Consider the following 113,458-nt stretch of genomic DNA (forward strand, 5'->3'; position numbering starts at 1 on the left):
ACCCCGGGCCGTTCCCCCGGCTGGGAGAAGGCGATCCACCACGACCTCACGGTCAGCCTGGACGACCAGGTCGAGGCGCTGGAGGAGCTCGCGAAGAGCCATCCCCTCGACCTCTCCCGGGTGGCGATCCGCGGCTGGTCCTACGGCGGCTGGCTCGCGGCCCTGGCGGTGCTGCGCCGCCCCGACGTCTTCCACGCCGGCATCGCGGGCGCCCCGGTGACCGACTGGCGGCTCTACGACACCCACTACACCGAGCGCTACCTCGGCGACCCGGCCACCACCCCGCAGGCGTACGCGAAGAGCTCGCTCGTCACCGACGAGGGGCTCTCCTCGGCCGCCGAACCCCACCGCCCGCTGATGATCGTCCACGGGCTGGCCGACGACAACGTGGTCGTCGCCCACAGCCTGCGGCTCTCCTCGGCCCTGCTGGCCGCCGGCCGCCCGCACGAGGTGCTCCCGCTGTCGGGCGTCACCCACATGACCCCGCAGGAACAGGTCGCGGAGAACCTGCTGCTGCTCCAGGTGGACTTCCTCAAGCGTTCACTGGGGCTGACGTAGTGCCGTAGACGCGGCAACGGGCCGGGAGACATGGCGCTCCCGGCCCGTTTACGGCACCCGCACGGCCGTACGCTGTTCAGAGTGGCCCGTCCGTATATCGGAATCGGGTCGGTCAAGTTGCCTGTGTGTTAACGCGGTTGCTGAGCAAATGCGCCGCTATACACCGCCGTTGGTGTGATCATCCGGTGGTTTCTCCGGTGGCTCCTCGGGCGGGACCACCTGCTTCTCCTCCGCGAAATGACACGCGGAGTCGTGTGCCTCCGGGCCGGTCGCGTGCCGGAACTCCGCCGGGACCGCCAACGCCGGCACCTCCAGCTCGCACCGCTCCCGCGCCTTCCAGCAGCGGGTGCGGAAGCGGCAGCCGGAGGGGATGTTCGTCGGGGACGGGACGTCGCCCGCCAGGATGATCCGCTCCCGGTGCTCCCGCGCCTCCGGGTCCGGAACGGGCACCGCGGAGAGCAGGGCCTGGGTGTAGGGATGCGTCGGATGGTCGTAGATCTCGGCGTCGCGGCCGATCTCCACGATCCGGCCGAGGTACATCACCCCCACCCGGTCCGAGATGTGGCGGACGATCGAGAGGTCGTGGGCGATGAAGAGGTAGGAGAGGTCGAACTCGCTCTGGAGCCGGTCGAGCAGGTTGATCACCTGCGCCTGGACCGACACGTCCAGCGCGGACACCGGCTCGTCGGCAACGATCACCTCCGGACGCAGGGCCAGCCCCCGCGCGATGCCGATCCGCTGCCGCTGGCCGCCGGAGAACTGGTGCGGGTAGCGGTTGATGTACTCGGGGTTGAGCCCGACGACGTCCAGCAGGTCCTGGACCTTCCTGCGCCGGTCGCCCTTGGGCGCCACCTCGGGGTGGATCTCGTACGGCTCCCCGATGATGTCGCCGACGGTCATGCGCGGGTTGAGCGAGGTGTACGGGTCCTGGAAGACCATCTGGATGTTGCGCCGGACGGCCCGCAGCGCCTTGCCCGACAGGCCGGTGACGTCCTCGCCCTTGTAGCGGATCTCCCCCGCCGTCGGCTTCTCCAGGTTGACCAGCATCTTGGCGACCGTGGACTTGCCGCAGCCGGACTCCCCGACGATGCCCAGGGTCTCGCCCCGGTGGAGGGTGAAGTCGACGCCGTCGACGGCCTTGACTGCGCCGACCTGCTTCCTGAACAGGATGCCCTGGGTGAGCGGATAGTGCTTGACCAGCCCGCTCACTTCGAGGATCGGCTCGGCCGATGCGGAACTAGCCATGCAGGCACTCCCTCCAGAAGTGGCACGCGCTCGCGCGGTCCGCGTCGGACTCGTCGACCTCGTACAGCGGGGGCACGTCCGTACGGCACACGGCCCGGGCCATCGGGCAGCGCGGGTTGAAGGCGCAGCCGGGCGGGATGTGCATGAGGTTGGGCGGCAGGCCCTTGATGGCGTAGAGCTCCTGGCCCTTCTGGTCCAGCCGCGGGATGGAGTCGAGCAGGCCTCGCGTGTAGGGGTGGGCCGGGGCCTTGTAGATGTCGTGGACCGGGGCCGACTCGACGATCCGGCCCGCGTACATCACCGCGATCCGGTCGGCCACGTCCGCGACCACGCCCAGGTCGTGGGTGATGAGGATCAGGCCCATGTGGTACTCGCGCTGGAGTTCCGCGAGCAGGTCCATGACCTGGGCCTGGACGGTGACGTCGAGGGCGGTGGTGGGTTCGTCGGCGATGATGAGCGCCGGTTCCAGGGCCATCGCCATCGCGATCATGATGCGCTGGCGCATACCGCCGGAGAACTGGTGCGGGTAGTCCCTGACCCGCTCCCGGGCGCCCGGGATGCGGACGCGGTCCATCAGCTCCACGGCCTTGGTCCGCGCGTCCTTCCTGGACATCCCCCGGTGCACGACGAACATCTCGCCGAGCTGGTCGCCCACCGACAGCACGGGGTTCAGGGACGACAGGGCGTCCTGGAAGATCATCGCCATCTCGGCGCCGCGCACCTTCCGGCGTTCCTCCTCCTTGAAGCGCAGCAGGTCCTTGCCGCGGAAGAGGATCTCGCCGCCGGTGATCCGGCCGGGCGGCACGTCGAGGATGCCCATGATCGCCTGGGCGGTGACGGACTTGCCGGAGCCGGACTCGCCGAGCACGGCGAGGGTCTCGCCCGCGTCCACGCCGTAGCTGACGCCGTTGACGGCCTTGGCGATGCCGTCCCGGGTGCGGAACTCCACGTGCAGGTCGCGTACTTCGAGCAGCATCCGGCCGTCACCTCAGCTTCGGGTCGAGGGCGTCGCGCACCGCGTCGCCGAGCATGATGAACGCCAGGACGGTGAGGGCCAGGGCGCCCGAGGGCCACAGCAGGGCGTGCGGGGCGTTGCGGATGTAGGGCGAGGCGGCGGAGATGTCGATGCCCCAGGAGACGGTCGGCGGTTTCAGGCCGACGCCGAGATAGGACAGGGTCGCCTCCAGTGCGATGAACGTGCCGAGCGCGATGGTCGCCACGACGATCACCGGGGCGACCGCGTTCGGCGTGATGTGCCGCAGCAGCAGCCTGGAGTGCGTGGCGCCCAGGGCCCGGGCCGCCTGGACGTAGTCGTTCTGTTTGGCGGTGATCACCGAGCCGCGGGCGATCCGGGAGATCTGGGGCCAGCCGAGCAGCACCATGAACCCGATGACCGGCCAGACCGTGTTGCTGGTCACGACGGAGAGCAGGACCAGGCCGCCGAGGACGACCGGGATGGCGAAGAAGATGTCGGTGATCCGGGACAGGATCGAGTCCCCCGCCCCGCCGAAGTACCCGGCCAGCCCGCCCAGCACGCTGCCGAGCAGGGCGACGCCGAGGGTGGCCAGGACACCGACCGTGACGGACGTCCGGGCACCGTAGACGACGCGCGTGTAGACGTCGCAGCCCTGGCCGTCGAAGCCGAAGGGATGGCCCGGCTGGGAGCCCTCCTGGGCCTTGGCGAGTTCGCACTTGAGGGGGCTCAGCCAGGTGATGGCCCCGGGCCACAGGGAGATGAAGACCAGGAAGAGGATGACCAGGCCGGAGACGATGAAGACCGGGTTGCGGCGCAGGTCCCGCCAGGCGTCGGACCAGAGGGAACGGGCCTTCTCGGACGGCCCGGTGCCCTGCGGCCCGCCGGGTGTCTTCTCGAGGGTCTCCCCCTCCGCCGTGGCCAGGTCCATCGCGCCGCCCATGCCGGTGTCGGCGATGGCTCCCTCCTCCGGGGTACGACCGGCGCCCGGCAGGTGGTGCTCCGGCGTCGGCTCAGGCATAGCGGATCCTCGGGTCGAGTACGGCGTACAGCAGGTCGACGAGCAGGTTGGCCACCAGGAAGACCAGCACGAGGACGGTCACGAAGCCGACGACGGTCTGGGTGTTCTGGCGGAGGATCCCCTGGTAGAGCTGGAAGCCGACGCCGTGGATGTTGAAGATGCGCTCGGTGACGATCGCGCCGCCCATCAGGGCGCCGATGTCGGTGCCGATGAAGGTGACCACGGGGATGAGGGAGTTGCGCAGCAGGTGCCGGGTGACGACCCGGCGGCGGGGCAGCCCCTTGGCGACGGCCGTGCGGACGTAGTCGGACCGTCGGTTCTCCGCGATGGAGGTGCGGGTCAGCCGGGTGACGTACGCCAGGGAGACGGAGGCCAGCACCAGGCCCGGCACGATCAGCTCACCGAAGGTGGCCTCCGAGGAGACCGACGGTTTGATCCAGCCCCATTCCACGCCGAGCAGCAGCTGGAGCAGCAGGCCGGTGACGAAGGTGGGGACGGAGATCACGACGAGGGTGAGCAGCAGGACGCCGGTGTCGACGGGCCGGCCGCGGCGCAGACCCGTCACCACGCCGAGGGTGATGCCGATGACGATCTCGAAGACGATCGCGACGATCGTCAGCCGGATGGTGACCGGGAAGGCCGTCGCCATCAGCTCGGTGACCGGCTGGCCGTTGAACGCCGTACCGAAGTCTCCGGTGAAGACGTTCCCCATGTAGGTCAGGTACTGCTGCCAGACCGGCTTGTCGAGACCGAACTCCTTCTTCAGCTGGGCGGCGGTGGCCGGGTCGCACTCCCGGTCCCCGCACAGGCCCGCGACGGGGTCGCCCATCACGTTCACCATCAGGAAGATCAACAGCGTGGCACCGATGAACACCGGGATCATCTGGAGCAGACGCCGGATCACATACCGGCCCATGGCGGGTCAGCTGACCTTGATCTCGTTGTAGACCGGGACGGAGAACGGGTTGAGCTTGACGTTCGAGAGCCGCTCCGAGTAGCCGGCGCTGCCGTTCTGGTACCAGAGCGGGATGGCGGCCATGTTGTCGCGGACGACTTCCTCGGCCTGCTGGAAGGTCTCCACGGCCTTGGCGGTGTCGGTCTCGGCGTTGGCCTTGTCGACGAGCGAGTCGAAGTCCTTGTTGGACCACTTGCCGTCGTTGGAGGAGGCGTTCGTGTAGTAGAGCGGCTGGAGGAAGTTCTGGATGAGGGGGTAGTCCATCTGCCATCCGGCCCGGAAGGGGCCGGTCATCTTCCGGTCGCCGATCTGGGTGCGGAAGTCCGCGAAGGTGCCCACCGGGTTGCCGACGCAGGCCTTGTCGTTGTCGAGGGCGTTGTTGATCGAGTTGCAGACCGCGTCGACCCACTGTTTGTGCGATCCGGTGTCCGCGTTGTATGTGATCTTGACCTGGCCGCCGGGCAGGCCGCCGCCCTCCTGGATGAGCTTCTTCGCCGCGGCGGGGTCGTACTCGCAGGCGTCCCCGCACAGGCCTTCCTTGAAGCCGCCCTCCTCGCCGAGCACCGGGGAGGTCCAGTCGGTGGCGGGGGTGCGGGTCTTCTGGAAGATCGTCTCGGTGATCTGCTTGCGGTCGATCGCGCGGGAGAGGCCGGTCCGGACCTTGTCCGAGCCGGTGGTGTTCCACTTCTTGTCGTAGAAGGGGAAGGCCAGGGTCTGGATGATGCCGGCGGGGGTGTTCAGATAGCGGTCGCCGAGGTCGTTCTTGACGTTCTTGAGCTGGGCCGCGGGCACGTCGTCGACGAGGTCGAGGTTGCCGGCCAGCAGATCGGTGTAGGCGGTGTTGTTGTCGGTGTAGACCTTCAGGGTCACGCCGCCGTTCTCCGCCTTGTCGTCGCCGGGGTAGCCGTCCCACTTCTTCAGGGCCATCTGGGAGCCCTTGGTGTAGGAGTCGATCGTGTACGGCCCGTTTCCGATCGGTTTCTTCAGCCAGTTCGCGTGGTCGGTGAAGAAGGCCTGCGGCAGCGGGGCGTAGGCGGGGTAGCCCAGGGTGTCGGGGAAGGTGGAGAACTTCTGCTTGAGCTTGACGGTGAAGGTCTTGTCGTTGACGACCTTGAGCCCGGAGAGGACGTCGGTGGTCTGCGAGCCACTGGCGGGGTGGGCCGCGGTGTAGCCGTCGATGTACTCGAAGAAGTAGGCGTTCTTCTGGTTGTTCTTCAGACTCGCGGCGTAGTTCCAGGCCGTGACGAAGGATTTCGACGTCACTTTTTCGCCATTGCTGAACGTCCAGCCGTCCTTGACGGTGATGGTGAAGTTCTGGGAGTCCGTGGTCTCGATCTTCTCGGCCAGCATGTCCTCGGCCGCGCCGGTCTCCGGGTTGTACTTCTTGAGGCTGCGGAAGATCATGTCGAGCACCTTGCCGCCCTGCACCTCGTTGGTGTTGGCGGGCTCCAGCGGGTTCTGCGGGTCTCCCCAGGAGGAGCTGAGCACCGCGCCGCCGCCGTCGCCGCCGCCGTCGCTCCCCCCGCCCCCGCACGCCGTCGCCGCGAGTGCTGCCGCCGCCGCGCATGCGGCCCACTTGGCGTGCGTGGCTCCACGCATGGATGCCTCCTCATTGACCGCGCTTTTACCTGAGCGCTGTGCCTTCAGCACCGAAGCACTGATCCATTGACAGTAAATATCAACTTAAAAGGTGCATTACGCACAGGGGCCGCGCCCAACCGGAGGCCATCGGGGGGCTATTCGGGGGACGGCACAAGCGCGCCGGAGGCCGGCAGCAGGATCCTGGCGGGGGGTCGAAAAGGATCTTCTTCGCAGGTCACAATGGACCTTCGGCGCAGTGCGCAACGGATCTTCACCATCCGATGCCGAAACGTTGGATCGCGACCCCGAGATGTACGCATTCCGACACCCCGGCGTCCGAATATCGAACTCATTGACCGTTTTGCGCAGTTGGCCCGAATTCAGACACGGAACGATTACGGCGCGCTACACGCGTAGCTACGATATGGTCAAGCTCAGGTAAAGAAAGTAAAGAGAAAACCAAGGGAGACCAGAATTTATTGACCTTGAACGAATTGCGTTGAAAAAGTCCGGCGTAGCCCGTAGGGAGTGCCCTGCGGAGTCATCAGACCCTCCCTTGGGCCAGGAGCACCATGACCCCCCCAACTCCATCAGCGGCCGCCCCGCTCGAGGTGACCGACGAGAGCGTCGAGAAGTCGACTGCGCCCTCCGCCCACAAGGGCAGCGAGGGCCGCTCCCCCGGACGGCTGGCGTGGAACCGCTTCAAGCGGGACCGCACGGGCGTCATATCCGCGTGCACCGTGGGCTTCTTCTTCGTGATCGCCATCGCCGCTCCGTTGATAGCCAAGCTGTACGGCAAGGACCCCTACACCACCTACGCCAGCCAGCGCCCCGAGCTGCTGAACCCGTTCGCGTACCCTTCGGGGCCGAACGGCGGCATGAGCTCCGAGTTCTGGTTCGGCATCGAGCCCCAGCTGGGGCGCGACGTCTTCACCTTCCTGCTCTACGCGATCCGCAACTCGCTGGGCATCGCGCTCGCCGCCACCGTGCTCACCGTGGTCCTCGGTGTGGTCATCGGCACCACCGCGGGCTACCTCGGCGGCAAGACGGACTATCTCGTGGGCCGGGTCATCGACATCCTGCTGTCGTTCCCGTCCACGCTCTTCTTCATCGCCTTCATGCCGGTCGTCTTCGGGCTCTTCGTCGCGCCCGACGAGGAGATCCCGACCTGGCTGCGGGCCACGGCTCTGATCATCGTCCTTTCCGCCTTCGGCTGGGCGTCCATCGCCCGGCTGCTGCGCGGCCAGGTACTGGGCCTGCGTGAACGGGAGTTCGTCGAGGCCGCGAAGGTCACGGGTGCGTCACCGGGGCGTATCGTCTTCAAGGAGCTGCTGCCCAACCTGTGGACGCCCATCATCATCCAGACCACGCTGATGCTCCCGGCGTACGTCACCGCTGAAGCGGGTCTCGCCTTCCTCGGAGTCGGCATGATCGACCCGACCCCCGACTGGGGCGTCATGATCGCGCGGGGTGCAAGTTTCTACACCGAGGACCTCACCTTCATGCTCTTCCCGGGCCTGTCCATGGTGATCTTCGTCCTCGCGTTCAACCTGCTCGGCGACTCGGTGCGTGACGCACTCGACCCCAAGTCCAAGCGCTAGCTCCGGACCTCTTCAGGACCACGGCAAGGACGCCGGGGCGCCGGAACTCTCTCATCACTCCCACTTCAAGGCAGGCAGCATGTCCTTCTCGCGCAGAAACTTCCTCATCGCCACCGGCGTTGCCGCGGCGTCGACGTCGGTGCTGAGTGCGTGCAGCAGCGGCAGCGAGGGGGGCTCCTCGCAGGACAAGGCCCCCAAGGTCACCGGGGCCAAGACCGTCGAGATCCCGGTCGGCACCAAGGCCGACTCCGTCGGTCCGGCCCCCGAGGTGACGGGCGCGGTCACGGGCGGGACGATCTACTCGCTCCAGCAGTTCGACATGGACCACATGGACCCGGCGCAGATCTACGTCTCCACCGAGGGCGCCATCACCGTGCCGATCATGCGCGGTCTGACCGGCTACAAGCTGGACGCCAAGGGCAACGCCACCCTGGTCGGCGACGCCGCGACCGACGCCGGCACCATGAAGGACGGCGGCAAGACCTGGACCTTCACGTTGAAGGACGGTCTGAAGTGGGAGGACGGCGTCGAGATCTCCTCGGAGGACCTCCGCCACACCTTCGAGCGCCTCTTCGCCACCTTCGTCACCGAGGGCCCGCGCTACGTCCAGGACTTCCTGGTGGGCGGCGACAAGTACAAGGGCCCGTACGAGGGCAAGAGCCTCGACTCCATCGAGGTCGACGGCAAGACCATCACCTTCCGTCTCAAGGAAGCCCGCGCCGACTTCAACTTCACGCTCGCGATGCGCGCTTACTCCCTGGTGCCGAAGAAGCACGACACCAAGGAGAAGTACGACAAGCAGCCGATCTCCTGCGGCCCGTACAAGGTCGAAAGCCGCAACATCGGCAAGTCGATGACCTTCGTGCGCAACGAGCACTGGGACCCGAAGACGGACCCGATCCGCAACGCCTACCCGGACAAGTACATCTTCCAGATGGGCTTCGAGCTGGTCGCCTCGACCGACCGCTGGATCGCGGACAAGGGCACCGACCAGTACGCGGTGCCGATCTTCAACGAGGTCGCGCCCGAGCGCATCGCCCAGGTCCTCACCAACGCCGACCTGAAGAAGCGCGTCCTCACGGCGGTCGACACGGTCACGTACTACTGGCCGATCAACATGACCCGCATCAAGGACCTGAAGGTCCGCCAGGCCATCAACTACGCCTGGCCGCACCAGCAGCTCCAGACCATCGGCGGCGGCGCCTACAGCCAGGAGATCGCCACCACGATCTTCGCCCCGGTGACCCCCGGCTACACCAAGTTCGACCTTTACGGCGTGGACAAGAAGCCGGGCGGCGACCCGGTGAAGGCCAAGGCCCTGCTGAAGGAGGCCGGCAAGGTCGGCCAGAAGCTGGTCATCGCCTACCAGCAGTCGGACACCGCGGTGAAGACCGCCGTCGCCATCAAGAACGCGCTGGAAGAGGCCGGCTTCACGGTCGTCAACAAGCAGGTCGACAAGTCGACCTTCTACACCCAGATCGGCAAGATCGACAACGACTTCGACCTGTTCGCGGCCGGCTGGAGCCCGGACTGGCCGAACGGCTACTCGCAGTTCTACCCCTGCTGGAGCGGCAAGAACATCGGCGACGGCCGCAGCAACTACGCCCAGCTGAACGACCCGAGCGTCAACAAGGCGATCGACGCGGCCTCGCAGATCGCGGACGTGGCGGAGGCCAACAAGGCCTGGGGCAACATCGACAAGATGATCATGGAGCTGGCCGCGGTCGTCCCGGACTACCACAAGATCCGTAACTACCTGTACGGCTCCAAGGTCGGCAACGTCATCTGGGACAGCGCCAACACCTGCGTCGCGCTCTCCAAGCTCTACGCCAAGAAGTAAGCGCACGCCCCCTGGGGGTGGCCGACGCCATGGCCACCCCCTGCGGTCCACCCCCCTCTCCTTACCGCGGCGACGGCGCCCCGTCCGGAAAGTCACGCCTCATGTTCCGCTTCCTTGTCCGCCGAGTCACCGGCGCGCTGGTCATCCTGTTGATCATCAGCGCCATCACCTTCTGGCTTTTCTACGCCGTCCCGCGTGACCCCGCCATGATGTCCTGCGGCAAGAACTGCACGCCTGAGAACCTCGCGCAGATCCGGAAGAACCTGGGCATCGACCACTCCATCCCGGTGCAGTACTGGTACTGGCTGAAGGGCGTCTTCGCCGGTCGCGACTACACCGGCTACGGGTACTGCGACGCGCCCTGCTTCGGCTACTCCTTCGCCAACAACGTGCCGGTCTTCGACACGATCATGGACCGCCTGCCGACGACCCTCTCGCTCGCCTTCGGCGCGGCCGCCGTCTTCCTGGTCCTCGGTGTCGGCGCGGGCATGCTCGCGGCCCTCAAGCAGGGCAGGTTCCTGGACAAGTTCGCCAGTTCGGCGTCGCTGCTCGGCTCGTCGCTGCAGATCTACTTCGTCGGCTACATCGCGATGTACTACTTCGTCGCGCAGCTGGGATGGCTCGACCAGCCGTCGTGGACCCCCTTCAGCGAGGACCCGGTCGCCTGGTTCTCCGGACTGCTGCTGCCCTGGCTGGTCCTGGCGATCATCTTCACCGCCAACTACACCCGTATGACCCGCTCGCAGCTCGTGGAGCAACTGAGCGAGGACTACGTCCGCACCGCCCGCGCCAAGGGCCTGTCCCGGTCGAACGTGTTCTTCCGATTCGCCTGGCGCGGCGCCATGGGCCCCATCGTCACGGTGTTCGGCATCGACCTCGGCACGCTGATCGGCGGCGCCATCATCACCGAGCAGACCTTCAGCCTCCCGGGCATCGGCCGGCTCGCCGTGAAGTCCGTGGACCAGAGCGACCTGCCGATGCTGCTCGGCGTGACCCTCCTGGCGGCCGGCGCGATCGTCTTCTTCAACATCATCGTGGACGCCGTCTACGCCCTGATCGACCCGCGGATCCGGCTCGCCTGACCTCCGCCCCGCCCCCGACCTCTCGCATCACCCCCCAGGAGCGTCCCCGTGACGAGCACCGATCAGCAGCCCTTCCTCTCCGTCAGGGACCTGAAAGTCCATTTCTCCACCGAGGACGGCATCGTCAAGGCCGTCGACGGGCTCTCCTTCGACCTGTTGAAGGGCAAGACGCTCGGCATCGTGGGCGAGTCGGGTTCCGGCAAGTCGGTCACCAACCTGGCCATCCTGGGTCTGCACGACCGCGACCGCACGGCGATCGAGGGCGAGATCCTGCTGGACGACAAGGAGCTGCTGACCGCCTCCGAGAAGCAGTTGGAGCGGCTGCGCGGCAACAAGATGTCGATGATCTTCCAGGACGCGCTGGCCTCGCTGTCGCCGTACCACACGATCGGCAAGCAGATCAGTGAGACGTACCGCAAGCACACCGGCGCTTCCAAGAGCCAGTCGCGGGCCCGGGCGATCGAGATGCTGAGGCGGGTGGGCATCCCGCAGCCGGAGGTCCGGGTGGACGACTACCCGCACCAGTTCTCCGGCGGTATGCGCCAGCGCGCGATGATCGCGATGGCGCTGGTCTGCGACCCGGAGCTGCTGATCGCCGACGAGCCGACCACGGCTCTCGACGTGACCGTGCAGGCGCAGATCATGGACCTGCTCAAGGACCTCCAGCAGGAGTTCGGCACCTCGATCGTCTTCATCACGCACGACCTGGGCGTCATCGCCGACATCGCCGACGACGTCCTGGTGATGTACGGCGGCCGGTGTGTGGAGCGAGGCACCAAGAGGGAGGTGCTGCGCAGTCCGCAGCACCCCTACACGCTGGGCCTGCTGAGCTCGATGCCGAACCTGGAACACCCGGTGGACGTCCCGCTCAACCCGATCCCCGGTTCGCCGCCCTCGCTGCTGAACCCGCCCACGGGCTGCCGCTTCCACCCCCGGTGCACCTTCGCCGCGAAGGTCGAAGGGGGCCTGTGCTCCAAGGAGCAGCCCCCGCTGGAGGTCACGAACGGCCGCGGTTCCGCCTGCCACCTGACCGCCGACCAGCGCGCCGAGTTCTTCACCGACCTCGCCGGCAGCGCCGCGAACTGACGTACAAGAGACGGGATTTCACCACCATGAGCAGCACCACTCCCCTCCTGGACGTCTCCGGGCTCACCAAGCACTTCCCGATCAAGGGCGGCTTCCCGATCCGGCGTACGGTCGGCGCCGTGCAGGCCGTCGACGGGCTGGACTTCCAGGTCGCCGAGGGCGAGAGCCTGGGCCTGGTCGGCGAGTCCGGCTGCGGCAAGTCGACGACGGGCCGGCTGATCACCCGGCTGCTGGAGCCGACCGGCGGCCGTATCTCCTACCGCGGCGAGGACATCACCCACGCGGGCCGCAAGCAGCTGGCCCCGATCCGCTCCGAGATCCAGATGATCTTCCAGGACCCGTACGCGTCGCTGAACCCGCGCCAGACGGTCGGCAAGATCATCTCCGGACCGATGGAGATCAACGACATCCACCCGGCCGGCGGGCGCGAGACGCGCGTGCGCGAGCTGCTGGAGATCGTCGGTCTCAACCCCGAGCACTACAACCGCTTCCCGCACGAGTTCTCCGGCGGCCAGCGCCAGCGCATCGGTGTCGCCCGCGCACTGGCCCTGGAGCCGAAGCTGATCGTGGCCGACGAGCCGGTCTCCGCGCTCGACGTGTCCATCCAGGCGCAGGTCGTCAACCTGCTTCAGAAGGTCCAGCGGGACCTGGGCATCGCGTTCGTCTTCATCGCCCACGACCTGGCCGTCGTGCGGCACTTCTCGCAGCGCGTGGCGGTCATGTACCTCGGCCGGATCGTCGAGATCGCCGACCGCGACGACCTGTACGGCAACCCGCGCCACCCCTACACCCGGGCGCTGCTGTCCGCCGTGCCGGAGGCCACCGTGCAGGACGAGGGAGTCCCGGGCCGTGAGCGCATCCGCCTGGTCGGTGACGTGCCCTCGCCCATCAACCCGCCCTCCGGCTGCCGCTTCCGCACCCGCTGCTGGAAGGCGACGGAGAAGTGCGCGACCGAGGCGCCGCCGCTGGTGCAGGTCGAGGGCAACAAGCCCGGCCACCTGACGGCGTGCCACTATCCCGAGACGACGGATGTCCCGGCCACCGTGCCGGCTCCCCGTCTCGCCCAGAACCCCGAGGCGGCGGCCTGACACACCCCTTTTCGTCAGCCGCCCCCTTTCGGAGCGGACTTTCTCGGCCCATTGACCCGAGCCCATGAACGTCCGATCCAGGGGAAGAAGGCCCGCGCCCACCCGGCGCGGGCCTTCACCGTTCCCGGCCCCTGGGGGCTGAGGGGCCGGCGGGGCCCGCAGGGCCCCCAGGGGCGCGGGGAACTGCGCGACCAGCCACGACGCACCCGCACCCGACACCACGGCCCGGAACCACCCCCTCAGGGGCGCGGGGAACTGCGCAACCGCCACAACGCACCCGCACCCGCACCCACCGACGCACCGCACCGCCCCCCCTCCAGCCGGCGGCAGCCGTGCAGCATCCATGCGCCAGCCGAACACCGCGCGCGCACAGTGGTGACTCGAGTGGTTCGAGGTACGGGGGGTACATGGAAATTCAGCTGCTTGGCTGCGTCGAGGCACGGGCCCGCTCCGGCGACAAGCTGCCGCTTCCGCACGGCACCAAACTGCTGCTGGCGGCCCTGGCCTGGACCCCCAACGCGTTCGTCGCCGACGAGACGCTGATCGAGCGGGTGTGGCAGGAGCGCCGGCCCCAGCACCCGCGCGACGCCCTGTACATCCAGGCCACCCGGCTACGGAAGGCGCTGCGGGCCGACGGGCAGCTGACCGAGGGCTTCGAACTGATCCGGAAACGGGGCGGCTACGTCCTCGCGATCGACGAACGCCGCGTCGACACCGCCCGGTTCCGCACCCTGGTCCGGCAGGCGCAGCACGAGGCCCGCGTCGGTGACACCGAGACGGCTCTCGGCCTCTACGCGCGGGCCCTGGAGCTGTGGCGGGGCGAGCCGCTGTCCGACGTGCGCACGGCCTGGGCGGAGTCCACGCGGGTGACGCTGCGGCGTGAGCACCGGGAGACGCTGGTCGGCAGCACCGAGCTGCATCTGCGGGTGGGACGGCACGAGGAGTGCCTGCCGCAGCTGCACTGGCTGGCCGAGATGCACCCCTTCGACGAGAAGGTCACGGGCCTGCTGATGCTCGCCCTGCACCGCGGGGGACGCCAGGCGGACGCGCTGGACTGCTTCCGGCTGCTGCGCCTGCGGATGATCGACCTGCTGGGCTGCGAACCGGGCCCGGAGCTGCGGTCCCTGCACGAACGGATCCTCGCCCGCGACCCGCGGCTGCGGCTCGGCAGCGCGTACGCCACGTCCGTCTGAACCCTCAGCCGTCGAAGTGCTCGGTCAGGTAGAGGGTGAGGCGGGACTCGGCGTCCGGAGGGAGCTCACGGTGACGGTGGTGGGGCAGCGGCCGGGACGGGACGTGCGTCCCGGGAGGATGGCGCACGCCCAGCGTCGCGTACAGGGCGGTCGCCTCCGTCCTGGCCTCGTGCGCCGGGCCGGTGTCACCGTGCGCCTCGTGGGCGGAGGCGAGGGCCGCCGTGGCACGGGCGTGCAGGAGGCGCTGTCCGGAGTCCCGGGCGAGAGCGGCAGCCAGAGCCGCCGCGGCGCGGGCCCGGGTGGGCGCGGTGTCGGTGGTGGTGTCGGTGTCTGTGTCTGTGTCTGTGTCTGTGTCTGTGTCTGTGTCTGTGTCGAGGAGCGTCAGGGCGGTGGTGAGGTGGACGCGCGGGAGGGTGAGGGGGTTGCCGTCGGACGCGAGGCGTTCGGCGCGCTCCAGATGGTCCAGGGCGTCGGCCGGGCGGCCCTGCGCGCGGGCCAGGTCGGCGCGGGCCAGCAGGACCTCGACGAGGCCCGCCCGGTGACCGGTGCGCTCGGCGATCTCGAAGGCGGCGTCGAGGTGTTCGGCCGTCTCCTCGATGCGGCCCGCGCGCAGCTTCACCGAGGCGACCCCGACCAGGCTGTCGACCTGGCAGTTGCGGTTCTCCACCCGCCGGGAGACGGCGAGGGCGTCCTCGTAGGCGAGAAGCGCCCGGTCGTCCCGGCCCGCGTCGGCGCGGACCCGGCCGAGCGCCTCCAGCGCCACGGCCTCCGTGTACGTGGACCCGGAGTCGCGGGAGACCAGGAAGCAGGTGCGCAGCGCCGCCGTCGCCTCGTCGAACCGGGCCTGCTTCTGCCGGATCAGGGCGAGGTTGACGAGGGCCATCGCCCGGTTGTGGTGGACGGTGTCGCCGATCAGGTCGAGGGCCGCGCACGCCGCCTCCTCGGCCGCGTCCAGGCGCCCCAGGGCGAGGTTCAGGGACGCCGTGTTGATCAGCATGATCTCCACGTTCTTGACGTTGTCCAGGGTGCGGTAGAGCGCGAGGGCGCGGTCGTAGCAGGGCAGCGCCCGGCGCAGCTCGCCCAGCAGCTTGAGGGTGACGCCCTTGCCCTGGAGGCTGCCGGCCTCGCCGTACGTCCAGCCGGCCCGGCGGGCCAGTCGCTCCGCCTCCTCGTACTCCGTCAGCGCGCCCCGCAGGTCGCCGTTGCGCCAGCGGGCGCTGCCCAGGGACAGGGACATGGAGGCCTGGCCGACCTCGTCCCCGCCACGCGCGGCCACCTCCCGGGCGAGGGTGGCCAGCCGCATCCAGTCGGAGAGCGGCCTGCGGTGGTGGAAGAGGTCCTGGAGCGCGTCCACCAGCCACCACACGTACGGCGCGGGACCGTGCTCGGCGGCGTGGCCGATCGCGGCCGCGATGTCGTCCCACTCGGCGTCGAACCAGGCGTACGCGTCCTCGGCGCCGTCGAACTCCCGCGGCAGGGAGCCGTCGACGGCGGGCGGGCGGGTGCGCATGACGTACAGGCCGGCCGTGGCGGCCGCGTTGACGACACTCTGGAGGTAGTGGTCGAGGACCCGGGTGACGGCGGCGGCCCGCTCCTCGGGGGAGTCCTCGGCGGCCGTCCGGTCACGGGCGTACTCGTGCACGAGGTCGTGCCAGGCCGGGCGGCCGTGCTCGACGTCGCGCAGCAGATGGACCCGCTGGGCCAGCCGCAGCAGGTCGGCCAGGCGATGTTCGTCGGTCCCGGCGGCCGCGGCGGCCGCCGGGACCGACCGGCCGGTGCCCGGCAGCACGCCCAGCGAGCGGAAGGCCCGCCGGGCCTCGTCCGGCAGCGTTCCGTACGACAGGTCGAGCGCGGCCCGTACGGCGACGGACTCCTCGCCCTCGACATGCAGCCGGGCCAGTCGCCCCCGGTCCGCGAGGTCACGGACGTAAGCCCGGATACTGCCTGGCCGGTCGCCGATCCAGGAACCCGCGACGCACAGGGCGAGCGGCAGGTGGTCGCAGAGTTCGACGAGCCGCGCCGCGGCCTGCGGATCGGCGGCGACGGCCTCCGCGCCGACCGCGCCGCTGATCAGCTCCAGTGCGGCGGCGCTGTCCAGGACGTCGCAGGACACCCGGTAGGCGCCGTCCAGGGTGACCAGGCCGCTGAGTTTGTCGCGGCTCGTCACCAGTGTCAGCGAGCCCGCCGAGGCGGGCAGCAGCCGCCGTACGTACGACGCGTCGGCCACGTCGTCGAGGACGACCAGCACCCTGCGGTCCGCGAGCAGCGTCCGGTACAGCGCGGTCTGCGCCTCGGCGCCCAGCGGGATGTCGCGCGGGGCGCAGCCCAGGCCCTGGAGGAGCAGCGGCAGGGCCTCGCCGGGAGTCATCGGCTCGGCGTTGTCGAAGCCCCGCATGTCGAGGAAGAGCTGGCCGTCGGGGAAGCGGTCGGCGACCCGGTGGGCCCAGTTCAGCGCCAGCGCGCTCTTGCCGACGCCCGCCGGTCCCACGATCAGGGCGAGCGGTTCCGAGGTGCGCAGACAGGAGTCGAGGCGGTCGAGTTCACCGTCGCGGCCGACGAAACGGCGTGGGGTGGGCGGGAGTTGGCGCGGCACCGGGCGCTCGGACACCGGGGCGGACCGCTCCGGCGGGGAGCCTGCGGAGAGACCGCCGCCGCGCAGCAGCCGCTGGTGCAGGTCCCTGAGGTCGGCCGAGGGCTCCATGCCGAGCTCGTCGACCATGCGCCGGCGCAACGCGGTGTACAGCTCCAGGGCCTCGGCGCTGCGGCCGTCCTGGTGCAGGGCGCGCATCAGCAGGCCGTGCGGGCGTTCGCGCAGCGGGTGGGCGGCGGTCAGCCGCAGGAGTTCGGCGATGGCCTCGCGGTGCAGGCCGGTCTCGATCCCCGCCTCGGCCACGCCCTCGCGGGCCACGAGGTGCAGTTCGGCGAGGCGTTGGCGCTCGGCCTCGCGCACCGCGACCTCGGACAGATCGGCCAGCGGCTCGTCCCGCCACAGCGCGAGGGCCTGTTCACCGCTGCGCCGGGCCGCTCGCCAGTCGCCGTCGGCCGCGGCCCGCGAGGCGTCCCTGATGAGGTTCTCGAAGGCCAGCAGGTCGAGTTCGTCCGGGCCCGCGTGTATGACGTAGCCGGGCCGACGGGTGGTCAGTAGCTCCGTCCCCGCCGGGCCGAGGGCGCGCCGCACCTCCGCGACGAGGGCCCGTACCCGGGCCGCGCCCGCGCCGGGCGGCCGGTCGTCCCACAGGCACTGAATCAGCCGGTCGACGGAGACGACGTGGTTGGCGTGCAGCAGGAGCACGGCGCACAGCGCGCGTTGCCGGCCGGTGAGTACGACGGCCCGTCCGTCGATCTCGACGTCCAGCGGTCCGAGCAGGCGGAACCGGGGCCGTGGGGTGAGCATTCACAGAACGTAGTCCAGGGGCGACTGCCGGGCAACGCCGACCTTCACGATCGGGAACCGACGGGTTCCCGGGGGTCGGGATCCGGCCAATTCCCGGGGCCGGGGCCGGAGCGGCGGCCGGGTGCCGTACGAGGCGGGGCGGCCGGGCCCGGCGCGGGGCGGGCGCCGCGTGTCCCCCGTCGGTCGCCCGCCCCGGACAAGAGTCTCGCCGAGCCGTCTTTCCCGACCCCTTCGGCGATCTTTCACGGGTCTTTCACCCGGGCCCGACCAGCGGAAACCCCCTTCGACGCGGGGGCGCGCGGCAGGGGGGCGCCTGCCTGGGCCTTTCCGGCGGATCACGTCGGAGGAAGGCAGCGGCACCACATGAGCACAGGTGAGCCCGCGCCTCCGCCTGATCCGCCGGACGAGTCCTACACGCCGGACGAGCCCTACACGCCGGTGCGGCCGTCGATCAGTTCGCGCAGGATGTCGAGGTGGCCGTTGTGCCGGGCCGTCTCCTCGATCAGGTGCAGGAGGATCCAGCGCAGGTCCACATGACGGCCGTCGCGCGTCGCCCGCCGCGCCTCGGTGCCGAGGTCGTGCTCGGCGACCAGCCTGCGGTGCCGCTCGGCGTGTTCGGCGTACTCGTCGAGTACCTGCGCGAGCGGGAGGTCGACGGCGATGCGCATCTCGCGGTCGGGGTCCTCGTCGGTCCACGGCCCCTCGTCCTCCTCGCCGAGGAACACGACCCGGAACCAGTAGTACTCGACCCAGCGCAGATGGTTGACCAGGCCGCTCGGGGTCATCAGCGGCGAACCCGGCAGGGGCGCCTTGCGGGCGTCCTCGGCGGAGAGGTCCTCGCACTTGGCGCGTGCGGTGTCGCGGGCGTAGTCGAGGAAGGTGGTGAGCTGGGTGCGCTCGTCCCACGCGGAAGGCATGTCGTCTGTTCTCGTCATCGCGCCGAGCATGTACGGCCCCAGGCGGCCTGTCGAGGGAATTCGGATGTTCTGGATCTTGTCCTGTGCCGCGCCGAGGTGTGGCACACTGCCGCGGTGGTCGATCACTCGTTCGCTGATCTGACACTCGCCGCGCTGTACGACAGCATCAATCCGTGGGGGCCGGACGACGACTTCTATCTGAACCTGGTGAGATCCGCCGACTCGGTGCTCGACGTCGGCTGCGGCACGGGCCGGCTCCTCGCGCGGGCCGCGTCGGACGGCCATCCGGGGCGGCTCACGGGCCTCGACCCGGCGGCCGCGATGCTCGTACAGGCCCGGCGCCGGGCACCCGGCGTGGAGTGGCTGCTGGGGGACCTCGAAACCCGTATGTGGCAAGGGGACTTCGACCTCGTGATCATGACGGGCCATGCCTTCCAGGTGCTTCTCGGCGACGAGGAGCTGCGCGGTGCGCTGCGGACCGTACGGTCGGCCCTGGGCGAGGGAGGGCGGTTCGTGTTCGAGACCCGCAACCCGGCCGCACGGGCCTGGGAGAGCTGGACCCCGGAACGCGTCCGCGAGGTCACCGACGCGGAGGGCCGGGTCGTCCGGGTCTGGCACGAGGTGGCGGACGAACCGACCGGTGACCGGGTCACGTTCACGGAGACCTTCGACTCCCCCGGCTGGCCCCGGCGGCACACCGGCCGCACCACCCTCCGCTTCCTCGCTCCGGGGAGCCTGACCGGTTTCCTGGCGGACGCGGGCCTGCGGGTGGAGGCGCAGTACGGGGACTGGGACCGGGGGCCACTGACCCGGACGAGCCCGGAAATCATCACGGTGGCAACACCGGCCGGATGACGCGAAGCGGGAGCCCGGGGCCCGCAGCACCCGGGAGCCCGGGGGCCCGCAGGGCCCACCAGGGGCGCGGGGAACTGCGCGACCCGCCACGACGCACCCGCACCCGACACGCCGGAACCACCCCCAAGGGGCGCGGGGAACTGCGCGACCGGCCACGACGCACCCGCACCCGCACCCGCACCCGCCGGACGACACCGGCGATCAGGCGCCCGCCGAGACGACACCGGAAAGAATCACGCACCCGCCGGGCCCACACCGGAAAACAGGTGCCGGCCCGCCGGAGTCACCCGCGTCCCTCCTCCAGCGCGGCCAGCGCCGGGTCCAGCACGATGTCCTCCTCGCGCCCCTCGATCGTCGGTTCCTCCGGGAAGTGGCAGGCCGTCAGGTGGCCTTCGTGGTTCCCGGAGATCCGGATCAGCGGCGGCTCCTCGGCCGCGCACTTGTCCTGCGCCTTCCAGCACCGGGTCCGGAACCGGCAGCCCGAGGGCGGGGCGATGGGCGACGGCACGTCCCCGGCCAGCCGGATCCGCTCCCGGGCGGCCGTCTCCCCGCCGGCGACGTTCACCTCGGGGACCGCGGAGAGCAGCGCGTGGGTGTACGGGTGCCGGGGCCGGGTGTAGATGGAGTCTCGGTCGCCGACCTCAATGATCTTTCCGAGGTACATGACGGCCACACGCTGCGAGAAGTGCCGCACGACGGCCAGGTCGTGGGCGATGAACAGGAACGCGATGCCGAGCTCCCGCCGGACCTGCTGGAGCAGGTTGACCACCTGCGCCTGGATCGACACGTCGAGCGCGGAGACCGGCTCGTCGGCCACGATCAGCTTCGGCTCCAGGGCCAGCGCCCGGGCGACACCGATCCGTTGCCGCTGGCCGCCGGAGAACTCGTGCGGGAAGCGGTTGTAGTGCTCGGGGTTGAGACCGACGATCTCCAGCAGCTCGCGCACGCGTGCCTCGCGCCCGCCCGCGGGTTCGATCCCGTTGACCTCCATGGGCCCGGAGATGATCTTGCCGACGGTCTGCCGGGGGTTGAGGGAGGAGTAGGGGTCCTGGAAGATCATCTGGATCTCGGACCGGATCGGCGCCAGTTGGCGGCGCGAGGCATGCGAGATGTCCTGCCCGCGGTAGGTGATCGTCCCGGCCGTGGGCTCCAGGAGCCGGGTGATCAGCCGGCCGGTCGTGGACTTGCCGCACCCCGACTCCCCCACCAGACCGAAGCTCTCGCCGGCCCGCACGCTCAGGTCGATGCCGTCCACGGCCTGCACCTGGCCGACCGTACGCCGGATCGGGAAGCCGCCCTTGACCGGGAAGTGCTTGGTGAGCCCCGCCACGACGAGCAGTTGCTCCCCGTCGCCGTCGGCGCCCGCCTCGCGCGGGGCGGGGAGAACGAGTTCCTCTTTCTTCACGTGCTCCTCCTGGCCTTCTTCACGTGCTTGCTCCTCAGGTCCTGCCCCTACCCCAGTCGGGGCTTGATCTCGTCCTCGAAGATGGTCCGCTTCTGCTCCGCCGTGAGGTGGCAGGCGGAGGCGCGGTCCGGGGCCAGCGGGGGACGTTCGGTGACACAGCGGTTGCCGCCCACCCGGTCCCGGAAGGTGCAGCGCGGGTGGAAGCGGCAGCCGGAGGGCGGGTTCAGCAGCGACGGCGGGGCGCCCGGGATGGGGCTGAGCGGAGTGCCCAGATCCGAGTCGAGCCGGGGCATGGAGTTCAACAGGCCCCACGTGTACGGGTGTTGCGGTGCACGCAGCACCTGCTCGGTCGTTCCGCGTTCCACCGCGCCGCCCGCGTACATCACCATGATGTCGTCGGCCATGTCGGCGATGACACCGAGGTCGTGCGTGATGAAGATGATCGCGGTGCCGAACTCCCGCTGGAGATCCTTCAGCAGGTCGAGGATCTGCGCCTGGACGGTGACGTCGAGCGCGGTCGTCGGCTCGTCGGCGATCAGCAGGTCGGGGTCGCAGACCAGCGCCATCGCGATCATCGCGCGCTGGCGCATCCCGCCGGAGAACTGGTGGGGGTAGTCCTTCGCCCGTTCCCGGGGGTTGGGGATGCCGACCTTGCCGAGCATCTCCACCGTGCGCTCCCAGGCGGCCTTCTTGGAGGCGCCCCGGTGCTTCATGTACGGCTCGGCGATCTGCCGGCCGACGGTGTAGTACGGGGAGAGCGCGGTGAGCGGGTCCTGGAAGATCATCGCGACCTTGTTGCCGCGCAGTTTCTCCAGTTCCGACTCCCGGGCCGTGGTCAGCTCCTGGCCCTCCAGCAGGATCTCGCCCTCGACGGTGGTGAACATCGGGTTGTGCAGCCCGAGGACGGTCAGGTTGGTGACGGACTTCCCGGATCCGGACTCGCCGACGATGCCGAGGGTGCGGCCGCGTTCGAGGTCGAAGGAGAGACCGTCGACGGCCCGGACGGATCCGTCCTCGGTGCTGAAACTGACGTGCAGGTCCCGCACCGAGAGGAACGCGCCCGCGCCGGCCGGGACGGGCGCCCCGGCCTCCTTGGTCACAGTGGTCACGACAAAGCTCCTGACGACGGTCCGGGAAACGGCTAGGACAGCCGTACGCGCGGGTCGATGAAGGCGTAGCAGGCGTCGACGACGATGTTGCAGAGCAGGATCACGGCGGCGGCGAAGAGCATCACGCCCAGCAGCAGCGGAAGGTCGCTGAACTGCACGGACTCCACCGCGAGATGCCCGAGGCCGGGCAGTCCGAAGGTGTACTCGGTGATGATCGCGCCGCCGAGCATCGAGGAGAGGTCGATGCCGAGGATGGTGACGATCGGGATGAGGGAGCCGCGCCAGGCGTACCGGAAGAAGACGTACCGCCGGCTCATCCCCTTGGCGCGGGCGGTGCGGATGTGTTCCTCCTGGAGCTGTTCGATCATCGACGAGCGCGCCATACGGGTGTACTGCGCGGCGAAGATCGTGGACAGCACGACCCAGGGGATCATCAGCCCGGTGAACCAGGCGACGGGGTCCTTGGTGAGCTCGGTGTACCGGGGTTCGTCGAAGATATGGGTCTGGTAGACCAGCACGGCGAGCGCGAGCGGGCCCAGGAAGTAGATCTGCATCGAGCTGAGCACCATGGAGCCCGCGGTGAACGACTTGTCGATGAGCGTGCCGCGCCGCCAGGCGGCCAGCATGCCGGTGCCGAGTCCGACGAACAGGAAGACGACGGTGGCGCCGAGCGCGAGCGAGACGGTGAGCGGCAGCCGGTCCATCAGGGTCGACCAGACCTGCTCGTTGGTGTGGTACGAGTAGCCGAAACAGGGGGCGGGGCAGGGCCCCTGGGCGAAGTCGTCCCGGCCCGCGACCAGCCCTTGCAGGAAGATCCAGAACTGCTCGGGGATCGACTTGTCGATGCCTAGCGTGCGGTGGATGTTCGCCAGCGCGTCGGGCGTGCACGTCTTGCCGCACATCAGCAGCGCCGGGTCACGGGGCATGCCGAAGAACAGCAGGAAGGCGACGACGGTCAGCAGGACCAGGATCACCAGCGAGCCGAGGGTCCGGCGAAGAAGAAAGCGCAGCATCTCAGTGGCAGCTTTCGGGCTCGTGAGGCCGGCTCGGGGAGCCGGCTCAAAGGGCCGTGCGGGCCGGCGCGCCCCGTCGCGGAAGCGGGACGGGGCGCACCGGGCGCCGCGCTCGGGAAGGGGTTACTTCACAAACAGCCTGCGCGGGTCGATGCCGCCGATGACGTCGTCGTACACGAGGCCGCCGATCTTCGAACCGGCGATCTGGGTCTGCTTGTAGTACGCCGTCGGGATGTTGGAGACGACGTCCTTCACGATGTACTCGTTGATCTTGTTCCAGGCCTCCGCGGCCTTGATCGGGTCGGTGATGGTGCTCGCCTTGTCGATGTCGGCGTTCACCTTCGGGTCGTTGATGTGCGAGTAGTTCGCGGCGCCGTCCTGGATCTGGCGTCCGTCGTAGAGCGGCGGGATGACGGTCGAGGAGCTCGGCCAGTCGGCACCCCACGCGGTGTGGTAGATGTCGAAGTTGTTCTTGACCTTGCCGACCTGGTCGTAGTACGTCTCGGCCGGGATCTCCTGGCGCTGCACGTCGAAGCCGGCCTTCTCCAGGCCCGCGGCCATCGCGGTGGAGTACTGCTGGCCCTCGGGGGTGTTGATGTAGCCGAAGGTGAGCTTCAGGCCCACCTTGCCGGCCTTCTCCAGGAGTTCCTTGGCCTTGACCGGGTCACCGGCCGGCTTCTTCTTCTTGCCGAACGGGTCGAAGTTCGGGTTGTAGCCGGAGACGGTGGGGCTGATCAGACCGCCGGCGACCTCGCGGGCCGCGGTGCCGCCGTAGGCGCGCACGAACGGGGTGATCGGCAGGGCGTAGGCGATGGCCTCGCGGACCGTCTTGTCCTGCATCTCCTTCTGGGTCAGGTTGATGTCCATCTGACCCACGTACGGCTGGTAGCCGGCGACGGTGCGGGACTTCAGCGTCGCGTCGGCGAGGACCTTGGACAGGTTGCCCGCGTCGACCTCGTTGTTGAAGCTGACCGCGGTGGCGTTGGCCCCGGAGTCGTCGAGGATCGCCTTGGTGGAGTCCTCGAACTGCTTGTTGAACGCGAAGGTGAACCGGTCGATGTACTGGTGCCGGATCGGGTCGGTCTTCGGGTCCCAGTTGGTGTTCTTCACCAGGACCATCGACTTGCCGGACTTGAAGTCCTGGATCTTGTACGGGCCCGCGGTCATCGGGGCCTTGTCGTACTTCTCCTTGGTGTCCTTCGCCTTCGAGACGAGCGAGTAGCCGGCCATGGCCAGCGCGTACGGCAGGTCCGGCTTGGCCTTCTTGAACTTGAAGACGACCGTCTTCGCGTCCGGCGTCTCCAGGACGGTGTCCGGCAGGTGCTTGCCGGTGTACGGGCCGTCCTTGAGCAGGTCGCGGTACGCGGTGCCCGGTGTGTCGGCGAGCCACTGCTGGATGAAGGTCGGGCCGTTGGCGACGAACGGCGCGAACAGCCGCTCGAAGGTGTGACGCACGTCGGTGGCGGTGATCGCGGAGCCGTCGGCCCACTTGACCCCGTCCTTCAGCGTGTACTTCCAGGTCTTGCCGCCGTCGGTGGTGGTGCCGCTGTCGGTGGCCAGGTCGCCGACGACCTCGTGCTTCTTGCCGTCCTCACCGGTCGCCTTGTAGCCGGTCAGACCGCGGTGGATGAGCTGCGACAGCGCCATCTCGTCGGAGACGTAGATCTGCCCGGGGTCGAGGTGCGCGTAGCTGTCTCTCTGGAGAACGGTGACCGCGCCTCCGGGTTTGGCACCGGGGACCTCGGTGGCCGGGCCGGTCGAGGCCTTGGCGTCGCCGAAGTCGATGGAGGACTGCTGCCGTTGGGCGTTCTCCTTGTCGTCCTTGTTGCTGCCTTCCTTGCTGCCGCCCTCGCTGCAACCGGAGAGCACGAGCGCTCCGGCGGCGACCAGCGAGAGCGCGGCGTACGCGCGGCGTCCACCCTTACCCATCACTCGTTTCCCACCCATCTCTTTGAGTCCAGCAGTCTGTGAGTCCAAAAGACGTGATGTGCGGATCAGCGCGCCGTCTTGGGGTCGAAGGCGTCCCTGACCGAGTCCCCGAGCAGGTTGAACGCCACGATGAAGATGATCATCGAGACACCGGGGAAGAACATGTAGGTGATGTCGTTCTGCATCACGAGTTCGGTCGCCGCCTTGGAGAACATCTGGCCCCAGTCCGGCGTCGGTTCGACCAGTCCCACGCCGAGGAAGGACAGACCGGCCTCGGCGGTCACGAAGTTCGGCAGCATGTAGGTGGCCTGCACCAGGATCGGTGTGACCACGTTGGGCAGGATCTCCTTGCGGATGATCCGGCCCGGTGGCGCCCCGCTCACCTTGGCGGCCTCGATGAACTCCCGTTCCCGCAGGGCGAGGCTGGTGCCGCGCAGGATGCGGCCGAGGCTCATCCAGCCGAGGACCCACTGCACCGAGATCAGGGCGACGACCCGGACGTAGACGGGCGTCTCGTCGCGCGGACTGACGAACAGGGAGACCACGACCGGCATGCTCGCGATGAAGAACAGCTGGGCCGGGATGGCGAGCAGGAAGTCGATCACCCGGCTGATCAGGAAGTCCGTCCTGCCGCCGAGATAGCCGGCCGCGACCCCGAGGACGATGCCGGTCAGCACGGTGGCGAGGGTCACCGCGAGGGAGATGCCCAGCGAGTTGCGGATGCCGTAGAGCAGCTTGGTGAAGACGTCGTAGCCGTTGCCCGGTTCCAGGCCGAACCAGAACTCGCCGCTGATCCCGCCGTTGGGCTGCACCGGCACACCCGCGCTGTCGAACAACTCCGGCCGTTCGTCCGCGTACACGGTGTACGGGTTGTTGCCGTAGAACTTCGCGATCAGCGGGGCGAGCAGGCCGACCAGGAAGAAGAGCAGCACGACGTAGGCGGAGATCACGCCCGTGCGGTCCCGCTTGAAGCGGAGCCACATGAGCTGACCGGGAGACCGGCCCACGGGCACCTTGGCCTCGAGCGCCGCCGCCGGCTCCTGGTCGCCGTCGACCACGACCGACGTACCGCCGCCCTCGATGTCGGTAGGACTTGTCACAGTTCGCCCATTTCACTTCACGGGTGTGGGTGTGCCGAGCCGGCGACGGACGCGGGCTGCTGCCGCGTGATCGCCGATCGGTGCATGAAGGGACGCCGGAGCACGCCGTACGGACGGCTCGCAAGAAGCCGCAGTCGGACGCGCGTAGTCGAACGGCCGCGATCAGCGGCCGGACGTCAGGTCAGTGACAGTCGCCGCGGGCGGGGGCGGACAGACCGGTGATGGACCGCATGGGCCGGTTTACTGGCATGGGGATCCTCCTTGTGACTCCACGTGTTCACCGACAGGAGGGGGCGCTCGTCCGACCTCCGACACCCCTGACGGAGGGTCAGACACCCCCTGGTGCTCGCGAGTCGGCGCTGTCCCCACAGCGCGAGACCCATTGACCCGAGCGTTACGCGGCTAACTATCTGGCATGCGTCATGTGCCGACCACCGTCTTTAAATCTCAATTCAGTCACAGCTGACGCCTAGATCTTCCAAAATCCGGACAAAGTCTCTGGCGCGAGAAGGGCGCGAAACGGACTTGTTACATGGGTATCGGGCGAGGATCTCCGCATTTCGGACAACGCTCACCGCGGGAGCCCCGAAAAACGGGTTGCAGAAAGCCCGGGTGTCCCCACGATGGGGACACCCGGGCTTCCGAGTGTGCTGCGGCGGTGAACTACCCGCGGATCAGCCGTGCTTGGCGCGGCTCGCGGTACGGGCGCGGTCGCGCTGGTCGAGCACGACCTTGCGGATGCGAACCGCCTCCGGGGTCACCTCGACGCACTCGTCGTCACGGCAGAACTCCAGCGACTGCTCGAGCGACAGCTTGCGCGGCGGCACGATCGCCTCGAACGAGTCGGCCGCGGCGGAGCGCATGTTGGTGAGCTTCTTCTCCTTGGTGATGTTCACGTCCATGTCGTCGGCGCGAGAGTTCTCGCCGACGATCATGCCCTCGTACACCTCGGTGCCGGGCTCGGTGAACAGCACGCCGCGCTCCTGGAGGTTCGTCATCGCGAACGCGGTGACGGCGCCCGCGCGGTCGGCCACCAGCGAACCGTTGTTACGGGTCGTCAGCGGGCCGAACCACGGCTCGTGGCCCTCGTGGATGGAGTGGGCGATACCCGTGCCGCGCGTGCCGGTCAGGAACTCGGTCCGGAAGCCGATGAGACCGCGGGAGGGGACGACGAACTCCAGGCGGACCCAGCCCGAACCGTGGTTGGACATGTTGTCCATCCGGCCCTTGCGGACGCCCATGAGCTGCGTGACCGCGCCCATGTGCTCCTCGGGGACGTCGATCGTCATGCGCTCGACCGGCTCGTGGACCTTGCCGTCGATCTCCTGGGTGACCACCTGAGGCTTGCCGATGGTCAGCTCGAAGCCCTCACGGCGCATCTGCTCGACCAGGATGGCCAGCGCCAGCTCGCCGCGGCCCTGCACCTCCCAGGCGTCGGGACGCTCGGTGTCCAGGACGCGGAGCGAGACGTTACCGACCAGCTCGCGGTCCAGACGGTCCTTGACCTGACGGGCGGTGACCTTGCGGTCCTTGACCGCGGCCTTGGCCGAGGCACCCTTGCCGGTGCCGCCGCGGCCGACCAGCGGCGAGGTGTTGGTGCCGATGGTCATGGAGATCGCCGGCTCGTCGACCGTGATCAGCGGAAGCGCGATCGGGTTCTCGGGGTCGGCAAGGGTCTCACCGATCATGATGTCCGGGATACCGGCCACGGCACAGATGTCACCGGGGCCCGCCATCTCGGCCGGCTTGCGGGTGAGCGCCTCGGTCATCAGCAGCTCGGTGATGCGCACGTTGGACATCGTGCCGTCGCGCTTGATCCACGTGACGGTCTGGCCCTTGCGCAGCTCGCCCTGCTCGACGCGCAGCAGCGCGATACGGCCGAGGAAGTTGTCGGCGTCCAGGTTGGTGACGTGCGCCTGGAGCGGAGCCGTCTCGTCGTACTCCGGAGCCGGGACGTGGGACAGGATCGTGGAGAAGAACGGCTCCAGGCTGTCGCTGTCCTGCGGAACCGTGCCGTCCTCCGGCTTGGTCAGCGAGGCGACACCGTCACGCGCACACGCGTAGACGATCGGGAACTCGATCTGGTCCTCGTCGGCGTCCAGGTCCAGGAAGAGGTCGTACGTCTCGTTGACGACCTCGTCGATCCTGGAGTCCGCCCGGTCGGTCTTGTTGATGCACAGGATGACGGGCAGACGCTGCTGGAGCGCCTTGCGCAGCACGAAGCGGGTCTGCGGCAGCGGACCCTCGGAGGCGTCCACCAGCAGCACGACGGCGTCGACCATCGACAGGCCGCGCTCCACCTCGCCGCCGAAGTCGGCGTGACCGGGGGTGTCGATGATGTTGATGGTGATGACGTCCCCCCCGTCCTTGGGGTGGTACTTCACCGCCGTGTTCTTGGCGAGGATCGTGATGCCCTTCTCACGCTCCAGGTCGTTCGAGTCCATCATGCGGTCGTCGAGCGACTCGGCGGCGTGCGCGGCGAAGGCACCGGCCTGCTTGAGCATGGCGTCGACCAGAGTCGTCTTGCCGTGGTCGACGTGGGCGACGATGGCTACGTTGCGAATGTCGTGGCGCGTGGCCATAAAGCGGCGTTCTCCCGGAGTGTGAGGGCGACCCTGCTGCGTACGTCTGTGTTACGCGGGCCCTGCCGGGCTTGACACGCCACGGCCTCACCCCATGGTACGTGGCCCGGCGGGGGACGGCCCCCGCAGGGCCACTCGGCTCACTTCGCGCTCACTTCCCGGAGGGGCTGGCGGAGGCCTTCGCCCCCTTCTTCGCGCCCTTCTTCAGGAAGCCCATGTCCTCGTAGACGGGGGTCTGGAAGCCGAAGGCACCCGCGTTGACCACGCTCTTCCGTACCGCGGTGAGCTGTGGGCGCTGATAGAGAGGAATCGATCCGGCAGCCGCCCAGATGCGGGAGTCGGCCTTGCGGATCAGGGATCGCTTTTCTCCCTCGTCCAGGGTCGAGACCGCCTGTTCGAACAATTGATCGACCTGATCGGTGCCGACCCGGGTGTAGTTCTGCTCCACGCTCAGCGAGCCGTCGGCGGCCGGAACCGGCTTGACGTAGATCGGCCGGGCGTCGGTGGCGGGGAAGGCGGACCCGGGCCAGGAGTACAGGGCGAGGTCGTACTGGCCGGAGGCGATGTGGTCCTTGAAGTAGCTCTCGTCCGAGACCTTGGTGATGTCCGTGCCGATGCCGACCTTCGCCAGCATCCTCGTGATCCGCGCGGCGACCGCCGCCAGCGGCTCCGACCCCGGTCCGGACGGCAGCACGAACCGCAGGCTGAGCGCCTTGCCGTCCTTGGCCAGCGCCTTGGCCGGGGCGGCGGCCGGCGCCGCGGTCCCCTTCGGGGCGTAGGCGCCGGGGGCGCCGCCGCGCACCTGCTTGAACTGCTTGCCGTCCTGGGCGAGCGGCCGGCCGCCGCCGTCGCTCCGGCGCGCGTTCCGTCCCTTGTCGTCCCCACCGACGACGTACGTGCCGTCGCCGTCCGCGGAGTCGTCGTCGGAGTCGCTCTCCTTGCCGCCCGCTTTCTTCCCCTCCGACCCGGCCGCCTTCTCGGCCTTGTCCTGCTTCTTGACCGGGCCGCCGGGCACCCATCCGGCGTCCGCGAGCAGCGCCTGCGCCTCGGCGGTGTCCTGGCCGCCCAGTGCCCCGCTGTTGTCCGCGTACGCGTCCTGCCCGGCCAGGGCCAGATGGCTGCCGACCGGCTCCGCGGGCAGACCGAGCGGCTTGAGCACCACCTTGGCCAGTTCCTTGCGGTCCAGCGCCCGGGCGACGGCCCGCCGCACCCGCTCGTCCGCCAGCAGCCCGTCCGCGCCGTTCAGCGCCAGCTGGGTGTACGCCGGCTCCAGCGATCTGCGCACCTCGAAGTCGCGCAGCGCCTTCTGCTGCTCCTCCCACTTCGCGACCGCCTTGCGCAGCTCGGCACGGGCCTCGACCTCGTCCTCGGCCGTGTCCTCGTCCGAACCGTGGGCCAGCGCCCAGGAACGCAGCGCCTTCGCGGCCGTGCGCCCGGAGCCGGGACCGGCCAGCGGTCCGGCCGCGCCGTTCGCGGCGCCGTCGACCCGCTGCGCGGCGGCCGGGTCGATCTCGGCCAGATCGATCTTCCCGGCGGCCAGCGCGGACGCCCGCTCGTCCCTCGGGACGGCCGTCAGCACGATCTCGGTGAGCTTGGCCGGCCGGCCCCACCAGCGGACGTTGCGGGTGAGCTGCACCTGCTTCTTCTTGCGGTCGACCTTCTTCACCACGAACGGCCCGGCGGTCACCTTCAGCTTGCGGCGCGCCCCGTCGTTGAACGCGTCGGGCGTGCCCATGACGTCCTTGGGGTACAGCGGGGAGAACAGCGACCGCCAGTCGGCGTAGGTCCGCTTGAAGGTGACCCGGACCTCCAGGTCGTTGGCCCCGCGCTCGATCTTCTCGATGCGCTCGTAGCCGGCGTTGCGGGCGGTCCAGTAGGCGCTGTCCTTGCCCGCCAGGGCCCGCCACTGTGCGGCGAAGTCGGCGGCGCCGATCTCCCGGCCGTCGCTCCAGACGGCCTGCTGGTTCAGCTTGTACAGCACGACCTGCTTGGGCTCGGTGTCGACGACCTTCGCGGACTCCAGGTAGTCGGAGTCGCGCTGCGGACGCCCCGTCGCGTCGAGCCGGTACATCGAGGGCAGGACGGCCTGGGCGACCCGCGTGGTCGTCGCGTCGGCGTCCGACTGGAAGGTGTTGAAGGTCTCCGGAACCGTGTCCACGGCCCACCGCAGTGTGCCGCCCTCGGCGATCTGGGCACGGCCGGCCGGGGCGATGTCCTGGCGGGCCAGGGGCTTGCCTGCCTCGTCCGCGGACCCGCAGCCGGACAGCAGGGGCACCGCGAGCGCGCCCGCGGTGAGGAAGGCGACCGAGCGCATCACCGCGCGCGGGCCGACGCCGTCGTGGGACATCTCTGGTACCTCCGGTGAGCCGCTGCCGCCGGTGACCCGACCCGACACCCCGACGCCGCGACATCCAGGGACGCGCATACGTCGACGCGGGTGCGTTTTGATCACGTTTGGCGGTATTTTGGAGTTGATCAGATCTACGGCTCACTGAAGAGGAAAGGGTTCGCCTGCCGTGGGCGACACGGCGGCACGGCCTGCCAAGGCCACTCGTGCGGAGCAACGCACCCGCCAATCGCTGCACACGCCTTCACATCGACCGGTGTGACGCGCAACACTCGCAGGCGCATGAACGTTGCCGTCCAGGGCCCAGCCCACACGGAAGCGAGGACTGCTCATGTCCGTGCACGACGATCTGACAACCGCCCAGCGCTGTCTCGACGACCTCTCCCGGGCCGTCGGCCGCCTGGAGCAACAGCTCGGCAGCACCGGCCTGGAAATGCGCCGGGTCCGTGCCGACGCCGCCCATCTGAGGGAGAGCGTCGCGCTGCTGCGCGAGGCCGTCTCCCAGCCCGGCTCGTCGCGCAGGCCCGAGCTCGTCACCATCCCCGACACCCCGTACGACGACTCCCTGTGGATCGACACGGACGACGAGGGACTCGGCACCCGGGGCCGGCACGCCCCCTGACCCGGCACGCCCCCTGACCCGACCGGAGTCCCGAGTTGGCCACTGGTACGGAACCATCACCCACCGACCACCGTCCCCCGAGCGGCGTACGCGGCGCCGGACGCGCCGCGATCGCCGCTCCCCATCTGCGGACCGACCGCTGGTGGCTGGCCCCCGCGGCCACCGCCGCCGGCCTGCTGGCGTTCGTCGTCTACTCGACCTGGCGGGCCTTCGCGAACGCGGACTACTACGCGGCGCCGTACGTCTCGCCGTTCTTCTCCCCGTGTCTGGCCGAGAACTGCGAGACCATGCGGTCCGGCCCCAACTGGGACCTGTTCGGCAGCTGGTGGAGCCTCTCCCCCGCGATCCTCATCCTGATCTTCCCGCTCGGCTTCCGCCTGACCTGCTACTACTACCGCAAGGCGTACTACCGCGGCTTCTGGGCGTCCCCGCCCGCCTGCGCGGTGGCGGAGCCCCACAAGAAGTACACCGGCGAGACCCGCTTCCCGCTGATCCTCCAGAACATCCACCGGTACTTCTTCTACGCGGCGATCGTCGTCGCCGGGATCCTGACCTACGACACCGTGCTCGCCTTCCGCGACGAGCACTACGCGTGGGGTCACATGGGCCTCGGCACCCTGGTCTTCCTGGTCAACATCACGCTGATCTGGGCGTACACGATCTCCTGCCACTCCTGCCGGCACATCGTCGGCGGCCAGCTGAAGCACTTCTCCAGACACCCCGTGCGCTACCGGGCCTGGCGGTTCGTGGGGAAGCTGAACGCCCATCACATGCTGCTGGCGTGGGTGTCGCTGGTGAGCGTGTCGCTCGCCGACTTCTACGTGTATCTCGTCGCGTCCGGTGTCTTCGACGATCCGAGGTTTTTCTAGATGAGTGGGGCCTGCTGATGTCCGTGGTCGACCGCCAGGAGTGGGACGTCGTCGTGGTCGGCGCGGGAGGCGCCGGACTGCGTGCCGCCATCGAGGCGCGCGAACGCGGCGCCCGCACCGCCGTCATCTGCAAGTCGCTGTTCGGCAAGGCGCACACGGTGATGGCCGAGGGCGGCATCGCGGCGGCGATGGCCAACGCCAACGAGCACGACAACTGGCAGGTCCACTTCCGCGACACCCTGCGCGGCGGCAAGTTCCTCAACCAGTGGCGGATGGCCGAGCTGCACGCCCAGGAGGCCCCGGACCGGGTGTGGGAGCTGGAGACCTGGGGCGCCCTCTTCGACCGCACCAAGGACGGCCGGATCTCCCAGCGCAACTTCGGCGGCCACGAGTACCCGCGCCTCGCGCACGTCGGCGACCGTACGGGCCTGGAACTGATCCGCACGCTCCAGCAGAAGATCGTCTCGCTCCAGCAGGAGGACCACCGCGAGACCGGCGACTACGAGTCCCGGCTGAAGATCTTCCAGGAGTGCACGGTCACCCGGGTCCTCAAGACCGTGCCCGACAGCGGCTCCGCCGCGGGCTCCCGGGTGAGCGGGGTCTTCGCCTACGAACGCGAGACCGGCCGGTTCTTCGTCCTCCAGGCACCCGCCGTGGTGATCGCGACGGGCGGTATCGGCAAGTCCTTCAAGGTGACGTCGAACTCGTGGGAGTACACGGGCGACGGCCACGCGCTGGCCCTGCTCGCCGGTGCGCCGCTGCTCAACATGGAGTTCGTCCAGTTCCACCCGACGGGCATGGTCTGGCCGCCGTCGGTGAAGGGCATCCTCGTCACCGAGTCGGTGCGCGGCGACGGCGGGGTGCTCAGGAACTCCGACGGCAAGCGGTTCATGTTCGACTACGTCCCGGACGTCTTCAAGGAGAAGTACGCCGAGTCGGAGGAGGAGGGCGACCGCTGGTACGAGGACCCGGAGCACAACCGGCGTCCGCCGGAGCTGCTCCCGCGTGACGAGGTGGCCCGCGCGATCAACTCGGAGGTCAAGGCGGGCCGCGGCTCCCCGCACGGCGGGGTCTTCCTGGACGTGTCGACGCGGATGCCCGCCGAGGTCATCAGGCGCCGGCTGCCCTCCATGTACCACCAGTTCAAGGAGCTCGCCGACGTCGACATCACGGCGGAGGCCATGGAGGTCGGACCGACCTGTCACTACGTGATGGGCGGCGTCGCGGTCGACTCCGACACGGCGGCCGCCCGCGGGGTGCCCGGGCTGTTCGCGGCCGGCGAGGTGGCCGGCGGGATGCACGGCTCCAACCGGCTCGGCGGCAACTCCCTCTCCGACCTGCTGGTGTTCGGCCGCCGGGCGGGACTGCACGCGGCGCGGTACACCGCCGAGGTCGGTGCGGAACGCCCGGCGGTGGACGACGAGCAGGTCGACGCGGCCGCCGCGGAGGCGCTGCGGCCGTTCTCCGCGGAGGGCCCCGGGGACCGGGCGGACCACGCGCCGGAGAACCCGTACACCCTCCACCAGGAACTCCAGCAGACCATGAACGACCTGGTCGGCATCATCCGCCGCGAGGGCGAGATGGAACACGCCCTGGAGAAACTGGCCGAGCTGCGGGTACGGGCGTGGCGGGCCGGGGTCGAGGGACACCGGCAGTTCAACCCCGGCTGGCACCTGGCGCTCGACCTGCGGAACATGCTGCTGGTCAGCGAGTGCGTGGCCCGGGCGGCGCTGGAACGCACCGAGTCGCGCGGCGGGCACACCCGCGAGGACCACCCGACGATGGACCGCGCGTGGCGCAACGTCAACCTGCTGTGCGCCCCCGTCGAACCCGTCGACGGCCCGGCGGCGACGGACCCCGTCCGCGGCCGGATCGCCCTCACCCGCGAGACCACCGAACCCATCCGCCCCGACCTGCTCGCCCTCTTCGAGAAAGAGGAGCTGGTCAAGTACCTCACCGAAGAGGAGCTGTACGAGTGAGCAGCTACGAGGCCCGCTTCCGGGTGTGGCGGGGCGACATCGAGGGCGGCGGCCTGAAGGACTTCGAGGTCGAGGTCAACGACGGCGAGGTGGTCCTGGACATCATCCACCGCCTCCAGTCCACCCAGGCGCCCGATCTCGCCGTCCGCTGGAACTGCAAGGCGGGCAAGTGCGGTTCGTGCTCCGCGGAGATCAACGGGCGGCCCCGGCTGCTGTGCATGACCCGCATGTCGGTGTTCGACCGCGAGGAGACCATCACCGTCACGCCGCTGCGCGCCTTCCCGGTGATCCGCGATCTCGTCACCGACGTCGGCTTCAACTACCGCAAGGCGAGAGAGATTCCGGCGTTCGTGCCGCCCGAGGGGGTCGGCCCGGGTGAGTACCGCATGTTCCAGGAGGACGTGGACCGTTCGCAGGAGTTCCGCAAGTGCATCGAGTGCTTCCTGTGCCAGGACACCTGCCATGTCGTCCGTGACCACGAGGAGAACAAGACGGCCTTCGCGGGCCCGCGCTTCCTCATGCGGGTCGCCGAACTGGACATGCACCCGCTGGACGCGGCCGAGCAGAGCGGCCTGGACCGCGGGCGCACGGCCCAGGACGAACACGGCCTCGGCTACTGCAACATCACCAAGTGCTGCACGGAGGTCTGCCCCGAGGGCATCAAGATCACGGACAACGCGCTGATCCCCCTGAAGGAACGCGCGGTCGACCGCAAGTACGACCCGCTGGTATGGCTGGGCTCGAAGATCAGGAGGCGCTCGTCGTAGGCGTCGGGATCTACCGGCCTCCGGATCTACCGGTCTACCGGCTCTGCCGGACTACCGGACCCAGCCCTTCTCGTACGACGTCCAGTCCTGCTCGGTGGCCGCGAAGTCCACGTAGGCCGCGACGCCGAAGTTCTCGCGGTCGGCGTCGGTACGGGACAGCCCCAGCCGGACGCCCCGGACGGCGGCGGCGACGGTCTCTGCGTGATTCCAGTGGCCGAACCGGTTCTCGTGGTAGAAGGGCAGGCCCATCAGGAGGTCGGTGGAGGCCGGCGTGACCTCCAGGGCGAGCGAGGTCTGCTGGGCGACGTAGCCGCCGTACGTGCTCTGCAGCGGCTGCATGGTGTCGTACGACATCACGGCGATCTGGTCGACGCGGCGGGCGACCTGGCCGAAGAACTTCTGCGACCACCACTTGGGGTGACCGGTGGTCGTGCCCCAGAAGGAGTGGAAGCCGGGGACCGGGTCGATCTGGTGCGCGGCGACGGAGAGTTGGGCGTTACGGGCCCTGGTGACGGCGCGCAGGTCGTCCAGGAGGCCGAGGTAGTCGCCGTCGTCGGAGTGCAGCGGTTCGAGGTCGAAGTGGGCGCCCTGGAAGCCGGCGGCGAGGATCTCGCGGGTGGACCGCACGACGGCGGCGCGGGTCTCGGCCCGCTCCAGCCGCATGCCGTTCGGGCTCTCGCTGGCGAGGACGTCGCCCAGCCAGGCCTGGACGCGGAGCTCCGGTGCTTCTCGGTGGACGGCGGCTATGAACCGGGGCGCGCCCGCGTACGCCGACGCGGGGAGGGTGCCGTTGTGCTCCAGGGGGCCGGCGTGGACGTACAGGTCGCGGATGCCGGTCTTCCCGAGCCGGTCGGCCAGCGCCTTGACGTCGGCGTCGGTCTTGCGGCCGTCGACCCAGGCGTGGCCCAGCCAGATGGCGTCCTGGCCGCGGGTGTACGTGCCGTCGGCCGGGTCGCCGAGGTAGTTCACCCGGAGGGCCGTCTCGGCGGCGAGGACCGGGACGAGGAGGAGCAGGACCAGGGCGAGGACGGTGCGACGCACCAGCCGTCCGCGACGCCCGCGCCGAGGGGCCGTCTCGGCTCCGGGACCGTCGCCGGTCCCGTTCCCGTCGGCACCACCGGCGTCACCCGTACCTCCGGCACCCCCCGCGCCCCTTTCGTCGTCCGCCGCGTCGGGCCCGCCCGGCGCCTCGACCGCCCCCGGCCGCGGCTCTGCCTCCGGCACCCCCCGCGTGTCCTTCTCTGTCTGCGGTCCGGCCTCCGGCACCCCGGTCACGCCCGTCTCCGGCCGAGGTTCTGACTCCGGCACCCCGTTCGTGTCCGTTTCCGACTGCGACTCCGCCTCCGGCACCCCGCTCACGGCCGCTTCCGACTGCCGTTCGGCCTCTGACTCCCCGTTCACGCCCGCCCCCGACTGCGACTCGGCCTCCGGCACCCCGTTCACGTCCGTCCCCGTCCGAGGTTCTGACTCCGGCACCCCGCCCTCGTCCGTTTCCGTCTTCGTCCGACCCGGTGGCCGTTCCATCGCGGATTCCCCCTCGCGTGTCGTTCCGCCCCACCGCCCCCGTGTCGGGTGCATCCCGGTCGCGTGGCCGTAATCGCGGCCATACGCTCCCAAATGTGACCTCTTCCTTGCACCGGGGCCGGCAGCGGCGTGCCAAGTCGCACATATCCGTGCGGGTGGCGCATGCCGTGCTGGGCGGTGCGGTCGGGGTCGTGTGGCTGGTGTTGCCAGGGATGACGTCGGGTGGCGACGCTCCGGTTGCGATCAAGAACCCGGCGCCCGGCGCGAGCGCCGCCGCGGCCGAGGACGACGAGAGGTCCACCGTCGATCTGGTGCTGCCGCTCGTGGCGGTCGGCGCGGCCGGGGCGATCGCCGGATACGGGTACATACGACGCGTCCGGCGTACCCGCGTCCGGACGACTCCCGGCGGGGTCGGCAGCCCACCGCCGCCGAGGTCGTCGCCGCCCCTCGCCGCCCTCGACGAGCAGGCCTGCGCGGCGCTGGTCGAGGCCGACAACCGGGTCCGGGCGGCACGCACCGAGCTCGGCTTCGCCGGGGCGCTGTGCACGGCGGAGGACCTGGAGACCTTCCGCCGGGCCGTCCGCGAGGCGGAGACCGAGCTCGCCGCCGCGTTCCGGATGCGGCAGCGGTACGACGAGGGCGTGCCGGCGGAGGAGGCGGCCCGCGAGCACGCGCTCGCCGGGATCGTCGGACGGTGCGCGGAGGCCGGACGGCGGCTGGACTCCGTGGCCGCGGAGTTCGGGCGGCTACGGGGGCTGGAACAGGGGCTGGGCGAGGCGTTGGAGGTCGCCGAGGGCCGGTTCCGGGAACTGGCGGGGCGTGCGGGAGCCGCGGAAGCGGTGCTCGCCGGGCTCCGGGACCGGTATGCGCCCACGGCCACCGCCTCCGTCACCGGGAGTGTCGAACAGGCCAAGGACCGCCTTCTGTTCGCCACCGTCCGGCTGAACCAGGCCCGCCAGTCCGCCGATGCGGGGCGACCGGAGCGGGCGGCCCGGCAGTTGCGCACCGCCGAGGGCGCGGTCGCCCAGGCGGCCGTCTTCGTCAACGGCGTCGACCGGATGGCCGCGGAGCTGCGTTCGGCCGAGCAGACCGTGCCGGCCGCGCTCACGGGCGCGGAGGCGGAGCTGGCCTGGGCCAGACGTCAGGCGGACCCGTCGACGCGACAGCCGCCGGCGGCCGGACCGGCGACGGCGACCTCACCCCCTGCCGAGGCCCGCCCCGGCCCGAGCGTGCCGCTCGCCGGCGCCGGGACGACCCCCGGCGGGTTCGAGGTCCGGCTGCTGCACGTCGACGCCGTGCTCGGCTCCGTGCGGCAGGAGCTGACCGGCGGTCAGCCGGGGGACCCGGTCGGGGTGCTGCGTCGGATCGTGCGGGCGACCGCGCCGGTCACCTCCGGCCGGGCCGGGGTGCTGCCGGCCGCCGCGCTGATCACCGCCCGTACCGCCACCGCCGCCGCGGCCGACTTCGTCGCGACACACCGGGGCGCGGTCGGCGCCACCGCGCGCACCCGGCTGGCGGAGGCGGAACGGCTCCTCGCCACGGGCGACCCGGCGGACCGTCCGGCCGCCGACCTCCTCGCCCTGGAGGCCCGGGAGCTGGCCGAGCGCGACGTACGCGCGCACGGGAACCCGTACGTGGGTGCCGTCGGCACCGAGGAGACGGCCGGCACCGGCGGGGCCGTGCTCGGCGGGATCGTCCTTGCCGAGGATCCCGAGGACGGGACGCCCGCGGACTTCGCCGGCCCGGCACGGCCCGCGGAGGCACGGCGCGGCCCCGCGTGACCGCGGTTGACGGGCAACGGCTCGCCGGAAAGGCCCGGCGCAGGTCCGAAGCCGGCCCGGAGCAGGTCCGAGCCGACCCTGAAACCGGCCCTGAAGCAGCCCTGAACCGGTTCAGAACAGGCTGAGCAACGCCTCCGCCGGATCCGTCAGGCTCGTCTCGCCGTCCGGCAGCGGAAGTTCGAACCACACCGTCTTGCCGCGCGGAGTGCGGCGCGAGCCCCAGGCCGCCGACAGCAGGCCCACCAGCTGGAGACCCCGGCCGCCCTCGTCGGTGTCCCGGGCGCGGCGGCGGCGCGGCTGGACGAGGCCCGCGTCCCAGACCTCGCACACCAGCGTGCGGTCGAGGAGCAGGCGGAGCCGGATCTCGCCCTCGCCGTACCGCAGGGCGTTGGTGACCAGCTCACTGACCAGCAGTTCCGTCGTGTCGACGAGGGGTTCGAGATCCCAGGACAGCAGCTGGCCGCGGGCGTGTTCCCGGGCCCTGCCCACGCTGCGCGGCTCGCGCGGCAGGGTCCAGTCGCCGACCGAGTCGACGGGCAGGCCCTGCACGCGTGCCATCAGCAGCGCGATGTCGTCCTCGCCGTGATGCGAGTCGAGGGTGTTGAGGACGTGGTCGCAGACGTCCTCCAGCGGGCTGGAGGGGTCGGTGAGGGCTCCGACGAACGCGTTGAGTCCCTCGTCCAGCGGATGGTCGCGCGACTCGACCAGCCCGTCCGTGTAGAGCGCCAGCAGGGCGCCTTCGGGGAGATCGACCTCCACCTCCTCGAAGGGCTCGCCGCCGACGCCGAGCGGGAGGCCGGGCGGCACGTCGAGCATCAGGGCCGGCTCACCGGGTTCGACGAGCACCGGGGGCAGATGGCCCGCGTTGGCGAACGTGCAGCGCCGGGTCACCGAGTCGTAGACCGCGTACACGCAGGTCGCGAGGTACACCTCGGACAGGTCTGCCTCGCGCGGGCGGCGGGCGGCCCGGGTGGCCTGCTGGACGCCTCCGGGGGTGCCGAGGCCGCGCGCGATCTCGTCCAGCGCGGAGAGGACCTCGGCCGGTTCCAGGTCCAGCAGCGCCAGTGTCCGGACGGCCGTGCGCAGTTCGCCCATCGCGACCGCCGCCCGCAGACCGCGGCCCATCACGTCGCCCACCACCAGCGCCGTGCGGTGGCCGGGCAGTTCGATGACGTCGAACCAGTCGCCGCCGACCTCGCTGGGGCGGCCCATGGAGACGTTGCCGGGGAGGTAGCGGCAGGCGATGTCCAGGCCCGAGGCCACCGGGTCCCCGGGCGGCAGCAGCGACCGTTGCAGTATCAGCGCCCGTTCGTGCTCCCGCCGGTACAGGCGCGCGTTGTCGATACAGACCGCCGCCCGCGCCGCCAGCTCCACGGCCAGATCGCGGTCCCGGTCGCCGAACGGCTCGCTGCCCTTCGTCCGGGAGAACTGCGCCAGGCCGACGACGGTGTCGTGGGCGACCATCGGGACGGCGAGGGTGGACTGCACGAGGCCGCCCTCCTCGCCGGGGATGGCCTGCGGACGAGCGGTGCGCAGGGCGTCCGCGCAGGGCGAGTTGAACGGGAAGTGATGGACCGCGCCGACCGCGACGGGCGCGCCGGCACCGGGGAAGGGGGCGTCGGAGACGGCGGAGGAGAAGGCGACCCGGCGCAGTTCGGCGCTGCCGTCGGCGAGGCCGGGCGGGGTCTCGTCGCCGGCCAGGAGGCCCTGGTAGAGGTCCACGGTGGCGAGATCGCAGAAGCCGGGCACGACGACGTCGAGGAGTTCGCGCGCGGTCGTCTCCAGGTCGAGGGAGTTCCCTATGCGGGCGCCCGCCTCGTTCAGCAGGGCGAGATTGCGCCGGGCCGCGGCGGCCTCGCGGGCGGCGGCGCGGCGGGCGGTGATGTCGGTGCCGAGCCAGGCGATGCCGATGGGCCTGCCGGTGCCGCTGTGCACGCGGTAGAGGTTGATCGACCAGTGCCGGCGCTCGTCGGAGCCCGGCACGTATCCGGTGACGTGCATGTCGGTGATGGAGTCGCCGGTCTCGAGGACCCTGCGCAGGGTCGCGCTGACCCGGTCGGCCTCGGGCCGGGGCAGGTAGTCGTGGACGCCCTTGCCGCGGTGGTCGTCGGGGGTGCCGCCGAAGATCGAGGCGAACCGGTGGTTGGCGCGGCGGACCCGCAGGTCGGGGTCGATCAGCAGGAAGCCGAACGGGGATTGGCCGAAAATGGCCTGCGAGGCGGCGAGGTCGGTCTCGATGCTGCGGAGCGTGCGGACGTCGACGACGATGCACACGGCGGCCTTCTCGCCGTCCAGACTGCGCGTCGGCATGACGTAGACCTCGGCGAGGCCCTTCTCGCCACGGCCGCCGCCGGGCACCGGGTCCGGCATCCGGAACGGCACCACGCCGGTCCACTCCCGCCCGTCGAGGATCTCGGCCATCTTGCGCTGGCCGCGTTCGCGCAGGTCGGGGTCGATGAACGCGTCGATGGGGTCCATACCGACGGCCCGGTCGGCGGGGATGCCGAAGATCTGCTCGGCGCGCAGGCTCCACTGGTCGACGAGGCCGTCGGGGCCGATCGAGAACGAGGCGACCTTGATGTAGTCGTAGATCGAACCGGGCGGACTGCTCTGCCACATGGCGTCACCTGGCGTCGCCGCCTCGCCCGCGCCGTCGGCGAGGCCGTGCGCGGCATCGGCGGCGAGCGCACTCGCGGCCTTCGCCCTCGCGCCGCCCGACGGGTCCTCGGACTCCGTGGCCTTCGCTGGTATCTCGCTCACGCGAACCGTCCCCTCCAGCTCACCGCGTCCGGCACCGGTCACCGGCGGCGGCTGCCCGCAGTATCCAGCACTACGGGTCCGCACGACACGGTGTTCACGATCACAGCACGGTCCAGGCGTTTTTTGGCCCGTCCCGTGACAACACTTCCAGTCTTCTAACCAGCGGACACGCCCTCGAACCACCTCTTCCGGGACCGTTCGGAGACCGGAACCGAACGGGCGACACCGCGCGCCCCGCTGTACACCGGCTCATCCCCGCGAGACGCCCCGTCAACCCGGCACCGCAAGCTCGAACCAGACCGTCTTGCCGGCGTTCCCGGGCCGGGTACCCCAGCGGCGTGAGGAGGAGGCCACCAGCTGCAGTCCGCGCCCGCTCTCGTCCTCGGGGCGGGCGACCCGCTCGCGGGGCGGGTCCGGCAGCGGGTCGGAGACCTCGACCAGCAGGACGTCCGCGATTCCGGCGGGGCGGACCAGACGGAGGCCGATGGGGCCGGTCGCGTGCCGCAGGGCGTTGGTCACCAGCTCGCTGACCAGCAGCGCCGCGATGTCGCTCAGGCTTTCGAGGCCCCAGCCGTGCAGCTGGCCGCGGACGGCACCACGGGCGGTGCGCACGGCACCGGGGTCCGCGGGGAACGTCCACTCGGCGCATTCTCCGTCGGTGTCGATCACGCCGATCACTTCCCGGGCCAGCGAGTACACCCATGTCCGGTTTCGTGGGGTTAATGGCCACATACCCGGTATTCGGTAGGCAGTACCGCACAGCAAGGCGCACGGTGGCACGAACGGCGTACGCGGCGACCCGCCCCCCGATCGAAGCGCCCCCGAACCGGCCCCGCCCCCACCGACGCGCCCCCGGTCCGGCGGGTCTCCGGTTCAGCAGGTCTCCGGTTCAGCGGGCCCCGGTCCGGCGGGCTTCCCGTTCAGTGGGCTCCGGCGCCCAGGTTCGGGAGGGTTTCCCGTACCGCGGGCACGTCCTGGTCCAGCCAGTCGACGTCCCAGATCTCGGCCGGGGTGAGCCAGCGCAGCGCGTCATGGTCCTGGAGGGGTTCGGGAGCGGCGGAGCCGGGGCGCAGCCTGGCGGTCCACACCTGGAGGACGTAGGGCGGCCTGAGCGGCCACTCACCGGGGACGCGCTCGACGGTCTCGGCCTCGACGCCGAGTTCCTCGCGCAGCTCGCGCACGAGGGCGGCCTCAGGCTCCTCTCCCTGCTCGACCTTGCCGCCGGGCAGTTCCCAGCGGCCGGCGAGTTCCGGGGGTGCGCTGCGGCGCGCGGCGAGCAGGCGGCCGGCGTCGAGCAGAGCGGCCCCCACCACCACGATCCGTTCCGTCATGGGCCGGAGCCTACGGGACCGCACGGAACGTCAGTTCAGGGTGCCGTCCCCGTTCTGCGCCTGGGCCTGGGCCTGCGCCTGGCCCTGGCTCTGCCCCTGGCCGATGCGCTCGACCCAGTAGAGCTGCTTGTGGCCGCGGCTGTCGAGGCTGTCCGCGATCTTCTGGGCCTCGGCCCGGGTCGCGTACCTGCCCACGCGGTAGCGATTGCCGTTGTCGTCCTGCCGTATGACGAGCCAGGGCAGGGAGATGGTGCTGTCGTTCATCGAGCCCCACGCCCCCTTCTCTTCCCGGCCCGCCCGGATCCCGTCCGCGGCACGCCTCGCGCCCCGCCCTCTGAGGAAACCGCAATCCGCATATGCCCGAGCGTACGCCTTACCTTTACGCACCGAACACGACTTTGCACAAAGAGGTACGCAACCAGCCAAGACGCAGGGGGCGCACGAGGCCGAACGCGCCGTGCGCGCGCCGCGACACGTCCGGTCGGCGGGGTTCCGGGCACCAACGGGGCGACCTGCGGGAACAACCGGAAACGACCGGATTCCGACGGCGCGCGGGCGGGCCCACGGCGGGCGGATACCGGGGGCAACTGCCGGAAGGGTGTGCGCCGCCCGCGAGAATGCGCTACCGCCCCGGACGGCACCCCCGCCCCCACCGCTGCACCCACGCCGCCGCGGGGCCAACCCCACCCCGCGCCGGGGGACGCTTCCGGCGCACTCCGGCGGGCTACTTCACCGGCAGGTGGTAGGCGACCCGGTAACGGTCGGCCGGAATCACCACGTCGGCCGTCTCGACGGGCCGTCCCGACGCGTAGTACGTGCGCTGGACGACCAGGACGACATGCCCCGGGACGCCGCCGAGAGCGAGCAGTTCCTCGGCGAGACCGGGCCGGGCGCCGACCTCCTCCGTGACGTTGTCGACGATCACGTCGATGGCGCGCATCCGCTCGACGACGCCCATCCCGCCGAGCGGGCCCTCCTCGGGCAGCATGACCGGGGTACGGCCGGTGACGGCGAGGGGCTCCCAGGAGGTGGAGAGCATCATCGCCTCGCCGGCCTCCCGGAAGACGTACCGGGTACACATCACGCGGTCGCCGGACGCGATGCCGAGCCGCTCGGCGACGGAGACACCCGCCTCGGCCTGCTCGCTGCTGGACTCCCAGGTGCCCCGCATGTGCGCCTCGGCCTGCTCCTGCCGGAACGGCGTGGCGCCGCTCACCGGGCGGTAGCCGGAGCGGGCGATCCGGCGCGGCACGGGACGCTCGCGCACATAGGTGCCCGAACCGGAGCGGCCCTCGACCAGCCCCTCGGCCATCAGCACCTTGCGCGCCTCCAGGGCGACGGTGTCGGAGACCCCGTACTCCTCCCGGATTCTCGCCTGCGAAGGGAGCCGGGTGTGCGGTGGCAGCGACCCGTCGGCGATCTTCTTGCGGAGATCACCCGCGACACGCAGATACGCCGGCTGCTCACCGAATGTCACTGGCCACTCCCATCAGGTTGTACAGACAGCTACAGCCTGGCAACCGTGGGTTGTACCGTGCAAGCAAAGGCCAGAGAATCACTCGATGTGATGACACGTGCCCGGGTAACCCTTCACCCAGGCACTTTCTCCCCGCTGCGGGCGCGATCACACATCCAGACCGCTGTCGCCGTCGCCCCCGCCCGTGCCGCCGCTCCCGCTGTCGGAGTCCTCGTCGTAGCTGGGCACGGTGGTGGCGAGGCCCAGAGCCTTGCGGGCGGTGACGGTGGTGGCGCCGTCGACGTACTTGTAGGCCTTGTCGTAGTGCTCGTAGAAGTCGTCAGCGTCGGTGGCCTTCGCCGCCGCGGCCCACTCCTTGCTCGCGGCCTGCATGTCCTTGACCAGGGTGGCCAGGGACGCTTCCCGGTCCGGCTGCTCCCAGAGGTGGCTGCCCAGCTGGTCCGCCTGATCGCCGGTCACCTCGCCGGTGTCACCGGCCCAGGTGCGGTTGCTCGCGAGGTCCTCCTCGGCGTACTCCTCCGGCTCCTCGAAGAGGGCGTCGTCGACGGCGGCCATCGCCTTGAGGAAGGCGAACTGGTCGGCGTCGAGCGTGGACGCGTCGGCGCGCAGCGAGCCGGTCAGGGTGCCCTTCTCGTCCACGTTGGCGAAGACGCAGGTGATCTCGCGGTCGCCCCAGCTCCAGCTGTCTGCGGTGGGCGTGAGGTAGTAGATGTCGACCTCGTCGGTCAGCGCCCAGGGGTCCATCGCGTAGGCGTCCTGGAGCGTGTAGCACTTGTCGTCGGCCACGTCCGTGACGTGGTCGTCGCCCGGGAAGCTGTCGCCGGTCAGCGGGACCGTGGCGAACACCTCGGCGTCGTGCTCGCCGGAGCAGTCCACCTCGTCGACGTCGTAGACGTCCTCGTCGAAGGTCTCGCCCGGCACGTCGAAGCAGTCGCCCTTGGCGAGCGCGAAGCTGGAGTTGCCGCTCGCACCCTCCTTGAAGCCGTCCCAGAAGTCGGAGGCGCCGCCCGTGGACAGCGCGAGCACCCACACCGCGAGTCCGATCGAGGACAGGACCGTGCCCACGATCGCCATCGGCTTGCCCCGCTCCCCGCGCTTCTTGATCTGCACCAGGGCGACGATCCCGAGGAGCAGCCCGACGCCCGGCAGGAAGCAGAGCAGGCCGAGGACGAGGGCGGCGATGGCCACACCGTTGACCGGCGAGGGTTGGCCGTAGGGGCTGTAGCCCTGGCCCCAGACGGGATACGGCACCGCGCCGTACGGGGCCTGCGGGTACGGGGCCTGCGGGTACGGCCCCATCGGACCCGGACCCATGGGACCCGGACCCATCGGACCCTGCGGTCCCTGCGGGCCGTACGGCCCCTGGGCGTAAGGGTCCTGCGGGGGCGGGGCGAACGGGTCCTGCGGGTACGGGCTCTGCGGCTGCGGAGGCTGGTACGGGTCCTGGGGCTGGTGCGGCCCGGGAGGCGGGGGTATGGACACGAGTACCGTGCTCCTGGTTCAGACGGTTCAGGCAGTTGTACGACTGCGCGCATCGTAAGCGCGGCACGACCAGGGGCGGAACGGAGATTCGGTTCAGGCGGCCGCGCCCGACTCCTCGACGAGCAGCTCCCGGGTGCAGTCCCGGATCAGGCTGTGGAAGGAGAACCGGGCCGGGGTGTCCTCCCGGATCAGGTTGTTCTCGATCAGCGCGTCGAAGTGGTGTTCCACGTCCCCGGCCGGCAGCCCCGTGACGAGGGCCGCGTGCGCGATGTCGTAGGAGGCGGCCGGCTGGAGGCTGATGAGCCTGCTGAACCGCCTTTCGGGCGCGCTCAGATGGTCGTAGGACACCCGCAGCACGGCCATGAGGTCGCGGTCGGCGGTCTGCAGACAGCGGGCCCGCTGCGCCGGGTGCGCGAGGCGCTCGACGAGGTCGGCGACGGCCCACGCCGGACGGTCGCGCAGCCGGGTCGCGGCGATGCGCAGGGCCAGCGGCAGCCGGCCGCACAGCTCGACGGCCTGCGCGACCTGCGTCGGCTCGCGCCGCGCGCGGGGCTCTCCGACGATCCGCCGGAACAGCGTCACCGCGTCGGCGGGCGGCAGCACGTCGAGGCAGTGCGGCAGGGCGCCGTCCAGGGCGGTGAGCTTGCGCCGGCTGGTCACCAGCACCAACGTGCCCCCGGTGCCCGGCAGCAGGGGCGTGACGTGGGCGCTGTCCGCCGCGTCGTCGAGGACGACCAGGCAACGGCGGCCCGCCAGGCGTGAGCGCCACAGGGCGCTGCGCTCCTCCAGGCTGGGCGGGATCTCCTGCGCGGTGAGACCGCTCGCCTGCAGGAGGGCGGCGAGCGCCTGCTCGGTCGGCACCGGCGACCGGGTCGCGCTGAAGCCGTGCAGGTTGATGAAGTACTGCCCGTCCGGGTAGAGCTCGGTGACCCGGTGGGCGAGGCGCACCGCGAGCGTCGTCTTGCCGACCCCGCCCATGCCGTCGATCGCCACCATGACCGGCGAGCCGCCCGGCTCCTGTGCGGCGACGGCCGACAGGGCGGCCAGCTCCGCGGTACGGCCGGTGAAGTCCGTGAGGTCGTGGGGCAGGTAGTGCCTGCCGTTCCCGGGCGGTGCGGACGGTCCCGTCCTGCGGTCGTCGGACGGTTCGGCGCCGGCCGCCGCGAGGGCGGGTCCCCCCGAGCCGTGCAGGTCCGGGGAGTCGGCGAGGATCTCCGCGTGCAGGGCGCGCAGCCGGGGACTCGGCTCCAGGCCGAGCTCGTCCACCAGGAACCGCCGGCCCTCGTCGTAGACCGCGAGGGCGTCGGCCTGCCGGCCGCCGCGGCACAGGGCGATCATCAGGCTGCCGCGCAGCGCCTCGCGCAGCGGGTACTCCGCGATCAGCGCGTGCAGTTCCCCGACGAGGGAGCCGGTCTCGCCGAGCTTCAGGCGCAGCGCGACGAGGTCCTCCACGGCGGTCAGCCGCTGCTCGGCCAGCTTGACCGCGGCGCCGGAGACCGCCGGGCACTGGATCCCGGCGAAGGCCTCCCCGCGCCAGAGGTCCACCGCCGACTGGAGCAGCCGGACGGCCTCGGCGTACCGGTTCTCGCGCTCCGCCGCCTTGGCCGCGCGGACCCGGGCGGCGAACCGGTGCGCGTCCACGGCGTCCTCGGGTACGACCAGGCGGTAGCCGACGTCCACGGTGACCAGGCTGGTCCCGTCCGACGCGGAGAGGATGCGGCGCAGGTCGCGGATCGCGTTGTGCACCTGCGGACGGGCCGACGACGGTGGGTCCTCCCACAGTTCGTCCACCAGCGCGTCCATCGGAACGACCCGGTTGGCGTTGAGGAGCAGCAGGGCGAGGAGCCGCTGTTGCCGCATGCCCCGGACGCGGATCGGGATGCCCGACTCACGCAGTTCCAGAGGTCCCAGGACCAGGAATTCCATTTCTTCTGTCCCCCGATGTCTTTCAACTCGGTTCAGCACATGCCCCCGTGAATATTCAGGGGCCCCAGGTGACATCGCCGTCGGTGTGGTCGCCGGCGGTGGTGCGGAGGTCGCTCTCGACGGCGTGTGTGATGTTCTTCGGAGAATCCGTGACGGTCACCGTCATCGCCATTCCACCGAGAACGATCAGCGCGGCGGCGACGATTTTGGAGACACGGGTGCCCTGCATGGATTTTCTCCTCGATTGAGTGGGTGGATTTCCGGAGTGAATACTTCCGGACTATTCAGCGGACTCTTCGGTGAAGTCTTCGGCGGCTTTCGTTCCGTCGATGGCTCAACTCTGCTCGGCGGGCGGGCCGGAGGGAACAGCGGACGGCTGGACGGAATGTGCAGCGGCCTAACCCGTCCACCCCGACCTGGGGAAACGCGAGGCTCACGTGTCCCACCAGGGGCCGGGCACCAGGACGGCCCCGGAGGTCACGAGGCCGTAGCCGAGCAGGTCCGGATGGTGTTCCACGGCCCGTCGCGCCAGCCGCGCGGCGCTGTCCTCGGCCGTGGCCAGGGAGTCGGCGAGGAGGAAAAGGCCCAGCGTGAGGCCCTCGCCTGCGTGTGCGTGCACGGAGACGTGCTCCAGCCCGTCGCTTTCCTCGGCGCACGAGGAAATGATCGCCGCCAGATCGGGCCGGGCGGACTCCTCGACAGGGGCGCGCAGGCGCACGTGGATGAGATACATGGCTTCATCTTCGACGCTGTTCAGCAGCCGTGGACCGGCTCACGATGGACGCTTTGTGCCATGGCATAAAGCGTCATGTGAAAGGAAGCCGAAAGCCGTCCCGGGAGCCGTCCTCGAATGGGGCGGGAAGGGCCTCGCGCCGGCCGGGATGCGGTGTGGTCCTCACTCTGGCACCGCGGATGGTTGAAAGCCGAGCGATTGGCCGGAACCGTCCTCCCTGCCGCCGGGCCGCCATCCGCAGTTCAAGGTCAGTAAGCTCGGGGGCACTAAGTTTCGAACACAGTGTGTGCAGTGTGTGACAGCAACAGGGGGACTGCATCATGTTGGAGGTTCTGGGACTGGATGCCGAGGCAGAAGCCATCTACCGGTGGATGCTGGCCAATCCACTGGAGGGCATCATCGTCCTCGTGTCCCGGCTCGGGCTGCCGGAGGATCGGGTTCGCGCGGGGCTGGACCGGCTCAGCGAACTCGCGTTGATCCAGCCATCGGCCCGCAAGGGCATAGGGTTCCGGGCCGTCGGCCCGGAGACCGCCATGGAGGTGCTGCTGGCGCGCCAGCAGGCGGAGTTGGCGGCGCAGCAGATGCGCGTGGAGAAATCCAGAGCCGCGGCGGCCCAACTGATCGCCGAATGCTCCTCGCTACGACCACGGGGCATCGACAGCGATTCCGAACAGCTGGACGGGCTGGAGGCGATCCGGGAACGGCTCGCGGAACTGGCCCAGTCGGCCCAGGTCGAGGTCGCCACGTTCGCGCCGGGCGGCGCGCACCGGGCCGAGGACCTCCAGGCCAGTCGCGCTCCCAACTCCGCCCTCCTCGACCGCGGGGTGCGGATGCGGACGGTCTATCTCGACAGTGTGCGCAACCATCAGCCCACGCTGGACCACGTCGGCTGGCTGCACTCCCGCGGCGGGCAGGTTCGTACCGTGCCCGAACTGCCGGTCCGGATGATCATCTTCGACCGGTGCAAGGCGGTGCTGCCGGTCGACACGAGCGACGCCCGGGTCGGCGGGGTGGTGCTCAGCGGGGCGGGGACGGTCGCGGCCCTGTGCGCGCTCTTCGAGGGCGTGTGGAACACCGCGACAGCGCTGGGGAGTACACCGAAGTGCGAGGCGAAGGGCATGCCGCCGCAGGAGCGTGCCGTGCTCAAGATGCTCGCCCAGGGCTACACCGACGAGGCCATCGCCAAGCGCCTCGGCGTCTCCCCGCGCACCGCCCGGCGTACCGCCGCCACCCTGATGGAACGCCTGGACGCGCGCAGCCGCTTCGAGGCGGGGGTGCACGCCGTCCAGGACGGCTGGCTGCCCTCCTCGCGCTGAGCGCTGAGCCCTGAGCCCTGAGCCCTGAGCGCTGAGCGCCGGGCACGGGGCACCGGGCACCGACCTCGGGTACGGGCGCGCCGTGCCGGGCGGTCGCCTCGGGCCCTGTCGTCGCATTCCCGCCCGCCGCGCCCCGGGGCGCGGACGGCGGAGGTGCGACGACAGGGCCCGTACGGTCACGCGGGCACCGCGCCGGCGCGTGCCTCCTTGCGGTCGGCGAGGAGCAGGGCCAGGGCGGGGAGCAGGGTGACGGTGTAGATCGCGAGGACCCAGGTGAAGGAGTGGGCGAAGGCGCCGGGCACCAGTCCGTGGCGCTCCCGGGCCGCCTGCTCCAGGACCACCGTGACCACGGCGAGGGCCACCGTGCCGCCGATCCGCTGGATCAGGTTGAGCTGGGCGGAGGCGTCCGGGATGGACTGCGGGCGGATCGACTGGAAGGCCCGGGTCATCGCCGGCACGATCGTCAGTCCGGTGCCCAGGCCGCGCACCACGAGGCTCGCGCACAGCAGCACGTACGAGGTGTCCGAGGACAGCGTGGTCAGCGGCACGGTCGCCAGCATCGTCAGGGTGATGCCGACGACGACGGTGCCGCCACCGCCCAGTCGCTTCATCAGCACCCGGCACAGCCAGGCCGCGGTGACCACGCCGAGGCCTCCCGTGGACATCAGCAGGCCGGTGGTCACGGCCGTCTCGCCGCGGGCCGTCTCGAAGTAGAGCGGGATGAGCATCATCGGCGAGTAGAGGACGAAGCCCAGGCAGAAGATGTTGATCGCGGCCGTCCGGTACACGCGGTGGGCGAACAGGCGCACGTCGAGCAGCGGGTGGGCCGCGCGCAGTTCCCGTACGACGAACACGGCACCGCTCGCCACGGCGAGGACCAGCGGGACCAGGAAGGCCGCCCGCCCGTCGAGGGCGTGGTCGGAGAACTCGTGCACGGCCAGTACGGTGCAGACCGTGCAGGCGGCCGAGGACACCAGGCCGATCACGTCCAGCGGCTTCGCGGCACCCTCCCTCGGGCGGTCAGCGGGGACCCGGCGCAGGGTGACGTAGAGCAGGCCGGCGCAGAGCGGGACGTTGACGACGTACACCGCGGACCATCCCCCGGCCTCGACCAGGAGGCCGCCGATCGTCGGGCCCAGCAGCGGGCTGATCAGCATGACGCTGCCGTTCAACGACTGCACCCGGCCCAGGTGTTCGCGGGGCACGCCACTGGTGAGCAGGATCGTCGACGCGGGGGTGAGCACACCGGCGGCGGCGCCGGCGAGCCCGCGGGCCGCGATCAGCTCGGGCAGGGTCTGGCTGGCCGCGCAGGCCGCCGAGCCGAGCGCGAACAGCAGGATCGCGGCGGCGAATACACGCCGTACGCCGAACCGGTTGGCCAGCCAGCCGGTGGCCGGCATGGTGGCGGCCAGCGCCATCAGATAGGTGGTCACCACCCACTGGACCTGGCCGATGGAGCCGAACCTGGCCGTGGTCTCGTGCAGGGACACGTTGACGATGGTGGTGTCGAGCAGGGCGAGGAAGCCGCCCGTGATGGCCGCGGCCATCGTGACGAGGGCGGGGCCGGAAGCGGCCCGCGGAGGGCTCGGCGCGTCCTCTTTGGTCTGTTCGGTCAGTGCCATGGGTGGGCGTCCTTCACGGGGCGGTGGAGTCGACAGGGAGGTGGGCCCGATCAGTTCGGGTCGGTCAGCGCGTGCTCGATGTCGTCGAGGACCGCCCCGGCCGCCTCGCGTGCGCCGGGGCGCCTGCGGCAGGACAGGGTCAGTTCGGTCTCGTCGCCGACCTGGCAGGTGCTCAGGAACATCTCGGCGTAGGGCACGAGCATCGGCAGCGTGGAGAAGCCGGTCGGCCGGAACCGGTCGGTGCGCAGTTCGGCGGTGTCGATCCGGCCGTGGTCGGAGACGATCGCCGTGCACGGGAACCGGGTGCCGTCCAGCTCCTGGGCCTCGCGCAGCGAGTTGGCGAAGGGGTTGCTGCGCAGGAAGTCCCCCTCCAGCGCGGCCACCTCGCGCTTGCCGAGCAGGGCCCGGACGACCTGGCCGTGCAGCCGCTTCCAGCTGTCGTCCCGGTGCAGGTCCAGCACCAGCCGGGAGGTGAGGTTGGCGGTGGAGCGGACCGTCCGGTCGTGGCGGCGCAGGTCCACCGGCACGATCAACCGGCCCGTCTCGCCGCCCAGCCGGCGGGAGAGGGCGGCGGCCACCCGGGCGGTGACCGCCGACGGGGCCGCCCGCACCCGGCGTCGTATCCACAGCGGGGTGCCGTCGGCCGGTCCGGCGCCGAGGATCGCGGGCAGGCCCTCCAGCCGGGCGGGCGGCTCGGCGGGCGGCACCTTCCCGGCGGCCGTCCGGAAGTGCGTGTCGTCGACGACGGACGCGGCACCGACCGGCTCCTCGCCGCGCAGCACCCGGAACACGTCGGCGATCCACTGCCGCAGCCCGCGGCCGTCGGTGACGATGTGACTGGCCCGGACGACCAGCCGGGTCGGCGGCCCCGTGACGAGCCCGACCTCGCAGACCGGGCCCGTGACGACGTCCAGGTCGCGGTGGAAGAACGGGGCGTCGAAGCCGTCGTCGCCGGGGAGTTCGACGACCGGCGGGAGCGGACCGTCGGCGCGCCAGCCGGCCCCCCGGCGCCGCACCGCGAGGCCGGGGCTCGCGAGGGTGGCGGCCCGTACCGCGTCCCGCAGCGCGTCGGGGTCGATGCGGCCCCGGCCCTCCACGATCATCTGGATCAGCTGCGGGGTTCCGGTGGCCGCGGCGTTCAGGTAGCCGCGCTCGATCTGCGAGATACGGCGGGTGTAGGGCCGTACAGCGGCCGCTGTGGCTGTCATGCCGACTCCTGGGTCGGGGTGTGCAGACGGACGGGGGCGGAGGCGTCGGCCGCGAGGGCCAGGTGCATCGCCGGGGCCACCGTCGTCGAACGCACCCGGTACGAGCCCACGTTGGTGGGCCGCCAGCCCGGCCGCCACGCGGGCAGCCGGACCCCGGCGAAGGTCTCCTTGGTGAGGTGCGAGGCCTTGATGAGCGCCTCGCACTCGGCGAAGTCCCGGATCTCGGCGGGCTGCCGGCGGCCGAGCAGGGTGCCGAGCCACCGCATGGCGGCCGGACGGTCCCGCTCGTCCTGGAGGTCCACCCCGAGGTGCACCGGACCGGCCGACAGGGCCACGGCGCTGTAGCCGTCGCAGTGCGCGACCGAGGCGGTGAGGTCGTGGGCCGGGATGGACCAGCGCTTGTGGACGTCCCTCGTGAGGTCCAGCGCCCCGATGTCGAGGCCGTACACCCGGGCGACGGCCTCGATGATCAGCGAACGGCCGGAGGCGTCGAGGCGGTGGCCCATGCGGTCGCGGGGAAGGTGCGGGTGGTGGGTGACCAGGCAGTCGATCGGGGCGGGTCGCGCCGCGCCGCGCAGCACCGGATCCATCACCAGCCCCAGCAGCGCCCCCATCACGCCTCCGTGTCGAACACGGCCGCCGCGTAGCTGCCGCCGTAGGCGAAGCTGGAGAGCAGCAGCCTGCCCTGCCGGGTCGGGGCGGTCAGCGCCGCCACCAGGCCCAGGGCGCCCGCGCTGCCGTAGGTCTCCCCCAGCAGGGCCTTGGGGGTGATCGTCGGGCGGTCGAGCAGGCCCGCGAGACGCAGGGCCCGGGACTGGGCGGTGTCCACCAGGCTGTAGCCGGAGGCCGCCGAGACGACGGTGTCGATCTCGTCGGGCGTGACCCGGGCCTCGGCCATCGCGCCGCGCAGCGCCCGCGCCCAGGCCTCGCCGTCGCGGCCGATGCGGCCGATCCCGGCCGACTCGCCGGAGGCGCCGTAACCGCGCACCTTCGCCAGGACGTCCGCGCCCCGGGACGAGGCCGACCGCTCGCTCTCCAGGAGGACGGCCGCCGCGCCCTCGCTGAGCACCATGCCGCTGCGGCCGCCGGGGACCACCGGTCCGGAGCGCGCGTAGCCGGGGAGGCCGGCCTGGGTGGCCAGCGCCTGCTCGGGGAACTCGTCGGCGATCACGACCATGATCCGGTCCGCCATGCCGCGCGCGATGACCCGGGCGGCGAGCTGAAGGGCCAGCACGGAGCTCGTGCCGCCGTTGGCGATCGTCGCGGTGTAGCCGCGGTAGCGGTGCAGCATCGCCACATGACCGGCCGCCGCGTTGACGACCGTGTTGGCGAACAGCGCCGGGTTGGCGCCGCTGATGCCCTGCTGGAGGACGCCCTTGTGGAACTGCAGGACCGAGGTGACCGGCCCGTAGCCGGTGGCGAAGACGATGCCCGTGCCCTCGGCCTCGGCCCGCGAGGGCTTGCCGTGCCGGCCGTAGAGGTCGGCGACCGCGGCGGCGGCCAGCAGGCTGAGCGGGTCCATCCGGCGGGCCCGGCTCGGGTTGATGCCCCGGGAGGCCGACTTGACGTCCACCCGGCCGACCAGCACCTCGCCCACGCCCTGGACGTGTTCGGTGGCGGTGAAGCAGGCGCGTTCGTCGCCGAGGGCGGCCACCAGGTCGGCGGTGTTGCCCGCGCCGCCCGCCAGCCCCGCGACTCCGGTGACGACGACCTCGTGGACCTGCTCGGTGCGGCGCGGGGCGGAGCTCGGGCGGCCCGGCCGGTTGAGGACGACGGAGGCGTTGTTGCCGCCGAAGGCGAACGAGTTGGAGATGACCACCTCGGGACCGGCCCCGGCCCGGCCGGTGTCGGGGATGACGTCCAGGCCGAACGGCTGGGCCACGCCCCGGGTGTTGACGGTCGGCGGCAGGGTGCCGCGGTCGATGGCCAGGGTGCTGACCACCGCCTCGACCGCCCCCGCCGCGCCGAGGGTGTGGCCGAGGATCGACTTGGTGGAGCTGGCCGGCGGCACCGAGGAGCCGAACAGCAGCTTCACGGCCTTCGGTTCGGAGGCGTCGTTCGCCGGGGTGCCGGTGCCGTGCAGGTTGAGGTAGTCGACGTCCCCGGGGGTCAGACCCGCCGTGTCCAGGGCCTGGGCCATGGCGGCGCAGGCGCCCTTGCCGCTCGGGTCGGGGGCGGTCTGGTGGTAGCCGTCGCAGGAGAGGCCGTAGCCGCCCAGCTCGGCGAGGACGCGGGCGCCCCGGGAGGCGGCGCGGTCCGCCGACTCCAGGACCATGAACCCGGCCCCCTCCCCGAGGGTCAGGCCCGTGGACGCCGACATCGGCGAGCACGGCTCCGGGTCGAGCGCGCCCAGGGCGCTGAACCCGTACGCCGAGAGCGAGGCGAGCGGGTCGACGCCGCCGCAGATGACGTGGTCGACGTCCCCCTTCCACAGCAGCTCGGCCGCGTAGCCGAGGGCCACGGCGCTGGCCGCGCAGGCGTTGGACAGGACCACGCGCGGGCCGCGCAGGTCGAACTCGGCGGCGATGTAGTCGCCGACGCAGGGCAGTTGGACGGCGGCCGCCCGCTCCGCGTCCAGCTTCCCCTCGTGGACGAGGTCCGCGTGGACGCTCTCCAGCGTCGGCATGGCGCCGAGGCTGGAGCCGACCACGACCGCGACCCGGTCCCGGTCGACGGTGTCCAGGTCGAGCCCGCTGCTCTCCAGGGCCTCCCGGATGGCGGTGGCGGCGAGGCCGTAGCAGCGGTCGACGTCGGCCGGCTGCTCGCCGGTGACCATGCCGGCCCACTCGGTCAGCAGCTCGGAGGTGTCCATCAGGGTGTTGGTGCGGATGCCGGAGGTACCGGCCGCGATGGACGACCAGCTCTTCTCGACGTCGTCACCGGCACCGGTGATCAGTCCCAGGCCCGTCAGGGCGATTCTCGGCGTGGACATCAGGCGATCCGGGTGGTGAGGGAGCGGGCGATGACACGGGGCAGGGTCACGGTGCGCAGCGGGCGCTCGGCGGTCTGCTCGTCCCGGGCGGCCAGTTCGAGGCCGGAGACCCAGAACGGGGCGTCCAGGAGGGCGAAGACGAGCTCCTCCTCCGGGTTGGCGGAGGGCGCCTGCCACAGGATGGTGCCGATCTCCCGGCCGCCCGCGGTCACCTGCGTGCCGGCCGTGAACCGGCTGTCCGCGGGGGCGGCCAGGGCGGTCAGCCGGGCGGTCTCGGCGGTGGGCCTGACCAGGTCGTCGGAGCCGCGGAACTCGCCGATCCGGTTCCAGTCGATCATCCAGGACAGATCGGCCTCGTCGACCGAGAGACCGGCGAAGCCGGCGGCGTAGACGGCCATGCCGGCCTCGGCCTGGACCCGGGCGAGGCCCTCGTCGCCGACCGGCGCGCCGCCCTCCTCCTGCACCGCCGCGAGCACGGCCCGGTGGGCGGCCTCGGGGGCGTTGCTGAGGAGCAGGTAGCCGTACTCGCCGGTGGTGCCGACGCGGGCCAGGTGGGCGAGCGCGGCCGGGTCGTCGGGCAGCGCGGACTCGGTGACGGCGTGCAGGGTCAGGCCGGAGATGTCGAAGTCGACGAAGCGCGCCGCGACCGACCAGGCCGTCGGGCCCTCGAACGCCGTGGCGGCCCAGCCCTCCGGCTCGATGTCGACCTCGACGCCCTCGGGGACGTCCAGCCCGTCGAGGTAGCCGCGCAGCTCGTCGGCGCTCACCCGGGTGCGGGGCAGCAGCCAGGCGTCCTCGCCGATCTCGAAGTGCAGCAGGATCGCGAACGGGGTGCCGTCGGCGTTCAGGGCGAGCACCTCGCGGACGGAGTCCGGCTCGACGAAGTCGCCCGACTTGGCCAGGAACTGGTCGAGCAGCGACAGCCGCTCGTCGCCCGAGACGCGGACCAGCGGGGCGTCGATCCGGTAGGCGCCGATGGTGGTGCGCACGGTGGCGTAGTCGTCCGAGGCGGTACGGAGGGCGGAGACGGTGGTGGTGGTCATGGTGTGCGGTTTCCTCTCGAATGACAGTGGTCAGAGCTGAGTGACGGTGGTTCAGGAACGGGTGGGTCCGCTGTGCACGGCCAGCTGCCAGGCGCTCGGCCGGCGGGCCGGGGACACGCAGCCGATCAGCAGGCCGGAAGGGGTCGTCCGCAGGACCAGTTCGGCCTGCGCGTCCGTGCCGTCGGCGGGCCGGCAGTCGAGCCAGCTGCCGTCGGCGAGTCGTACGGTGGCCGCGGTGGCCCAGATCTGGCGGAAGCCGGCCGAGCCGAGCTCCCATCGGGTGCCGCCCGAGTCGAGCACCACGGTGGTCTCGCGCGCGGTGTTCGGGGTGAGCCAGAGGACGATCTCCTCCTCGCTGTCCGGGGCCTGGAGGTCGGCCCGGACCGGCTCGGCGGTGTCCTCGGGGGCGGTCAGTTCCCAGCCGATCCGCTCGCGCGGGGCGAACAGGCCGAGCGGGTGCTTCTCCTCCCAGGCGGCCGGCCGCACGCCCCAGCCGAGACCGCTCGCGCGGCCGAACCGGCTGCTCTCGGCGGTGACCCACATGCCCGCCGACCAGCGGGGGTTGTAGCCGAAGACCCGGGTGCGCGGGTACGGGCTGCGCAGGACCTTGGTGGCGCCCTCCTTCCACGAGGTGACTCCGGCGGCGGAGGCGGTGAGCTCCAGCCGGCGGACGGCGCCCGGCTTCGGGGCGGTGTTTCCCGGCCGTGCGGTTTCGGTACTTACGCCGGTCGCCGCGCCGGTACTTACGGCAGTCGCCGCGTCGGGCCGTGCGCCGGTCGCCGCGTCGGTCCGTTCGTCCGCCGGGCGGAACTCGGTCCGCAGGCGGGCAACGCCGTCCGGGCCGGCCGCCAGGCCGCGCTCCAGCAGAGCGCTGTGGATCAGCCGGACCGGCTCGCGGACCGGCAGCCCGATGCCCCACGCCGTTCCCCGCCAGGCGAGCTCGGTGCCGGCCGCGACCACCTGGGAGGCGGCGACCGCCTCCGAGGCGTCGCGGACGCCGAGGCCGAGGCCGATCGGGTGCCGCTCGCCGTCCGGGTGGACGAAGGTGCCCTGCCGCAGGCCGACCGTCTGGAAGATCCGACCGGGGCGGCTGGTGAAGGCGAAGTCCTGCCGCAGGGTGCCCTCGGTGAGAGTGACCGTGCCGACGACCTCGTCCTCGCCGCACCGCTCGGTGACCCGGACCCCGTTCTCGACGGCGACGATGTCCAGGTCGCGGGGCTCGCCCTCGCGCCAGCCCGCCGGGCGGTCGGCCCGGCAGCTGGGCCAGGTGGAGACGAACAGCGGGCCGTGGTGGCCCTCGGCCAGCACCGACAGCGTGCCGTCGTCGCCGTCCACCTCGCAGACCAGCCCGCCGGAGCCGAACCGGTGCGGCTCCGGCCGGCGCGGTGCGCGCACGTGGTACGGCGGTTCGGTGAGCCGCAGCGCGCGGGCGGTGCCGTCGGGTCCGGTCACCTCCGCCTCGCGGACGACTCCGCGGTCCACGTCGACGCTCGCGGTGATCCGGAACTCGCCCAGCGCCAGGTGGTAGTCGACGGTGCGGACGCCGCCCACCAGCCGGACGTCGGAGCGCAGTTCGTCGTCCCGGGCCTCGGTGACCGTGCCGAAGCTGTTCAGTCCCCCGAGGGCCGACCTGACCTCCGGTCCCAGGTCCGCGAACACGCTGCGCAGGACCAGCGGGATGTAGTTGTGCAGTTCGACGTTGCCGTCCTCGCCGGGCACGGTCTGGCCCACCGAGACGCAGCCGACGCGCCGGTAGAGCTTGAACGCGACGCTGTTGGCCGGGTTGACGGTGAGCCGGAGCACGAGGCAGCCGGACTGCACCATCCACTCGACGGCCTCCGTGAACAGCCGGCCGGTGATGACGCCGTTGCGGTAGGCGGGGGCGACGAAGAACATGTCGGCGATGAGCTCACCGGCGCGGGCGGAACGCCGGCCGGTGTTGTGGAACAGGCCGAAGGTGCCCACCACACGCCCGCCGTCCTCGGCCACGAGGAACGTTCCCGTGTCCCGTTCGGCCAGTTCGCGCTCCAGCTCGTCACCGGTGATGCCGCCCGCTACCGGGTTGGGGTTGTCGCGGTGGCGGTTGTAGAGCGCCGCGATGTCATGCGCGTCGCCCTCCTGGTACGGGCGGATCGTGATGGACATGCCTCACCTCCTTTTCTTCGGGGGTTCTTCGGTGGGACCCGTACAGAGGGGGTCAGGCCTTGCGGCCGGTGGTGACGATCAGGGAGCCGGCGGCGGCCAGTTCCGAGCCGACGCTCGCCCGCACCGACACCTGCCGCAGGCCGCCCAGCCGCTGGCCGAGCTTGGCGTCCAGGGTCAGCTGGTCGCCCGGGACGACGAGCCGGGAGAACTTCATGGAGCTGATGGACCCGAGGTAGCCGACGCTCGCGGAGGGGTCGCCGCCGCCCTGGGACGCGCCGGTGGCCTCTGCCGCCGCGGCCGCCTCGATGATCTCGGCGACGTACACGACGGCCACCAGCTGGGCCATCGCCTCGACGATCATCACGCCCGGCATGATCGAGTGGTCGGGGTAGTGCCCGGCGAAGAAGGGCTCGTTCACCGACACGCTCTTCACGCCGCGGCCCGAGACGCCGGGGACGACGTCGTAGGCACGGTCGATCATCAGCATCGGCCAGCGGTGCGGCAGCATCCGCTTGATGTCGTCGGAGGAGTAACTGTGCTTCTGCCGGGCCCTCGCGGGGGCCTCGGAGGCGATCGTCATGCTCAGACCTCGCGGGCTTCGATGAAGTCGACCAGGGCGTTGATGGAGCCGAAGGCCTCGAAGTCGTCGTCGCTGATCAGCACGTCGTACTCGTTGTTGACCATGACGACGATCTCCAGGGTGTCCAGCGAGTCCATCTCCAGACCGCGGCCGAACAGGGGCTGGTTGTCGGAGACGACGGCGGGCTCGACGTCCAGGCCGAGGCGATCGATGATCATCGACTTGACCTTCATGTTCTTCTCCAGGCGGGTCTCGGCCTGGGTACGGATGTCCTCGAAGGTGGCGACGGACACGGTGCGTTCCTTTCACAGAGGGATGATTGCGGTGCAACTACTGGGTTCTGATGGCTAGTTGGGGATCATTCCGCCGTCGACGGTGAGCACCTTGCCGGTGATGTAGGAGGCGGCGGGGGCGGCCAGGAAGGCGGCCGCCTGGGCCACCTCGGCCGCGGTGCCCATGCGCCCCATCGGGATGACCTGGAGGGCCTCCTTCATGTGGGCCGGAGGCACCTTCTTGACCATGTCGGTGTCGATGAACCCGGGCGCGACGACGTTGACCCGGATGCCGCGCGGGGCGACCTCGTACGACAGCGTCTTGGCCATGGCGATCACCCCGCCCTTGCTGGCGGCGTAGTTGGCCTGGCCGGCCCGGCCGGCGATGCCGCTGGTGGAGGCGATGAAGACGATCGCGCCGCCGCTCGCGTACATCTGCTTGGTCGCCTCGCGGGCGGTGTAGAAGGTGCCGGTCAGATTGGTCCCGATGACCTCCTGCCACTTGGCGGAGCTCATGGCGGCCAGGTGACCGTCGGCGGTGACACCGGAGTTGAGGACGGCGACGTCGAGACGCCCCCAGGCCGCCTTCAGCTGCTTGTACATCGCGGCGACCTGGGCCTCGTCGGAGACGTCCGCCCGGACCGGGAGGGCCTCCCGGCCGAGTGCGCGGATCCGCTCGGCGACCTCCTCGGCCTTCGCCGCGTTGGAGCGGTAGTTGAGGGCCACGTCGCAGCCGTGCTCGGCCAGGGTGAGCGCGATCGCCGCGCCTATGCCGCGCGAGGCGCCGGTGACGAGGGCCTTGGTGCCCTCGGCGAAGAAGGTGCTCATGCGGCCCTCCCCGCCATCGCCGCGGTGACCCGGTGGCTGCCCGGGTCGAACCCCGCGGCCTCGGTGCCGAGGCCGGCCTCGGTGGCGGCCTTGAGGACCGCCTGGGCGACCGCGAGGTCGAGGATGCCGAGCCCGAAGGGCGAGAAGACGATCGTGCCGTCCGTGGCCGGCGGCTCGGAGCAGCCCAGCACGGTGGCGATCTCGGCGTGCACGAACTCCCGGTGACCGGTCTCCTGCTCGGCCCGGTGCAGGGAGGTCCCCTCGCGGACGGCGTGCTCGATGTCGTCGACCACGTTGTACGCGCCGAGCACCGAGCGGGTGCTCAGGTCGCGCAGCGACAGGTGCAGGATCACCTGGCGGGCCGGGCGGTCGGGATGGTCGGCCAGGTCGAGCCAGTACGTCGAGTCGGTGGTCGCGATGCTCACCGTCTGGGCGCCGAGCGCCGCGGCGACGTCACCGGTCCGGAAGGTGATCCCCGGGTACTCGCACTCCAGTTCGGCGGCGAACACCTCGGCACGGCCCGGGACCACGTCCTGGAGTACGACGGTCTCCAGCTCGGGGTGGGTCAGGGTGAGGAAGGCGAGGACCCGCTGGTTGATCGTGCCGCAGCCGACGAGGCCGACCGTGCGCACCGGACGGGAACCGTGCAGCGCGCCGCTGGCGAGGGCGGCGCTCGCCGCGGTCCGGGAGGACGAGATCTGGCTGCCTTCCAGCAGGGCCTGCGGATATCCGGTGTCGAGGTCGTTGAGCACCTGCACGGAGGAGGCCCGCTGGAGACCCTGCTCGACGTTGGCCGGGAAGGACGAGATCCACTTCAGGCCCATCACGGGCTCCGGGCCGCCCAGGTAGGCGGGCAGGGAGATGATGCGCGAGCCGGCGGGCCGCGGCGGGCGCAGGAAGCTGGAGAACGGCACCTGCGAGTGGCCCTGGCCGTGCAGCACGTAGGCGCTGCGGACCGCGTCGAGGACGGCGGGTCCGAGGCCCTTCAGGGCCACTGCGACGTCGTCGCGACCGAGGATCCTCATGACTGACTCCTTTCGTGATCGGTGGTGTCGGGAACGGGGTGGTCGTCGGTGAGCGGGAACTCCTTGAAGCGGTCCTCGACCCAGGAGTCGGAGTAGACGGTGTCGAGGTAGCGGTCGCCGCCGTCGGGAAGGACGGCGACGCAGGTCGCGCCGGGTTCGATCCAGGACGCGGCGGCCTGGAGGGCTGCCACGACGGCGCCCGAGGAGCCGCCGGCGAGGATGGACTCCTGGGCGAGCAGCTGCCGGCAGCCGCGTACGCAGTCGAAGTCGGTGACCTTGACGATCCGGTCCGCGAGGCCGGGCCGCAGCAGCGGGGGCACGACCGCCGCCCCGTGGCCGGGAATCGTGCGCCGGTGGGTGAGCTCCCACGGCTCCGGCGGTCCGAAGATCACGCTGCCGACCGCGTCCACCGCCACCACGTTCGTGGCCAGGCCGTGGTCGCGGATGTACTCGGCGCAGCCGCGCAGCGTGCCGGTCGTGCCGGCCGCGAGGAACAGGTGGTCGGGGCCGCCCGGGAGGGCCTCGTGGATCTCCCGCATGGTGTGGTGGTGGGCCCGGGAGTTGTGCTCGTTGGCGTACTGGTTGGGCCAGTAGGCGTCCGGGACGCTCTCGAGGAGCGACCGCACCCGCTCGATCCGGGCCGGCAGGTACTCGCCGGTGGCCGGGTCCCGGTCGACGACCTCGACCCTGGCGCCGTACGCCCGCATGATGGCGGCGTTCTGCGGGGTGGTGCGCGGGTCGATCACGCAGATCAGGTTCAGCCGGTAGAAGTTGCACAGCTGGGCGAGGGCGATGCCCAGGTTGCCGGAGGAGGACTCCACGACCGTGGAGACGCCGGGGACGAGCTTCCCCGCCCTGATGGCGTGCTCGATCATCGACTTGGCGGCGCGGTCCTTGATGGAGCCGCCCGGGTTGAAGCGCTCGCACTTGGCGTACACCTGGAACCGCGCGGGCGGGAACAGGCGGTCGAGGGCGACCAGCGGGGTGCCGCCGATCGTCGCGACGATGTCGGGGTCCCGGGTGCGGGTGGCACGGACCGCGAGGGCCGCGCCGTCGGAGGCGAGGACGGTCATTCCGGCACCTTTCTGCTGATCTGGAGCCGCAGTTCGCTGACGAAGCGCTCGCCGTCGGCGTCCGGCAACCAGGAGTCCTCGGGAGCCGGCAGCGGCTCGCTGAGGGTGATGACGGCGTCGGGGTCGAGCCGGCGCGCGGCCCGGACGAGGTTGGCGAAGGACAGCACCAGCGTCGGGCTGGTGAAGTCGACGAGGGACGGCTTGGTCTCCTCGGGGAACTTGACGAAGAGCAGGTCGGGCAGGGCGTGTTCGGCCACCCACCGGCGGACGGCGAGATAGTCGCGCTCCCGCTCGGCCTTCTCGGGCAGTCGCGTTCCGGCGGCCGGCAGTCGCCAGGTCTCGCGGAACAGGACCAGGTCGTCGAGGCTCACGCGCGGGGCGTGCGGCCGGTCCAGGCCGATCTTGAAGGCGTCCGCGGCGATGATCGCGACGGGCACCGCGAGCAGCTCGGCGATGCTCCAGACACCCCCGTCGGGGGTGGTCGCCGTGACGGTGCCGTCGGTCTCCGTCAGGCCGACGGACACCGCGGGGTCGACGCGGGCGCGGTCGTCGTACGGGGCCCGGGTGAAGCCGATCAGCCGGTCGCCAGCGCCGATCGGGGCGGGCACCATGCGGCCGCTGTTGCGCTTCCACTCGACCGGCAGCAGCGGCACCAGCCGCCGGGCGCCGATCGCCGCGTTCACCTTGTCCCGCAGCGAGCCGGCGTCGGTGGTCCAGTCGAGGAACGGCAGGTCCAGTGTGGCCAGGCAGGCGTGCAGTTCACCGAGGACGGTGGTGTAGTCGCCGGCGTTGAAGGCGTCGACGGACCGGGCCACCACCTGCAGGTCGGGGCTGTGCACGGCGAGATGGGGTGAGCGCACCGGGCCGGTCGCGAAGACCTCGCGGGCCCGCTCCTCGATGTCGGCCACCGACAGGCGTACCGGGTCCCGCCGTTCCCCGGCGAGGTTCAGCACCTCGCGCCACTTCTCGGCGAGTTCACGGGTCGCGGTCTGCACCGGGGTGGCCTGGTCGCCCCAGAACAGCCCGAGCACCTGCGTCCACACGTCGGCGAGGGTGACGTCCCCGCGGCGGCGGGCCGCGGCCTTGGTCACGAACCCGGCGACCTCCGCCTCCACCAGCTCGGCGAGCCGGTTGCCGAACCAGTCCGCCGCGTCCGCGACCAGGGCCAGCGGACGGGCGATCCCGTCCAGGAAGTCCCGGCCCAGGTCCATCCGGCAGTCCCGCAGGGAGTCCTGGTAGCAGAGCGTGCGGCCGGCGTACGCCTTGCCCTCGTCGCGGGAGGCCGACTGTCCCGTCGTCCGGACGAAGAACTCGTCGAGCCGGTCGAGCGCCGCCACGAGCTCCTCGGCGCTCGACGTCCGGTCGATGCCGTCGCGCAGCCGGTCGAGTCCGGTGAGGACCGCGTCGAAGCGGACGAACAGCTCCGGGTCGCCGATGCCGGCCACCCGCCGGCGCAGCACCTCCTCGGCACGGACGTCGACGGGGATGTTGGCGTCCCAGGTCAGCACCCGCTGCCGCAGCAGCCGGGTCAGGACCTTCTCCACCCGCTCCCGCGCCGTCGCCGGCTCCCAGCCGGTCGCCTCGGCGATGGCCTCGCCGCCGCGGTCGCCGTCCACCAGGCGCAGCACCCGGACGTCGTCCTCGCGCAGCCGCACGGTGCGGCCGCCCTGCATGACGAGCCGGTCGCCGTCGAGGTGCACGTCGGGGCGCAGCATCGGCGGGAACCACCAGCGGGCGCCCGGCTCTGCGGCCATCCAGTCGGCCAGCGCGGCCACCGTCCAGCGTTCGAGGAAGGTGCGGCTGCGCGAGGTGAGCGCCGGGCCGACATCGAGATCGACGGCGCGCTGCCCCTGCCCGACGGAGATCCAGGCCCCGGGGCCGAAGAAGCCGATGGTGTCGGCCTTGGCGCAGTACCGCAGCCAGTACATGGCGAGGGTGCGTTCGCGCTGCCGGCGCTTGGACTCCTTGCCCTTGCGCGCGGCGAGGGAGTCGAGGATCTGGTAGACGGTGCGGTTCTGCCAGGCGATGGCGGTGCGCACCTTGTCGTCGGTGGCCAGGAGGGCCAGTCGCCCGGCCTCGGCGTCGGTGTCGGCGCGGTAGGCGGCGCTGAAGGCCTCCTGGCCGTCCGTGCCGCCGCCGTCCTCCAGCAGCCGCGCCGCCCGGGCGGCGCCCGGTCCGCCGATCAGGCCGAGGCCGGAGACCGGGAAGCCCGCGCTGCGGAGCAGTCCGACGCCCCACACCCGCCACGCGCTGTCGCCCAGCCGGTACGACGGTCCGAAGGCCGTCCAGTCGAGCGTGCGGGTCGCTTCGAGCGTGCCGGTCATGCCGCCGCCCCTTCCGCCGCACGTCGACCGAGCGCGGCCGCCAGCCGGGAGATCCCCTCGGCGATCCGCTTCTTCGGCACGTGGCTGAAGCAGAGCCTGAGCGCGTCGGCGTTCTCCCCGCCGATGCCGAAGTGGGAGCCGGGCACGAAGGAGACCCCGTGCTCGGCCGCCGCGTCGGCGAAGGTGTTCGTGTCGACGCCGTCGCGGTGCCGCAGCCAGATGTAGAAGCCGCCGTCCGGCCGCTGCCACGACCAGGGCCCGTCGGTGCCGAGTTCGGCGTCCAGCGCGTCGGCCATCAGCGTCGACCGCTCCCGGTAGCTCGCCCGGTAGGCATCGACGAGGTCGGTCCAGCCGGACCGTGTGTGGAACGCGGCGAGCGCCGCCTGGGCGAGCGCCGACGGGGACAGCGCCATGATCTCGGTCGTACGGCGCAGGGTGCTCGCGAGTTCCGCCGGCGCCGCGATCCAGCCGCAGCGCAGCCCGGGCGCGAACACCTTGGAGAAGGTGCCGAGATAGATCACCCGGTCGGGGTCGAGGCCCTGGAGGGTGTCGGTGGTCCGCCCGTCGAAGCCGAGCAGACCGTAGGGGTTGTCCTCGACGATCAGCAGGTCCAGCTCCCGGGCCACGGTGAGCAGTTCCTCGCGGCGGGCGACGGAGAGGGTCGCGCCGGTCGGGTTCTGGAAGGTCGGGTTGCAGTACAGGAGGCGGGCGGTGCGGCCGTCGGCGCGCAGTCGCCGCACCGTCTCGCGCAGTCCCTCGGGGTCGAGCCCCTCGGCGTCCTCGGGCACCGCGTGGGGGTGCAGTCCGGCGGTGCGGAAGGCGGCCGCGGCGCCCGGGTAGGCGGGGGTCTGGCACAGGACCGTCTCCCCCGGGGCGGCGAGGCCCAGGGCCACCGCCATCAGCCCCATCTGGGAGCCGCCGGTCGGGACCAGGTTCTCGGCGGTGGTGCGCCCGCCCTCACGGGCCATCAGGTCGGTGATCGCCGGCACCAGGGCCCCCGCGACATGCGGGGTCGTGTACTGGAGGGCGAGCTTCCCGCCGAGCCGCAGGAGCCGGGAGAGCTGGGCGGAGAGGACGTCCAGCGGCAGGACGTCCAGGTCGGGCAGGCCCCCGGCGAAGGAGATCAGGTCCCCGCCCCGCTCGAACAGTCGCGGCATCTCCACCGCGGGTCGTGTGTCGGTCCACATGGCGGTCAGCTCCCGGCTCTGGCCGGCAGCGCGGCGGCCAACTGGTCCTGCACGGAACGCAGCAGGCCGGCCGAGGAGGTGAGCGCCGGGTCGGCGAGCGCCTCGGGGTCGATCTCGATGCCGTACTGCTCCTCGACGGCCATCACCAGGGCGATGGTCTGGAGCGAGTCCACACCGAGGTCCACGAGCGGGGTCTGCGGGTCGGTGACCGTGACGGCGCAGATCTCCTCGACGAGCTGGTCAAACTGCGACTGGTTCATGGGTCGTCCTCGTCTGTGTGGGCTGTCGTGTCGTCTGTCCGATGGGGCGGGGGCCGGCGGCGGTGTCACCAGCCGTGTCGGCGGCGGTGTCGGCGGCGCGGACCAGCAGTCCGGCGGCCTTGCGGTCCGGTTTGCCGTTCGCGGTCAGCGGTACGGCGTCGAGGGGGACGATCCGGTCGGGCAGCCGGGCCCGGTCGAGGCGCGGCCGCAGGCGGTCGCGGACCTCTTCGGGTGTCAGGGAGGTCTGCACGGCCAGGAGCAGGGGGGCGTCCTCGGTCTCGGGCCGGAGCGCCACCGCCGCGATCACGCCGGGGATCCGCTCGGCGGCGTCCTCGATCTCGGTCAGCCCGAGGCGGATCCCGCGCCGCTTGATCATGTCGTCGTCGCGGCCGACGAAGTAGAGCCGGCCGTCCTCGTCGAGGTAGCCCTGGTCGCCGGTGTGGAGCTCCAGCGCGCCGTCGGCGCCACGGACGTAGCGGTGCTGCGCCTCCAGCGGGATGCCCCAGTAGCCGGCCATCACGGTGGCGCCGGCCACGACGATCTCGCCGACCTCGCGGGGGCCGAGCTCCCGCCGGTCGCCGTCGACGATCCGGACCCGGTCGCCGGGGATGGGCCGCCCGACCGAGTCGGGGTGGGCGGCGTACTCGGCGGGGTCGAGGATCGAGATGCGCTTGCACTCGGTCATGCCGTACATCGAGGCGAACGCCGATCCCGGGAAGACCTCGAGGAGTTCGGCCATGACGGCCCGGCCCGGTCGGGCACCCGTGTTGGTGAACAGCCGCACCCTGGTGGGACGTTGGAGCCTGCTCTGCAGCAGCGCCAGCATCTGGGCCAGCGAGGGCACCAGCGGGACGACGGTCACGCCGTGCCGCTCGATCGTCCGCAACAGGCCCCGGTCGCCGCCGCGTTCGGTGAGGACGAGCGTGCCGCCGGTCCGGGCGCAGAGCAGGGCCTGGTAGAGGCCGTAGTCGAAGGAGAGCGGGAGCCGGCACAGCACCACGTCGTCCGCGGTGTAGCCGAGGCGTGTGCCGACGGCCTCGACGGCCGCGATCATCTGCCGGTGCGGGCAGACGACGCCCTTCGGGCGCCCGGTGGTGCCCGAGGTGTAGATCAGCATCGCGACGCCGTCGTCCGGGATCCGGGCGGCGAAGCCGTCGGCGGGGGCGTCCCGGATCTCCTGCCGGGCCTGCTCGACCGGGACGGTCCGGCCGGCCCGCTCCCCCGCGCCGGGCGGGCAGATCGCCAGGGCGGCCGAGCAGTCCTCGACGATGCCGCCGACCTGGAGGTCGGTCAGGTCGGGGTGGACGGGGACGAAGACGGCGCCGATCCGAAGGGTGGCGTGGAAGAGGGCGAGGAAGGTGCGGTCGTTGCCACCGGCGTGGACGACCCGCTGCCCGGGGGCGATGCCCTGGGCCCGTAGCCAGCCGGCCGCGCGGTCGACGTCCGCGCCGAGCTCGGCGTAGGTGAGGCCGCCGTCGCCGTCGACGACCGCGGGGTGGTCGGGGCGCTCGGCGCGGGCGCGCTCGAAGAGGTCAGACACCAGCATGGGCGGTTTCCTCCTTACGGGCGCTCTCGCCGATGCGCACGAGGGCCTTGCCGATGTCGCGGGCCGTGTTGACCGGGAGGACGTCGAGTTCGGGGTGGCGGCGCTTGAGGATGTTGGCGAGGGTGCGGGCGGGCGGCAGGGACACCGTCAGTCCGGGTGCCAGGCGGGCGAGGGTGTGCAGGCACAGGTCCCAGCGCACCGGCCGGACCAGCTGGTCGACGAGCCGCCGGCGGACCGCCTCGGGGTCGGTGACCACCTCGCCGTCGGCGTTGGAGAGCAGGGACCCGTGGGGGGCCGCGAAGTCGGTCGCGGCGGCCGCGGCGGCGAAGGCCCGCCGCGCGGACTCCATGTACGGGGTGTGGAAGGCGCCCGCGACCGGCAGGGGTTTGACGGTCGACTCGGGCGGGGGCGCCGCCGCCAGCTGTTGGAGGTGTTCGGTGAGCCCGGCGGCCACGATCTGGCCGGGACCGTTGAACGTGGCCGCGTACAGGCCGAGTTCGGCGATCCGCTCCAGCACCCGGGCCTCGTCGCCGCCGACTACGGCGGCCATCGAGGTGGGTGCCTCGGCACAGGCCGCGGCCATCGCCCGGCCACGGACCGCGGCCAGCCGTACCGCGTCGGCGGGCGTGAGGACTCCGGCGTAGGCGGCGGCGGTGAGCTCGCCGACCGAGTGCCCGGCCGCGACCGCGGTGCCCGCCGCCGCCAGCGCCTCGTGAGCCAGCAGGCCCTGGGCGACCAGCAGCGGCTGGGTGTTCTCGGTGCGGGCGATCTCCGCGGCCGAGGCCCGGGTGCCCAAGTGGACGAGATCGCGGTCCGCGGCCTCGGACCAGGCCCGTACGCGCTCGGCGTGGACCGGGTCGCGCAGCCAGCCGGCCATCATGCCAGGGGTCTGGGAGCCCTGACCCGGCGCCATGATTGCGAACATGTGTTCTATCCCCCTTTCGTGTTGAGCCCGTCGCACGGCGCTCGGGCCGGCGGGCGGTGGGATGCGGATGGTGTGCGGTGGGTGTGCGGTGGGTGGGGCGAATCGGGTGAAGTGCGTGAGCGGCGGCCGGTGTTACTGGCGGCCGGTGCTCTTCGCGAACCGGCGGACGGCCATGAAGCCGAACCCGGCGAACCAGGCGACGATGTTGAAGACGGCGCCCGCCAGGCTGGAGTGCTCGCCGCTGAAGCTGTAGCCGTCGGTGAGGGCGTAGCGGGCGAGGGTGGAGACGCCGTACATCGGCGTGTACCGCGAGATCTCGAGCATGGTGCCGCTCAGCGGGATGAACAGGTTGCCGAGGAAGGCCAGCGCGGTCATCGTCAGCCCCGGCATGTGCATCACGACGTCGGGCTTGAGGGCCAGACCCAGCGAGATGCCGAGCGCCGCGAAGACCGCGGCCCCGAGCCAGGCGACGACCAGGGATGTCACCCACACCTCGGCGTCGGCGTGCGCGCCGGTGACGAAGCCCAGCACTCCGACGATGGCCACCGGCACGGCGGCCATCACCACCGAACACAGGACCTTGACGAGCAGGTATCCGGGCGGGGCGAGCGGACTCAGCGCGATCGTGCGCATCCAGCCGGCCGACTTCTCGACCGAGATGGTGGCCGCGGAACTGGTGGCGGCCATCGCGGCCCCGTACACGGCGAGGCCGATCATCATCCAGGCGGCGAAGTTGCCGTGCGGCAGCGTGCCGTGGGCCGGCGCGGTACGGAACAGGGCGAGGTAGAGGACGGCCGGGAGGAGAAGGGTGAAGATCGTGGTCTGACGGTTGAAGCGGCGGGCCAGCTCGTAGCGGACGAAGGTGGGGTTGACTCCGCTGAACGACGAGGCGCGGGGGCGGGCGGGCGGCGCGGTCAAAGTGGTCATCGCGGGCCCTCCTGGCCGGTGCGGCCGGCTTGCGTGATGGCCATGAAGGCCTCTTCGAGGCTTCGGGGCGCGACCTCGATCTCGGTGGCGGAGGTCCGGGTGACGAGCAGCCGCAGCAGGGCGTCCGAGTCGGTGGAGTCGAAGTAGTGGCGATCGCCGCGGACCGCGACGGACCGGACGGACGGCGAGCCGGCCACCGAGGCCGCGTCCTGCGGGCTGATCAGCGCGGAGACGGTACGGCCGCTGATACGGGTGCGGATCGAGGAGGCGGACCCGTCGGCGACGACCCGCCCCTGGTCGACCATCACCACCCGGTCGGCGAACCGGTCGGCCTCCTCCATGTAGTGCGTGGCGAACAGGACCGTCATGCCGTGCCGGGCGTCCTCACGGACGGTGGCCCAGAACTCGCGGCGGGCCGCCACGTCCATCCCGGCGGTCGGCTCGTCCAGCACCAGGAACTCCGGGTTCGACAGCAGCGCGATCGCGAACCGCAGCCGCTGCTGCTCACCACCGGAGCACTCGGAGACCCGGCGGTCCCGCAGCCTGGTGACGCCGGCCCTGCTCATCACCGTCTCCGGGTCGGCGCCGGGGTGCAGCGAGCCGAGCATCCGTACGGTGGCCTCGACGGTCAGGTCGGGCAGCAGCCCGCCGCTCTGGAGGACCGCGGCCACGCGACCGGCGCGCACCGCCTGCTGCGCCGCCTCGCCGAACAGCTCCACCTGCCCCGAGTCGGGCCGGGTGAGGCCCAGGAGCATGTCGATCGTGGTCGTCTTGCCCGCGCCGTTCGGTCCGAGAAACGCCACGACCTCGCCGCGCCGGATCCGCAGGTCCAGCCCGTCCACAGCGGTGAACTCCTCGCCCTTGGCGTTGGCGAACCGCTTCACGACCGCGCTGAGCACGGCGGCATCCGGTGACGTCACCTCCCCCGACGCCGGGCGGAGTTGGGTTTCGGTCATCTTCAGGTCCTCACGATCCGGTGGGGGGTGGCTTGACGAGAAACACTCTTGCGCCCCCCGCTATCCGCCCGAACCGAAGCGGCTATCCCTGCCCTATCGGGTCCGGGACCGACACACCGAGGAGGCCGGCAGAGCCCGTGATCCCGACCGGTGTCGGCACCTCGCCCATGACGCTGACCAGCACCTTCGCCCGGTACTTCCGCCCAGCGCTCGCCCATCGCTCGCCTCGGCGTCCGACGGGTGTCCCGACCGTGCCGCGAGCCGCGGACCACGGTCGGCGCGGCGGCGAGAACCTCTTCGTCGCCGTCCCTTGGCTCGACCACACCGGCCTGCACCCGGACGGGTGGCCAGATGCCGTTGCCCGAGGTCCCTGCGGACGGCACCCCCCGTGACCGCGGCGATCGCTAGGGTTGTCCCATGACCGCACTGCCCGACTGGATGCGCCCGCCGGTCTTCCGGGGCGTCCTGGAACGCCCCGTGCCCTTCGAGATCAGCCTCGACCTCGACAAGCTCACTCCGCCCCGGCGCGGCTGACGGTGCCGAAGGTGCACACGTGGAGGCGGAGCCTGACCGCGGCCGGGATCCACGATCCGGAGCTGCGCGACGACTACGGCGAGGCGCGCCGACTGGTGGCGCGGTTCCGCCGCAGTTCCTACCTGGCGGCCCGGCTACTGCTGCCACCGTCGGTGCTGCCGCATGTGGTGGCCGCGACGGCCGTGATGCACCACGGGGACAACCTGCTGGACACTGGCCCGAAACCGCAGCGGACCGCGGCGTGGACGTCCTGGGAGCAGGGGGTGCGCAAGGCACTGGAGACGGGGGTGTCCGACGACCCGCTGATCCGCACGCTGGCGCACACCGTCGCCACGTATCCACGCTTGAAGGAGGCGGTGGAGGAGTACCTGTCCACCGCCGTCGCCGAGCTGGAGTTCACCGGCTTCGCCTCCGAGACCGACTACCAGGCCTACGTGGACGCCTACTCGCTGCCCGCCTTCCTGCTGGTCGCGGTCCTGCTGGGGCCCGAGGACGACGAGATCGCCGAGGTCGACGGCGGCCGGTACCGGGCTATGTGCCGCACGCTCATCGACGGCAGCCAGCGGCTGGACTTCGTCAATGACCTCGCCGAGGACGTCGCGGAAGGGCGCTCGGGCATTCCGGCCCGGACGCTGGCGCGTTTCTCCGTCACGCCGGCGGACCTGGCGGCGGGGCGCGAGTCACCGGGCCTGCGCCTCCTGGTGGAGCACGAGGTCAGGGCGGCCCGGGCCGCCCTGGAGACGGCCCGCGACCTGCCCGTCCGGGTGTCGCCCCCCGGCCGGGCCCTGCTGAAGGCGTTCGTCGAGATCGAGCTGCTGACCGCCGACGCGGCCCTGACCCGCGGCCCGGCCCTGCTGCACGGCCCCGCGAGCCCACCCTTGCCGGCCACCCTGCGGGTCCTGTGGCACGCCCGCCGGACGGCGCGGAGCATCGGCCGCTGAGGGCACGCCGAACAGCCAGGGGCCGGCTCAGGTAACGAGCCGGCCCCATCTGACCTGCGTGTCCGCCAGGCCGCCGGCATAGTGCCACGTCAGCCGCTCAGACGTTGCAGCGGAATGCCCAACACAACGCTCCCACCTGCGAAGGCGCGTCTTTCAACGAGTGCGTCCAGCACAGATCCAGCACGGTTGCGGTTCACCCGGCACCCCTCAGCACGACAATGAGCCGTTGTGTACACATGCGACACTCGGTACTCTTGTGCGCATGACGCAGCCGCTGCCCATAGAGTCCATCCGCGATGTCCGGGCACACCTGGCCGAGGTAGTGGAGCGGGCTGACCGCGACGACGTACCCACGGTGATCACGCGCCGGGGAAAGCAGGTGGCCGCCGTGGTGTCCATCGAAGTGCTCCGGAAGTACCAGGAGTGGGAAGAGCGCGAGATCAACCGAATCATCGACGAGCGCATGACCAACCCGGCACCCGGCATCCCGATCGAGGACATCATGAGGGAGACGCTGGCGCGCAGTGAGTGAGTACCGCACCGTCTTCCGACCCGAGGCTCAAGCCGAACTCCGCAAAGTCCCTCGAGACATGGCCCTCCGCCTTCTCGCCAAGCTGACCGAGCTGGAGAGCGACCCGCTGGGGTTCAACACCACAGCCCTGGTCTCCCAGCCCGACCGACGCCGCCTACGGGTGGGCGACTACCGCGTGATCTACACGATCGACAACGGCGAACTGGTGGTGTGGGTCGTGCACGTCGGGCATCGCTCTACCGTCTACGACACCTGAGCACTCCTGACATCGGGTCAGGATATCCAGCACCGATCCAGCACGGTATCGACGACGGGGCCGGGCTCCCACGAGCCCGACCCCCTCTGACCTGCAGTTCGCCACGCCAGCGACGTGCTGTTGTTCACCCGCTCACACGTTGAAGCGGAACTCCACCACGTCGCCGTCCTGCATGACGTAGTCCTTGCCTTCCATGCGGGCCTTTCCCTTGGCGCGGGCCTCGGCGACCGAGCCGGTCTCCACCAGGTCGGCGAAGGAGATGACCTCCGCCTTGATGAAGCCCTTCTGGAAGTCGGTGTGGATGACACCGGCGGCCTCGGGTGCGGTGGCGCCCTTCTTGATGGTCCAGGCGCGGGACTCCTTGGGGCCGGCCGTGAGGTACGTCTGGAGGCCCAGGGTGTTGAAGCCGACGCGGGCGAGGGTGGCGAGGCCGGGCTCCTCGGCGCCGACCGACTCCAGCAGCTCCATCGCGTCCTCCTCGTCCAGCTCGGCGAGGTCCTGCTCCAGCTTGGCGTTGAGGAAGATCGCCTCGGCCGGGGCGACCAGCGCGCTCTGCTCGGCCTTGAACTCCTCGTCGACCAGCTCGTCCTCGTCGACGTTGAAGACGTAGAGGAACGGCTTGGTGGTGAGCAGGTGCAGGTCGTGCAGGAGCTCCTCGCGTCCGGAGCCCTGGACGATGCCCGCGGAGAAGAGGGTGTCGCCCTTCTCCAGGATCGCCTGCGCCGCCTCGACCGCCGCGACCTTCGCCGCGACCTCCTTCTTGATCCGCGACTCCTTCTGGAGGCGCGGCAGGACCTTCTCGATCGTCTGCAGGTCCGCGAGGATCAGCTCGGTGTTGATCGTCTCGATGTCGTCCTTGGGCGAGACCTTGCCGTCGACGTGGACGACGTTCTCGTCCTTGAAGGCGCGGATGACCTGGCAGATCGCGTCGGACTCGCGGATGTTCGCCAGGAACTTGTTGCCCAGGCCCTCACCCTCGCTCGCGCCGCGCACGATGCCCGCGATGTCGACGAAGTCGACGGTCGCCGGGAGGATCTTCTGCGAGGAGAAGATCTCGGCCAGCTTCGTGAGGCGGGCGTCCGGGACGCCGACCACGCCGACGTTCGGCTCGATCGTGGCGAACGGGTAGTTGGCCGCCAGCACGTCGTTCTTGGTCAGGGCGTTGAACAGGGTCGACTTGCCGACATTCGGCAGACCGACGATTCCGATCGTGAGCGACACGTTGCGACTTCCCGTGGTGAGAGGGCCGGAAGGCCAGTTCCCGGAGTGAGAGGGCCAGGGGCCAGAGAGCTGACCGGTCCACCAGTTTACGGCGTGCCCGGCGCCGCCCCGGCGGACCTGTCGAACGCATGGCCAAGCTCGGCCCCACGGCGTGTCCGACACCCGATTCGGCACATAAACCGACCTAAGTTGGTCCGGTGGAGCAACACAGGACGCGCCCCCCGGCCCGAGGCACCCGCCGCGACCCGCCACCCCTGCCGCCCCAGGCAGGCCGGGAGCCGGGCCGCAAGCAGCCGCGCCCGGCGGGTGGCCCCGGCCGGGCCCGCGCCCCGCGCTCCGTCCGTCCCCGCCCCGCCGGTCGACGGCCCGCGCCGCCCCTGGAGCGGACGGCACGGACGGCACAAGCGGAACGGATGGAGCGGACGGCGCGCCGGCTGCCGAACCCCCGGCTCACCGGGCTCGGCGGCGGGCTGTTCAGCGGAGTGCTGATGTTCGGCATCGGCTGCCTGGACCAGCTGCTGTTCGGTGCCTCACTGACGGTGTACAGCGTGCTGTTCCTGCCGGTGTGCCTGCTGACCGCCCTGTGGGTGCGCGGGGGTGACCTGCTGTCCGCGCCGGTCGTCGTGCCGATCGCCTTCGCCGTGGGACTGCTGCCCGTCTCCGAGGGCGGCAACGGCATCGGGGCCCGGCTGATGGGGCTGGTGACGGCGCTGGCCACCCAGGTCGGCTGGCTGTACGCCGGAACGCTCGTGGCGGGAGCCGCCATCCTGGCGCGCGGACTGCGCCGGGCAGCGGCCCGCCGACAGAACGCCGACCACCACTGACCGCGACCTGCTGTCACCGACGGCAGGTCGCCAGGCATCACAGATCACCACGCACGGGCGCCAGGCACCACCGCCGTCGGCCGCCGGCCCGCCTGGCTCTCGCTACCGGGCAGCCGGGCGGGAAGGCGGACGATCGGGAGGGCCGGAAGGCGGACGGTCGGGAGCGCGGACGTTGGAGCAGCCGGGCGGGCGGGCCCGCCAGGGCTAGTCCGCCTTCGCCGCGTGCATCGCCGCTCCCACGATGCCCGCGTTGTTCTGCAGTTCGGCCGGGACGATCTCCGCCCGGATGCCTTCGATGAGGTGCAGGAACTTGTCGGCCTTGCGGCTGACGCCGCCGCCGATGATGAACAGTTCGGGCGAGAAGAGCATCTCGACGTGGGCGAGGTACTTCGTGACCCGGCGTGCCCAGTGCTCCCAGGTCAGCTCGCCGTCCTCCCTGGCCTTGCTGGAGGCGCGCTTCTCGGCGTCGTGCCCGTGCAGCTCCAGGTGGCCGAGCTCGGTGTTGGGGACGAGGACGCCGTCGACGAAGAGGGCGCTGCCGATGCCCGTGCCGAACGTCAGCAGGATCACCGTGCCGCTGCGGTCGCGGCCGGCGCCGAAGGACACCTCCGCGACGCCCGCCGCGTCCGCGTCGTTGACCACCGTCACCGGCAGGCCGCCCAGCCGCTCGCTGAAGAGGGCACGCGCGTCCGTGTCGATCCAGCTCTTGTCGACGTTGGCCGCCGTACGGATCGTGGAGCCGCCGGTGACCACGCCCGGGAAGGTCAGGCCCACCGGTCCGGTCCACTCGAAGTGCTCGACGACCTCCCGCACGCCGTCGGCCACGCCCTCGGGCGTGGCCGGGTGCGGGGTGAGCACTTTGTGGCGCTCCTGAGCCAGGTCACCCCTGTCCAAATCGACCGGGGCACCCTTGATCCCGGAACCGCCGATGTCCACGCCGAAGATCTGCATGGCCCTACGTTACGACGGTCGACTGACAGTCACTCACTCGGCCGAGGTGTCGGTCAGCTGTCCGCCGGACCGGACACCGCGCCGGACGCCGTGTCGGACGCGGCCTCGGACGCCGTACCGCTGCCGCCCCGCTGGGCCGCCAGGGCCGCCGCCTCCTCGCGCAGGTCACGGCGGAGCTCCTTGGGCAGCGAGAAGGTGATGTGCTCCTCGGCCGCCTTGACGAGCTCGACGTCCCCGTAGCCGCGCTCGGTGAGCCAGGCCAGGACCTCCTCGACGAGGACCTCCGGGACGGAGGCGCCGGAGGTGACGCCCACCGTGGTCACGCCCTCCAGCCACGCCTCGTCGATCTCGCTCGCGAAGTCGACCAGGTGGGCCGCGCGGGAGCCGGCGAGCTTGGCGACCTCGACGAGCCGCACGGAGTTCGAGGAGTTGCGGGAGCCGACCACGATCACCAGCTCCGCCTCCGCGCCCATCTGCTTCACCGCGAGCTGACGGTTCTGCGTGGCGTAGCAGATGTCGTCGCTGGGCGGGGAGATGAGCTGCGGGAACTTCTCCTTGAGGGCGTCGACCGTCTCCATGGTCTCGTCGACCGAGAGGGTGGTCTGGGAGAGCCACACGATCTTCGACGGATCGCGGACCTCCACCTTGGCGACGTCCTCGGGGCCGTCGACGAGCTGGATGTGCTCGGGGGCCTCGCCGGAGGTGCCGATGACCTCCTCGTGGCCCTCGTGCCCGATCAGGAGGATGTCGTAGTCCTCGCTGGCGAAGCGCACGGCTTCCTTGTGGACCTTGGTGACCAGGGGGCAGGTGGCGTCGATGGTGGCCAGCCGCCCGCGCGCGGCCTCCTCGTGGACGACGGGGGCGACACCGTGCGCGGAGAACATGACGATATTGCCCGGCGGGACCTCCTCCGTCCGCTCGACGAAGACGGCGCCCTTTCGCTCCAGGGTCTGCACGACGTACTTGTTGTGGACGATCTCGTGCCGGACGTAGACCGGCGCCCCGTACTGCTCCAGGGCCTTCTCGACGGCGATCACGGCACGGTCGACGCCCGCGCAGTAGCCCCGGGGAGCGGCGAGCAGGACACGGCGGCGGCCAGGCGAAGCAGTCATGCGTCCCATCGTAAGGCCGCGCCCGAGGGGTCGGAGATCACCACTTTGGGGAGACTGGGCAGACCGGCCGTGAGCCGAGGGGGGTGGCCAGGACCCGACGCGCGGAGGCACTGATGTCCGACACCGCCGACACCGGCACCCAGGACCGTCCGGCCCGGGAGGGTCCCGGACACCTGCGGCGGAGCCTGCGCTTTCGCGACCTGGTCGTCTACGGGCTGCTGTTCATCGCGCCCATGGCGCCGGTCGGCATCTTCGGCACGCTGGACGCGAAGTCGCACGGGGCGGTGGCGCTGGTCTACGTCGTCGCGACGGTCGCCATGGCGTTCACCGCTTTCAGTTACGCGCAGATGGTGCGGGTCGTCCCCCAGGCGGGCTCGGTGTTCGCCTACGCGCGCGTGGCGCTCGGCGAGAGGGCCGGGTTCGTGGCCGGCTGGATGGCGCTGCTGGACTACGTCCTCATCCCGGCCGTGGCGTACCTGTTCTCCGGCATCGCGATGAACGCGCTGGTCCCGGAGGTCTCCCGGTGGGTGTGGACGGCGCTCGCGGTCGTGGTCACCACCCTTCTCAACCTGTGGGGCGTGCGGGCGGCGGCCCGCGTGGGCTTCCTGGTGCTGGCGCTGGAGATCGTCGTCCTGGTCGTCTTCGTGGTGTCCGCGGTGGTGGTCCTCGCGCGCGACGGTGCGGAGCGCGGCTGGCTGTCGCCGGTGGGCGGAGACGGCTCGCAGGGGGCGTTCGCGCTGTCCGCGGTGATCGGCGCGGTGTCGGTGGCCGTCCTGTCCTATCTGGGCTTCGACGCGATCGCGAGCTTCGCGGAGGAGGTCACCGGGGGCTCGGAGAAGGTCGCGCGGGCCCTGTTGTTCTGTCTGGCGCTGGCCGGTGTGCTGTTCGTGACGCAGACGTACCTGGTGGCGCTGCTGGAGCCGGTGTCGTCCGCCGAGCTGGCCGCCGATCCCGGTCGGCAGGGGTCGGCGTTCTATGAAGCCGTGGATGTGTCCGTCGGTACCTGGCTGCACGATCTGGTGGCGGTCAGCAAGGCGATCGGGGCCGCGTTCGCCGCCCTGGCCGGACAGGCGGCGGCCGGCCGGTTGCTGTTCGCCATGGGACGTGAGCGGCGGCTGCCGCGGGTGCTGGCCCGGACGGACGGGGGCGTGCCGCGGGTCGCGCTGCTGTGTTCGGCCGTCGTCACGATGGTCGCGGCGGTGTGGGCGGCGCGGCGCGACGACGGGATGGATCACCTGGTGTCGGTGGTCGACATCGGCGCGCTGACGGCCTTCACCCTGCTGCACGCGAGCGTGGTGGGGTGGTTCGCGGTGCGGCGGGCGGGTGGCCCGGTGGTGTGGTGGCGGCATGTGCTGATGCCGGTGGCGGGTGCGGCGATCACGATCGCGGTGATCGCGGAGGCGTCCGGCACGGCGCAGTGGGTGGGCCTGATCTGGCTGGCGGTGGGTGCGGTGGTGCTGTTCGCGCAGCGCGGGCGGCCGCGGGCCGCCGCCTAGGGGTACGCCGCAGCCCCGCCGCCCCTTCCCCGGCCCTCGCCCCGCCCTTCCTCGCCCCGGGAGGCGGGACCCCCGGATTGTCGGTGGCGGCCGATACGCTCGGGCGCATGGCTGTGAACACGTCCGCGGACGCCCCGCTGCCCGTCGGCGAGGTCTCGCGGCTCATCGGAAGCTGGATCGACCGGCTCGGCGCGGTGTGGGTCGAGGGGCAGATCACCCAGTTGTCGCGCCGGCCGGGTGCCGGCGTGGTGTTTCTGACGCTGCGGGACCCGTCGCACGACATCTCGGTGGGCGTCACCTGCTACCGGCAGGTCTTCGACGCGGTCGCGGACGTCGTCGGGGAGGGTGCGCGGGTCGTCGTCCACGCGAAGCCGGAGTGGTACGCGCCGCGCGGCCAGCTGTCGCTGCGGGCCGTCGAGATAAGGCCGGTGGGGGTCGGCGAGCTGCTGGCGCGGCTGGAGCAGCTGAAGAAGTCCCTGACCGCGGAGGGCCTCTTCGCCCCGGCCCGGAAGAAGCCGCTGCCCTTCCTGCCGCAGCTCATCGGGCTGGTGTGCGGACGGGCCTCGGCCGCCGAGCGGGACGTCCTCGAGAACGCCCGGCACCGCTGGCCCGCCGTCCGCTTCGAGGTGCGCAACGTCGCCGTCCAGGGCGTGCACGCGGTGACGCAGGTCGTCCAGGCGGTGAAGGAGCTGGACGGCCTGGACGAGGTGGACGTGATCATCGTCGCGCGCGGCGGTGGAAGCGTGGAGGATCTGCTGCCGTTCTCCGACGAGCAGCTGGTCAGGGCGGTCGCGGCCTGCCGTACGCCGGTCGTCTCGGCGATCGGGCACGAGCCGGACAACCCCCTCCTCGACCATGTGGCCGACCTGCGCGCCTCGACACCGACCGACGCCGCGAAGAAGGTCGTACCGGACGTCGGCGAGGAACTGGAGCGGGTGCGGATGCTGCGCGGGCGGGCGCGGCGGTGCGCGCAGGCGTTCCTGGAGCGGGAGGAACGCGGGCTCGCCCACGCCCTCGCGCGGCCCGCGATGCAGGATCCGCATCGGATGATCGACGAGCGGGCCGATCACGTCTCCTCGCTCGTCGACCGTTCGCGGCGCACGCTCGGGCACCTCCTGGACCGCGCCGACTCCGAGCTGACGCATACGCACGCGCGCGTGGTGGCCCTCTCACCGGCCGCGACGCTGAAGCGGGGGTACGCGGTGCTCCAGAGGGCCGACGGGCACGTGGTCCGGGATCCGGCCGAGGTGACGGCCACCGAGACCTTGCGCGCGCGGGTCGCCGAGGGCGAGTTCACCGTCCGGGTCGACGACGTCGACACCTAGGCACCAACGTCCACAACGACCACGACGACCACTGGGATTGGGTGCATGACGAGCAAGACGGACGAGGCGCTCGGGTACGAGCAGGCCCGCGACGAGCTGATCGAGGTCGTACGGCGTCTGGAGGCGGGGGGGACGACGCTGGAGGAGTCCCTCGCCCTCTGGGAGCGCGGTGAGGAGCTGGCCAAGGTGTGCAGGCGCTGGCTGGAGGGCGCCCGGGCACGGCTGGACGCGGCACTGGCCGAGGAGGGCGAGGCGGAAGAGGGAGAGTGAGCCGAGCCGAGGCACTCTCGGCCGGGGGATGCGGTGAGGTCCGGCACTGTGCGGCGGCCCTGTGCGGCGGGAGCGTGAGGCGGCCCTGTGCAGTCGGCGCGCGCGGCCCTGCGCAGCGGGCGTGTGAGGCGGCGCCGCGCGGCGGCCCTGCGTAGCGGAAGCGTGAGGCGGCCCCGTGCACCGGGCGCGTGGATGCGGCCCTCTGTGGCAGGCGCTTGCGACGGCGCCGCGCGACGGCCCCGTGCCGGCAAGTCTGTGAAGCGGATCACCTCACTCCGACTTTTGTTGAACCTTGAACCTTCCATGCGTACTCTCGGTGTCGTCAGCCTATCCGGACCGCGGTCCGGTACGGGATCCGGACGCCATCACCGAGGAAGTTCCCGCATGTCTCTCGTTCTCGACCCCACCGCCCAAGACCTGCTGTTCCGCGAGGCCCACACCGCGAACGCCTTCACCGACGAGCCGGTGACCGACGAGCAGGTCCAGGCGATCTACGACCTGGTCAAGTACGGGCCGACGGCGTTCAACCAGACCCCGCTGCGCATCACCCTGGTCCGCTCCGCCGAGGCCCGCGAGCGCCTGGTGCAGCACATGGCCGAGGGCAACCAGCCCAAGACCGCCACCGCCCCGCTGGTCGCGATCCTCTCCGCGGACAACGAGTTCCACCAGGAGCTGCCGACCCTGTTCCCGGCCTTCCCGCAGGCCAAGGAGCTCTTCTTCAGCGAGCGTCCGGCCCGCGAGGGCGCAGCCGCGCTGAACGCCGCCCTCCAGGCCGCGTACTTCATCATCGGTGTCCGCGCCGCCGGTCTCGCCGCAGGCCCGATGACCGGCGTGGACTTCGAGGGCGTCCGCAAGGAGTTCCTGGACGACGACCACACCCCGCTGATGGTGGTCAACATCGGCAAGCCGGGCGAGGGCGCCTCCTACCCGCGCTCCCCGCGCCTGGCGTACGACGAGGTCGTCACCACCGTCTGAGACCGGTGACATGCGAAGAGGCCCCCGCCGAGCACGCCGGGGGCCTCTTCGCTGTCACCTCGCAGTCACCGCGCGGTGCTTTCCGCAGGTCGGGGGGTGTTCACGCCAGCTTCAGCGCGCCGGCCATCGCCGACAGTTGTTCGAAGGAGCCCGTGCCCGCCACCACGGTGGTGGAGCCCGTCTCGCCCTGGAGGACGAGCGCGTCGTACCGGCCGCCGGTGTAACGGGTCCAGGTACGGCCGCCGATCTGCTCGGTGACCTTGGTCGCCTTCGAGCCCTGACTCGCCTCCTCGACGAACTCCGAGCGCTGCTGAGTGGACTGCTCGATCGCCACGTACTCCCCGTCGGGAGCGTGGAAACCGAGGTGCCATGCGTCGAAGTCCTCTCCCTGGAACCGCACCGAGGTCGCCTTCCAGGCGTCGGGCAGCCCCTCGGGCGCGGCCACCGGGTACGTCGCCGCGCGGCGCGCCGTGAGGAGCTCGACGCGGTAGTCGACCTGCTGGACCTCGCGGGGGCGATCGTCGTGCGGGACGAAGAGGTATATGACCCACGCCGCGATCATGATCACCCCGAGGGAGAGAATCATGTCGCGGGCTGTCTTCTGCTTGCCGTTCGAACCTGCCACGCCCCCTATCGTCGCAGGTGCCCGATGCGCTCATCCGTGGGGTCCCCTGCTCATTTTGTCGGACTGACGATAGAGTCGGGATCGAACCCTCATCCGGCCGTCGTCGTATCAGAAAGGTGCGCTCCGATGACCGAGCATCATCAATTGCCGTCCGAACTCGATGTCCCCTCCGAGGCCCCCGACCGCAACCTCGCCCTGGAACTCGTCCGGGTGACCGAAGCCGCCGCCATGGCCGCCGGCCGCTGGGTGGGACGCGGTGACAAGAACGGTGCCGACGGTGCCGCGGTGCGCGCCATGCGGACCCTCGTCTCCACTGTGTCGATGAACGGCGTGGTCGTCATCGGCGAGGGCGAGAAGGACGAAGCCCCGATGCTCTTCAACGGAGAGCGCGTCGGTGACGGAACCGGGCCCGAGGTCGACATCGCGGTCGACCCGATCGACGGCACCACGCTGACGGCCAAGGGCATGCCGAACGCGATCGCCGTCCTCGCGGCCACCGAGCGGGGCGCGATGTTCGACCCGTCCGCCGTGTTCTATATGGACAAGCTGGTCACCGGCCCCGAGGCCGCCGACTTCGTCGACATCGACGCGCCCGTGGCCGTGAACATCCGGCGGGTCGCCAAGGCCAAGCGGGCCACGCCCGAGGACGTCACCGTCGTCATCCTGGACCGCCCGCGGCACGAGGGCATCATCGAGGAGATCCGGGCGACCGGGGCGCGCATCAAGCTGATCTCCGACGGTGATGTCGCCGGCTCGATCCTGGCCCTGCGCGAGGGCACCGGCGTCGACCTGCTGCTCGGCGTCGGCGGCACCCCCGAGGGCATCATCTCGGCCTGTGCCGTGAAGTGCCTGGGCGGTGTCATCCAGGGCAAGCTGTGGCCCAAGGACGCCGAGGAGCGGCAGCGGGCACTCGACGCCGGGCACGACCTCGACCGCGTCCTGACCACCGAGGACCTGGTGACCGGCGAGAACGTGTTCTTCGTCGCCACCGGCATCACCGACGGTGAGCTGCTGCGGGGGGTCAGGTACCGGTCGGAGACCGCGACCACCGACTCGATCGTGATGCGGTCGAAGTCCGGGACGGTACGGCGGATCGACTCCGAGCACCGGCTGAGCAAGCTGCGGGCCTACAGCGCGGTCGACTTCGACCGGGCCAAGTGACCCCGTAGCCCGGTCGGGCCGGGCAGCCCGGTGGTCCGGTCGGGCCGAGCGGCCCCCGTAGTGCGTGAGAGGGGCACCCCCGGTGCGGTGGGGGTGCCCCTTTCACGTGCCCCGAGGACTTCTCGGCCCGCCGCTCAGCCCGCCGCCGCTATGCGGCCCGCCGACTGTGCCGCCTTCTGCAGTTCCACGTCACGGCGGCGCCGCCGGGCGAGGGCCACCCGGCGTTCGGCGGCGGTGAGGCCGCCCCAGACGCCGTAGGGCTCGGGTTGGAGAAGCGCGTGTTCGCGGCACTCCACCATGACGGGACACCGCGCGCAGACCCGCTTCGCGGCTTCCTCGCGGGAGAGCCGGGCGGCCGTGGGCTCCTTGGAGGGGGCGAAGAACAGGCCTGCCTCGTCGCGCCGGCACACCGCCTCGGTATGCCAGGGGGCGTCTTGATCCCTGTCGCGCGCTGGTACCCGCTGGGCCGGAACAGCGGCGACCTGCACGGGCGAATGCGGCGGTTGCAGCACGGGTCTACTCCTGACGACGGCTTCGCGAGCGAGAGACGATGCAGCAAGGCCTACCCGCTGTGCGCGCGCCTATGCACTGAGTTCCCGACCACCGTGCCCGCAGCACCCTCGCGACGACCCCGCCATCACCCCGCGGCCACCTCGCCATCGCTTCGCCACGGCAGCGCGGGACCGCGCCACGGCATCGCGGCGAAGTTCACGACCGTCAACGGTCCAGGTGTCTGCGCAGACCCCTGTCGACCTTGTGCTGGACCCGGTCGAGAATGTCCGCGACGAGCTTGCCCCGCTTCGGCCGGCCCTCGATGTTGCCCAGTACCGCCCAGCCGTCGACGTAGACCACCGGGGCGTCGGGCTGGGGCGAATCGAGCGCGTACACCTCGAAGTTGCCCAGCACCGCGCCGCCGGTGCCGCGCAGCGAGACGTTCTCCGGGACGCGGACCTCGACGTTGCCGAAGACCGAGATCGCCTTGATCACGACCTGCTGGTACTCGAAGAGCGCCTCGGTGAGGTCGATCTCGACGGTGCCGAAGACCGCGTAGGCGTGGATACGGCGGCCCGCGCGCCAGCGGCCCCTGCGGACGGCGCTGCTGAAGATCGCGACCACGTTGTCGTCGGGGTCGGCGGGGATCGCTCCCGCGGTGGGTCGGCTGGGGGCGGCGGAGGGGGCCGTGCGCCGCTCGTGCGCGGCGGGCAGGTCCCGGACGAAGACCTCCAGCTCGCCGACCGTCCTGGCGGCCAGGACGCCCTCGACACGCTCCGCGTGCTCGTCGGCGGTCAGCCGGCCCTCCGCGAGAGCCTCGCGGAGCATGTCGGCGATACGGTCACGGTCGGCGTCCGAGGCGCGCAACTCCGCGGCCGGCGCGGGGGCGGCGGTCTGCTTGTGAAGGTCCACGAGAGCAGCGTACCGAAACACGATAGATCGCGATAGCCCCACCTCGGGGCGGGTGGCCGACGAACTGAGCCTTACCTCACAAGCTCGCCGGCGACGGCAGGTCCTACGCTGGTGAGCGCCCGCCGATGGAGGCGGGCCCGCTGTCTGTCGAGTGAGGAATGGGCGAGATGCCTGAGTTCGCGTACACCGATCTGCTTCCCATGGGAGAGGACACCACCCCCTACCGGCTGGTGACCGCCGAGGGTGTCTCCACCTTCGAGGCCGACGGGCGGACGTTCCTCAAGGTGGAGCCGGAGGCGCTGCGCAAGCTCGCCGCGGAGGCCATCCACGACATCCAGCACTACCTGCGCCCGGCCCACCTGGCGCAGCTGCGCCGCATCATCGACGACCCGGAGGCCTCCGGCAACGACAAGTTCGTCGCGCTGGACCTGCTGAAGAACGCGAACATCGCGGCCGCGGGCGTGCTCCCCATGTGCCAGGACACCGGCACGGCGATCGTGATGGGCAAGCGCGGGCAGAACGTGCTCACCGAGGGCGGCGACGAGGCGGCCCTGAGCCGCGGCATCTACGACGCCTATCTGAACCTCAACCTGCGCTACTCGCAGATGGCCCCGCTGACCATGTGGGACGAGAAGAACACCGGATCCAACCTCCCGGCCCAGATCGAGCTGTACGCGGCCGACGGCGGCGCGTACAAGTTCCTGTTCATGGCCAAGGGCGGCGGCTCGGCCAACAAGAGCTTCCTCTACCAGGAGACGAAGGCCGTCCTGAACGAGGCCTCCATGATGAAGTTCCTGGAGGAGAAGATCCGTTCGCTCGGTACGGCCGCCTGCCCGCCGTACCACCTGGCGATCGTCGTCGGCGGCACCTCGGCCGAGTACGCGCTGAAGACCGCGAAGTACGCCTCCGCGCACTACCTGGACGAGATCCCGGCCGAGGGTTCGCCGCTCGGGCACGGCTTCCGGGACAAGGAGCTCGAGGAGAAGGTCTTCGAGCTGACCCAGAAGATCGGCATCGGCGCCCAGTTCGGCGGCAAGTACTTCTGCCACGACGTACGGGTCGTCCGCCTCCCCCGGCACGGCGCCTCGTGCCCCGTCGCCATCGCCGTCTCCTGCTCCGCCGACCGGCAGGCCGTCGCGAAGATCACCGCCGAGGGCGTGTTCCTGGAGCAGCTCGAGACCGACCCGGCGCGCTTCCTGCCGGAGACCACGGAGGAGCACCTCGACGAGTCGTCGGACGTGGTCCGTATCGACCTCAACCAGCCGATGGACGACATCCTCGCCGAGCTGACCAAGTACCCGGTCAAGACCCGGCTGTCCCTCACCGGCCCGCTGGTCGTGGCCCGCGACATCGCGCACGCCAAGATCAAGGAACGTCTCGACGCGGGCGAGGAGATGCCGCAGTACCTGAAGGACCACCCGGTGTACTACGCGGGCCCGGCCAAGACCCCCGAGGGTTACGCGTCCGGCTCCTTCGGCCCGACGACGGCCGGCCGCATGGACTCCTACGTCGAGCAGTTCCAGGCCGCCGGCGGCTCCAAGGTCATGCTCGCCAAGGGCAACCGCAGCAAGCAGGTCACGGACGCGTGCGGCACGCACGGCGGCTTCTACCTCGGCTCCATCGGCGGTCCGGCCGCCCGGCTCGCCCAGGACTGCATCAAGAAGGTCGAGGTCGTCGAGTACGAGGAGCTCGGCATGGAAGCCGTTTGGAAGATCGAGGTCGAGGACTTCCCCGCCTTCGTCGTCGTCGACGACAAGGGCAACGACTTCTTCCAGGATCCCGCGCCGGCCCCGACGTTCACGTCGATTCCGGTACGGGGCCCGGGCCTGGCCTGACACCCGCGGCAGCCGGCGGCCCGAAGCGGCCCCCGGCAACCGACCGACGGACGGAGTCCGGCACGGCCGGCCGAAGCCTGGGAGGCCCCCCGGGGCCGAGCAGTGCGAGGACGGCCATCGGGAACAGTGCCAAGGGCAACGACTTCTTCCAGGACCCCGCGCCGGCCCCGACGTTCACGTCGATTCCGGTACGGGGCCCGGGCCTGGCCTGACGCCCGCGGCAGCCGGCGGCCCGAAGCGGCCCCCGGCAACCGACCGACGGACGGAGTCCGGCACGGCCGGCCGGGTCCGGTGTGACGCGTGTGATCCTGTGACGGACGCCCGCCCCTGATTGACGCAGGGGCGGGCGTCGTCGTCAGGTCAGGGCCCGGTCAGCCGGCGCAGATGGTGAAGTCGACCGTGTCGCCCGGCTTGATGGTCTTCGGGGCGTGCGGGGTCACCTCGAGCACCGAGGTCGGCTTGCAGCCCTTGACGGCCTTCTTGGTGACGGTGCCGAGCTTCGTCTGCGTCTTTTCGAGCAACGGCTTGGCCATGTCCAGGCTGAGGCCCGCGAGGGGGAGCCGCGTGGTCGTACCGTCCGCGAAGAGGTAGAGCAGGGTGGTGGCGTCGTCGTTCTTGGTGTCCGTGCTGGTCGCCGCCGGGGTCGTCGAACTCCCGCCGCCCGCCACCGAGGTGGCCAGGGCCGTGCCCCCGCCGCCCAGGATGAGCGCGGCGGCGACGGCGGCGATGCCGGCGGTCCGCCGGCGCCGGGTGCGCCGCTCGATGCGGGGGGCGTCGAAGTCGGGGGTCTCGGCGGAGTCCGCGAAACGGTTCATGGCGTTCATCAGTTCCTCTTCGAATGGTGTGCGGGCGGAAGGCCGTCCATCGCCGTACGAGGTCATCGGATTCCTTCCGTGTGCCGCCGCGGTGAAGGGTCGGAGAGCGCGGGGAACTGACTTCTGAGTTTCTCGATGCCCCGGGCCAGCTGGGAGCGGACCGTGCTCGGCGTGATGCCGAGGTCGGCCGCTATCTCGCTGTCCGAGAGGTCGTCGAAGTATCGCAGCACCACCACTGTCCGCATCCGCATGGGCAGTTGCTGCAACGCGCGCACCAACTGGTCCCTGCTGTCGACCTGCCCGTACTCGTCCCCCGGGGCGACGGTGTCGCCGCCTTCGGGGTGATGGGTCGTGGTCAGTCGGCGGAATCTCCGCCAGCGGTCATTGGCCAGGTTCACCATGATCCGCCGGACGTAGGCGTCCGGAGCGTCCTTCGCTGCGATGACGCGCCACCTGCGGCAGGACTTCTCCAGGGTCTCCTGGACCAGGTCCTCCGCCGCCTCACGGTTTCCCGTGAGGACCAGTGCGCCCCGGAACAACGCGGTCGACCGGGCGGCCACGAAATCCTGGAAGTCCGTCTCCACACGCTCCTCCCTTCCTGTCACCCCTCCTCGACGCGAGCGCGCCCCCGTCTGCTGCACGGCGCCGACGAGACCTGGGTCACACGCCGGACGCCATCCGGACGGCCCAGCACGCGGAACATCCCGGCCGCCCCGATCGCTGTACCGGACATGAGCGAATACCGGATCGAGCACGACTCCATGGGTGAGGTACGCGTCCCGGCGGAAGCCAAGTGGCGGGCCCAGACACAGCGCGCCGTCGAGAACTTCCCCGTCTCGGGACAGCGCATCGAGCGTGCGCACATCGAGGCGCTGGCGCGGATCAAGGGAGCCGCGGCGAAGGTGAACGCGCGGCTCGGGGTGGTCGACAAGGACATCGCCGACGCCATCCAGGAGGCGGCCGCGGAGGTCGCCGAGGGCCGGTGGGACGAGCACTTCCCGGTGGACGTGTTCCAGACCGGGTCCGGGACCTCGTCCAACATGAACACCAACGAGGTGGTCGCCACGCTCGCCACCGAGCGGCTGGGCCGGGCCGTGCACCCCAACGACCACGTCAACGCCTCCCAGTCCTCCAACGACGTCTTCCCCTCGTCCCTCCACATCGCGGCCACCGCCGCCGTCACCCGTGATCTGATCCCCGCCCTGGAGCATCTGGCGGAGGCCCTGGAGCGCAAGTCCGCGGAGTTCGCCGACGTGGTGAAGGCGGGGCGGACGCATCTGATGGACGCCACGCCCGTGACGCTGGGCCAGGAGTTCGGCGGGTACGCCGCCCAGGTGCGGTACGGCGTGGAGCGGCTCGAGGCCTCGCTCCCCCGGCTGGCCGAGCTGCCGCTGGGCGGCACCGCGGTCGGCACCGGCATCAACACGCCGCCCGGCTTCTCCGCGGCCGTCATCGAGGAGGTGGTCCGTGCCACCGGGCTGCCGTTGACCGAGGCGCGCGACCACTTCGAGGCGCAGGGCGCGCGGGACGGGGTCGTCGAGACCAGCGGGCAGCTGCGGACCATCGCCGTGGGCCTCACGAAGATCGCCAACGATCTGCGGTGGATGGCTTCGGGGCCACGCACGGGACTCGCCGAGATCAGCCTGCCCGACCTCCAGCCCGGCTCCTCGATCATGCCCGGCAAGGTCAACCCGGTGATCCCGGAGGCCGTGCTGATGGTGGCCGCCCAGGTCGTCGGGAACGACGCGACCGTGGCCACGGCGGGCGCGGCGGGCAACTTCGAGCTCAACGTCATGCTGCCGGTGATCGCCAAGAACGTGCTGGAGTCGATCCGGCTGCTCGCCAACGTGTCCCGGCTGCTGGCCGACCGGACCGTCGACGGGATCGTCGCGCACCGCGAACGCGCCCGGGAGTACGCCGAGTCCTCGCCGTCCGTGGTCACGCCGCTGAACAAGTACATCGGGTACGAGGAGGCCGCGAAGGTGGCCAAGAAGGCGCTGGCGGAGCGGCGGACGATCCGCCAGGTGGTGCTGGACGGCGGGTACGTGGAGCGCGGCGATCTGACGGTCGAACAGCTCGACGAGGCGCTGGATGTCCTGCGGATGACGCACCCGTAAACCCTGGTGCGCTTTCGCGCCCCCGGCGCGAGAACCGTGACGCGCGCCGCAGCGTCGTATGCCCATGGCACCTAATATCTGTGCATGGCAGACGGTGAAGCGGTGAGACGCGTGGGAACTGGTGGTGCGGCGGCCTTCTGGGAGCCCGGGAGCCGGATTCTGTGGCGCTACCGGGAGAACGGCGGGGTGAACTTCCACATCGCCCGCCCGGTGACCGTCGTGCGGGACGACGAGGAGCTGCTCGCCGTCTGGCTGGCCCCGGGCACCCAGTGCGTCAAGCCGGTGCTCGCGGACGGCACCCCGCCGCACCAGGAGCCGCTGCGCACCCGGTACACCAAGCCGCGTACCGTTGCCCGGGGACGCTGGCTCGGCACCGGGGTGCTGAAGGTGGCCCGGCCCGGCGAGCCGTGGTCGGTGTGGCTGTTCTGGGACCAGGGCTGGCAGTTCAAGAACTGGTACGTCAACCTGGAGACACCGCTGGCCCGTTGGGACGGCGGTGTGGACTCCGAGGACCATTTCCTGGACATCTGCGTCTATCCGGACCGCAGTTGGGGTCTGCGCGACGAGGACGAGTTCGCGCAGGCCCAGCAGGACGGACTGATGGACCGGGCGGTCGCCGAACAGGTGAGGGAGGCGGGCAGCAGGGCGGTGGAGGTGATCCGCGCGTGGGGGCCTCCGTTCAGCGAGGGCTGGCAGCACTGGCGCCCGGATCCGTCCTGGGCCGTACCGTTGCTGCCGGAGGACTGGGACCGTACGCCCGCGCACATGTCCACATGAGACCCTTGATGCGCCCCCGGGCAACAAACGTAGGATCGTCCTCCGCAAGGCACGCTGGCAGTAACTCCCGGAGCAGACGCCGGGCCTGACCGAACGTCACCGAGGGGCGGCAGCACGTGAGCGAGGGGTACGAGGGCAACACCGGCGGGACGCTCGACGTCGGCCCCCAGGGCCGCGCGCGGTCCACCGATGGCACAGGAACAACCTCTGACCACGCGGGAATTCCGTTCCGGGGGCACGTATTCCGGGTATCGGATTTCCTGCGGGACCAACTGCGCGCGCGGCGCGCAGCCCCGGACGGACGGATTCGACACGCGTGACGGAGCAGCCCACCTCCTACGAACGCCCCCAGGGCGTCGACCCCACGGACCCCCGTGGGGCACTGCTGCATACCCAGGCACCGGCGCCGGGCCAGTCCGCCTTACCGCCCGACACTTCGGGTACGACGACGCCGCGCGGCAAGGGCGGAAAGGGTGGCATGGGCGGCCAGGGAGCCACGGGAATGGATGCGGCCGGTTCGGAGGCCGGTTCCGGCACCGAGCACTCCCAGCCGTCGGCGTCCGACGAGGCGATGGGGACCCCTCCCGCGCGGGCCAAGCCGAGCGTGGGTGACCACCGGCCGCGCCCCGCTCCCGAGTCCATCCCGGCCCAGCCGGGCACCGACGCGCGCCCGGAGCGAGGTGCGGACGGGCAGGACCGGCGCGCCGGAGGGGTACTGACGCCCGGCCGGCCCACGCCGATGCGACGGGACGGGGACCGGCTGCGCTTCGTGGGCGCCGCGACCCGGCGGATCGCCCGCGGCCTGGACCTCGACGAGATCGTGATGGGGCTGTGCCGGGCCACCGTGCCGACCTTCTCGGACGCGATCCTCGTCTATCTGCGCGATCCGCTGCCCGTGGGCGACGAGCGGCCCGCCGCGGACCGCATCATGCTGCGGCTGCGGCGCACCGACCGCATTCCGGAGGAACGGGACACCGAGACCGGCTTCGCGGCGCTCGCCCTGCCGCCCCCGGAACCGGGCGAGCTGACCGCCGAGCTGTCGGCCGCGGTCGGCGAGCTGTGCGAGGTGCGGCCCGGCGGTGCGCTCGCGGAGGTGCTGCGCGGGGTGCGTCCGGTGTTCGCCGACCATCCGGCCGCACGCGCCGCGCTGCCCGAACTGCTGGGCGAGGACAGCACCTTGGCCATCCCGAGCGGTCAGCGGGCCGTCCTGGCCCCGCTACGGGGCCGCCGCCGGGTGATCGGCGCCGCGGTGTTCCTGCGCCGCCCGGAACGCATCCCGTTCGAGAACGACGATCTGCTGGTGGCCGCCCAGCTCGCCACGCACAGCGCCCTGGGAATCGACAAGGCGGTGCTGTACGACCGTGAGGCGTACATCGCCGACGAGCTGCAGCGCACGATGCTGCCGGAGACCCTGCCGCGCCCCACGGGCGTGCGGCTCGCCTCCCGGTACCTGCCCGCGGCCGAGACCGCGCGGGTCGGCGGCGACTGGTACGACGCCATCCCGCTGCCGGGCAGCCGGGTGGCGCTGGTGGTGGGCGACGTCATGGGGCACTCCATGACGTCGGCGGCCATCATGGGGCAGCTGCGGACCACGGCCCAGACCCTCGCCGGTCTCGACCTGCCGCCGGAGGAGGTCCTGCACCATCTCGACGAGCAGGCCCAGCGGCTGGGCACCGACCGCATGGCGACCTGCCTGTACGCGGTCTACGACCCGGTCTCGCACCGCATCACCATCGCCAACGCGGGCCATCCCCCGCCCATCCTGCTGCACCTGGGCGGCCGGGCCGAGGTGCTGCGGGTGCCGCCGGGCGCGCCGATCGGCGTGGGCGGGGTCGACTTCGAGGCGGTGGAACTGGACGCCCCGGCCGGCGCGACGCTGCTGCTGTACACCGACGGCCTGGTCGAGTCCCGGCTGCGGGACGTGGCGACCGGCATAGAGCAGCTGCGGGAGAAGCTCGCCGCGACCGCCCAGCTGACCGGCCCCGATCATCCGCCGCCGCTCGAGGCCCTGTGCGACGAGGTGCTCGACATGCTCGGCCCGGGCGACCGGGACGACGACATCGCGCTGCTCGCCGCCCGGTTCGACGGGATCGCGCCGAGCGACGTGGCGTACTGGTTCCTCGAACCGGAGGACGCGGCTCCCGGCCGGGCCCGTCGGCTGGCCCGGCGGGCGCTCTCCCGCTGGGGGATGGAGGACATGACCGACTCCGTCGAGCTGCTGGTCAGCGAAGTGGTGACCAACGCGGTGCGGTACGCCACGCGGCCGGTGACCCTGCGGTTGCTGCGGACCGATGTGCTGCGCTGCGAGGTCGGCGACGACGTGCCGCAGCTGCCTCGGCTGCGGCAGGCCCGCGCGACCGACGAGGGTGGCCGCGGCCTGTATCTGGTGAACCGGCTGGCCCGGCGGTGGGGGGCCACCCGGCTCAGCACCGGCAAGGTGGTCTGGTTCGAGTTGAACCGGAGCTGAGGCGAACGCGGCAGGCACGCGGAGGGGGCGTCCGGAGATTTCCGGGCGCCCCCTCCGCTGTTGCTGCCGCCGGTGGCCGCTACTGGCCGAAGAGCGGGTCCTCCGGATCCTCCGACCCGGTCGACGGATCGTCCGTGCTCGGTTCCGACGAGGTGTCACCCGTCGGTGTGCTGGACGGTGACGAACTCGGCTTCGACGACGTGGACGGGGACGAACTCGTCGACGGAGAGGAGGACGGGGACGAGCTCGTCGACGGGGACGAGGACGGGGACGTACTCGCGGACGGCGAGGTGGTCGGGGACGGCGACGCGGTCTGCACCGCCGCGCCCTGGTCGGTGTCCAGGTCGAACTTGGTGACCTTGGTGGAGACGCCGAAGGTGTACGCCGCCCAGATCTGCGCCGGGAAGCCACCACCGTTGACGCGGCCCGCGTCCGAGGTCAGGCCGTTCGTCGCACCGGTCAGCGGGACCTGGGGGTGCGGGGCCTTCGCGGACTCGCCGAAGAGACCGACCGAGGTGACCAGGTCCGGGGTGTAGCCGGTGAACCAGGCCGACTTGTTGTTGTCGGAGGTGCCCGTCTTGCCCGCGACCTTCTGGCCCTTGCGCAGCGGGTTGTCCCGTACCGACTTCTTCGCCGTACCGTCGTCGACCACGCCGGTCAGCACCGAGGTGACCGAGTCGGCGGCCTCGCGGCTGATGACCTGCTCCCCGATGGGGTCGGTGGGCTTGAACGTCGGGTGGGCGCTGTTCTCCGCCGACTTGATGAGCGCCGGGGTGACCTGCTTGCCGTGGTTGTCGAGGGTGGCGTAGACGCCGGCCATCTGGAGGGGGCTCGCGCCCATGGTGCCCAGGGTCTGGGCGGGCACGGCCTTGAGGTCGGCGGTGTCCATGCCGAGGTTGGCCGCGACCTTCAGCACCTCGGGCATGCCGACGTCGACGCCCATCTGCGCGAAGACAGAGTTGATGGACTTGTTGAGCGCCGTCTGAACGGTGACGTCGCCGTAGTCCTGGTCGTCCTCGTTCTCCGGGGCGAAGCCGATGTCACTGCCGACGACCGGGCGCTTGCTGGTGCCGTCGTAGATCGTGTTGGCGGTGATCTCGTCGCCGTCCTGCGTCTTGGCGGCCTCGTCGAAGGCCGCGGCGAGGATGACCGGCTTGAAGGTCGAGGCGGGCTGGTAGTCCGTGCGGGTGGCGTTGTTGGTGTAGTGGTCGGTGTAGCTGGTACCGCCGTACATCGCCTCGACGGCGCCCGTCTTCGGGTTCACCGACACCGCGCCGGCCTGGACGTCGCCGTCGACCGGGCGCTTCTTCTTGTCCAGCTTGCTGGTCAGCTGTTCCTTGACCGACGTCTCCAGCGCCTTCTGCTTCTTCTTGTCGATGTTGAGCTCGATGTTCCAGCCGCCGCGCCTGACCAGGGCCATGCCCGACTCGTAGTCGTCCGCGACGCCCTGGGCCACCAGCTGCTTGGCCAGTTCGGTGTTGGCCGCGTCGACGAGGTAGCCGATCTGGCCCTCCTTGCCGGGCGCCGCCTTGGGCTCCTTGGGCACCGGGAACGTCATGGCGTCGCGCTTGCTCTTGTCCAGCCAGTCCTGCCCGACCATGTTGTCGAGGACGTAGTTCCAGCGGGCCGTGACCAGCTTCTTGCCGGTGTCGGAGGCGGAGGTCCAGTCGTACTGGCTGGGCGCCTGGAGCAGCGCCGCTAGGTAGGCGCCCTGCTGGACGGTGAGCTTCTCGGCGTCGACGCGGTAGTAGGCCTGGGCGGCCGCCTGGATGCCGTAGGCGCCGCGACCGTAGTAGCTGGTGTTGATGTAACCGGCCAGGATGTAGTCCTTGTCCTTCTCCCGGTCCAGCTTGAGGGAGATGACCAGTTCCTTCAGCTTGCGCGTGACGGTCTGTTCCTGGGTCAGGTAGTAGTTCTTGACGTACTGCTGGGTGATCGTCGAACCGCCCTGCGCGCCCTTGCCCATGAGGGTGTTGAGGACACCGCGGGTGGTGCCCTTCAGGTCGACGCCGGCGTCGGTGTAGAAGGACTTGTTCTCGGCGGCGACGAAGGTGTGCTGGACCTCTTTGGGGATCTTCGAGAGTTCGACGTTCTCCCGGTTGACCTCGCCGTCGCGGGCGAGGATCGCGCCGTTGTCGTACTCGTAGACGTTGCTCTGGAGGTCGGCGTCGGGGTTGCCCTCGGGGATCGGCGTGCTCATGTACAGCCAGAGGAAGGCGCCGATGACGGCCACCACCAGGCCGAGGAAGGTGCCCAGGATCTTCTTCCAGGTGAAGAGCCGGCGTATGAGGCTCTTGTCCTTCTTGCCGGCCTTGCCCTTGGCGCCCTTGCCGCTCTTCTTCGCGCCCCGGCGGGCGGCCGCGCGGCCGCCGGTCACGGGAGGGGTTTCGGGCTCCGCCTCGGCGGTCGCCACGGACTCCGCCCTCGTGGGCGCCGTCGTCGTGTCCGTCTCCGTCGAGCGGCCCCTGGGTGCCGCGCGGCGCCCACCGCGCTGTCGAGCTCGTCTCTCGTCCGCTCGTCCCATGAGTCCGCTCGCTCCGCTTCCTACTCGGCAGTCACACCAGTGCCCGGGGGCAGGGGCAGGTCAGCTCAGAAAGCTAACACCGCTGTCTATGACGAAGGGGTCTCGGTCCGGTCCGCACGGGGCGTGAGAATCAGCACCCCGCGCGAGGGAACCGCCCGGACGTCCCCACCGAGTCCGACGTACGAGAGTGGCACAGGGTTGCCACGAGACGCTAAAGTGATATCACTTAGATAGGCCGCTGATTACTGAATCAGGCGGCGACGAGAAACGGGGACCCACCATGTCCACTCACGACCCCTCGGCCACCACCGAAGCGGCCGTCGACACCGTCGACGTACCCGAGATGCCCGCCCCGCGCGTGAAGGAGTTCCCCGCGCACAGCGTGGCCGGCGGACTCGCCCTGCTGCTCGGCCTGGTCGGACTGCTGGCCGGCGCCGGGATGGTCGCCTTCGGCACCCAGGTGGACGCGACCGGCCTCAAGGCGGCGCTGATCACCGTCGGCATCCTGGTCGGGGTCTCCGCGTTCCTCGCGATGTGCGGGCTGAACACGGTGTCGCCGGGCGAGGCCCGCGTGGTGCAGCTCTTCGGCCGCTACCGGGGCACCATCCGCGAGGACGGACTGCGCTGGGTGAACCCCTTCACCTCCCGCGAGAAGATCTCCACCCGGGTCCGCAACCACGAGACGGCCGTCCTGAAGGTCAACGACGCCTACGGCAACCCGATCGAACTCGCCGCGGTCGTGGTGTGGAACGTGCGGGACACCGCGCAGGCCAGCTTCGAGGTGGACGACTTCCTGGAGTTCGTCGCCACCCAGACCGAGGCGGCCGTCCGGCACATCGCCATCGAGTACCCCTACGACTCGCACGACGAGGACGGTCTCTCGCTGCGCGGCAACGCGGAGGAGATCACCGAGAAGCTGGCCGTTGAGCTCCACGCGCGCGTGGAGGCGGCCGGCGTCCGGATCATCGAGTCCCGCTTCACCCACCTCGCGTACGCTCCCGAGATCGCCTCGGCGATGCTCCAGCGGCAGCAGGCCGGCGCCGTGGTCGCCGCGCGCCGGGAGATCGTGGACGGGGCCGTGGGAATGGTCGAGGCCGCGCTCCAGCGCATCGCCGAACAGGGCATCGTGGAGCTGGACGACGAGCGGAAGGCGGCGATGGTGTCCAACCTGATGGTGGTGCTGTGCGGGGACCGTGCGCCCCAGCCGGTACTGAACACCGGGACCCTCTACCAGTGAGTGATGCAGCCGGGGGTCCGACCCCTCAGCGTCGGCCGCAGCAGCGCAAGCAGGTGCTGCTGCGGCTGGATCCGCTGGTCCACGACGCGCTGGCCCGGTGGGCCTCGGACGAACTGCGGTCGGCGAACGCGCAGATCGAGTTCCTGCTGCGCAAGGCGCTGAAGGAGGCCGGGCGCCTGCCCGGCGACACCGGCCCCCTCCCGCGTCGCGGCCGGCCCCCCGGCGGCTCGCCCCCCACACCCCCGCCGACCTGAACGACTGCGCGCCCGCCCCCGAGGCGGACGCCGGGCTCGAGGCCGCCGTAGGGCCTGTGGCAGAACAGTGACAATCGGCCCTCACCTGCGCACTCCCACGCCCCGCCGTCACCCGCACACAGGACGTATACACACCGGGTATACACCGCATGTACAGTCCTCCCCATGTCCATCGGTCACACCCTCCTGGGACTCCTGGAGTCCGGGCCCCGCCACGGTTACGACCTCAAGCGGGCCTTCGACGAGAAGTTCGGTCACGACCGGCCGCTGCACTACGGCCAGGTCTACTCGACGATGTCGCGTCTGCTGAAGCACGGGCTCGTCGAGGTCGACGGCATCGAGGCCGGCGGCGGCCCCGAGCGCAAGCGGTACGCGATCACCGACGCCGGGATCACCGACGTCGAGCAGTGGCTCGCGACGCCCGAGAAGCCCGAGCCGTATCTCCAGTCGACGCTGTACACCAAGGTCGTCCTCGCGCTGCTGACGCACCGCGACGCGGCCGACATCCTCGACACCCAGCGTGCCGAGCACCTGCGCAGCATGCGCATCCTCACGGACCGCAAGCGCTCCGGCGCCTTCGCCGACCAGCTGATCTGTGACCACGCCCTGTTCCACCTCGAGGCCGACCTGCGCTGGCTGGAGCTCGCCGCCGCCCGGCTCGACAAACTGAAGGCCGCGGTGATCGCGTGAACGCCCCCGGGGGATCCCTGCTCACCGCCGAGAACCTGCACAAGGCGTACGGGCCGACGATGGCGCTGGCCGGCGCCGAGTTCTCCATCCACCCCGGCGAGGTCGTCGCGGTGATGGGCCCGTCCGGGTCCGGCAAGTCGACGCTGCTGCACTGCCTCGCCGGGATCGTGACGCCCGACTCGGGTTCGATCATGTACGACGGCCGTGAGCTGGCGACGATGAGCGACGCCCGGCGCAGCGAACTGCGCCGCTCCGAGTTCGGCTTCGTGTTCCAGTTCGGGCAGCTCGTGCCGGAACTGACCTGCGTGGAGAACGTGGCGCTGCCGCTGCGGCTGAACGGCACCGCGCGCAAGCAGGCCGAGCGCACCGCGCTGGGCTGGATGGAACGGCTGGAGGTCGACGACCTCGCCAAGAAGCGGCCCGGTGAGGTGTCCGGCGGCCAGGGACAGCGGGTGGCCGTGGCGCGCTCGCTGGTCACCAGCCCGCGCGTGGTGTTCGCCGACGAGCCGACCGGCGCGCTGGACTCGCTCAACGGCGAACGCGTGATGGAACTGCTCACCGAGGCCGCCCGGTCGGCCAGCACGGCCGTCGTCCTCGTCACGCACGAGGCCCGGGTGGCGGCCTACTCCGACCGCGAGATCGTCGTACGGGACGGGAAGTCGCGGGACATGGAGCGGGTCATATGAGTCTGCGCCAGTGGTCCAGGGACCTGGGCCTGGGGGTCCGGTTCGCCTTCGCCGGCGGCCGGGAGGGCTGGATACGGGCCGTGCTGACCGCGGTCGGCGTCGGGCTCGGCGTGGCGGTCCTGCTGCTGACGACGGCGGTGCCGAGCGCGCTGTCGGTGCGCCACGACCGGGAACAGTCGCGGCTGGACTGGCCGTTCGGCAGCGAGCAGCCGGCCAAGGGCGACGACACCCTGCTGATCGCGCAGGCCGACACGACGTTCCGTGACAAGGACGTACGCGGCCGGCTGGTGGAGCCGGAAGGAGCGCGCGCCCCGCTGCCGCCCGGCCTGAGCCGGTTCCCGGCCGAGGGCGACATGGTGGTCTCACCCGCTCTGAAGAAGCTGCTCGCCGCCGACGGTTCGGCGCTGCTGCGGGAACGTCTCCCGTACCGCGTGACCGGGACCATCGGGGAGAGCGGGCTGGTCGGCTCCCAGGAACTCGCCTACTACTCGGGCTCCACCGAGCTCGCCACGCACATGGAGGGCTACGGGGCGACCCGGCTGAAGGAGTTCGGGAACCCGGACCCTTCGAAGGAGGAGACCGACCCGGTACTGCTCCTGCTGGTACTCGTCATCATCGTGGTGCTGCTGATGCCGGTGGCCGTGTTCATCGCCGCGGCCGTGCGGTTCGGCGGTGAGCGGCGCGACCGCAGGCTCGCTGCCCTCCGGCTGATCGGTTCGGACGGCCGGATGACCCGGCGTATCGCGGCCGGCGAGGCGATGGCCGGGGCGCTGCTGGGCCTGGTCCTCGGCACGGTGTTCTTCCTCATCGGCCGCCAGGTGGCGGGCTCGGTCGAGGTGATGGGCATCAGCGTCTGGCCCAGCTACCTCGACCCCTCCCCCGCGCTGGCCGCGCTGGTCGCCCTCGCGGTGCCGGCCGCGGCGGTCCTGGTCACCCTCTTCGCCCTGCGCGGTGTGGTGATCGAGCCGCTCGGCGTGGTGCGCACGGCGAAGCCCGCACGACGCCGGCTGTGGTGGCGGCTGCTGCTGCCCCTGGGCGGCTTCGCGATGCTCTACCCGATGGTCGGCCAGGGCCAGACCAACGGCGACTTCAACCAGTACCTGGTGAGCGGCGGCGTCGTCCTGATCCTCGTCGGTATCACCGCGCTGCTGCCGTGGCTCGTGGAGACGGTCGTCAGCCGGCTCGGCTCCGGTGGCGTGGCCTGGCAACTGGCCGTACGACGCCTTCAGTTGAGCAGCGGTACGGCGGCCCGGATGGTCAACGGCATCGCGGTGGCGGTGGCCGGCGCGATCGCGCTCCAGATGCTGTTCGCCGGCGTGGACGGCGCCTACACCGAGGCCACCGGCCAGGACCTCACCCGGGCGCAGATGCAGGTCCGGGTGCCGGACGGCGCCCCGCTGGCGGCGACCGCCGAGAAGTTCGCCGACACCAAGGCCGTCAGCAAGGTCACCGCCCTGTGGGAGGGCTACCTGGGCGACTCCTCCTGGAGCAGCGAGAACGGCCCGAACCTCTCCACCGAGCTGACCGTGGGCGACTGTCCGGCCCTGCGCGAGGTGGCGAAACTGCCCTCGTGCAAGGACGGCGACATGTTCGTCCTCGACGGCGACGAGTACTCCGCCGACGGGCCACAGATGAACAAGCCCGGCAAGAAGCTGTACATCGAACCGACCGGCTCCGGGGAGAGCCAGGAGGTCGTCTGGACCGTCCCCGCGGGCATCACCGAGGCCCACTCGGTCAAGGGCCTCACCGACTACAAGCGCGGCGGCTTCCTGATGACACCGAGCGCGCTGCCCGACGCCGCCGAGAAGCTGGTCAACGGTGAGATCTACCTGTCGATCGACGAGTCCGTGCCCGACGCCTACGAGTACGCCCGCAACACGGCGTTCCACGTGGCTCCGCTGGCCGATCCGATGATGTGGTCGTCCACTCGGCAGGACACGAAGTTCACCACCATCCGCACCGGTCTGCTCGTCGGCTCGGCCTGTGTGCTGCTGCTGATCGGGGCGAGCCTGCTGGTCTCCCAGCTGGAGCAGCTGCGCGAGCGCCGCAAGCTGCTGTCGTCGCTGGTCGCCTTCGGCACCCGGCGGCGCACGCTGGGCCTGTCGGTGCTGTGGCAGACGGCGATCCCGATCGGGCTGGGCCTGCTGCTGGCCATGGGGGTGGGGCTCGTACTGGGCGCGATCCTGCTGAAGATGACGGACACGCCGGTGGGCGTGGACTGGGCGAGCGTGCTCGCGATGACCGGCTGCGGCGCGGCCGTCGTCCTGCTGGTGACGCTGCTGAGCCTGCCCCCGCTGCTCAAACTGCTGCGGCCGGACGGCCTGCGCACCGAATGAGCGCGGTGAGCGCCGTGAACGCGGTGAGCACGCGCTGAACAGACGGTCCCTCCCCGCCCGGGGAGGGACCGTTCCGCGTTCAGAGCTGGTACTCCCGCACCACCCTGCGCACCTGGGCGAACAGCATGCCGACGTTGACGGACTTGCGGCAGACGACCACCGCGACGACGTCCTGCTGCTCGGTCATCCGCACGAACAGGTGAGTGAGGTTCTCACTGTTGACGAGGATCTCCTGGAAGAAGTGGTTCTCGCTCTGGACCCCGCGCCGCTCCTTGAAGACGTCCTCGATCATCACGACCGTACGGCCCTGGAACAGGTCGAGCGTCGCCCCCGCCAGCAGGTCCAGGACCTCGGGCGGATGGTTGTCGACGGTCTCGTAGGAGAGCAGCATGCCGGTGGACATGTCGACGACGCCGGAGGCGAGGCAGTCGGGGGCATCCGTGCGCAGTGACTTGACCAGGCCCATCACCTGGTCGGAGAAACCTGGGGTCATACGTTTCGTCGCCATCCCTTCAGACTCCTTCGGCGGTCTTCACGGTCGTCTCGGTCCGGTCGGTCAGGATCAGATCGATGCGGCGCAGGGCGGGTTGGGTCGCCCGGTGCAGACGCTCCACGTCCATGCCCTCGTCCCCGAGTACGACCATCAGCGCGGTGTCGCCGACCGCGTAGAACGCGGCGCAGCCGTGGCTGCCGTAGGCCACCGTGCGGTGCAGGGCGCCGCGGGCGGTCGCCTGCGCGGTGCGGCGGGCGAGGCCGAGGCCGGCCGCGGCGAGGGCCGCGAGTCCCTCCGGGTCGATGGAGTCGGCGGTGTCGGCGGCTATGAGCAGCCCGTCCGCCGCCGCCAGCGCCGTGTCGGTGATACCGGTCACCTGCTCCCGCAGGCCGCGCATCTCCCGCGCGAGGGCTGTGTGGTCCATGAGTGCAACTCCCCTAATCCTGATCGCATATGACCGTCTTCTTCGTGGGGGTCTACGTGGGGCTTACGTGGGGGCCTACGTGGGGTTTTCCACGTGCGGTTTCCGCGTCGGGTTTCTGCGTCGGTTTTCTGCGTGCGGTTTCTGCCTGTTTCCTGCGTGGGGCTGTCATTTCGCCGCGGGGTTCCGCAGGCGGAAGAACTCCTTCCAGCCGGTACCCGTGCCGGTGCCGCTCGGTTCTGTCGTGAGGGCTTCGTTGATGCCGCTGGCGCCGGGACGGCGGCGCGGCAGGGCCGTCGCCTCCGGCACCGGCACCGGCTGCTGCTGCCGGGGCGGGGCCGGTTCGCGGGGGCGTATGCCGTGCCCGTCGGGCGGCAGCCGGACCGGGATCGGCCGGGGTGCTTCCACGCACTCCAGGAGCCCCTCGCCCAGCATCCGGGCCACCTCGACGGTCACGGTGTAGACCCCGCGCCCGGTACGGAAGGCGAGGTCCCGGGAGGTGCACCGGCCGTCGGCGTGGGCGAGCAGCTCGCGCTGGAGCGCACCGAGCCGGCCGGCCGCGTAGGACAGGGAGGCGGGAACGGGCCGCTCCCGGTCCGGGCGCACCGGGTACGGCTGCTCCAGGAGCGCGCCGAGCTTGCGGGACGCCACCTGGAGCAACCGGGTGGGCGGTTCGCCCACGGCGACCGGGGCGGGCGGTGCCCCGGTCGCCGGGCCGCGCTCGCAGCCGTCGACGCTGCCCGCGACGACCGCGAACACGGCGTCCTGGAGAGCCATCGCGCAGACCACCCGGAGCTGGGCGGCCCCCGCGTAGCCGTGGGCGATCAGCCCGGCGGCCGGCCAGCGCGCGCCGCCCGACTCACGCACCAGCCCGGCCCACTCCTCGCCGCCGATCCGGCCGGAGCGCAGCAGCAGCGCCTCGGGTGCGGGGGCGCCCGGCGACTCGACCGCGACGACCAGCCCGCCGTGCAGATGGAAGGTGCCGCCGGGTGAGCCGAGGACGCGCAGTTCCCCGGTGAAGCCGTCCCGGCCGCACGCGGCAAGGTCGCGTGCCAGCAGCTGGTAGCCCGACATCACTCCCCTTGAACCTCTCGCACATACGCCTGACGCGTAGCGCTGAGGAGGGAATGTGTATCAGTCCGTACGCATATTCCAGCGAGGGATTTCCGACCTGCCCTCAGCTGACGGAAGTTGCTCCGTCGATGGACTCAATTCGCTTTGTTCGGAGTCCATTTGACCGATTGAAAGACTGCGGTCGATCCCTCAGGGAGCCTTGTCCGCGGGCGTCCCGGGCGTCTCGGGCCCCGCCGAGCCCGCCGCAGGAGCCGCCGGGGAGCCCGTCGGGGCCGCCACCGGTGCCACCCCCGCCGCTGTCGCTCCCCTCGGCCGTGGTGCGTGCCGCAGGGCCTGTTCGCGGGAGTAGGTGTGCAGATAGCCCACCACCGTGTTGGTGACGGCCACCAGGGGCACCGCCACGATCGCGCCGCCGATGCCCGCCACCATGCCGCCCGCGGCGACCGACAGGACCACCGCCAGCGGGTGGACGCGTACCGCGCGGCCGAGGATGAACGGCTGGAGGATGTGGCCCTCGATCTGCTGCACGGCCAGCACGACCGCCAGGGTCATCACCGCGGTGAACACGCCCTGGGTGACCAGCGCGACCACGACCGCCAGCGCGCCGGAGGCGACCGCGCCGACGAGCGGGATGAACGAGAACAGGAAGATGAAGACGGCGAGCGGGACGGCCATCGGCACATCGAGGAAGTAGATGCCGAGGCCGATGAAGATCGCGTCGATCAACGCGACTATCACCGTGCCGCGCACGTACGCCGTGAGAGTCGCCCAGGCCCGCGGACCCGCGCCCGCCACGCCCGGCCGGGCCGCCGCCGGGACCAACTTGAGGGTCCACTCCCAGATGCGCTTGCCGTCGTACAGCAGGAAGAGCGTCGAGAAGAACGCCAGGAGGATGCCGGTCAGCGCCTCGACGACGACGGTGACGCCCTCCAGGCCGGCCGAGGTGATCGAGTCCGTGTTGTCGCCGATGGCGTCCCGCAGGTTCTTGGCGATGCCGTTGATCTGCTTGTCGGTGACGTGGAAGGGGCTGTTGAGCAGCCAGCGGCGCAGATCGTCGATGCCGTCCTGGACCTGGTCGGAGAGGTTGTCGATGTTCGCCATGACCTGCCAGGTCACGAACCAGCCCATCAGCCCGATGACGACGAACCCGAGGATCGCCGTCAGCGCGGTGGCCGCGCCGCCGGGCACTCCGGCCCGCTTCAGCCGGGCCACGGTGGGCTGGAGGAGCGCGGTCAGGAGCAGCGCGACCACGAAGGACATGACGACCAGCTGGATCGCGCTGATGGCCTTCATCAGCACCCAGACGGTCCCGGCGAGCACCAGCAGCCGCCAGCCCGCCTCGGCGGCGACCCGGACCCCCCACGGCACGGCCTGGGCGGGGTCGGGACGCGGGGCGGAGGGCACGAGCTCCTCCGGGTAGGCGTCGGCGGCCGGTACGGCGGTGTCGGGCGGTGTCGGCTCCGGTTCGGCGGCGCTCTCCCGCCGCTCCCGCTCGACCTCGGCACGCCGTTCGTCGAGCCGCTCACCCATCTCGCTCAGTCCGGCACCGAGCCTGCCGAGCCATCCTGGAACTCGCGACATGATCCGTCCTCTTCCCCCGTCTTCCCCCACCACTCCCCCTGGAGTCGTCGGCCCCGGCCGTACCGACCGTACAGGGCGAAAGCCCCTCCCCCTAGGACGGGGAGGGGCTGCGCGGGGTTGAGCGACCGAGGGTCGCCGCGGCTCAGTACGAGCCGTTGGCCAGCCAGTAGTCCCAGGCGTCGCAGGGACTGCCGTAGCGGTCGTTCATGTAGTTCAGGCCCCACTTGATCTGGGTGGCCGGGTTGGTCCGCCAGTCGGCGCCGGCGGACGACATCTTCGAGCCGGGATAGGCCTGGACGAGACCGTAGGCGCCCGACGAGGGGTTGACCGCCTGGTAGTTCCAGGTGGACTCGTGGTCCACGATGTTGCTGAAGCACTGGAACTGGCCGCTGGGCACCATCTGGCGGGCGATGGCCTGGACCTCGGCGACGGTGTACGAGGCCTGCTGCGGGAAGCTGCCGGCCGAGGAGGTCGAGGCGACCTCGGTGGTGGCCTTGGTCTCCGCGGCCTCGGCCGCCTTCTCCTTGGCCTCCTGGGCCGCCTTCTCCTTGGCCAGGGCCGCCTTCTGCTTGGCGACCGCGTCCTTGGCCGCCTGCTTACGGGCGGATTCCTCCGCCGTCTTCTTGGCGGTGGTGTCCGCGGCGATGGCCTGGACGTCGGCCTGCTGGGTCAGCGAGGCCGTCTGTACCTGGGCCTGCTGCCCTACGGGTAAGTCCGCGAGGAGGGTCGATTCGCCCGCCGTCGCCTCGGCGTCGTCGTTGGGCTGGGCCGTGCTGCCCTGGGCGACTCCCATGACAGCGCCGACAGTGGTGACCGCGGTGGCCGAGGCCACGGCGAATCCCCGGGCCGATATCCGGTTCACGCGGTTTCCTTCTGTTGTGCCGTCGGGTGGAGAACTGCACGACCAGGGCCGCGTGGACTCAGTACCAGTGGTTGGCCTGCCAGAACGACCACGCCTCACAGGGGCTGCCGTAACGGCTGTCCATGTAGTTCAGGCCCCACTTGATCTGGGTGGCCGGGTTGGTCTGCCAGTCGGAACCGGCGGACGCGTACTTGCCGGCGGGCAGGGCCTGGAAGAGTCCGTAGGCGCCGGAGGAGGCGTTCACGGCGTGGTAGTTCCAGCTGGACTCGTGGTCCACGATGTTGCTGAAGCACTGGAACTGGCCGCTGGGCACCATCTGGGCCGCCATCGCCTGGATCTGCGCGATGGAGTAGGAGCTCTGGATCGGGAAGTCGCCCGAGCTGCGGCTGGCCTTGGTCTTGGCCTCCGCGCGGTCCTTGGCAGCCTTTTCGGCGGCCTCCTTCTTCGCGATCGCCGACTTGGCGGCGGCCTTGCGGGCCGACTCCTCGGCGTCCTTCTTCGCACCCTCGTCCGCGGCGATGGCCTGTACGTTGGCCTGCTGCGTGAGGGACGCCGTCTGCACCTGGGCCTGCTGGCCCACGGGTATATCGGCGAGGAGCGTCGCGTCGCTGGCCGTCGCTTCAGCGTCGTTGGGCTGCGCGACGCTGCCCGAGGCAACGCCGACGACGCTTCCGACAGCGGTGACCGCCGTGGCCGAGGCCACTGCGAATCCCCGGACCGAGATCCGGCTCACACGGTTTTCCTTCCAGCGTCGCCCGCTTCGGTGACCCTGGCGGACGCAATCGTGCCCTTGTCGCTGGTCTCCGAACTGCGGGGTCACAGGAGACACGGGCCCGGTGGGGCAACTCCCGGTGAAGGAGTGCCACATGGTGCACGGGCGGCATGCGACGGTCGATATGGAGTTGAAGGTGATGCTCAAGCGGTGCCGTGGTGCTTGGGGCACAGATGTGTCGCATGCGGGGCCTGACAGGACTGAGACTTTGCCGTAACCGGACTGTGCAAGGCAATTCCGAGTTGCGTGTGAAAGCTCACACCCGTGGGGACCCTGGGGATTTCGCGAAACCCCCACATACGTCGGCGCCGCCCGACTAGGCTCACAGCCTTTGTCGGACGGCGCCAATCACCGCTTGCCCCCGGTCAATTGGGGCGGGTCATTCAGACCTGGCCATCCTCCAGCATTTCGGTCACAAGTGCTGCGATCTGTGACCTCTCGGACCTGTTCAGCGTGACGTGCGCGAAGAGCGGATGGCCCTTCAGTTTCTCGACGACGGCGACCACGCCGTCATAACGCCCGACCCGCAGATTGTCCCTTTGCGCCACATCGTGGGTCAGAACCACCCGGGAATTCGCGCCGATCCGGGACAGAACGGTGAGAAGTACATTCCGTTCGAGCGACTGCGCCTCGTCGACGATCACGAAGGCGTCGTGGAGGGAGCGGCCCCGGATGTGGGTCAGGGGCAGGACCTCCAGCATCCCTCGTGCGGTGACCTCCTCGATGACCTCGCGGCTGGTGACCGCGGACAGCGTGTCGAAGACCGCCTGTGCCCAGGGGCCCATCTTGTCGGCCTCGGAACCGGGCAGATAGCCCAGCTCCTGTCCGCCCACCGCGTACAGCGGCCGGAAGACCATCACCTTCTGGTGCTGGCGGCGCTCCAGGACCGCCTCCAGACCCGCGCAGAGCGCGAGCGCGGACTTGCCGGTGCCGGCCCGGCCGCCCATGGACAGGATCCCGACGTCCGGGTCGAGCAGCAGATCGAGCGCGATGCGCTGCTCGGCGCTGCGGCCCTTGATGCCGAAGGCCTCACGATCGCCGCGCACGAGCCGGACGTTGCCGTCAGCGGTGACCCGGCCCAGGGCCTTGCCCCGCTCCGACTGGATGGTCAGGCCGGTGTGCACGGGAAGGTCGGCGACCTCGGGCACGTGGATGTGCCCCTCCTCGAAGAGGATGTCCACCTGCTCACCGGACAGGGTCAGTTCGGACATTCCGGTCCAGCCGGAGGAGCCCGTGATCGCGAGCTCCGCGCGGTACTCCTCCGCGAGGAGACCGACCGACGACGCCTTGATCCTGAGCGGGAGGTCCTTCGACACGACCGTGACGTCGAAACCCTCGGCCTGCAGATTGCGGGCCACCGCGAGGATGCGAGAGTCGTTGTCACCCAGGCGGTAGCCGGAAGGCAGCACGCTGGGGTCCGAGTGGTTGAGCTCGACACGGACGGTGCCGCCGAGTTCCCCGATCGGGATGGGGGCGTCGAGGCGACCGAACTTCACCCGGTAGTCGTCCAGCAGGCGCAGCGCCTGCCGGGCGAAGTAGCCGAGTTCCGGATGGTGCCGCTTGGCCTCCAGTTCCGTGACCACGACGATGGGGAGCACTACCTCGTGCTCGTCGAAGCGGGTCAGGGCGTTCGGGTCGGCCAGCAGAACGCTGGTGTCGAGAACATAGGTGCGCCGGTCTGGCATACGGCGCTTTGTGCTGGTCACCACGGAAGGACGTACCCCCTCGGATGAGGTCGGGGAGCGACGGAGTGGAGCTGGACCGGTTTCCGGCCGCTTCGCACGGGCCGAGAACCGGCCCCCCGCTGCTTCTTCCGTGCCGTGACCGCACGGTCGGGCTGGTGCAAAAGGGCCTCCCGGGCGGACGGCCCCGTGCCGCCCGCTGAGATCCGACACCCGTGGTTCGGGCGTCGACCTGCTTGGCTTATGCCCTCGAACAGGCGCCGCCATGCCACGGCATATGACGGCGCGCCGGTGAACTCCTCGTTACTTCCGCCCCAAACGGGGTACACGGGACGCCCTTGAAGGGCGTCCGCCGACTTTGTGCCTCAGCCGCCGTAACGGCGGTGGCGGGCCGCGTAGTCGCGCAGGGCCCGCAGGAAGTCGACCTTGCGGAAGGCCGGCCAGAAGACCTCGCAGAAGTAGTACTCCGCATGGGCCGTCTGCCACAGCATGAATCCGGACAACCGCTGCTCGCCGCTGGTACGGATCACCAGGTCGGGGTCGGGCTGGGCGCCGGTGTAGAGGTGGCGGCTGATCAGGTCCACGCTCACGGAGTCGGCGAGGTCCTCCATCGAGGTCCCCCGGTCCGCCGCGTCCACGATCATCGAGCGCACCGCGTCGGCGATCTCCTGGCGGCCGCCGTAACCGATGGCGACGTTGACCAGTATCCCGTCCACGTGGGAGGTGGACTCCTCGGCGACCTTCAACGCGGTCTGCACATGGGAGGGGAGGATGTCGGGGGTGCCGACGTGGTGGACGCGCCAGCGGCCGTCGGCGGCGAGGGTGCGGACGACGTCCTCGATGATGCCGAGGAGCGGGACGAGTTCGTCGTCGGGGCGGTCGAGGTTGTCCGTCGACAGCAGCCAGAGGGTGACGACCTCGACGTCCGTCTCGGAGCACCAGCCGAGGAACTCCTCGATCTTCTCCGCACCGGCGCGGTGACCGTGCACGGTGGTGGAACCCGAGGCCTTCGCCCAGCGTCGGTTGCCGTCCATGATGACGCCGATGTGCTTCGGCACCTGAGCGTGGTCCAGGTGACCTTCCACCCGGCGTGCGTACAGCCTGACCAGAAGGCCGCGCAGCTTGTCGCGCAGGTTCACGTGATTGTCAGCCCCTCCGTACGGTGTGGTCCCCGCGGGGCGCAGCCTACCCCTGCGGGGCTTGGGCCGTTGACGGGGGTGGGAGGCGCCGCCCCCGCCCGGGCGACTGTGCCGGGGCAAAAAAACGGGCCGGTCCGTGGGGGGGAGACGGACCGGCCCGAGGGGGGGTTTCCACCATAACCCTTCGTAAGTGATGCTGCGTGCATCGGCACGCCACAACTACTCTCCGGAGTCGTCCGGCGACGCGCCGATGAGCGCGGAGTGCGTGGTTCATGGGTGGCTCATGGCCGGAACACAACGGATTCCCAGGGAAATGGGCACGACTGCCGGAGAAAGCTGAGGTTTCGGAGCAGTCTGAGGCACCGTCGGCCAGTTGCCCGCACGTCCCTCTGTCGGGCTACCCCGGCCATGAACGCCCGCTTGACGCGGGCATCACCGCGCAGCCCCCTCCACTGCGCGGTGACGTCCACGCAGCTTTGCGCACGCGAATTACCCGGAGGAGAACTTACGTGAGGTCGACAGGGGATATGAACCGATCGCGATAACGATGTGGAAACTCTGTGGAGGCAGAATCCGGAGCGCGGGAGGCGCCGGTCGGGGCCCGGGGAGTCGGAGGGCGGTTCCTGGCCAGTCCCGCGCTACGGGCGGCGGGCCTCGAAGAGGTGGCGGGTGCTGTGCGCCACGAAGGGCCCCTCGGCCTCGATCTGCTCGTGCAGGGCGCGGAGTCGGGGCCGGTAGGCCTCCACCGTGAAGCCCGGGACCATCCACACCACCTTGCGCAGGAAGTGGACCACGGCGGCGATGTCGTGGAACTCGACCCGCAGCCGCTCCGTCCGCAGCCCGACGACCTCCAGCCCCGCCGCCTCCGCCCCGGCACGCTCGCGCTCGGGATGCCGGGCGCCGCTCACCTCCACCGGCTGCGGTCCGAGGAAGTACTCGACGAGCTCGAAGACGCTGCGCGGACCGACGTGCTGGGCGAAGTAGATGCCGCCGGGCCGGAGCACGCGGGCGATCTCTTCCCAGAGAGGCCGCACCGGATGCCTGCTGGCGACCAGGTCGAAGGTGGCGTCCGCGAAGGGCAGCGGGGCGTCCTCCGGGGACGCGACGACCGCGATGCCCCGCGGGCCCAGCAGGGCGGTGGCCTTGGCCACGTTCGCCGGCCAGCCCTCGGTCGCGACGGTGAGCACGGGGGCCTTGGGCGCCGCCCGGCCGAGCGCGAAGTCCAGGACCTCCCCTCCCCCGGTCTGCACGTCGAGCGCGGAGTTCGCGCCCGCCAGCCGTCCGGCCAGCGACATCGCGTACCCCCAGGACGGCCGCGCCTCGGCGGCCCGTCCCTCGAACCAGGAGAAGTCCCACCCCTCGGTGGGGACGGCGGCCCCTTCGGCGAGCAGTGCCTCGAAGGCGGGGTCCGCGTGGTCGCTGTCGTCACCGGTGTCCCGGCCCTTGTCGTCCATACGGGGATGGTGGCAGAGGCGTCGCCGGGGTGCCGCCGGTTTACGACGGTCCGTCACGCGTAGCGCAGCAGCACGACCCCGTTGCCGAACGCCTGGGACTCGGTGAGGCGGAGCACGGTCGGGATGCTCGCGTCCGGGTGCGGGAACAGGGGTTTGCCCCGGCCGACGAGGACCGGGTGGACGTAGACACGGAGTTCGTCGACGAGGTCGTGGCGCAGGAACGCGGCGACCAGGTCGGCGCCGCTGAGCCCCAGGTCGCCGCCCGCCTGCTCCTTGAGCAGCGCGACCTCCGAGGGGACGACGTCCCGGACGATCGTGGTGTTCCAGTCGGCGTGTTCCAGCGTCCGCGAGTACACGATCTTCGGTTTCTCGCGCCAGAGCGCGGCGAACTCGGCCATCGTCGCGGGGGTGTCCGGGTCGGCGTCCACGGTCGGCCAGTAGCCGGCCATGAGCTCGTACGTGGTCCGGCCGCTGAGCAGGGCACCCAGCTCCCGGACCATGTCGTTGAAGTGCTGGTGCAGTTCGTCGTCGACCTGGTGCCAGGAGATGTCGTGGTCCGGGCCCTCGATGTACCCGTCGAGGGACATCGACATGATCAGGACGATCTTCCCCATACGACGGTCCCCTCTTCGTGTCCCGGCTCGCTACGGTGCGAGGGATCCAGAGGGTCCAGAGGGTAGCGACACGACCGAGGGGAGACGGGGATGGCGCGCTGGCGGGACGGGTGGGGAGAACTCGTGGTGGTGGGCGACGGGGACGGGGGTGGCGGGGACGCGGGCGGCGGCGGTCTTCGGGTGCCCCTGGAGATCGCCGCCTCCTACCGGGCGCGCACCCGGGGGTTGCTCGGGCGGGACTCGGTGGACGGGGCGATGCTGCTGTCGCCCGCCGGCAGCGTGCACACCTTTCGTATGCGCATGCCGATCGACGTCGCGTATCTGGACCGGCGGCTCCGCATCATCGCCGTACGCACCATGCGGCCGGGGCGGCTGGGCCTGCCCCGGCCGCGGTCCCGGCATGTGCTGGAGGCGGCGGCCGGGGCGATGGAGGGGTGGGGGTTGCGCGTGGGGGTGCGGGTGGAGGTGAGGGTCAGCTCGCCGTACGCGGGAACGTGACCTCCACCCGGCGGTTCTTCTTGCGGCCGGCCTCGGTGGAGTTGTCGGAGATGGGGTACTGCTCGCCGTAGCCGCGGACCTCGAAGGTGATGCCCGGGTCGTTCAGGTCCCCCGCGAGCTCCGCCTGGACGGCGTCTGCCCGCTGCTTCGACAGGACGTCGCCGTGAGCGGAGGAGCCCAGGTTGTCCGTGAAGCCGAAGACCCGGACCACGCTGGTGTTGTTCTGCTTCTTGATCTCCGCGGCGATCGTGGCGATACGGGACTTCGCCTCCGTGCCGAGCTTCGCGCTGTCCTTGCCGAAGAGGACCTCGGCCTGGAGCGCGAACGTCACGTCCGCGTTGGTGTCCTCCCGGCGTTCGTCACCCGCCTCGTCCTCGACGACCTGCTTGATGTCGAGCACCTTGGGCTCGGCGAGGGTGCCGCCCTCGGGGAGCTTGAGGTCGGGGTCGTTGGGGTCGACCTCCACGGGAGCGGTGGCGGTGGGCTCGGTACCGGGGGGAACGCTGGGGGTGGTGTCGGCTTCGGCGGCGGGCGCCATGCCGACCATCACGAGGGTGGCCGCGGCCACCGCCAGAGTGAGACGTGGGGTCATGACGGCCTCACCCGGAGATCTTGATGACCCCGCTGGGGAACAGCGGGAGTTGGAAGGAGACGTCCGTCGAGCTCGCCGGGGGCGCGGGGAACTGAAGGAAGACGTCGATGGCCTCCCCGGCCTTGAGCGTCGAGAAGCCTGTGGTGGTGAGGGGACGGCCTTCGGTGTCACGCAGGACGTAGTAGCGCTTCTTGCTCTTGGAGTCGACGAGGGTCGCGCCGCCGAGGGAGAGCCCATTGTTGATGATCTCGGTCTCGTTGCCGCTCAGGGCGGACGGGATCACCGCCTCCGACCCGCTGTCGTTCTTCAGGGCGCCGTTCACCGTGACGAAGCCCCCGGAGTCGCGTACGGCGGACGTGATCTGGAGGAGCAGCCCGCTCGGACCCTTCAGTTCGGCGATCGGATCCTTCGACTGACCCTCCTGCGGGTCCGGCTGTGACCCACCGGTTCGTGAGGCGGACGACGAGCTCTGCGGCTTCTTGTCGTCGTCGCCTCCGCCGCCGCAGGCGGCCGAACCGACTGCCAGCCCGGTCACGACCGCGAGCGCGACCATCCCCCTGCGGGCTTTCGCGGTGAACCGCATGCTCATCACTCCGCTTCTTTCTGAACTCGTCGATCGCATGTCAGTCGGTGACCAGGTGGACGGCGAAGAGGTCCTCGGGGCCGGGCAGTTCGGTGAGATCGTCCGGGTCCAGCTCCCACTTCTCCCCGTCCTCGCAGGTCAGCGTGGGCAGCGCGGCGGCCTCCGGCTCCTCACCCGGCGGTTCGCCCGACGGCTCACCCGACGGTGGTTCCGGCGCTTCGAACGTGCACAGGGAGTCGATCACGGCGGTGGCGGTGGCGTGTGCCTTCGTGGTGCTCGTCTCTGGAATCACGGAGTCGCCCGCCGACTTGTTCGCCTGGACGGTGACCCGATAGCTCAGGAGTCCCTCGGGCAGGCACTGAACGTTGCCCGCGTCGTTCAGCGCCGCGAGCTGGTCCGCCCGCCAGCAGGCGTTGTCCCCACCGTTTCCCTCGAAGATGTCCTGCCACTTCGTCGGGTCCAGGACGTCCAGCTTCCACAAGTCGGCGAGGTCGTCCCTGGTCTCCTGCGCCGCCGCCAGCGCCGCCGCGTCGGCGGCCGTCTGCGCGCCGTTGCGGTTCACCGCTGCCTGGCCGACCGCGAAGTACGCGAACGCGAGAAAGAGCAGGCCCGCCACCACCGTGATGTAGATGGGGAAGACCTGCCCTGCGTCGCCGTACGTGCGCCTGGGGGGTCGTGTCAGGGGGCCACCTTGGTGATCTGGGCCCTCAGCTTGTCGACGATCGTCTGGCCCAGGTTCGTGTTGGCGATCAGGACCACGATCGCCACCACCACCGCGATGATGCCCAGGTACTCGACGGCGGTCTGCCCCTTGTCGTTGTCGGCGCGGCGCCGTACGGCCCGCACCGTCGTGTTCGTCCAGCCGCTCACCCGGACCCTGGCCGCGACGGCGGTCTTCAGCAGCAGGTCGCTCATGGCGTTCCTCTCCATCGGTGGCGTGACCGGCAACGTATGACCGTGTGTCCACCTCGGAGAAGGGTCCCTGGGCCCAATCCCGGGCCCAGTCGGAGGGCAGAAGTGAAGTCCGGCAAAGTCTCATGAGGTCACCGCCGTGCCCAGCCACTTGGCCGCGGCCTCGGAGCGGCTGCTGCTGTGCAGCTTGGCGAAGATGCGGTTGATGTGGTTCTTGACCGTCTTCTCGCTGATGAAGCAGGTGGCGGCGATCTGCTGGTTGTTCATGCCCGACGCGATGAGGTCCATGATCTCCGCCTCCCTCGCGCTGAGTTGGAACCTCGCCCTGACTACTGACGACGACTGTCTCACGATTGGTTGCAACTGCGAAAGCGCTTCCGTAGAAGTCGCTGAAAATAGGGGGGATGGGTCCGCTTTGGCGTGTGCAGTCGCATCGCTTCGTAGGTGTGCCAGTACCGCTGTCGCCGCCGTGGGGGTGAAGTGCGCCCGGCCCCGGGTGACGTCCCGCACCGCCGACACCAACTCCTCCACGGTGAACTCCCCGTGGACGAGATAGCCCCCGGCTCCACCGCGCAGGGCTTCCTGGACGATCTCGGCCTCGTGGCTGTACGTCAGCATCACGACCCTGGCGATCCGTACCAGGTGCGGAAGGGCCGAGAGGCCGTCCACCCCGGGCATGCGGACGTCCAGGAGGACCACGTCGGGGCGGTGCAGGCGGGCCGCCTCGTAGGCCTCGCGGCCGTCCGCCGCCTGCGCGACGACCGTGATGTCCTCCTGTCCGGAGAGCAGGGCGGTCAGGCCCGCGCGGACCACCGGGTTGTCGTCGGCCACCACCACGCGCACGGGGCAGGGCCTGGGCGGTGGCGGGAAGAGCGGCTGCTCGGCGCCGGGGCGGTGGGGCGGTCGGTCCGGCATCAGACGACCTCCTCTGTGAGCGCGGCCAGTGGGAGTTCCAGGCGCACCTCGGTGCCCCGGGAGCCGCGGCCGTGGCCGATGCGGATACGGGCGCCGACGGAGGCGGCCCGCTCGGTCATGCCGACCAGGCCGAAGTGGCCGGTGCGGCGCAGCTGTTCGAGGGTGGCGCCGGGCGGGAGGCCACGGCCGTCGTCGCGGACGCTCAGG

100 protein-coding genes (2 of these 100 only partly in view) are annotated in these 113,458 nt (G+C 70.9%); 33 read left to right on the forward strand and 67 right to left on the reverse strand.

Features of this window, described 5'->3' with window-relative positions; genetic code table 11:
• Positions 1 to 558, forward strand: the final stretch of a protein-coding gene (locus ACFVYS_RS11985; protein ID WP_389501197.1) for a prolyl oligopeptidase family serine peptidase. It extends 1,560 nt beyond the left edge of the window; 558 of the gene's 2,118 nt are visible here — the last part of the coding sequence; the start codon falls outside the window, past its left edge; the stop codon is at positions 556 to 558.
• Positions 559 to 714: 156 nt separating this feature from the next.
• Here the strand turns inward: ACFVYS_RS11985 and ACFVYS_RS11990 are convergent, their stop codons facing one another.
• Genes ACFVYS_RS11990 through ACFVYS_RS12010 form a run of 5 tightly spaced genes read right to left on the reverse strand, consistent with a single transcriptional unit; the run spans position 715 to position 6,351 of the window.
• Positions 715 to 1,803 (reverse strand): ABC transporter ATP-binding protein, encoded by a 1,089-nt coding sequence (locus tag ACFVYS_RS11990; protein ID WP_389501199.1) that lies wholly within the window; start codon positions 1,801 to 1,803, stop codon positions 715 to 717.
• On the reverse strand, positions 1,796 to 2,779 hold the full coding sequence (locus tag ACFVYS_RS11995; protein WP_389501201.1) for an ABC transporter ATP-binding protein: 984 nt from the start codon (positions 2,777 to 2,779) through the stop codon (positions 1,796 to 1,798). The genes ACFVYS_RS11990 and ACFVYS_RS11995 overlap by 8 nt, the downstream gene beginning before the upstream one ends.
• Before the next feature lie 7 nt (positions 2,780 to 2,786).
• The gene (locus ACFVYS_RS12000) at positions 2,787 to 3,797 is read right to left on the reverse strand and encodes an ABC transporter permease (RefSeq protein ID WP_389501203.1); all 1,011 of its coding nucleotides are present in this window, start codon (positions 3,795 to 3,797) and stop codon (positions 2,787 to 2,789) included.
• On the reverse strand, positions 3,790 to 4,713 hold the full coding sequence (locus ACFVYS_RS12005; RefSeq protein WP_389501204.1) for an ABC transporter permease: 924 nt from the start codon (positions 4,711 to 4,713) through the stop codon (positions 3,790 to 3,792). Before ACFVYS_RS12005 ends, ACFVYS_RS12000 begins: the two co-directional genes overlap by 8 nt.
• Before the next feature lie 6 nt (positions 4,714 to 4,719).
• Complete coding sequence (locus ACFVYS_RS12010) at positions 4,720 to 6,351, reverse strand: ABC transporter substrate-binding protein (RefSeq protein WP_389501206.1); 1,632 nt, start codon at positions 6,349 to 6,351, stop codon at positions 4,720 to 4,722.
• 554 nt (positions 6,352 to 6,905) lie between these two features.
• On the opposite strand from ACFVYS_RS12010, the gene ACFVYS_RS12015 reads away from it, so the two are divergent.
• The 6 genes from ACFVYS_RS12015 (at position 6,906) to ACFVYS_RS12040 (ending at position 14,223) form a co-directional block, all read left to right on the forward strand.
• Complete coding sequence (locus ACFVYS_RS12015) at positions 6,906 to 7,934, forward strand: ABC transporter permease (RefSeq protein WP_389501207.1); 1,029 nt, start codon at positions 6,906 to 6,908, stop codon at positions 7,932 to 7,934.
• A 79-nt stretch (positions 7,935 to 8,013) separates the two neighbouring features.
• Positions 8,014 to 9,774 carry an ABC transporter substrate-binding protein gene (locus ACFVYS_RS12020; RefSeq protein ID WP_389501208.1) on the forward strand — a complete coding sequence of 587 codons (1,761 nt, stop codon included), beginning with the start codon at positions 8,014 to 8,016 and terminating at the stop codon, positions 9,772 to 9,774.
• A 101-nt stretch (positions 9,775 to 9,875) separates the two neighbouring features.
• Complete coding sequence (locus ACFVYS_RS12025; RefSeq protein WP_389501210.1) at positions 9,876 to 10,856, forward strand: ABC transporter permease; 981 nt, start codon at positions 9,876 to 9,878, stop codon at positions 10,854 to 10,856.
• Between the two features lie 48 nt (positions 10,857 to 10,904).
• Positions 10,905 to 11,942, forward strand: a complete 1,038-nt coding sequence (locus ACFVYS_RS12030) for an ABC transporter ATP-binding protein (RefSeq protein ID WP_389501212.1) — start codon at positions 10,905 to 10,907, stop codon at positions 11,940 to 11,942.
• Between the two features lie 26 nt (positions 11,943 to 11,968).
• Positions 11,969 to 13,030 (forward strand): ABC transporter ATP-binding protein, encoded by a 1,062-nt coding sequence (locus ACFVYS_RS12035; protein ID WP_389501214.1) that lies wholly within the window; start codon positions 11,969 to 11,971, stop codon positions 13,028 to 13,030.
• 407 nt (positions 13,031 to 13,437) lie between these two features.
• On the forward strand, positions 13,438 to 14,223 hold the full coding sequence (locus tag ACFVYS_RS12040) for a BTAD domain-containing putative transcriptional regulator (protein ID WP_389501215.1): 786 nt from the start codon (positions 13,438 to 13,440) through the stop codon (positions 14,221 to 14,223).
• A 4-nt stretch (positions 14,224 to 14,227) separates the two neighbouring features.
• Here ACFVYS_RS12040 and ACFVYS_RS12045 read toward each other — a convergent pair whose 3' ends face one another.
• Complete coding sequence (locus ACFVYS_RS12045) at positions 14,228 to 17,617, reverse strand: BTAD domain-containing putative transcriptional regulator (protein ID WP_389501216.1); 3,390 nt, start codon at positions 17,615 to 17,617, stop codon at positions 14,228 to 14,230.
• Positions 17,618 to 18,045: 428 nt separating this feature from the next.
• Positions 18,046 to 18,552: a DinB family protein gene (locus tag ACFVYS_RS12050; protein ID WP_389501218.1), complete on the reverse strand. Its 507-nt coding sequence runs from the start codon at positions 18,550 to 18,552 to the stop codon at positions 18,046 to 18,048.
• 96 nt (positions 18,553 to 18,648) lie between these two features.
• Between ACFVYS_RS12050 and ACFVYS_RS12055 the strand changes: the two genes are divergently transcribed.
• A complete protein-coding gene (locus tag ACFVYS_RS12055) occupies positions 18,649 to 19,389 on the forward strand; it encodes a class I SAM-dependent methyltransferase (RefSeq protein ID WP_389501219.1) in 741 nt (246 codons plus the stop codon).
• Between the two features lie 283 nt (positions 19,390 to 19,672).
• Here the strand turns inward: ACFVYS_RS12055 and ACFVYS_RS12060 are convergent, their stop codons facing one another.
• From ACFVYS_RS12060 to ACFVYS_RS12090, 7 genes are all read right to left on the reverse strand, one after another.
• Positions 19,673 to 20,794: an ABC transporter ATP-binding protein gene (locus ACFVYS_RS12060; protein ID WP_389501221.1), complete on the reverse strand. Its 1,122-nt coding sequence runs from the start codon at positions 20,792 to 20,794 to the stop codon at positions 19,673 to 19,675.
• Between the two features lie 47 nt (positions 20,795 to 20,841).
• Positions 20,842 to 21,903, reverse strand: coding sequence for an ABC transporter ATP-binding protein (locus tag ACFVYS_RS12065; RefSeq protein ID WP_389501223.1), 1,062 nt, complete (start codon positions 21,901 to 21,903; stop codon positions 20,842 to 20,844).
• Between the two features lie 32 nt (positions 21,904 to 21,935).
• On the reverse strand, positions 21,936 to 22,916 hold the full coding sequence (locus tag ACFVYS_RS12070) for an ABC transporter permease (RefSeq protein WP_389501225.1): 981 nt from the start codon (positions 22,914 to 22,916) through the stop codon (positions 21,936 to 21,938).
• A 123-nt stretch (positions 22,917 to 23,039) separates the two neighbouring features.
• Positions 23,040 to 24,845 (reverse strand): ABC transporter substrate-binding protein, encoded by a 1,806-nt coding sequence (locus tag ACFVYS_RS12075; RefSeq protein ID WP_389501227.1) that lies wholly within the window; start codon positions 24,843 to 24,845, stop codon positions 23,040 to 23,042.
• Between the two features lie 65 nt (positions 24,846 to 24,910).
• Complete coding sequence (locus tag ACFVYS_RS12080; RefSeq protein WP_389501229.1) at positions 24,911 to 25,945, reverse strand: ABC transporter permease; 1,035 nt, start codon at positions 25,943 to 25,945, stop codon at positions 24,911 to 24,913.
• 674 nt (positions 25,946 to 26,619) lie between these two features.
• Positions 26,620 to 28,527, reverse strand: a complete 1,908-nt coding sequence (gene typA, locus ACFVYS_RS12085) for a translational GTPase TypA (protein ID WP_389501231.1) — start codon at positions 28,525 to 28,527, stop codon at positions 26,620 to 26,622.
• 151 nt (positions 28,528 to 28,678) lie between these two features.
• Positions 28,679 to 30,874, reverse strand: a complete 2,196-nt coding sequence (locus tag ACFVYS_RS12090; RefSeq protein ID WP_389501233.1) for an ABC transporter family substrate-binding protein — start codon at positions 30,872 to 30,874, stop codon at positions 28,679 to 28,681.
• 331 nt (positions 30,875 to 31,205) lie between these two features.
• Between ACFVYS_RS12090 and ACFVYS_RS12095 the strand changes: the two genes are divergently transcribed.
• From ACFVYS_RS12095 to ACFVYS_RS12110, 4 genes are read left to right on the forward strand one after another with little or no spacing between them, the layout of a single operon-like run.
• On the forward strand, positions 31,206 to 31,496 hold the full coding sequence (locus ACFVYS_RS12095; protein ID WP_389501235.1) for a hypothetical protein: 291 nt from the start codon (positions 31,206 to 31,208) through the stop codon (positions 31,494 to 31,496).
• Between the two features lie 35 nt (positions 31,497 to 31,531).
• Entirely contained in the window at positions 31,532 to 32,365 is an 834-nt protein-coding gene (locus ACFVYS_RS12100) for a hypothetical protein (RefSeq protein ID WP_389501237.1), read from the forward strand.
• A gap of 17 nt (positions 32,366 to 32,382) precedes the next feature.
• Complete coding sequence (locus tag ACFVYS_RS12105; RefSeq protein WP_389501239.1) at positions 32,383 to 34,344, forward strand: fumarate reductase/succinate dehydrogenase flavoprotein subunit; 1,962 nt, start codon at positions 32,383 to 32,385, stop codon at positions 34,342 to 34,344.
• Positions 34,341 to 35,111, forward strand: a complete 771-nt coding sequence (locus tag ACFVYS_RS12110) for a succinate dehydrogenase/fumarate reductase iron-sulfur subunit (protein ID WP_389501241.1) — start codon at positions 34,341 to 34,343, stop codon at positions 35,109 to 35,111. Before ACFVYS_RS12105 ends, ACFVYS_RS12110 begins: the two co-directional genes overlap by 4 nt.
• A gap of 51 nt (positions 35,112 to 35,162) precedes the next feature.
• Here ACFVYS_RS12110 and ACFVYS_RS12115 read toward each other — a convergent pair whose 3' ends face one another.
• Complete coding sequence (locus ACFVYS_RS12115) at positions 35,163 to 36,335, reverse strand: hypothetical protein (RefSeq protein ID WP_389501243.1); 1,173 nt, start codon at positions 36,333 to 36,335, stop codon at positions 35,163 to 35,165.
• Between the two features lie 395 nt (positions 36,336 to 36,730).
• On the opposite strand from ACFVYS_RS12115, the gene ACFVYS_RS12120 reads away from it, so the two are divergent.
• Positions 36,731 to 38,416, forward strand: a complete 1,686-nt coding sequence (locus ACFVYS_RS12120; RefSeq protein ID WP_389501245.1) for a hypothetical protein — start codon at positions 36,731 to 36,733, stop codon at positions 38,414 to 38,416.
• Between the two features lie 111 nt (positions 38,417 to 38,527).
• Here the strand turns inward: ACFVYS_RS12120 and ACFVYS_RS12125 are convergent, their stop codons facing one another.
• The 9 genes from ACFVYS_RS12125 to ACFVYS_RS12165 all read right to left on the reverse strand — a co-directional run bounded on the left by ACFVYS_RS12125 (position 38,528) and on the right by ACFVYS_RS12165 (position 48,125).
• Positions 38,528 to 41,176 carry a SpoIIE family protein phosphatase gene (locus tag ACFVYS_RS12125; protein ID WP_389501247.1) on the reverse strand — a complete coding sequence of 883 codons (2,649 nt, stop codon included), beginning with the start codon at positions 41,174 to 41,176 and terminating at the stop codon, positions 38,528 to 38,530.
• Between the two features lie 270 nt (positions 41,177 to 41,446).
• On the reverse strand, positions 41,447 to 41,875 hold the full coding sequence (locus tag ACFVYS_RS12130) for an ATP-binding protein (RefSeq protein WP_389501249.1): 429 nt from the start codon (positions 41,873 to 41,875) through the stop codon (positions 41,447 to 41,449).
• A gap of 221 nt (positions 41,876 to 42,096) precedes the next feature.
• The gene (locus tag ACFVYS_RS12135; RefSeq protein WP_389501251.1) at positions 42,097 to 42,507 is read right to left on the reverse strand and encodes a (deoxy)nucleoside triphosphate pyrophosphohydrolase; all 411 of its coding nucleotides are present in this window, start codon (positions 42,505 to 42,507) and stop codon (positions 42,097 to 42,099) included.
• Between the two features lie 30 nt (positions 42,508 to 42,537).
• Entirely contained in the window at positions 42,538 to 42,771 is a 234-nt protein-coding gene (locus tag ACFVYS_RS12140; RefSeq protein ID WP_389501253.1) for an SPOR domain-containing protein, read from the reverse strand.
• Positions 42,772 to 43,231: 460 nt separating this feature from the next.
• The gene (locus ACFVYS_RS12145) at positions 43,232 to 43,984 is read right to left on the reverse strand and encodes a GntR family transcriptional regulator (RefSeq protein WP_389501255.1); all 753 of its coding nucleotides are present in this window, start codon (positions 43,982 to 43,984) and stop codon (positions 43,232 to 43,234) included.
• A gap of 147 nt (positions 43,985 to 44,131) precedes the next feature.
• Positions 44,132 to 45,466 carry a DUF4190 domain-containing protein gene (locus ACFVYS_RS12150; RefSeq protein WP_389501257.1) on the reverse strand — a complete coding sequence of 445 codons (1,335 nt, stop codon included), beginning with the start codon at positions 45,464 to 45,466 and terminating at the stop codon, positions 44,132 to 44,134.
• Positions 45,467 to 45,559: 93 nt separating this feature from the next.
• Complete coding sequence (locus ACFVYS_RS12155; protein WP_389501259.1) at positions 45,560 to 47,392, reverse strand: BTAD domain-containing putative transcriptional regulator; 1,833 nt, start codon at positions 47,390 to 47,392, stop codon at positions 45,560 to 45,562.
• Between the two features lie 55 nt (positions 47,393 to 47,447).
• Positions 47,448 to 47,621 carry a hypothetical protein gene (locus tag ACFVYS_RS12160; protein WP_020127978.1) on the reverse strand — a complete coding sequence of 58 codons (174 nt, stop codon included), beginning with the start codon at positions 47,619 to 47,621 and terminating at the stop codon, positions 47,448 to 47,450.
• 204 nt (positions 47,622 to 47,825) lie between these two features.
• The gene (locus tag ACFVYS_RS12165; RefSeq protein ID WP_389501263.1) at positions 47,826 to 48,125 is read right to left on the reverse strand and encodes a hypothetical protein; all 300 of its coding nucleotides are present in this window, start codon (positions 48,123 to 48,125) and stop codon (positions 47,826 to 47,828) included.
• 320 nt (positions 48,126 to 48,445) lie between these two features.
• Between ACFVYS_RS12165 and ACFVYS_RS12170 the strand changes: the two genes are divergently transcribed.
• The gene (locus ACFVYS_RS12170) at positions 48,446 to 49,441 is read left to right on the forward strand and encodes a LuxR C-terminal-related transcriptional regulator (protein ID WP_389501265.1); all 996 of its coding nucleotides are present in this window, start codon (positions 48,446 to 48,448) and stop codon (positions 49,439 to 49,441) included.
• Positions 49,442 to 49,617: 176 nt separating this feature from the next.
• On the opposite strand, the gene ACFVYS_RS12175 is transcribed toward ACFVYS_RS12170, so the two are convergent.
• The 18 genes from ACFVYS_RS12175 to ACFVYS_RS12260 form a co-directional block, all read right to left on the reverse strand.
• On the reverse strand, positions 49,618 to 51,063 hold the full coding sequence (locus ACFVYS_RS12175) for a DHA2 family efflux MFS transporter permease subunit (RefSeq protein ID WP_389501267.1): 1,446 nt from the start codon (positions 51,061 to 51,063) through the stop codon (positions 49,618 to 49,620).
• A gap of 50 nt (positions 51,064 to 51,113) precedes the next feature.
• On the reverse strand, positions 51,114 to 52,271 hold the full coding sequence (locus ACFVYS_RS12180; protein WP_389501269.1) for a hypothetical protein: 1,158 nt from the start codon (positions 52,269 to 52,271) through the stop codon (positions 51,114 to 51,116).
• Positions 52,268 to 52,885 (reverse strand): hypothetical protein, encoded by a 618-nt coding sequence (locus ACFVYS_RS12185; RefSeq protein WP_389501271.1) that lies wholly within the window; start codon positions 52,883 to 52,885, stop codon positions 52,268 to 52,270. Before ACFVYS_RS12185 ends, ACFVYS_RS12180 begins: the two co-directional genes overlap by 4 nt.
• Positions 52,885 to 55,203, reverse strand: coding sequence for a beta-ketoacyl synthase N-terminal-like domain-containing protein (locus tag ACFVYS_RS12190; protein ID WP_389501273.1), 2,319 nt, complete (start codon positions 55,201 to 55,203; stop codon positions 52,885 to 52,887). The genes ACFVYS_RS12185 and ACFVYS_RS12190 overlap by 1 nt, the downstream gene beginning before the upstream one ends.
• Complete coding sequence (locus tag ACFVYS_RS12195; protein WP_389501275.1) at positions 55,203 to 56,246, reverse strand: aminomethyl transferase family protein; 1,044 nt, start codon at positions 56,244 to 56,246, stop codon at positions 55,203 to 55,205. The genes ACFVYS_RS12190 and ACFVYS_RS12195 overlap by 1 nt, the downstream gene beginning before the upstream one ends.
• Positions 56,247 to 56,297: 51 nt before the next feature.
• Positions 56,298 to 58,391 carry a GNAT family N-acetyltransferase gene (locus ACFVYS_RS12200; protein ID WP_389501277.1) on the reverse strand — a complete coding sequence of 698 codons (2,094 nt, stop codon included), beginning with the start codon at positions 58,389 to 58,391 and terminating at the stop codon, positions 56,298 to 56,300.
• Between the two features lie 52 nt (positions 58,392 to 58,443).
• Positions 58,444 to 58,971 carry a 3-hydroxyacyl-ACP dehydratase FabZ gene (gene fabZ, locus ACFVYS_RS12205; RefSeq protein WP_389501279.1) on the reverse strand — a complete coding sequence of 176 codons (528 nt, stop codon included), beginning with the start codon at positions 58,969 to 58,971 and terminating at the stop codon, positions 58,444 to 58,446.
• Positions 58,972 to 58,973: 2 nt separating this feature from the next.
• Positions 58,974 to 59,264, reverse strand: a complete 291-nt coding sequence (locus tag ACFVYS_RS12210; protein ID WP_142266012.1) for an acyl carrier protein — start codon at positions 59,262 to 59,264, stop codon at positions 58,974 to 58,976.
• A gap of 54 nt (positions 59,265 to 59,318) precedes the next feature.
• Positions 59,319 to 60,071: a 3-oxoacyl-ACP reductase FabG gene (fabG, locus tag ACFVYS_RS12215; RefSeq protein ID WP_389501281.1), complete on the reverse strand. Its 753-nt coding sequence runs from the start codon at positions 60,069 to 60,071 to the stop codon at positions 59,319 to 59,321.
• Entirely contained in the window at positions 60,068 to 61,096 is a 1,029-nt protein-coding gene (sbnB, locus tag ACFVYS_RS12220; protein WP_389501282.1) for a 2,3-diaminopropionate biosynthesis protein SbnB, read from the reverse strand. The genes fabG and sbnB overlap by 4 nt, the downstream gene beginning before the upstream one ends.
• Positions 61,093 to 62,169 (reverse strand): 2,3-diaminopropionate biosynthesis protein SbnA, encoded by a 1,077-nt coding sequence (sbnA, locus tag ACFVYS_RS12225; RefSeq protein ID WP_389501284.1) that lies wholly within the window; start codon positions 62,167 to 62,169, stop codon positions 61,093 to 61,095. The genes sbnB and sbnA overlap by 4 nt, the downstream gene beginning before the upstream one ends.
• Complete coding sequence (locus ACFVYS_RS12230; protein WP_389501286.1) at positions 62,166 to 64,493, reverse strand: lantibiotic dehydratase; 2,328 nt, start codon at positions 64,491 to 64,493, stop codon at positions 62,166 to 62,168. The genes sbnA and ACFVYS_RS12230 overlap by 4 nt, the downstream gene beginning before the upstream one ends.
• Positions 64,490 to 65,680 (reverse strand): PLP-dependent aminotransferase family protein, encoded by a 1,191-nt coding sequence (locus ACFVYS_RS12235; RefSeq protein WP_389501288.1) that lies wholly within the window; start codon positions 65,678 to 65,680, stop codon positions 64,490 to 64,492. The genes ACFVYS_RS12230 and ACFVYS_RS12235 overlap by 4 nt, the downstream gene beginning before the upstream one ends.
• Before the next feature lie 5 nt (positions 65,681 to 65,685).
• Positions 65,686 to 65,940 carry an acyl carrier protein gene (locus ACFVYS_RS12240; RefSeq protein WP_389501290.1) on the reverse strand — a complete coding sequence of 85 codons (255 nt, stop codon included), beginning with the start codon at positions 65,938 to 65,940 and terminating at the stop codon, positions 65,686 to 65,688.
• Positions 65,921 to 67,486, reverse strand: a complete 1,566-nt coding sequence (locus tag ACFVYS_RS12245; RefSeq protein ID WP_389501292.1) for a class I adenylate-forming enzyme family protein — start codon at positions 67,484 to 67,486, stop codon at positions 65,921 to 65,923. The genes ACFVYS_RS12240 and ACFVYS_RS12245 overlap by 20 nt, the downstream gene beginning before the upstream one ends.
• A complete protein-coding gene (locus ACFVYS_RS12250; protein ID WP_389501294.1) occupies positions 67,473 to 68,411 on the reverse strand; it encodes an ACP S-malonyltransferase in 939 nt (312 codons plus the stop codon). Before ACFVYS_RS12250 ends, ACFVYS_RS12245 begins: the two co-directional genes overlap by 14 nt.
• 132 nt (positions 68,412 to 68,543) lie before the next feature.
• Positions 68,544 to 69,338 carry an ABC transporter permease gene (locus ACFVYS_RS12255; protein ID WP_057603207.1) on the reverse strand — a complete coding sequence of 265 codons (795 nt, stop codon included), beginning with the start codon at positions 69,336 to 69,338 and terminating at the stop codon, positions 68,544 to 68,546.
• Positions 69,335 to 70,294 carry an ATP-binding cassette domain-containing protein gene (locus ACFVYS_RS12260; RefSeq protein ID WP_389501295.1) on the reverse strand — a complete coding sequence of 320 codons (960 nt, stop codon included), beginning with the start codon at positions 70,292 to 70,294 and terminating at the stop codon, positions 69,335 to 69,337. The genes ACFVYS_RS12255 and ACFVYS_RS12260 overlap by 4 nt, the downstream gene beginning before the upstream one ends.
• 545 nt (positions 70,295 to 70,839) lie before the next feature.
• Between ACFVYS_RS12260 and ACFVYS_RS12265 the strand changes: the two genes are divergently transcribed.
• From ACFVYS_RS12265 to ACFVYS_RS12275, 3 genes are all read left to right on the forward strand, one after another.
• Positions 70,840 to 71,769 (forward strand): squalene/phytoene synthase family protein, encoded by a 930-nt coding sequence (locus tag ACFVYS_RS12265; protein WP_389501297.1) that lies wholly within the window; start codon positions 70,840 to 70,842, stop codon positions 71,767 to 71,769.
• A 262-nt stretch (positions 71,770 to 72,031) separates the two neighbouring features.
• Positions 72,032 to 72,301 carry a type II toxin-antitoxin system Phd/YefM family antitoxin gene (locus ACFVYS_RS12270; RefSeq protein WP_093544945.1) on the forward strand — a complete coding sequence of 90 codons (270 nt, stop codon included), beginning with the start codon at positions 72,032 to 72,034 and terminating at the stop codon, positions 72,299 to 72,301.
• Positions 72,294 to 72,557 carry a type II toxin-antitoxin system RelE/ParE family toxin gene (locus ACFVYS_RS12275; protein ID WP_389501299.1) on the forward strand — a complete coding sequence of 88 codons (264 nt, stop codon included), beginning with the start codon at positions 72,294 to 72,296 and terminating at the stop codon, positions 72,555 to 72,557. Before ACFVYS_RS12270 ends, ACFVYS_RS12275 begins: the two co-directional genes overlap by 8 nt.
• 132 nt (positions 72,558 to 72,689) lie before the next feature.
• On the opposite strand, the gene ychF is transcribed toward ACFVYS_RS12275, so the two are convergent.
• Positions 72,690 to 73,778 (reverse strand): redox-regulated ATPase YchF, encoded by a 1,089-nt coding sequence (gene ychF / locus ACFVYS_RS12280; RefSeq protein ID WP_389501301.1) that lies wholly within the window; start codon positions 73,776 to 73,778, stop codon positions 72,690 to 72,692.
• A gap of 413 nt (positions 73,779 to 74,191) precedes the next feature.
• Here ychF and ACFVYS_RS12285 point away from each other — a divergent pair, with 413 nt between their 5' ends.
• Positions 74,192 to 74,602 carry a DUF6542 domain-containing protein gene (locus tag ACFVYS_RS12285; protein WP_389501303.1) on the forward strand — a complete coding sequence of 137 codons (411 nt, stop codon included), beginning with the start codon at positions 74,192 to 74,194 and terminating at the stop codon, positions 74,600 to 74,602.
• Between the two features lie 204 nt (positions 74,603 to 74,806).
• On the opposite strand, the gene ppgK is transcribed toward ACFVYS_RS12285, so the two are convergent.
• Both ppgK and ACFVYS_RS12295 read right to left on the reverse strand, forming a co-directional pair.
• Positions 74,807 to 75,553 (reverse strand): polyphosphate--glucose phosphotransferase, encoded by a 747-nt coding sequence (gene ppgK / locus ACFVYS_RS12290; protein ID WP_389501305.1) that lies wholly within the window; start codon positions 75,551 to 75,553, stop codon positions 74,807 to 74,809.
• Positions 75,554 to 75,606: 53 nt separating this feature from the next.
• Positions 75,607 to 76,674 (reverse strand): 4-hydroxy-3-methylbut-2-enyl diphosphate reductase, encoded by a 1,068-nt coding sequence (locus ACFVYS_RS12295; RefSeq protein WP_389501307.1) that lies wholly within the window; start codon positions 76,672 to 76,674, stop codon positions 75,607 to 75,609.
• Between the two features lie 104 nt (positions 76,675 to 76,778).
• Between ACFVYS_RS12295 and ACFVYS_RS12300 the strand changes: the two genes are divergently transcribed.
• From ACFVYS_RS12300 to ACFVYS_RS12315, 4 genes are all read left to right on the forward strand, one after another.
• The gene (locus ACFVYS_RS12300; protein ID WP_389501309.1) at positions 76,779 to 78,161 is read left to right on the forward strand and encodes an APC family permease; all 1,383 of its coding nucleotides are present in this window, start codon (positions 76,779 to 76,781) and stop codon (positions 78,159 to 78,161) included.
• 107 nt (positions 78,162 to 78,268) lie between these two features.
• Positions 78,269 to 79,486: an exodeoxyribonuclease VII large subunit gene (gene xseA / locus ACFVYS_RS12305; RefSeq protein ID WP_389501311.1), complete on the forward strand. Its 1,218-nt coding sequence runs from the start codon at positions 78,269 to 78,271 to the stop codon at positions 79,484 to 79,486.
• Between the two features lie 45 nt (positions 79,487 to 79,531).
• Entirely contained in the window at positions 79,532 to 79,756 is a 225-nt protein-coding gene (locus ACFVYS_RS12310) for an exodeoxyribonuclease VII small subunit (protein ID WP_020128007.1), read from the forward strand.
• A gap of 384 nt (positions 79,757 to 80,140) precedes the next feature.
• On the forward strand, positions 80,141 to 80,731 hold the full coding sequence (locus ACFVYS_RS12315) for a malonic semialdehyde reductase (RefSeq protein ID WP_389501313.1): 591 nt from the start codon (positions 80,141 to 80,143) through the stop codon (positions 80,729 to 80,731).
• 100 nt (positions 80,732 to 80,831) lie between these two features.
• On the opposite strand, the gene ACFVYS_RS12320 is transcribed toward ACFVYS_RS12315, so the two are convergent.
• A complete protein-coding gene (locus tag ACFVYS_RS12320; RefSeq protein WP_389501315.1) occupies positions 80,832 to 81,356 on the reverse strand; it encodes a DUF4245 domain-containing protein in 525 nt (174 codons plus the stop codon).
• Positions 81,357 to 81,482: 126 nt separating this feature from the next.
• On the opposite strand from ACFVYS_RS12320, the gene glpX reads away from it, so the two are divergent.
• Positions 81,483 to 82,517, forward strand: coding sequence for a class II fructose-bisphosphatase (gene glpX / locus ACFVYS_RS12325; protein WP_389501317.1), 1,035 nt, complete (start codon positions 81,483 to 81,485; stop codon positions 82,515 to 82,517).
• Positions 82,518 to 82,651: 134 nt separating this feature from the next.
• Here the strand turns inward: glpX and ACFVYS_RS12330 are convergent, their stop codons facing one another.
• On the reverse strand, positions 82,652 to 83,029 hold the full coding sequence (locus tag ACFVYS_RS12330; protein ID WP_389501319.1) for a WhiB family transcriptional regulator: 378 nt from the start codon (positions 83,027 to 83,029) through the stop codon (positions 82,652 to 82,654).
• A 205-nt stretch (positions 83,030 to 83,234) separates the two neighbouring features.
• Positions 83,235 to 83,921, reverse strand: a complete 687-nt coding sequence (locus ACFVYS_RS12335; protein ID WP_389501321.1) for a DUF1707 domain-containing protein — start codon at positions 83,919 to 83,921, stop codon at positions 83,235 to 83,237.
• Between the two features lie 167 nt (positions 83,922 to 84,088).
• Here ACFVYS_RS12335 and ACFVYS_RS12340 point away from each other — a divergent pair, with 167 nt between their 5' ends.
• Positions 84,089 to 85,756: a fumarate hydratase gene (locus ACFVYS_RS12340; protein WP_389501323.1), complete on the forward strand. Its 1,668-nt coding sequence runs from the start codon at positions 84,089 to 84,091 to the stop codon at positions 85,754 to 85,756.
• Between the two features lie 371 nt (positions 85,757 to 86,127).
• Here the strand turns inward: ACFVYS_RS12340 and ACFVYS_RS12345 are convergent, their stop codons facing one another.
• Complete coding sequence (locus ACFVYS_RS12345; protein ID WP_389501325.1) at positions 86,128 to 86,580, reverse strand: hypothetical protein; 453 nt, start codon at positions 86,578 to 86,580, stop codon at positions 86,128 to 86,130.
• Positions 86,581 to 86,633: 53 nt separating this feature from the next.
• Entirely contained in the window at positions 86,634 to 87,155 is a 522-nt protein-coding gene (locus tag ACFVYS_RS12350) for a SigE family RNA polymerase sigma factor (RefSeq protein ID WP_389501327.1), read from the reverse strand.
• Between the two features lie 147 nt (positions 87,156 to 87,302).
• On the opposite strand from ACFVYS_RS12350, the gene ACFVYS_RS12355 reads away from it, so the two are divergent.
• The 3 genes from ACFVYS_RS12355 to ACFVYS_RS12365 all read left to right on the forward strand — a co-directional run bounded on the left by ACFVYS_RS12355 (position 87,303) and on the right by ACFVYS_RS12365 (position 91,932).
• On the forward strand, positions 87,303 to 88,688 hold the full coding sequence (locus ACFVYS_RS12355; RefSeq protein WP_389501329.1) for a class II fumarate hydratase: 1,386 nt from the start codon (positions 87,303 to 87,305) through the stop codon (positions 88,686 to 88,688).
• 84 nt (positions 88,689 to 88,772) lie between these two features.
• Positions 88,773 to 89,465, forward strand: coding sequence for a DUF402 domain-containing protein (locus tag ACFVYS_RS12360; protein WP_037734821.1), 693 nt, complete (start codon positions 88,773 to 88,775; stop codon positions 89,463 to 89,465).
• 316 nt (positions 89,466 to 89,781) lie between these two features.
• Positions 89,782 to 91,932: a SpoIIE family protein phosphatase gene (locus ACFVYS_RS12365; RefSeq protein WP_389501331.1), complete on the forward strand. Its 2,151-nt coding sequence runs from the start codon at positions 89,782 to 89,784 to the stop codon at positions 91,930 to 91,932.
• Between the two features lie 79 nt (positions 91,933 to 92,011).
• Here the strand turns inward: ACFVYS_RS12365 and ACFVYS_RS12370 are convergent, their stop codons facing one another.
• Positions 92,012 to 94,456: a transglycosylase domain-containing protein gene (locus ACFVYS_RS12370; RefSeq protein ID WP_389501333.1), complete on the reverse strand. Its 2,445-nt coding sequence runs from the start codon at positions 94,454 to 94,456 to the stop codon at positions 92,012 to 92,014.
• Positions 94,457 to 94,736: 280 nt separating this feature from the next.
• Here ACFVYS_RS12370 and ACFVYS_RS12375 point away from each other — a divergent pair, with 280 nt between their 5' ends.
• The 5 genes from ACFVYS_RS12375 (at position 94,737) to ACFVYS_RS12395 (ending at position 99,659) form a co-directional block, all read left to right on the forward strand.
• Positions 94,737 to 95,693: an SPFH domain-containing protein gene (locus ACFVYS_RS12375; RefSeq protein ID WP_389501335.1), complete on the forward strand. Its 957-nt coding sequence runs from the start codon at positions 94,737 to 94,739 to the stop codon at positions 95,691 to 95,693.
• Positions 95,690 to 95,947 carry a hypothetical protein gene (locus ACFVYS_RS12380; RefSeq protein ID WP_389501337.1) on the forward strand — a complete coding sequence of 86 codons (258 nt, stop codon included), beginning with the start codon at positions 95,690 to 95,692 and terminating at the stop codon, positions 95,945 to 95,947. Before ACFVYS_RS12375 ends, ACFVYS_RS12380 begins: the two co-directional genes overlap by 4 nt.
• A gap of 165 nt (positions 95,948 to 96,112) precedes the next feature.
• Complete coding sequence (locus ACFVYS_RS12385; protein ID WP_389501339.1) at positions 96,113 to 96,637, forward strand: PadR family transcriptional regulator; 525 nt, start codon at positions 96,113 to 96,115, stop codon at positions 96,635 to 96,637.
• Entirely contained in the window at positions 96,634 to 97,323 is a 690-nt protein-coding gene (locus ACFVYS_RS12390) for an ABC transporter ATP-binding protein (protein WP_389501341.1), read from the forward strand. The genes ACFVYS_RS12385 and ACFVYS_RS12390 overlap by 4 nt, the downstream gene beginning before the upstream one ends.
• Positions 97,320 to 99,659 (forward strand): ABC transporter permease, encoded by a 2,340-nt coding sequence (locus ACFVYS_RS12395; protein ID WP_389501343.1) that lies wholly within the window; start codon positions 97,320 to 97,322, stop codon positions 99,657 to 99,659. The genes ACFVYS_RS12390 and ACFVYS_RS12395 overlap by 4 nt, the downstream gene beginning before the upstream one ends.
• 79 nt (positions 99,660 to 99,738) lie before the next feature.
• On the opposite strand, the gene ACFVYS_RS12400 is transcribed toward ACFVYS_RS12395, so the two are convergent.
• The 10 genes from ACFVYS_RS12400 to ACFVYS_RS12445 form a co-directional block, all read right to left on the reverse strand.
• On the reverse strand, positions 99,739 to 100,167 hold the full coding sequence (locus ACFVYS_RS12400; protein ID WP_389501345.1) for a hypothetical protein: 429 nt from the start codon (positions 100,165 to 100,167) through the stop codon (positions 99,739 to 99,741).
• 4 nt (positions 100,168 to 100,171) lie between these two features.
• Entirely contained in the window at positions 100,172 to 100,576 is a 405-nt protein-coding gene (locus ACFVYS_RS12405; protein WP_389501346.1) for a roadblock/LC7 domain-containing protein, read from the reverse strand.
• A gap of 165 nt (positions 100,577 to 100,741) precedes the next feature.
• Entirely contained in the window at positions 100,742 to 101,647 is a 906-nt protein-coding gene (locus ACFVYS_RS12410; protein ID WP_389501348.1) for a MarR family transcriptional regulator, read from the reverse strand.
• 189 nt (positions 101,648 to 101,836) lie between these two features.
• Entirely contained in the window at positions 101,837 to 103,228 is a 1,392-nt protein-coding gene (locus ACFVYS_RS12415) for an AI-2E family transporter (RefSeq protein WP_389501350.1), read from the reverse strand.
• Positions 103,229 to 103,370: 142 nt separating this feature from the next.
• Complete coding sequence (locus tag ACFVYS_RS12420) at positions 103,371 to 104,090, reverse strand: transglycosylase SLT domain-containing protein (RefSeq protein ID WP_389501352.1); 720 nt, start codon at positions 104,088 to 104,090, stop codon at positions 103,371 to 103,373.
• Between the two features lie 58 nt (positions 104,091 to 104,148).
• A complete protein-coding gene (locus tag ACFVYS_RS12425) occupies positions 104,149 to 104,823 on the reverse strand; it encodes a transglycosylase SLT domain-containing protein (protein WP_385562102.1) in 675 nt (224 codons plus the stop codon).
• 422 nt (positions 104,824 to 105,245) lie between these two features.
• On the reverse strand, positions 105,246 to 106,571 hold the full coding sequence (locus ACFVYS_RS12430) for a PhoH family protein (protein ID WP_389501354.1): 1,326 nt from the start codon (positions 106,569 to 106,571) through the stop codon (positions 105,246 to 105,248).
• A 338-nt stretch (positions 106,572 to 106,909) separates the two neighbouring features.
• On the reverse strand, positions 106,910 to 107,683 hold the full coding sequence (locus tag ACFVYS_RS12435) for an isoprenyl transferase (protein ID WP_389501356.1): 774 nt from the start codon (positions 107,681 to 107,683) through the stop codon (positions 106,910 to 106,912).
• Positions 107,684 to 108,321: 638 nt separating this feature from the next.
• The gene (locus tag ACFVYS_RS12440) at positions 108,322 to 109,137 is read right to left on the reverse strand and encodes a class I SAM-dependent methyltransferase (RefSeq protein WP_389501358.1); all 816 of its coding nucleotides are present in this window, start codon (positions 109,135 to 109,137) and stop codon (positions 108,322 to 108,324) included.
• Positions 109,138 to 109,190: 53 nt separating this feature from the next.
• A complete protein-coding gene (locus ACFVYS_RS12445) occupies positions 109,191 to 109,751 on the reverse strand; it encodes a dihydrofolate reductase family protein (protein ID WP_389501360.1) in 561 nt (186 codons plus the stop codon).
• 90 nt (positions 109,752 to 109,841) lie between these two features.
• Between ACFVYS_RS12445 and ACFVYS_RS12450 the strand changes: the two genes are divergently transcribed.
• Entirely contained in the window at positions 109,842 to 110,249 is a 408-nt protein-coding gene (locus ACFVYS_RS12450) for a DUF192 domain-containing protein (RefSeq protein WP_389501362.1), read from the forward strand.
• Here ACFVYS_RS12450 and ACFVYS_RS12455 read toward each other — a convergent pair.
• The 6 genes from ACFVYS_RS12455 to ACFVYS_RS12480 form a co-directional block, all read right to left on the reverse strand.
• A complete protein-coding gene (locus ACFVYS_RS12455) occupies positions 110,224 to 110,841 on the reverse strand; it encodes an OmpA family protein (protein ID WP_389501364.1) in 618 nt (205 codons plus the stop codon). The two genes, ACFVYS_RS12450 and ACFVYS_RS12455, sit on opposite strands and share 26 nt — an antisense overlap.
• 7 nt (positions 110,842 to 110,848) lie before the next feature.
• On the reverse strand, positions 110,849 to 111,430 hold the full coding sequence (locus tag ACFVYS_RS12460) for a hypothetical protein (RefSeq protein ID WP_389501365.1): 582 nt from the start codon (positions 111,428 to 111,430) through the stop codon (positions 110,849 to 110,851).
• Between the two features lie 34 nt (positions 111,431 to 111,464).
• The gene (locus ACFVYS_RS12465; protein ID WP_389501367.1) at positions 111,465 to 112,040 is read right to left on the reverse strand and encodes a pilus assembly protein TadG-related protein; all 576 of its coding nucleotides are present in this window, start codon (positions 112,038 to 112,040) and stop codon (positions 111,465 to 111,467) included.
• A gap of 62 nt (positions 112,041 to 112,102) precedes the next feature.
• Entirely contained in the window at positions 112,103 to 112,339 is a 237-nt protein-coding gene (locus tag ACFVYS_RS12470; protein ID WP_020128040.1) for a Flp family type IVb pilin, read from the reverse strand.
• Between the two features lie 120 nt (positions 112,340 to 112,459).
• The gene (locus ACFVYS_RS12475; protein ID WP_389501369.1) at positions 112,460 to 113,251 is read right to left on the reverse strand and encodes a response regulator; all 792 of its coding nucleotides are present in this window, start codon (positions 113,249 to 113,251) and stop codon (positions 112,460 to 112,462) included.
• Positions 113,251 to 113,458 carry the 3' end of a sensor histidine kinase gene (locus ACFVYS_RS12480; protein ID WP_389501371.1) on the reverse strand. It continues 1,226 nt past the right edge of the window, so the window shows 208 of its 1,434 coding nt (coding positions 1,227–1,434); the start codon falls outside the window, past its right edge — the gene reads right to left on this strand; it ends in the stop codon at positions 113,251 to 113,253. Before ACFVYS_RS12480 ends, ACFVYS_RS12475 begins: the two co-directional genes overlap by 1 nt.

It is taken from the genome of Streptomyces sp. NPDC058295, from assembly GCF_042880655.1.
Taxonomy (GTDB): Bacteria; Actinomycetota; Actinomycetes; order Streptomycetales; family Streptomycetaceae; genus Streptomyces; species Streptomyces coriariae.

What these genes read in the sequence shown, in the direction of transcription:
- ACFVYS_RS11990 (WP_389501199.1), bottom strand. Translation starts at nt 1,803, where the DNA reads ATGGCTAGTTCCGCATCGGCCGAGCCGATCCTCGAAGTGAGCGGGCTG.
- ACFVYS_RS11995 (WP_389501201.1), bottom strand. Translation starts at nt 2,779, where the DNA reads ATGCTGCTCGAAGTACGCGACCTGCACGTGGAGTTCCGCACCCGGGAC.
- ACFVYS_RS12000 (WP_389501203.1), bottom strand. Translation starts at nt 3,797, where the DNA reads ATGCCTGAGCCGACGCCGGAGCACCACCTGCCGGGCGCCGGTCGTACC.
- ACFVYS_RS12005 (WP_389501204.1), bottom strand. Translation starts at nt 4,713, where the DNA reads ATGGGCCGGTATGTGATCCGGCGTCTGCTCCAGATGATCCCGGTGTTC.
- ACFVYS_RS12010 (WP_389501206.1), bottom strand. Translation starts at nt 6,351, where the DNA reads ATGCGTGGAGCCACGCACGCCAAGTGGGCCGCATGCGCGGCGGCGGCA.
- ACFVYS_RS12015 (WP_389501207.1), top strand. Translation starts at nt 6,906, where the DNA reads ATGACCCCCCCAACTCCATCAGCGGCCGCCCCGCTCGAGGTGACCGAC.
- ACFVYS_RS12020 (WP_389501208.1), top strand. Translation starts at nt 8,014, where the DNA reads ATGTCCTTCTCGCGCAGAAACTTCCTCATCGCCACCGGCGTTGCCGCG.
- ACFVYS_RS12025 (WP_389501210.1), top strand. Translation starts at nt 9,876, where the DNA reads ATGTTCCGCTTCCTTGTCCGCCGAGTCACCGGCGCGCTGGTCATCCTG.
- ACFVYS_RS12035 (WP_389501214.1), top strand. Translation starts at nt 11,969, where the DNA reads ATGAGCAGCACCACTCCCCTCCTGGACGTCTCCGGGCTCACCAAGCAC.
- ACFVYS_RS12040 (WP_389501215.1), top strand. Translation starts at nt 13,438, where the DNA reads ATGGAAATTCAGCTGCTTGGCTGCGTCGAGGCACGGGCCCGCTCCGGC.
- ACFVYS_RS12045 (WP_389501216.1), bottom strand. Translation starts at nt 17,617, where the DNA reads ATGCTCACCCCACGGCCCCGGTTCCGCCTGCTCGGACCGCTGGACGTC.
- ACFVYS_RS12050 (WP_389501218.1), bottom strand. Translation starts at nt 18,552, where the DNA reads ATGACGAGAACAGACGACATGCCTTCCGCGTGGGACGAGCGCACCCAG.
- ACFVYS_RS12070 (WP_389501225.1), bottom strand. Translation starts at nt 22,916, where the DNA reads ATGCTGCGCTTTCTTCTTCGCCGGACCCTCGGCTCGCTGGTGATCCTG.
- ACFVYS_RS12075 (WP_389501227.1), bottom strand. Translation starts at nt 24,845, where the DNA reads ATGGGTAAGGGTGGACGCCGCGCGTACGCCGCGCTCTCGCTGGTCGCC.
- typA (WP_389501231.1), bottom strand. Translation starts at nt 28,527, where the DNA reads ATGGCCACGCGCCACGACATTCGCAACGTAGCCATCGTCGCCCACGTC.
- ACFVYS_RS12090 (WP_389501233.1), bottom strand. Translation starts at nt 30,874, where the DNA reads ATGTCCCACGACGGCGTCGGCCCGCGCGCGGTGATGCGCTCGGTCGCC.
- ACFVYS_RS12095 (WP_389501235.1), top strand. Translation starts at nt 31,206, where the DNA reads ATGTCCGTGCACGACGATCTGACAACCGCCCAGCGCTGTCTCGACGAC.
- ACFVYS_RS12105 (WP_389501239.1), top strand. Translation starts at nt 32,383, where the DNA reads ATGTCCGTGGTCGACCGCCAGGAGTGGGACGTCGTCGTGGTCGGCGCG.
- ACFVYS_RS12135 (WP_389501251.1), bottom strand. Translation starts at nt 42,507, where the DNA reads ATGACGGAACGGATCGTGGTGGTGGGGGCCGCTCTGCTCGACGCCGGC.
- ACFVYS_RS12140 (WP_389501253.1), bottom strand. Translation starts at nt 42,771, where the DNA reads ATGAACGACAGCACCATCTCCCTGCCCTGGCTCGTCATACGGCAGGAC.
- ACFVYS_RS12155 (WP_389501259.1), bottom strand. Translation starts at nt 47,392, where the DNA reads ATGGAATTCCTGGTCCTGGGACCTCTGGAACTGCGTGAGTCGGGCATC.
- ACFVYS_RS12160 (WP_020127978.1), bottom strand. Translation starts at nt 47,621, where the DNA reads ATGCAGGGCACCCGTGTCTCCAAAATCGTCGCCGCCGCGCTGATCGTT.
- ACFVYS_RS12165 (WP_389501263.1), bottom strand. Translation starts at nt 48,125, where the DNA reads ATGTATCTCATCCACGTGCGCCTGCGCGCCCCTGTCGAGGAGTCCGCC.
- ACFVYS_RS12170 (WP_389501265.1), top strand. Translation starts at nt 48,446, where the DNA reads ATGTTGGAGGTTCTGGGACTGGATGCCGAGGCAGAAGCCATCTACCGG.
- ACFVYS_RS12175 (WP_389501267.1), bottom strand. Translation starts at nt 51,063, where the DNA reads ATGGCACTGACCGAACAGACCAAAGAGGACGCGCCGAGCCCTCCGCGG.
- ACFVYS_RS12180 (WP_389501269.1), bottom strand. Translation starts at nt 52,271, where the DNA reads ATGACAGCCACAGCGGCCGCTGTACGGCCCTACACCCGCCGTATCTCG.
- ACFVYS_RS12185 (WP_389501271.1), bottom strand. Translation starts at nt 52,885, where the DNA reads ATGGGGGCGCTGCTGGGGCTGGTGATGGATCCGGTGCTGCGCGGCGCG.
- ACFVYS_RS12190 (WP_389501273.1), bottom strand. Translation starts at nt 55,203, where the DNA reads ATGTCCACGCCGAGAATCGCCCTGACGGGCCTGGGACTGATCACCGGT.
- ACFVYS_RS12195 (WP_389501275.1), bottom strand. Translation starts at nt 56,246, where the DNA reads ATGACCACCACCACCGTCTCCGCCCTCCGTACCGCCTCGGACGACTAC.
- ACFVYS_RS12200 (WP_389501277.1), bottom strand. Translation starts at nt 58,391, where the DNA reads ATGTCCATCACGATCCGCCCGTACCAGGAGGGCGACGCGCATGACATC.
- fabZ (WP_389501279.1), bottom strand. Translation starts at nt 58,971, where the DNA reads ATGACGATCGCCTCCGAGGCCCCCGCGAGGGCCCGGCAGAAGCACAGT.
- fabG (WP_389501281.1), bottom strand. Translation starts at nt 60,071, where the DNA reads ATGAGCACCTTCTTCGCCGAGGGCACCAAGGCCCTCGTCACCGGCGCC.
- sbnB (WP_389501282.1), bottom strand. Translation starts at nt 61,096, where the DNA reads ATGAGGATCCTCGGTCGCGACGACGTCGCAGTGGCCCTGAAGGGCCTC.
- sbnA (WP_389501284.1), bottom strand. Translation starts at nt 62,169, where the DNA reads ATGACCGTCCTCGCCTCCGACGGCGCGGCCCTCGCGGTCCGTGCCACC.
- ACFVYS_RS12230 (WP_389501286.1), bottom strand. Translation starts at nt 64,493, where the DNA reads ATGACCGGCACGCTCGAAGCGACCCGCACGCTCGACTGGACGGCCTTC.
- ACFVYS_RS12235 (WP_389501288.1), bottom strand. Translation starts at nt 65,680, where the DNA reads ATGTGGACCGACACACGACCCGCGGTGGAGATGCCGCGACTGTTCGAG.
- ACFVYS_RS12240 (WP_389501290.1), bottom strand. Translation starts at nt 65,940, where the DNA reads ATGAACCAGTCGCAGTTTGACCAGCTCGTCGAGGAGATCTGCGCCGTC.
- ACFVYS_RS12245 (WP_389501292.1), bottom strand. Translation starts at nt 67,486, where the DNA reads ATGCTGGTGTCTGACCTCTTCGAGCGCGCCCGCGCCGAGCGCCCCGAC.
- ACFVYS_RS12250 (WP_389501294.1), bottom strand. Translation starts at nt 68,411, where the DNA reads ATGTTCGCAATCATGGCGCCGGGTCAGGGCTCCCAGACCCCTGGCATG.
- ACFVYS_RS12255 (WP_057603207.1), bottom strand. Translation starts at nt 69,338, where the DNA reads ATGACCACTTTGACCGCGCCGCCCGCCCGCCCCCGCGCCTCGTCGTTC.
- ACFVYS_RS12260 (WP_389501295.1), bottom strand. Translation starts at nt 70,294, where the DNA reads ATGACCGAAACCCAACTCCGCCCGGCGTCGGGGGAGGTGACGTCACCG.
- ACFVYS_RS12270 (WP_093544945.1), top strand. Translation starts at nt 72,032, where the DNA reads ATGACGCAGCCGCTGCCCATAGAGTCCATCCGCGATGTCCGGGCACAC.
- ACFVYS_RS12285 (WP_389501303.1), top strand. Translation starts at nt 74,192, where the DNA reads ATGGAGCGGACGGCGCGCCGGCTGCCGAACCCCCGGCTCACCGGGCTC.
- ppgK (WP_389501305.1), bottom strand. Translation starts at nt 75,553, where the DNA reads ATGCAGATCTTCGGCGTGGACATCGGCGGTTCCGGGATCAAGGGTGCC.
- ACFVYS_RS12295 (WP_389501307.1), bottom strand. Translation starts at nt 76,674, where the DNA reads ATGGGACGCATGACTGCTTCGCCTGGCCGCCGCCGTGTCCTGCTCGCC.
- ACFVYS_RS12300 (WP_389501309.1), top strand. Translation starts at nt 76,779, where the DNA reads ATGTCCGACACCGCCGACACCGGCACCCAGGACCGTCCGGCCCGGGAG.
- xseA (WP_389501311.1), top strand. Translation starts at nt 78,269, where the DNA reads ATGGCTGTGAACACGTCCGCGGACGCCCCGCTGCCCGTCGGCGAGGTC.
- ACFVYS_RS12310 (WP_020128007.1), top strand. Translation starts at nt 79,532, where the DNA reads ATGACGAGCAAGACGGACGAGGCGCTCGGGTACGAGCAGGCCCGCGAC.
- ACFVYS_RS12315 (WP_389501313.1), top strand. Translation starts at nt 80,141, where the DNA reads ATGTCTCTCGTTCTCGACCCCACCGCCCAAGACCTGCTGTTCCGCGAG.
- glpX (WP_389501317.1), top strand. Translation starts at nt 81,483, where the DNA reads ATGACCGAGCATCATCAATTGCCGTCCGAACTCGATGTCCCCTCCGAG.
- ACFVYS_RS12340 (WP_389501323.1), top strand. Translation starts at nt 84,089, where the DNA reads ATGCCTGAGTTCGCGTACACCGATCTGCTTCCCATGGGAGAGGACACC.
- ACFVYS_RS12345 (WP_389501325.1), bottom strand. Translation starts at nt 86,580, where the DNA reads ATGAACGCCATGAACCGTTTCGCGGACTCCGCCGAGACCCCCGACTTC.
- ACFVYS_RS12355 (WP_389501329.1), top strand. Translation starts at nt 87,303, where the DNA reads ATGAGCGAATACCGGATCGAGCACGACTCCATGGGTGAGGTACGCGTC.
- ACFVYS_RS12360 (WP_037734821.1), top strand. Translation starts at nt 88,773, where the DNA reads ATGGCAGACGGTGAAGCGGTGAGACGCGTGGGAACTGGTGGTGCGGCG.
- ACFVYS_RS12370 (WP_389501333.1), bottom strand. Translation starts at nt 94,456, where the DNA reads ATGGGACGAGCGGACGAGAGACGAGCTCGACAGCGCGGTGGGCGCCGC.
- ACFVYS_RS12375 (WP_389501335.1), top strand. Translation starts at nt 94,737, where the DNA reads ATGTCCACTCACGACCCCTCGGCCACCACCGAAGCGGCCGTCGACACC.
- ACFVYS_RS12385 (WP_389501339.1), top strand. Translation starts at nt 96,113, where the DNA reads ATGTCCATCGGTCACACCCTCCTGGGACTCCTGGAGTCCGGGCCCCGC.
- ACFVYS_RS12395 (WP_389501343.1), top strand. Translation starts at nt 97,320, where the DNA reads ATGAGTCTGCGCCAGTGGTCCAGGGACCTGGGCCTGGGGGTCCGGTTC.
- ACFVYS_RS12400 (WP_389501345.1), bottom strand. Translation starts at nt 100,167, where the DNA reads ATGGCGACGAAACGTATGACCCCAGGTTTCTCCGACCAGGTGATGGGC.
- ACFVYS_RS12405 (WP_389501346.1), bottom strand. Translation starts at nt 100,576, where the DNA reads ATGGACCACACAGCCCTCGCGCGGGAGATGCGCGGCCTGCGGGAGCAG.
- ACFVYS_RS12410 (WP_389501348.1), bottom strand. Translation starts at nt 101,647, where the DNA reads ATGTCGGGCTACCAGCTGCTGGCACGCGACCTTGCCGCGTGCGGCCGG.
- ACFVYS_RS12415 (WP_389501350.1), bottom strand. Translation starts at nt 103,228, where the DNA reads ATGTCGCGAGTTCCAGGATGGCTCGGCAGGCTCGGTGCCGGACTGAGC.
- ACFVYS_RS12440 (WP_389501358.1), bottom strand. Translation starts at nt 109,137, where the DNA reads ATGGACGACAAGGGCCGGGACACCGGTGACGACAGCGACCACGCGGAC.
- ACFVYS_RS12445 (WP_389501360.1), bottom strand. Translation starts at nt 109,751, where the DNA reads ATGGGGAAGATCGTCCTGATCATGTCGATGTCCCTCGACGGGTACATC.
- ACFVYS_RS12450 (WP_389501362.1), top strand. Translation starts at nt 109,842, where the DNA reads ATGGCGCGCTGGCGGGACGGGTGGGGAGAACTCGTGGTGGTGGGCGAC.
- ACFVYS_RS12455 (WP_389501364.1), bottom strand. Translation starts at nt 110,841, where the DNA reads ATGACCCCACGTCTCACTCTGGCGGTGGCCGCGGCCACCCTCGTGATG.
- ACFVYS_RS12460 (WP_389501365.1), bottom strand. Translation starts at nt 111,430, where the DNA reads ATGAGCATGCGGTTCACCGCGAAAGCCCGCAGGGGGATGGTCGCGCTC.
- ACFVYS_RS12470 (WP_020128040.1), bottom strand. Translation starts at nt 112,339, where the DNA reads ATGAGCGACCTGCTGCTGAAGACCGCCGTCGCGGCCAGGGTCCGGGTG.
- ACFVYS_RS12475 (WP_389501369.1), bottom strand. Translation starts at nt 113,251, where the DNA reads ATGCCGGACCGACCGCCCCACCGCCCCGGCGCCGAGCAGCCGCTCTTC.